Origin of the sequence: Enterobacter sp. P82 (assembly GCF_037053385.1) — a bacterium.
Classification (GTDB): domain Bacteria; phylum Pseudomonadota; class Gammaproteobacteria; order Enterobacterales; family Enterobacteriaceae; genus Enterobacter.
Map to the genome: position 1 here is coordinate 229,201 of NZ_JBALHX010000003.1, position 114,622 is coordinate 343,822.

The 114,622-nt window shown below is 52.6% G+C and carries 116 protein-coding genes, 2 tRNA genes, 1 other RNA gene and 2 pseudogenes (2 of these 121 running past the window's edge); 51 read left to right on the plus strand and 70 right to left on the minus strand.

The window, feature by feature from the left end:
- Nucleotides 1–192 carry the 3' portion of a LacI family DNA-binding transcriptional regulator gene (locus WB237_RS16560; RefSeq protein WP_336214631.1) on the plus strand. It extends 846 nt beyond the left edge of the window, so the window shows 192 of its 1,038 coding nt (coding positions 847–1,038); its start codon lies off the left edge, out of view; it ends in the stop codon at nt 190–192.
- On the opposite strand, the gene lysA is transcribed toward WB237_RS16560, so the two are convergent.
- The gene (gene lysA, locus WB237_RS16565; RefSeq protein ID WP_336214632.1) at nt 162–1,424 is read right to left on the minus strand and encodes a diaminopimelate decarboxylase; all 1,263 of its coding nucleotides are present in this window, start codon (nt 1,422–1,424) and stop codon (nt 162–164) included. The genes WB237_RS16560 and lysA overlap by 31 nt on opposite strands.
- Before the next feature lie 121 nt (nt 1,425–1,545).
- Between lysA and WB237_RS16570 the strand changes: the two genes are divergently transcribed.
- Nucleotides 1,546–2,478: a LysR family transcriptional regulator gene (locus WB237_RS16570; protein WP_336214633.1), complete on the plus strand. Its 933-nt coding sequence runs from the start codon at nt 1,546–1,548 to the stop codon at nt 2,476–2,478.
- Nucleotides 2,479–2,498: 20 nt separating this feature from the next.
- On the opposite strand, the gene WB237_RS16575 is transcribed toward WB237_RS16570, so the two are convergent.
- Nucleotides 2,499–3,047, minus strand: coding sequence for a flavodoxin family protein (locus WB237_RS16575; protein ID WP_028016925.1), 549 nt, complete (start codon nt 3,045–3,047; stop codon nt 2,499–2,501).
- Nucleotides 3,048–3,236: 189 nt separating this feature from the next.
- Between WB237_RS16575 and WB237_RS16580 the strand changes: the two genes are divergently transcribed.
- A complete protein-coding gene (locus WB237_RS16580) occupies nt 3,237–3,635 on the plus strand; it encodes a winged helix-turn-helix transcriptional regulator (RefSeq protein ID WP_336214637.1) in 399 nt (132 codons plus the stop codon).
- Nucleotides 3,636–3,662: 27 nt separating this feature from the next.
- On the opposite strand, the gene WB237_RS16585 is transcribed toward WB237_RS16580, so the two are convergent.
- From WB237_RS16585 to WB237_RS16615, 7 genes are all read right to left on the minus strand, one after another.
- Nucleotides 3,663–4,355, minus strand: a complete 693-nt coding sequence (locus WB237_RS16585; RefSeq protein WP_336214818.1) for an aspartate/glutamate racemase — start codon at nt 4,353–4,355, stop codon at nt 3,663–3,665.
- Between the two features lie 89 nt (nt 4,356–4,444).
- On the minus strand, nt 4,445–5,569 hold the full coding sequence (wzz(fepE), locus tag WB237_RS16590; RefSeq protein ID WP_336214640.1) for an LPS O-antigen length regulator Wzz(fepE): 1,125 nt from the start codon (nt 5,567–5,569) through the stop codon (nt 4,445–4,447).
- Between the two features lie 209 nt (nt 5,570–5,778).
- Nucleotides 5,779–7,194, minus strand: coding sequence for an arabinose-proton symporter AraE (gene araE / locus WB237_RS16595; protein WP_336214642.1), 1,416 nt, complete (start codon nt 7,192–7,194; stop codon nt 5,779–5,781).
- Nucleotides 7,195–7,506: 312 nt separating this feature from the next.
- A complete protein-coding gene (gene kduD / locus WB237_RS16600) occupies nt 7,507–8,268 on the minus strand; it encodes a 2-dehydro-3-deoxy-D-gluconate 5-dehydrogenase KduD (protein ID WP_336214644.1) in 762 nt (253 codons plus the stop codon).
- A 63-nt stretch (nt 8,269–8,331) separates the two neighbouring features.
- Nucleotides 8,332–9,168, minus strand: coding sequence for a 5-dehydro-4-deoxy-D-glucuronate isomerase (gene kduI / locus WB237_RS16605; RefSeq protein ID WP_336214646.1), 837 nt, complete (start codon nt 9,166–9,168; stop codon nt 8,332–8,334).
- Nucleotides 9,169–9,404: 236 nt separating this feature from the next.
- Nucleotides 9,405–10,583, minus strand: coding sequence for an acetyl-CoA C-acetyltransferase (locus tag WB237_RS16610; RefSeq protein ID WP_129995043.1), 1,179 nt, complete (start codon nt 10,581–10,583; stop codon nt 9,405–9,407).
- A gap of 93 nt (nt 10,584–10,676) precedes the next feature.
- Nucleotides 10,677–11,543 carry a LysR family transcriptional regulator gene (locus WB237_RS16615; protein ID WP_336214649.1) on the minus strand — a complete coding sequence of 289 codons (867 nt, stop codon included), beginning with the start codon at nt 11,541–11,543 and terminating at the stop codon, nt 10,677–10,679.
- A gap of 105 nt (nt 11,544–11,648) precedes the next feature.
- Between WB237_RS16615 and WB237_RS16620 the strand changes: the two genes are divergently transcribed.
- Nucleotides 11,649–12,110 (plus strand): multidrug/biocide efflux PACE transporter, encoded by a 462-nt coding sequence (locus WB237_RS16620; protein WP_336214820.1) that lies wholly within the window; start codon nt 11,649–11,651, stop codon nt 12,108–12,110.
- A gap of 119 nt (nt 12,111–12,229) precedes the next feature.
- The gene (locus tag WB237_RS16625) at nt 12,230–13,459 is read left to right on the plus strand and encodes an amino acid permease (RefSeq protein WP_336214651.1); all 1,230 of its coding nucleotides are present in this window, start codon (nt 12,230–12,232) and stop codon (nt 13,457–13,459) included.
- 36 nt (nt 13,460–13,495) lie between these two features.
- On the opposite strand, the gene WB237_RS16630 is transcribed toward WB237_RS16625, so the two are convergent.
- A complete protein-coding gene (locus WB237_RS16630; protein ID WP_028016936.1) occupies nt 13,496–13,966 on the minus strand; it encodes an Lrp/AsnC family transcriptional regulator in 471 nt (156 codons plus the stop codon).
- A 115-nt stretch (nt 13,967–14,081) separates the two neighbouring features.
- Here WB237_RS16630 and WB237_RS16635 point away from each other — a divergent pair, with 115 nt between their 5' ends.
- Nucleotides 14,082–14,693, plus strand: a complete 612-nt coding sequence (locus tag WB237_RS16635; protein WP_336214654.1) for a LysE family translocator — start codon at nt 14,082–14,084, stop codon at nt 14,691–14,693.
- Between the two features lie 27 nt (nt 14,694–14,720).
- Here WB237_RS16635 and WB237_RS16640 read toward each other — a convergent pair whose 3' ends face one another.
- Together WB237_RS16640 and yjdI are read right to left on the minus strand one after the other, a co-directional pair.
- A complete protein-coding gene (locus WB237_RS16640) occupies nt 14,721–14,993 on the minus strand; it encodes a GNAT family N-acetyltransferase (RefSeq protein WP_028016938.1) in 273 nt (90 codons plus the stop codon).
- 10 nt (nt 14,994–15,003) lie between these two features.
- A complete protein-coding gene (gene yjdI / locus WB237_RS16645; protein WP_336214656.1) occupies nt 15,004–15,234 on the minus strand; it encodes a 4Fe-4S mono-cluster protein YjdI in 231 nt (76 codons plus the stop codon).
- A 178-nt stretch (nt 15,235–15,412) separates the two neighbouring features.
- Between yjdI and WB237_RS16650 the strand changes: the two genes are divergently transcribed.
- From WB237_RS16650 to WB237_RS16675, 6 genes are all read left to right on the plus strand, one after another.
- The gene (locus tag WB237_RS16650; protein ID WP_336214658.1) at nt 15,413–17,053 is read left to right on the plus strand and encodes a sensor histidine kinase; all 1,641 of its coding nucleotides are present in this window, start codon (nt 15,413–15,415) and stop codon (nt 17,051–17,053) included.
- Nucleotides 17,037–17,732 carry a response regulator gene (locus WB237_RS16655; protein WP_336214660.1) on the plus strand — a complete coding sequence of 232 codons (696 nt, stop codon included), beginning with the start codon at nt 17,037–17,039 and terminating at the stop codon, nt 17,730–17,732. Before WB237_RS16650 ends, WB237_RS16655 begins: the two co-directional genes overlap by 17 nt.
- Nucleotides 17,733–17,900: 168 nt before the next feature.
- A complete protein-coding gene (locus WB237_RS16660) occupies nt 17,901–18,989 on the plus strand; it encodes an ABC transporter substrate-binding protein (protein ID WP_028016941.1) in 1,089 nt (362 codons plus the stop codon).
- An 80-nt stretch (nt 18,990–19,069) separates the two neighbouring features.
- Nucleotides 19,070–20,839, plus strand: a complete 1,770-nt coding sequence (locus WB237_RS16665; RefSeq protein WP_336214663.1) for an ABC transporter permease — start codon at nt 19,070–19,072, stop codon at nt 20,837–20,839.
- The gene (locus WB237_RS16670; RefSeq protein WP_336214665.1) at nt 20,832–21,902 is read left to right on the plus strand and encodes an ABC transporter ATP-binding protein; all 1,071 of its coding nucleotides are present in this window, start codon (nt 20,832–20,834) and stop codon (nt 21,900–21,902) included. Before WB237_RS16665 ends, WB237_RS16670 begins: the two co-directional genes overlap by 8 nt.
- A gap of 281 nt (nt 21,903–22,183) precedes the next feature.
- Nucleotides 22,184–22,582, plus strand: a complete 399-nt coding sequence (locus WB237_RS16675) for a hypothetical protein (RefSeq protein WP_336214667.1) — start codon at nt 22,184–22,186, stop codon at nt 22,580–22,582.
- A 58-nt stretch (nt 22,583–22,640) separates the two neighbouring features.
- On the opposite strand, the gene WB237_RS16680 is transcribed toward WB237_RS16675, so the two are convergent.
- The 3 genes from WB237_RS16680 to WB237_RS16690 form a co-directional block, all read right to left on the minus strand.
- Nucleotides 22,641–23,240, minus strand: coding sequence for an outer membrane beta-barrel protein (locus WB237_RS16680; RefSeq protein ID WP_336214669.1), 600 nt, complete (start codon nt 23,238–23,240; stop codon nt 22,641–22,643).
- A 99-nt stretch (nt 23,241–23,339) separates the two neighbouring features.
- Complete coding sequence (locus WB237_RS16685) at nt 23,340–23,969, minus strand: helix-turn-helix domain-containing protein (protein ID WP_336214671.1); 630 nt, start codon at nt 23,967–23,969, stop codon at nt 23,340–23,342.
- 53 nt (nt 23,970–24,022) lie between these two features.
- A complete protein-coding gene (locus WB237_RS16690) occupies nt 24,023–25,186 on the minus strand; it encodes an OmpP1/FadL family transporter (protein ID WP_336214673.1) in 1,164 nt (387 codons plus the stop codon).
- Between the two features lie 331 nt (nt 25,187–25,517).
- Here WB237_RS16690 and WB237_RS16695 point away from each other — a divergent pair, with 331 nt between their 5' ends.
- On the plus strand, nt 25,518–26,330 hold the full coding sequence (locus WB237_RS16695; RefSeq protein WP_114979943.1) for a LecA/PA-IL family lectin: 813 nt from the start codon (nt 25,518–25,520) through the stop codon (nt 26,328–26,330).
- Nucleotides 26,331–26,872: 542 nt separating this feature from the next.
- On the opposite strand, the gene WB237_RS16700 is transcribed toward WB237_RS16695, so the two are convergent.
- Nucleotides 26,873–26,946 (minus strand) — tRNA-Gly (locus WB237_RS16700).
- An 80-nt stretch (nt 26,947–27,026) separates the two neighbouring features.
- Nucleotides 27,027–27,770, minus strand: coding sequence for an amidase activator ActS (gene actS / locus WB237_RS16705; protein WP_336214678.1), 744 nt, complete (start codon nt 27,768–27,770; stop codon nt 27,027–27,029).
- Between the two features lie 162 nt (nt 27,771–27,932).
- On the opposite strand from actS, the gene idi reads away from it, so the two are divergent.
- A complete protein-coding gene (idi, locus tag WB237_RS16710; RefSeq protein ID WP_336214680.1) occupies nt 27,933–28,475 on the plus strand; it encodes an isopentenyl-diphosphate Delta-isomerase in 543 nt (180 codons plus the stop codon).
- Between the two features lie 38 nt (nt 28,476–28,513).
- Here the strand turns inward: idi and lysS are convergent, their stop codons facing one another.
- The 5 genes from lysS to xerD all read right to left on the minus strand — a co-directional run bounded on the left by lysS (nt 28,514) and on the right by xerD (nt 34,607).
- Nucleotides 28,514–30,031: a lysine--tRNA ligase gene (gene lysS / locus WB237_RS16715; RefSeq protein ID WP_028016946.1), complete on the minus strand. Its 1,518-nt coding sequence runs from the start codon at nt 30,029–30,031 to the stop codon at nt 28,514–28,516.
- A gap of 9 nt (nt 30,032–30,040) precedes the next feature.
- Nucleotides 30,041–31,139 (minus strand): peptide chain release factor 2 gene (gene prfB / locus WB237_RS16720; protein WP_096151315.1). Its coding sequence is split into 2 segments (ribosomal slippage): nt 30,041–31,063 and nt 31,065–31,139, totalling 1,098 coding nucleotides; the frame shifts between segments, so codons are not numbered across the junction.
- Between the two features lie 90 nt (nt 31,140–31,229).
- A complete protein-coding gene (recJ, locus tag WB237_RS16725) occupies nt 31,230–32,963 on the minus strand; it encodes a single-stranded-DNA-specific exonuclease RecJ (RefSeq protein WP_336214685.1) in 1,734 nt (577 codons plus the stop codon).
- A gap of 5 nt (nt 32,964–32,968) precedes the next feature.
- Complete coding sequence (gene dsbC, locus WB237_RS16730) at nt 32,969–33,682, minus strand: bifunctional protein-disulfide isomerase/oxidoreductase DsbC (RefSeq protein WP_114979927.1); 714 nt, start codon at nt 33,680–33,682, stop codon at nt 32,969–32,971.
- 28 nt (nt 33,683–33,710) lie between these two features.
- Complete coding sequence (gene xerD, locus WB237_RS16735; protein WP_336214689.1) at nt 33,711–34,607, minus strand: site-specific tyrosine recombinase XerD; 897 nt, start codon at nt 34,605–34,607, stop codon at nt 33,711–33,713.
- A 101-nt stretch (nt 34,608–34,708) separates the two neighbouring features.
- Between xerD and fldB the strand changes: the two genes are divergently transcribed.
- Nucleotides 34,709–35,230: a flavodoxin FldB gene (gene fldB, locus WB237_RS16740; protein ID WP_028016950.1), complete on the plus strand. Its 522-nt coding sequence runs from the start codon at nt 34,709–34,711 to the stop codon at nt 35,228–35,230.
- Nucleotides 35,231–35,236: 6 nt separating this feature from the next.
- Here fldB and WB237_RS16745 read toward each other — a convergent pair whose 3' ends face one another.
- Entirely contained in the window at nt 35,237–35,647 is a 411-nt protein-coding gene (locus WB237_RS16745; protein ID WP_336214694.1) for a protein YgfX, read from the minus strand.
- On the minus strand, nt 35,628–35,894 hold the full coding sequence (gene sdhE / locus WB237_RS16750; RefSeq protein ID WP_010435322.1) for an FAD assembly factor SdhE: 267 nt from the start codon (nt 35,892–35,894) through the stop codon (nt 35,628–35,630). The genes WB237_RS16745 and sdhE overlap by 20 nt, the downstream gene beginning before the upstream one ends.
- A gap of 294 nt (nt 35,895–36,188) precedes the next feature.
- Here sdhE and ygfZ point away from each other — a divergent pair, with 294 nt between their 5' ends.
- On the plus strand, nt 36,189–37,169 hold the full coding sequence (gene ygfZ, locus WB237_RS16755) for a tRNA-modifying protein YgfZ (protein WP_114979923.1): 981 nt from the start codon (nt 36,189–36,191) through the stop codon (nt 37,167–37,169).
- Nucleotides 37,170–37,253: 84 nt separating this feature from the next.
- Here ygfZ and trhA read toward each other — a convergent pair whose 3' ends face one another.
- The gene (trhA, locus tag WB237_RS16760) at nt 37,254–37,913 is read right to left on the minus strand and encodes a PAQR family membrane homeostasis protein TrhA (RefSeq protein WP_028016953.1); all 660 of its coding nucleotides are present in this window, start codon (nt 37,911–37,913) and stop codon (nt 37,254–37,256) included.
- A 266-nt stretch (nt 37,914–38,179) separates the two neighbouring features.
- Between trhA and WB237_RS16765 the strand changes: the two genes are divergently transcribed.
- Both WB237_RS16765 and bglA read left to right on the plus strand, forming a co-directional pair.
- Nucleotides 38,180–38,911: a MurR/RpiR family transcriptional regulator gene (locus WB237_RS16765; protein ID WP_336214823.1), complete on the plus strand. Its 732-nt coding sequence runs from the start codon at nt 38,180–38,182 to the stop codon at nt 38,909–38,911.
- A gap of 116 nt (nt 38,912–39,027) precedes the next feature.
- Nucleotides 39,028–40,461, plus strand: coding sequence for a 6-phospho-beta-glucosidase BglA (bglA, locus tag WB237_RS16770; RefSeq protein WP_336214825.1), 1,434 nt, complete (start codon nt 39,028–39,030; stop codon nt 40,459–40,461).
- 32 nt (nt 40,462–40,493) lie between these two features.
- On the opposite strand, the gene WB237_RS16775 is transcribed toward bglA, so the two are convergent.
- The 8 genes from WB237_RS16775 to WB237_RS16810 form a co-directional block, all read right to left on the minus strand.
- On the minus strand, nt 40,494–41,237 hold the full coding sequence (locus tag WB237_RS16775) for an SDR family oxidoreductase (RefSeq protein WP_336214698.1): 744 nt from the start codon (nt 41,235–41,237) through the stop codon (nt 40,494–40,496).
- Between the two features lie 69 nt (nt 41,238–41,306).
- Nucleotides 41,307–44,180 (minus strand): aminomethyl-transferring glycine dehydrogenase, encoded by a 2,874-nt coding sequence (gene gcvP, locus WB237_RS16780; protein WP_028016957.1) that lies wholly within the window; start codon nt 44,178–44,180, stop codon nt 41,307–41,309.
- A gap of 124 nt (nt 44,181–44,304) precedes the next feature.
- Nucleotides 44,305–44,694 (minus strand): glycine cleavage system protein GcvH, encoded by a 390-nt coding sequence (gene gcvH / locus WB237_RS16785; RefSeq protein WP_336214700.1) that lies wholly within the window; start codon nt 44,692–44,694, stop codon nt 44,305–44,307.
- A 23-nt stretch (nt 44,695–44,717) separates the two neighbouring features.
- Nucleotides 44,718–45,812: a glycine cleavage system aminomethyltransferase GcvT gene (gcvT, locus tag WB237_RS16790; RefSeq protein WP_336214702.1), complete on the minus strand. Its 1,095-nt coding sequence runs from the start codon at nt 45,810–45,812 to the stop codon at nt 44,718–44,720.
- Nucleotides 45,813–46,208: 396 nt separating this feature from the next.
- The gene (ubiI, locus tag WB237_RS16795) at nt 46,209–47,411 is read right to left on the minus strand and encodes an FAD-dependent 2-octaprenylphenol hydroxylase (RefSeq protein ID WP_336214704.1); all 1,203 of its coding nucleotides are present in this window, start codon (nt 47,409–47,411) and stop codon (nt 46,209–46,211) included.
- Between the two features lie 12 nt (nt 47,412–47,423).
- On the minus strand, nt 47,424–48,602 hold the full coding sequence (ubiH, locus tag WB237_RS16800; RefSeq protein WP_336214706.1) for a 2-octaprenyl-6-methoxyphenyl hydroxylase: 1,179 nt from the start codon (nt 48,600–48,602) through the stop codon (nt 47,424–47,426).
- Nucleotides 48,599–49,912 carry a Xaa-Pro aminopeptidase gene (pepP, locus tag WB237_RS16805; protein ID WP_336214827.1) on the minus strand — a complete coding sequence of 438 codons (1,314 nt, stop codon included), beginning with the start codon at nt 49,910–49,912 and terminating at the stop codon, nt 48,599–48,601. Before pepP ends, ubiH begins: the two co-directional genes overlap by 4 nt.
- Before the next feature lie 31 nt (nt 49,913–49,943).
- Entirely contained in the window at nt 49,944–50,522 is a 579-nt protein-coding gene (locus WB237_RS16810; protein ID WP_028016963.1) for a YecA/YgfB family protein, read from the minus strand.
- Between the two features lie 168 nt (nt 50,523–50,690).
- On the opposite strand from WB237_RS16810, the gene zapA reads away from it, so the two are divergent.
- The 3 genes from zapA (at nt 50,691) to WB237_RS16825 (ending at nt 51,866) form a co-directional block, all read left to right on the plus strand.
- The gene (gene zapA, locus WB237_RS16815) at nt 50,691–51,020 is read left to right on the plus strand and encodes a cell division protein ZapA (RefSeq protein WP_006811891.1); all 330 of its coding nucleotides are present in this window, start codon (nt 50,691–50,693) and stop codon (nt 51,018–51,020) included.
- A gap of 41 nt (nt 51,021–51,061) precedes the next feature.
- Nucleotides 51,062–51,245: non-coding RNA, 6S RNA (gene ssrS / locus WB237_RS16820), on the plus strand.
- A gap of 24 nt (nt 51,246–51,269) precedes the next feature.
- Nucleotides 51,270–51,866 carry a 5-formyltetrahydrofolate cyclo-ligase gene (locus WB237_RS16825; protein WP_336214710.1) on the plus strand — a complete coding sequence of 199 codons (597 nt, stop codon included), beginning with the start codon at nt 51,270–51,272 and terminating at the stop codon, nt 51,864–51,866.
- Nucleotides 51,867–51,907: 41 nt separating this feature from the next.
- Here WB237_RS16825 and serA read toward each other — a convergent pair whose 3' ends face one another.
- Together serA and rpiA are read right to left on the minus strand one after the other, a co-directional pair.
- Nucleotides 51,908–53,140: a phosphoglycerate dehydrogenase gene (gene serA / locus WB237_RS16830; RefSeq protein ID WP_028016965.1), complete on the minus strand. Its 1,233-nt coding sequence runs from the start codon at nt 53,138–53,140 to the stop codon at nt 51,908–51,910.
- 267 nt (nt 53,141–53,407) lie between these two features.
- On the minus strand, nt 53,408–54,067 hold the full coding sequence (gene rpiA / locus WB237_RS16835) for a ribose-5-phosphate isomerase RpiA (protein ID WP_003860091.1): 660 nt from the start codon (nt 54,065–54,067) through the stop codon (nt 53,408–53,410).
- A gap of 127 nt (nt 54,068–54,194) precedes the next feature.
- Between rpiA and argP the strand changes: the two genes are divergently transcribed.
- A complete protein-coding gene (gene argP, locus WB237_RS16840) occupies nt 54,195–55,088 on the plus strand; it encodes a DNA-binding transcriptional regulator ArgP (protein ID WP_008499727.1) in 894 nt (297 codons plus the stop codon).
- 42 nt (nt 55,089–55,130) lie between these two features.
- Here the strand turns inward: argP and WB237_RS16845 are convergent, their stop codons facing one another.
- The 7 genes from WB237_RS16845 to tkt form a co-directional block, all read right to left on the minus strand.
- Entirely contained in the window at nt 55,131–55,862 is a 732-nt protein-coding gene (locus WB237_RS16845; protein ID WP_028016967.1) for an oxidative stress defense protein, read from the minus strand.
- Between the two features lie 93 nt (nt 55,863–55,955).
- Entirely contained in the window at nt 55,956–56,591 is a 636-nt protein-coding gene (argO, locus tag WB237_RS16850) for an arginine exporter ArgO (protein ID WP_021242063.1), read from the minus strand.
- A 145-nt stretch (nt 56,592–56,736) separates the two neighbouring features.
- Nucleotides 56,737–57,591: a small-conductance mechanosensitive channel MscS gene (locus WB237_RS16855; RefSeq protein ID WP_028016968.1), complete on the minus strand. Its 855-nt coding sequence runs from the start codon at nt 57,589–57,591 to the stop codon at nt 56,737–56,739.
- Nucleotides 57,592–57,778: 187 nt separating this feature from the next.
- Nucleotides 57,779–58,858 carry a class II fructose-bisphosphate aldolase gene (gene fbaA / locus WB237_RS16860; protein WP_028016969.1) on the minus strand — a complete coding sequence of 360 codons (1,080 nt, stop codon included), beginning with the start codon at nt 58,856–58,858 and terminating at the stop codon, nt 57,779–57,781.
- 92 nt (nt 58,859–58,950) lie between these two features.
- A complete protein-coding gene (gene pgk / locus WB237_RS16865; protein ID WP_128347284.1) occupies nt 58,951–60,114 on the minus strand; it encodes a phosphoglycerate kinase in 1,164 nt (387 codons plus the stop codon).
- Between the two features lie 49 nt (nt 60,115–60,163).
- Nucleotides 60,164–61,183: an erythrose-4-phosphate dehydrogenase gene (gene epd, locus WB237_RS16870; RefSeq protein WP_336214717.1), complete on the minus strand. Its 1,020-nt coding sequence runs from the start codon at nt 61,181–61,183 to the stop codon at nt 60,164–60,166.
- A 341-nt stretch (nt 61,184–61,524) separates the two neighbouring features.
- Nucleotides 61,525–63,516: a transketolase gene (tkt, locus tag WB237_RS16875; protein ID WP_336214719.1), complete on the minus strand. Its 1,992-nt coding sequence runs from the start codon at nt 63,514–63,516 to the stop codon at nt 61,525–61,527.
- A 272-nt stretch (nt 63,517–63,788) separates the two neighbouring features.
- Here tkt and WB237_RS16880 point away from each other — a divergent pair, with 272 nt between their 5' ends.
- Nucleotides 63,789–64,547 carry a M48 family metallopeptidase gene (locus WB237_RS16880; RefSeq protein WP_021242066.1) on the plus strand — a complete coding sequence of 253 codons (759 nt, stop codon included), beginning with the start codon at nt 63,789–63,791 and terminating at the stop codon, nt 64,545–64,547.
- Nucleotides 64,548–64,633: 86 nt separating this feature from the next.
- Here WB237_RS16880 and speB read toward each other — a convergent pair whose 3' ends face one another.
- The 4 genes from speB to WB237_RS23060 all read right to left on the minus strand — a co-directional run bounded on the left by speB (nt 64,634) and on the right by WB237_RS23060 (nt 68,118).
- Nucleotides 64,634–65,554 carry an agmatinase gene (gene speB, locus WB237_RS16885; RefSeq protein WP_336214722.1) on the minus strand — a complete coding sequence of 307 codons (921 nt, stop codon included), beginning with the start codon at nt 65,552–65,554 and terminating at the stop codon, nt 64,634–64,636.
- A gap of 209 nt (nt 65,555–65,763) precedes the next feature.
- Nucleotides 65,764–67,740 carry a biosynthetic arginine decarboxylase gene (speA, locus tag WB237_RS16890; protein WP_114979908.1) on the minus strand — a complete coding sequence of 659 codons (1,977 nt, stop codon included), beginning with the start codon at nt 67,738–67,740 and terminating at the stop codon, nt 65,764–65,766.
- Nucleotides 67,741–67,748: 8 nt separating this feature from the next.
- Complete coding sequence (gene yqgB, locus WB237_RS16895; RefSeq protein ID WP_127312443.1) at nt 67,749–67,880, minus strand: acid stress response protein YqgB; 132 nt, start codon at nt 67,878–67,880, stop codon at nt 67,749–67,751.
- Between the two features lie 94 nt (nt 67,881–67,974).
- Entirely contained in the window at nt 67,975–68,118 is a 144-nt protein-coding gene (locus tag WB237_RS23060) for a hypothetical protein (protein WP_431603072.1), read from the minus strand.
- A 424-nt stretch (nt 68,119–68,542) separates the two neighbouring features.
- Here WB237_RS23060 and metK point away from each other — a divergent pair, with 424 nt between their 5' ends.
- The 8 genes from metK to ruvX all read left to right on the plus strand — a co-directional run bounded on the left by metK (nt 68,543) and on the right by ruvX (nt 75,627).
- Nucleotides 68,543–69,697, plus strand: coding sequence for a methionine adenosyltransferase (gene metK, locus WB237_RS16905; protein WP_114979907.1), 1,155 nt, complete (start codon nt 68,543–68,545; stop codon nt 69,695–69,697).
- A gap of 358 nt (nt 69,698–70,055) precedes the next feature.
- Nucleotides 70,056–71,453 carry a galactose/proton symporter gene (gene galP, locus WB237_RS16910; protein ID WP_336214729.1) on the plus strand — a complete coding sequence of 466 codons (1,398 nt, stop codon included), beginning with the start codon at nt 70,056–70,058 and terminating at the stop codon, nt 71,451–71,453.
- A 59-nt stretch (nt 71,454–71,512) separates the two neighbouring features.
- Nucleotides 71,513–72,010 carry a SprT family zinc-dependent metalloprotease gene (locus WB237_RS16915; protein ID WP_114979905.1) on the plus strand — a complete coding sequence of 166 codons (498 nt, stop codon included), beginning with the start codon at nt 71,513–71,515 and terminating at the stop codon, nt 72,008–72,010.
- Between the two features lie 94 nt (nt 72,011–72,104).
- A complete protein-coding gene (gene endA / locus WB237_RS16920; RefSeq protein WP_114979904.1) occupies nt 72,105–72,812 on the plus strand; it encodes a deoxyribonuclease I in 708 nt (235 codons plus the stop codon).
- A gap of 52 nt (nt 72,813–72,864) precedes the next feature.
- Entirely contained in the window at nt 72,865–73,596 is a 732-nt protein-coding gene (gene rsmE, locus WB237_RS16925; RefSeq protein ID WP_336214734.1) for a 16S rRNA (uracil(1498)-N(3))-methyltransferase, read from the plus strand.
- 19 nt (nt 73,597–73,615) lie between these two features.
- Nucleotides 73,616–74,563, plus strand: coding sequence for a glutathione synthase (gene gshB, locus WB237_RS16930; RefSeq protein ID WP_114979902.1), 948 nt, complete (start codon nt 73,616–73,618; stop codon nt 74,561–74,563).
- An 87-nt stretch (nt 74,564–74,650) separates the two neighbouring features.
- Nucleotides 74,651–75,211 carry a YqgE/AlgH family protein gene (locus WB237_RS16935; protein WP_028018381.1) on the plus strand — a complete coding sequence of 187 codons (561 nt, stop codon included), beginning with the start codon at nt 74,651–74,653 and terminating at the stop codon, nt 75,209–75,211.
- Nucleotides 75,211–75,627, plus strand: coding sequence for a Holliday junction resolvase RuvX (gene ruvX / locus WB237_RS16940; RefSeq protein ID WP_006811925.1), 417 nt, complete (start codon nt 75,211–75,213; stop codon nt 75,625–75,627). The genes WB237_RS16935 and ruvX overlap by 1 nt, the downstream gene beginning before the upstream one ends.
- Here the strand turns inward: ruvX and WB237_RS16945 are convergent.
- Nucleotides 75,621–76,619 carry a type IV pilus twitching motility protein PilT gene (locus WB237_RS16945; protein WP_336214738.1) on the minus strand — a complete coding sequence of 333 codons (999 nt, stop codon included), beginning with the start codon at nt 76,617–76,619 and terminating at the stop codon, nt 75,621–75,623. The two genes, ruvX and WB237_RS16945, sit on opposite strands and share 7 nt — an antisense overlap.
- Before the next feature lie 17 nt (nt 76,620–76,636).
- Between WB237_RS16945 and WB237_RS16950 the strand changes: the two genes are divergently transcribed.
- The 6 genes from WB237_RS16950 (at nt 76,637) to WB237_RS16975 (ending at nt 80,377) form a co-directional block, all read left to right on the plus strand.
- Nucleotides 76,637–77,338 carry a YggS family pyridoxal phosphate-dependent enzyme gene (locus tag WB237_RS16950; protein ID WP_336214740.1) on the plus strand — a complete coding sequence of 234 codons (702 nt, stop codon included), beginning with the start codon at nt 76,637–76,639 and terminating at the stop codon, nt 77,336–77,338.
- 21 nt (nt 77,339–77,359) lie between these two features.
- Entirely contained in the window at nt 77,360–77,926 is a 567-nt protein-coding gene (locus WB237_RS16955; RefSeq protein ID WP_028018384.1) for a YggT family protein, read from the plus strand.
- Nucleotides 77,923–78,219 (plus strand): DUF167 family protein YggU, encoded by a 297-nt coding sequence (yggU, locus tag WB237_RS16960; protein ID WP_014885193.1) that lies wholly within the window; start codon nt 77,923–77,925, stop codon nt 78,217–78,219. Before WB237_RS16955 ends, yggU begins: the two co-directional genes overlap by 4 nt.
- Before the next feature lie 3 nt (nt 78,220–78,222).
- Entirely contained in the window at nt 78,223–78,816 is a 594-nt protein-coding gene (locus tag WB237_RS16965; protein ID WP_028018386.1) for an XTP/dITP diphosphatase, read from the plus strand.
- A complete protein-coding gene (hemW, locus tag WB237_RS16970; RefSeq protein ID WP_336214744.1) occupies nt 78,809–79,951 on the plus strand; it encodes a radical SAM family heme chaperone HemW in 1,143 nt (380 codons plus the stop codon). Before WB237_RS16965 ends, hemW begins: the two co-directional genes overlap by 8 nt.
- Nucleotides 79,952–80,014: 63 nt before the next feature.
- A complete protein-coding gene (locus WB237_RS16975; protein ID WP_100166387.1) occupies nt 80,015–80,377 on the plus strand; it encodes a DUF559 domain-containing protein in 363 nt (120 codons plus the stop codon).
- Between the two features lie 67 nt (nt 80,378–80,444).
- Here WB237_RS16975 and WB237_RS16980 read toward each other — a convergent pair whose 3' ends face one another.
- From WB237_RS16980 to trmB, 3 genes are read right to left on the minus strand one after another with little or no spacing between them, the layout of a single operon-like run.
- Nucleotides 80,445–81,161 carry a DUF2884 domain-containing protein gene (locus WB237_RS16980; protein WP_028018389.1) on the minus strand — a complete coding sequence of 239 codons (717 nt, stop codon included), beginning with the start codon at nt 81,159–81,161 and terminating at the stop codon, nt 80,445–80,447.
- A gap of 56 nt (nt 81,162–81,217) precedes the next feature.
- The gene (locus WB237_RS16985) at nt 81,218–81,544 is read right to left on the minus strand and encodes a YggL family protein (RefSeq protein ID WP_014885198.1); all 327 of its coding nucleotides are present in this window, start codon (nt 81,542–81,544) and stop codon (nt 81,218–81,220) included.
- Nucleotides 81,544–82,263, minus strand: coding sequence for a tRNA (guanosine(46)-N7)-methyltransferase TrmB (gene trmB / locus WB237_RS16990; RefSeq protein ID WP_336214749.1), 720 nt, complete (start codon nt 82,261–82,263; stop codon nt 81,544–81,546). Before trmB ends, WB237_RS16985 begins: the two co-directional genes overlap by 1 nt.
- 144 nt (nt 82,264–82,407) lie before the next feature.
- Between trmB and mutY the strand changes: the two genes are divergently transcribed.
- The 4 genes from mutY to WB237_RS17010 all read left to right on the plus strand — a co-directional run bounded on the left by mutY (nt 82,408) and on the right by WB237_RS17010 (nt 86,365).
- A complete protein-coding gene (gene mutY / locus WB237_RS16995; RefSeq protein ID WP_336214751.1) occupies nt 82,408–83,460 on the plus strand; it encodes an A/G-specific adenine glycosylase in 1,053 nt (350 codons plus the stop codon).
- Nucleotides 83,461–83,485: 25 nt separating this feature from the next.
- The gene (locus WB237_RS17000; protein WP_023309138.1) at nt 83,486–83,758 is read left to right on the plus strand and encodes an oxidative damage protection protein; all 273 of its coding nucleotides are present in this window, start codon (nt 83,486–83,488) and stop codon (nt 83,756–83,758) included.
- A 56-nt stretch (nt 83,759–83,814) separates the two neighbouring features.
- On the plus strand, nt 83,815–84,891 hold the full coding sequence (gene mltC / locus WB237_RS17005; protein ID WP_114980009.1) for a membrane-bound lytic murein transglycosylase MltC: 1,077 nt from the start codon (nt 83,815–83,817) through the stop codon (nt 84,889–84,891).
- Between the two features lie 217 nt (nt 84,892–85,108).
- Entirely contained in the window at nt 85,109–86,365 is a 1,257-nt protein-coding gene (locus tag WB237_RS17010) for a nucleoside permease (RefSeq protein WP_336214754.1), read from the plus strand.
- Nucleotides 86,366–86,444: 79 nt separating this feature from the next.
- Here WB237_RS17010 and citG read toward each other — a convergent pair whose 3' ends face one another.
- Genes citG through WB237_RS17050 form a run of 8 tightly spaced genes read right to left on the minus strand, consistent with a single transcriptional unit; the run spans nt 86,445 to nt 93,756 of the window.
- Nucleotides 86,445–87,248 carry a triphosphoribosyl-dephospho-CoA synthase CitG gene (citG, locus tag WB237_RS17015; protein ID WP_336214756.1) on the minus strand — a complete coding sequence of 268 codons (804 nt, stop codon included), beginning with the start codon at nt 87,246–87,248 and terminating at the stop codon, nt 86,445–86,447.
- Nucleotides 87,226–87,765 carry a citrate lyase holo-[acyl-carrier protein] synthase gene (gene citX, locus WB237_RS17020; RefSeq protein ID WP_114980006.1) on the minus strand — a complete coding sequence of 180 codons (540 nt, stop codon included), beginning with the start codon at nt 87,763–87,765 and terminating at the stop codon, nt 87,226–87,228. The genes citG and citX overlap by 23 nt, the downstream gene beginning before the upstream one ends.
- Before the next feature lie 2 nt (nt 87,766–87,767).
- Entirely contained in the window at nt 87,768–89,285 is a 1,518-nt protein-coding gene (citF, locus tag WB237_RS17025; protein ID WP_336214758.1) for a citrate lyase subunit alpha, read from the minus strand.
- Nucleotides 89,286–89,295: 10 nt separating this feature from the next.
- On the minus strand, nt 89,296–90,171 hold the full coding sequence (citE, locus tag WB237_RS17030; RefSeq protein WP_023306921.1) for a citrate (pro-3S)-lyase subunit beta: 876 nt from the start codon (nt 90,169–90,171) through the stop codon (nt 89,296–89,298).
- Nucleotides 90,168–90,461, minus strand: a complete 294-nt coding sequence (citD, locus tag WB237_RS17035) for a citrate lyase acyl carrier protein (protein ID WP_336214760.1) — start codon at nt 90,459–90,461, stop codon at nt 90,168–90,170. Before citD ends, citE begins: the two co-directional genes overlap by 4 nt.
- Nucleotides 90,462–90,477: 16 nt before the next feature.
- Nucleotides 90,478–91,500, minus strand: a complete 1,023-nt coding sequence (gene citC / locus WB237_RS17040; protein ID WP_336214762.1) for a [citrate (pro-3S)-lyase] ligase — start codon at nt 91,498–91,500, stop codon at nt 90,478–90,480.
- Between the two features lie 13 nt (nt 91,501–91,513).
- On the minus strand, nt 91,514–92,377 hold the full coding sequence (locus tag WB237_RS17045; protein ID WP_336214764.1) for a fumarylacetoacetate hydrolase family protein: 864 nt from the start codon (nt 92,375–92,377) through the stop codon (nt 91,514–91,516).
- 17 nt (nt 92,378–92,394) lie between these two features.
- A complete protein-coding gene (locus WB237_RS17050; protein WP_049004963.1) occupies nt 92,395–93,756 on the minus strand; it encodes a 2-hydroxycarboxylate transporter family protein in 1,362 nt (453 codons plus the stop codon).
- Nucleotides 93,757–94,101: 345 nt separating this feature from the next.
- On the opposite strand from WB237_RS17050, the gene WB237_RS17055 reads away from it, so the two are divergent.
- Nucleotides 94,102–95,727: a sensor histidine kinase gene (locus tag WB237_RS17055; protein WP_336214767.1), complete on the plus strand. Its 1,626-nt coding sequence runs from the start codon at nt 94,102–94,104 to the stop codon at nt 95,725–95,727.
- The gene (locus tag WB237_RS17060; protein WP_028018401.1) at nt 95,717–96,409 is read left to right on the plus strand and encodes a response regulator; all 693 of its coding nucleotides are present in this window, start codon (nt 95,717–95,719) and stop codon (nt 96,407–96,409) included. Before WB237_RS17055 ends, WB237_RS17060 begins: the two co-directional genes overlap by 11 nt.
- Before the next feature lie 481 nt (nt 96,410–96,890).
- Here the strand turns inward: WB237_RS17060 and WB237_RS17065 are convergent, their stop codons facing one another.
- A complete protein-coding gene (locus WB237_RS17065) occupies nt 96,891–99,026 on the minus strand; it encodes an ornithine decarboxylase (RefSeq protein ID WP_336214769.1) in 2,136 nt (711 codons plus the stop codon).
- A 181-nt stretch (nt 99,027–99,207) separates the two neighbouring features.
- Here WB237_RS17065 and WB237_RS17070 point away from each other — a divergent pair, with 181 nt between their 5' ends.
- Nucleotides 99,208–99,924 carry a DUF554 domain-containing protein gene (locus WB237_RS17070; RefSeq protein ID WP_336214772.1) on the plus strand — a complete coding sequence of 239 codons (717 nt, stop codon included), beginning with the start codon at nt 99,208–99,210 and terminating at the stop codon, nt 99,922–99,924.
- Between the two features lie 95 nt (nt 99,925–100,019).
- Nucleotides 100,020–100,095, plus strand: a tRNA-Phe gene (locus WB237_RS17075).
- Between the two features lie 305 nt (nt 100,096–100,400).
- Here the strand turns inward: WB237_RS17075 and WB237_RS17080 are convergent.
- The gene (locus WB237_RS17080; RefSeq protein ID WP_019211382.1) at nt 100,401–100,793 is read right to left on the minus strand and encodes a hypothetical protein; all 393 of its coding nucleotides are present in this window, start codon (nt 100,791–100,793) and stop codon (nt 100,401–100,403) included.
- Between the two features lie 188 nt (nt 100,794–100,981).
- A pseudogene (locus WB237_RS23065) lies at nt 100,982–101,190 on the minus strand (type VI immunity family protein); the annotation flags it as partial.
- A 391-nt stretch (nt 101,191–101,581) separates the two neighbouring features.
- Between WB237_RS23065 and WB237_RS17090 the strand changes: the two are divergent.
- The 6 genes from WB237_RS17090 (at nt 101,582) to WB237_RS17115 (ending at nt 107,420) form a co-directional block, all read left to right on the plus strand.
- Nucleotides 101,582–102,019: a hypothetical protein gene (locus tag WB237_RS17090; protein ID WP_336214776.1), complete on the plus strand. Its 438-nt coding sequence runs from the start codon at nt 101,582–101,584 to the stop codon at nt 102,017–102,019.
- The gene (locus tag WB237_RS17095) at nt 102,016–102,618 is read left to right on the plus strand and encodes a hypothetical protein (protein WP_129995009.1); all 603 of its coding nucleotides are present in this window, start codon (nt 102,016–102,018) and stop codon (nt 102,616–102,618) included. The genes WB237_RS17090 and WB237_RS17095 overlap by 4 nt, the downstream gene beginning before the upstream one ends.
- Nucleotides 102,619–102,975: 357 nt before the next feature.
- On the plus strand, nt 102,976–104,181 hold the full coding sequence (locus WB237_RS17100) for a nucleotidyltransferase domain-containing protein (RefSeq protein WP_336214779.1): 1,206 nt from the start codon (nt 102,976–102,978) through the stop codon (nt 104,179–104,181).
- Entirely contained in the window at nt 104,178–105,896 is a 1,719-nt protein-coding gene (locus WB237_RS17105; protein ID WP_336214781.1) for a ThiF family adenylyltransferase, read from the plus strand. Before WB237_RS17100 ends, WB237_RS17105 begins: the two co-directional genes overlap by 4 nt.
- Entirely contained in the window at nt 105,883–106,350 is a 468-nt protein-coding gene (locus tag WB237_RS17110) for a Mov34/MPN/PAD-1 family protein (RefSeq protein ID WP_232103856.1), read from the plus strand. Before WB237_RS17105 ends, WB237_RS17110 begins: the two co-directional genes overlap by 14 nt.
- Nucleotides 106,347–107,420 (plus strand): SAVED domain-containing protein, encoded by a 1,074-nt coding sequence (locus WB237_RS17115; RefSeq protein WP_336214784.1) that lies wholly within the window; start codon nt 106,347–106,349, stop codon nt 107,418–107,420. Before WB237_RS17110 ends, WB237_RS17115 begins: the two co-directional genes overlap by 4 nt.
- 23 nt (nt 107,421–107,443) lie before the next feature.
- Here the strand turns inward: WB237_RS17115 and WB237_RS17120 are convergent, their stop codons facing one another.
- The 9 genes and pseudogenes from WB237_RS17120 to WB237_RS17160 form a co-directional block, all read right to left on the minus strand.
- Nucleotides 107,444–107,698: a hypothetical protein gene (locus WB237_RS17120; RefSeq protein ID WP_336214786.1), complete on the minus strand. Its 255-nt coding sequence runs from the start codon at nt 107,696–107,698 to the stop codon at nt 107,444–107,446.
- A 46-nt stretch (nt 107,699–107,744) separates the two neighbouring features.
- Complete coding sequence (locus WB237_RS17125; protein WP_336214788.1) at nt 107,745–109,100, minus strand: VasL domain-containing protein; 1,356 nt, start codon at nt 109,098–109,100, stop codon at nt 107,745–107,747.
- A gap of 37 nt (nt 109,101–109,137) precedes the next feature.
- The gene (locus WB237_RS17130; RefSeq protein ID WP_336214790.1) at nt 109,138–109,590 is read right to left on the minus strand and encodes a hypothetical protein; all 453 of its coding nucleotides are present in this window, start codon (nt 109,588–109,590) and stop codon (nt 109,138–109,140) included.
- A gap of 40 nt (nt 109,591–109,630) precedes the next feature.
- Nucleotides 109,631–110,095 (minus strand): type VI secretion system baseplate subunit TssE, encoded by a 465-nt coding sequence (gene tssE, locus WB237_RS17135; protein WP_442892515.1) that lies wholly within the window; start codon nt 110,093–110,095, stop codon nt 109,631–109,633.
- An 8-nt stretch (nt 110,096–110,103) separates the two neighbouring features.
- Nucleotides 110,104–110,505 (minus strand): hypothetical protein, encoded by a 402-nt coding sequence (locus WB237_RS17140; RefSeq protein ID WP_336214792.1) that lies wholly within the window; start codon nt 110,503–110,505, stop codon nt 110,104–110,106.
- Between the two features lie 682 nt (nt 110,506–111,187).
- On the minus strand, nt 111,188–112,093 hold the full coding sequence (locus WB237_RS17145) for a DUF6402 family protein (protein WP_336214794.1): 906 nt from the start codon (nt 112,091–112,093) through the stop codon (nt 111,188–111,190).
- 4 nt (nt 112,094–112,097) lie between these two features.
- Nucleotides 112,098–113,801, minus strand: a pseudogene (locus WB237_RS17150) (DUF2345 domain-containing protein); the annotation flags it as partial.
- A gap of 37 nt (nt 113,802–113,838) precedes the next feature.
- The gene (locus tag WB237_RS17155; RefSeq protein ID WP_336214796.1) at nt 113,839–114,528 is read right to left on the minus strand and encodes a hypothetical protein; all 690 of its coding nucleotides are present in this window, start codon (nt 114,526–114,528) and stop codon (nt 113,839–113,841) included.
- An 8-nt stretch (nt 114,529–114,536) separates the two neighbouring features.
- On the minus strand, nt 114,537–114,622 hold the end of the coding sequence (locus tag WB237_RS17160; RefSeq protein WP_336214798.1) for a restriction endonuclease fold toxin 5 domain-containing protein. It continues 589 nt past the right edge of the window; 86 of the gene's 675 nt are visible here — the last part of the coding sequence; its start codon lies beyond the right edge, outside the window; its stop codon occupies nt 114,537–114,539.

Consider the following 114,622-nt stretch of genomic DNA (forward strand, 5'->3'; position numbering starts at 1 on the left):
GAACCTGCACTTTCATCGGTTTATCTGCCCATCGACAATATGATTGTCACCGCTATCGATCAGGCCATCAGGCTGGCAAAAAACCAGCCCGTCAATGCGATCCCGCCGTTTACCGGCACGCTGGTACTTCGCGATTCGGTCACCACGGGGCCGTACTTTAATCAAATGAGTTCCAGCGCCAGCAGTTCCTGAATAGTCTGGCGACGGCGGATCAGCCGTGCCTTGCCGTTATCAAACAGCACTTCCGGCAGCAGCGGGCGACTATTGTAGTTAGATGACATAGAAGCCCCGTAGGCACCGGTATCATGCAGTACAAGATAATCGCCCGGTTTGACCTCTGGCAGCGCGCGGGTTTCCACTTTGCCACCTTCCTGCTGAGTGAACACGTCACCCGATTCACACAGCGGCCCCGCAACGACCGTCTCACGGCGCGGAGCGTGCGTTAAATCGCGACCATCGGCGGCCAGTGCCGTTATATGGTGATAGCTGCCGTACATGGACGGACGCATCAGGTCGTTAAAACCAGCATCAATCAACACGAAATGGCGTGAGCCCATCTCTTTCACACTGCGAACCTGCGCCACGAGCACGCCGGCTTCGGCAACCAGGAAACGACCCGGCTCAATTTCCAGTTTCACAGCATGGCCCAGATGCGCAGCGATCTGGTCACGCGCGGCGCTCCACAGACCGTAATAGTGATCGGTATCGATCGCCTCTTCACCTTCACGGTAAGGAATAGAAAGCCCGCCACCTGCGGAGATCGCCTCCAGATCCTGACCAAAATCGACAACCTGACGCACCATCGCCCCGCAGACCTGCTCAAGATGCGCATAATCCACGCCAGAGCCAATGTGCATATGAATGCCGACCAGCTTCAGGTTATAACGCTGCAAAACGTCAAGCGCGGCTGGCATATCGGCATACCAGATACCGTGTTTGCTGTTTTCGCCGCCGGTGTTGGTTTTTTGGCTGTGACCATGACCAAAGCCCGGGTTCACGCGTAACCAGACGCGATGACCTGGCGAAACCTGGCCTAGCTGCTCAAGCATATCCACAGACCCGGCATTCACCGGTACCTGCAATTCATGTACGCGCGCAAGCGTCGCATCATCGATCACATCAGCAGTGAAGACGATCGCATCTGGATCGGCTTTCGGATCAAACCCGGCCACCAGCGCACGCTCGATTTCGCCCAGTGAAACGGAATCCACTTTCACGCCCTGCTCACGCATCAGGCGCAGAATGTGAATATTGGAGCATGCCTTTTGAGCAAAGCGCACCACGTCAAACTGATGCAGAGCGGCGATCTTCTCGCGAACGATCTGCGCGTCGTAGACCCAAACTGGACAGCCAAACTCGGCTGGCAAGCGCAGCAGGTTTTCAGCGTTCAAATCGGTATCAGTCTGGTTGAGTGGGCGTGGCATGGTCTTCTCCGGATAAATTCATTTTTATGATTACGCCACAGCGGGAAAAGAATAAAAAATATCGTTTTATCGCGAGTCTATGCAAAAATGATATGGATACTCCTCTGCTTTCAGGTGCCCTATGCCCGCCGTCAACTTACGCCATATTGAGATTTTTCACGCTGTGATGACCACCGGCAATCTCACCGAAGCCGCGCAGATGCTGCATACCTCACAGCCGACAGTGAGCCGGGAACTGGCACGCTTCGAGCAGGTGCTTGGGTTGAAGCTGTTTGAACGCACCCGCGGCAGGTTACACCCAACGGTGCAAGGGTTGCGTCTGTTCGAGGAAGTTCAGCGCTCATGGTACGGGCTGGACCGAATTGTCAGCGCGGCGGAAAGCTTACGTGAATTTCGCCAGGGCGAGTTGTCGATTGTCTGTCTGCCCGTGTTTTCACAGTCGTTTCTGCCGATGCTGATACAGCCTTTTCTGGCCCGTTATCCCGAGGTGAACCTCACCATCGTCCCGCAGGAGTCACCGCTGCTTGAAGAGTGGCTTTCAGCGCAGCGTCATGATCTGGGATTAACCGAAACCCTCGCCACACCGGCGGGAACGCAGCGCACAGAATTACTGGCGCTAGATGAGGTCTGCGTCCTGCCTGCGGGTCATCCCCTGGCCAAAAAAAGCGTACTGACCCCTGCGGATTTCCACGGCGAGAACTACATTAGCCTGTCACAGACGGACAGCTACCGACAGCTGCTGGATACGCTCTTTACCGAGCATCAGGTGAAACGAAGAATGGTGGTCGAAACGCACAGTGCCGCGTCGATTTGCGCAATGGTTCGTGCCGGCGTGGGTGTCGCGGTGGTTAATCCGCTCACGGCGCTGGATTATGCGGAAAGTGGGATTGTGGTTCGACAGTTTAGCGTTTCAGTCCCCTTTACCGTCAGCCTGATCCGCCCGCTGCATCGTCCGGCCTCTGCGCTGGTAGACGCGTTCAGCGGACATCTGCAAAGTAGGTTAAGCACGCTAACCGCACAACTGAAGAAGGTGCTGGAAAAGACGCCCGACTAAGTCAGCGGGCGTCCTCTGACTCAGTTAAAACGCTTAGCCACAGCGGCAACACGCTCACCGAATTTTACTGCCGTTTGCAGATCGCCGCTGGCAATCGCGCCCGCATCCGCATCTGACGGAGACTGTACCAGCAGCCCGACAGAGCCACCGAGGTTGTTGATATCCTGACGCGTTGCAGCCTGCGTATTCGATGGCGGCAGACCCAGACTCACCCAAATCCCACCATGCTGCGATGCCAGCGTTTGCAGGTATTGCAGGGAAACTTGCTTGTCACCGTTCAGGCTCGCACTGTTACTGAAGCCCGCGAACACTTTGTCCTGCCAGCTGCGAACGAACCAGGCTTTAGAGGTGGCATCAGCAAATTTCTTAAACTGCCACGGCACACCGCCCATGTAAGTTGGTGCACCAAAAATAATCGCCTTTGCCTCGTTCAATTTTTGCCAGTCGCTTTCCTGAATTTCACCATTGCTGTCGATGGCGATCAGTTCAGCCTGCGCGCCCTCTGCGACTGTTTCAGCAACACGTTGGGTGTGGCCGTAGCCAGAATAATAGATAACTACAACGCTCATAATAGATCTCCTGATGCAATATTGCCTTGTGAGTCAAAAGATTAAGACGGTTTTAAAATTGCTCTGCGAGCAGTTGCCATTTTCGGTTCCCTGGTATCAAATAGAAACCTTACGTCGTTTTATACACGCAAATATTCGCGGGCGTAAGAAGGCACTTTTACCTCACCTGGTTACCTCGAGGGAACCACCATGACTGAGTCTGTCGTACTGAAAAAGGAGATGCCTCCTTATAACGTGTTCGATGAGCGCTGCCCTACCCGGGACGTGCTGGCGCGTATCGCCGACAAATGGGCGCTGCTGATCCTCGCGCGTCTTGAAAACGGGCCAATGCGCTTTAACAATCTGCAACGGGATATTCAGCGGATCACCAAAAAGGTACTGACCCAGGCATTACGCAAGCTGGAACGCGATGGGCTGGTTTCACGTGAGGTTTTCGCGACGGTACCGGTGACGGTGGAGTACAGTCTGACGCCGCTGGGACAGGCGCTAACCGAAACAGTGACCGTGCTGGCACACTGGGTGGAAAGTAATATGGATGCGATTGTGGCGGCGCAATCCGCTTATGACGCCGCCAATGCACAGACCTGAGCCGGGACGTTCCCGGCGCAAGCCCGCTCAGGAGAGCATAAACTCCACGGCATCGGCAGCATGAATCGCTGTGGTATCAAACACCGGGATTGGACTGCGCGCTACCGGAACCAGTAAGCCGATCTCAGTACAGCCAAAGATCACACCTTCTGCCCCCTGCCGTGCAAGCCTCTCGATCACGCTGACGTAATACGCGCGGGAAGGTTCACTGAAAGTCCCCAGGCAAAGCTCATCAAAGATAATCTGATTGATGCGTGCCCGGTCAGTCTCATCCGGGATCAGGCTTTCAATCCCAAACTCACTGCTCAAGCGACCGCGATAGAAATCCTGCTCCATGGTATAGCGCGTACCCAGCAGTGCCACACGTGACATTCCGGATGCAGCAATTTTACGCCCGGTCGCATCGGCGATATGCAGGAAGGGTAGCGAGCAACGCTCTTCTATCCGGGAAGCAACTTTATGCATGGTGTTCGTACAGAGCAAAATTCCCTCTGCTCCCGCACGCTCCAGCCCTTGTGCCGTCTGTGCCAGAATCTCCCCGGCTTTATCCCATTCACCGCTCGACTGGCAGGCCTCGATTTCATGGAAATCAACGCTATGCAGCAGCAGGCTCGCGGAATGCAGACCGCCCAGACGCTGCTTCACCCCTTCGTTAATCAGGCGGTAATAGGGGATTGTCGATTCCCAGCTCATCCCACCTAAAAGGCCGATCGTTTTCATCATCCCTCCTTATCTCTGTTCTCTCTTTTAACACAACCGGCGCCAATAAAAAAAGGCGCTGTATTCAGCGCCTTTTTAACCTGCAGAGTTTATTCCGTCACCGGCTCAGGCAGCGGATTACGGGTGAGCATCGCTTCGCGCAATAACACGCTCCCGCAAGCAAAAAGACCACCAAGTATAGTCGCCAGAAGAACAATTAGCGCTTTGCCTGGACCATCTTTCTTCACCGGCATGGAAGGCGAAAGCTGGTAGCGGAAGGGTTCAAGTTTGATATCTGAGAAGGACAATTTTTTCAGCTGCGCCAGGTAAAATTCCCGGTTCTGGAAGTCCGCATTCAACTCAGTCACGTCCTTCAGATTTTTTTCAATCTGCAGTTTTTGCGCAATACCGTCAGACCCAAGCGCAACGGAGTAATCCGGGTCATCTTTTACTGCCTGCCCGTTGCTATATACCGGCTTCTTAATCCCTGCCGCATTTGCCACTTTCAGCGAATAATTAAGTCGCTGCAGGTTGGTGTTGTGAGCATTGGTCAGACGGACACGATCCAGTTCCAGCTGCTGCTCAACAGCCTTTGTTTTCAGGGCTATCTGATTACGGATATTCTGCAGTGTCTCTTTTTCAACAATAGCTGCAATATAATTGATATATCCCCCCAGGACAGTTTGCGCATCACCAGCCTGAGGTGCTGTGAAGCTCAATGTCCATGAGACATAAGGCATTTTTTCCGCGTCTTTCGCCTGCGTGTCATTCACTGCTTTCATTTTGTCTGAGATATTGACGATAGCACGATGCAGTTCAAGTGGATCGACCTCGGCGTCTTTAAGCTGCGACATCACGTAAGAAGAGGATTTCAGATACTCTTCAAGCAATGACTGCGACTGAAACTTTTTAATAAATAGATCAAAGACTTCCGGACGGGAAATCTTCGCATCCACCTCAAGCACCTGCAGCGCAACCATCATCTGGCGTAACGGGTTCCACTGCGACTGTTCTGCCTGAGTGATCACCGCTTTACTGGTCCATTTCTGCGGCAGCAAAAATGAAACGGCCAGCCCCACCAGTGCAAACGCAAGAGTGACGGCGACGATGCGTTTTTTCGCCGCAAAAAGCACCTCTAATAGTCCCAAAAGATCTATTTCTTTGGTGTTTACAGCTGGGGTTGCATAGCGGGGAAAATCAAGATCGGTGCTTTTTTTGATATCCATCTCAGACATAACCATTCTTCTTTATAGGACGCAGTGCATATTGCGCAATCAATAAGAGTGGTCCGATGATACATTATCTTCAGAATTATCTTAAGTTCAAATCCCTCTATTTAGCTCCCCCTGCCAGAGTTGGTAGTGAGTTTCATCACGTCATTATTGTAACAAAACATCATTTCACCAACTCTGACATCTATTAAACGCTTAAACAGGCACTACGATCACACGCCGATATTACGCAGTTTCTCCCCCGCCATCAGCTTGCGTTCAATATGTTCCAGCGTCACCCCTTTAGTTTCTGGAATTAACCAGAATGTGACCCCAATAAATGCTACGTTCAATACGGTGTAGAGCCAGAATGTTCCCGCCGCGCCAATTGCGTCCAGCAGCGTCAGGAATGTCGCACCAATGATCATATTCGACACCCAGTTGGTGGTCGTGGAACAGGTGATGCCAAAGTCACGACATTTGAGCGGCTGAATTTCGGAGCACAGGATCCACACCACAGGCGCGGCGCTCATCGCATACCCGGCAATACACATCATGGTCATACCGACGGAGAGCCAGGAAAGGCCACTTGAGGCCGTACCGTTATCAAACTGCATCAGGCAGTATCCGAGGATCAATGTACCGAGCGCCATCACGCTGAAGCCAATTTTCAGCGCCGGTTTACGTCCGGCTTTATCCACGGTGAACACCGCAATAAAAGTGGCGAACATAAAGGTAAGCCCCACCACCAGGGTGGCCATCATCTGCTGTTCCGTGGTAGTGAATCCCGCCATTTTGAATATGCGTGGCGCGTAGTACATGATGATATTCATCCCAGTGAACTGCTGCATTGCCTGCAGTAACATGCCGAGGAACACCGCGCGGCGTACGTTGCGGTTGATCTTAAATAACGCCCAGCCTCCCTGCTTCAACTTCAGACTTTCGCGGATCTCGTTCAGCTCTTCCCGTGCTTTTTCCGAGGTATCACGCAACATGCGCAGCACCTCTTCGGCCTCCACATGACGCCCTTTTTGCGCCAGCCAGCGCGGGCTATTCGGCAGGAAAACCACCAGCACAATCAGCACCAGTGCCGGTAAAGCCAGCACACCGAGCATCGCGCGCCAGTTGCCGCTGTAGCTGAAGTAGGTATCGGACAGGAACGCCAAAACAATACCCAGCGTCACCATCAACTGGTACATACTGATCATCTTGCCACGTACGTTCTCACTCGCCATTTCGGAGAGGTAGAGCGGTGCCGTATAGGAAGCAATCCCGACCGCCACACCGAGCAGCACACGGGAAAGCAGCAACACTTCAACGTTCGTGGCAAACGCGGAACCAATGGAGCCGGCAACAAACAGAATCGCCCCGACCATCAGGCTGTACTTACGCCCCAGGCGGAACGAGAGCCAGCCATTAAACAGCGCGCCGATGGCCGCGCCGAGCATCATGCTGCTCACCACCCACTCCTGCAGACGGCTACTCAGGGTAAAGTGATCGGTTATAAACGGTAATGCACCGGCAATCACGCCGATATCCAGTCCAAATAACAAGCCCGCTACCGCGGCCGCAATGGAAACAAACTGATTCATGCGGCGGGTATCGCGTAACGCAGCGGGCATAAGGGTAGAGTCATTTATAGATGTCATATTTTTCCTGCCTCAACAGCAAAATTCGTTAACTGAAATTACGAGAAAGCGAGGAAAAGTGTCAGGCCGGAAATCGCGAAGTTATGGATTATTCCGCTACGGCATACGGTTCTGTGATGGACATTACAATTTCAACTCGTGGCGAATAATCACGTACTTTTACTAATCAATTAATATTTAAGCAATAAAAGTGTGATTGCCGTCATTTATGATTTTTCAGTATGGATTTTTCATCTTTACCGATATGGACTAAGCCAATTTTGTGTAAAAAAAACCTCCGCCCATGGGCAGAGGTGCTTAATACAGATGGAATTAACGCGCCAGCCAGCCGCCGTCTACAGCCACGGTGTAGCCGTTGATGTAATCCGAGGCCGGTGATGCCAGAAATACAACCGGCCCCATCAGATCGCCCGGCAGCCCCCAACGGCCAGCAGGAATACGTTCAAGGATTTCCGCGCTACGCTGCTCATCCGCACGCAACTGCTGCGTGTTGTTGGTCGCCATGTAGCCCGGGGCAATCGCATTGACGTTGATATTATGTTTCGCCCATTCGTTCGCCAGCAGGCGCGTTACACCCATCACGGCGCTCTTTGAAGCGGTGTAAGACGGCACGCGGATACCGCCCTGGAAAGAGAGCATCGAGGCAATATTAATGATCTTGCCGCCTTTCCCTTGCGCAATGAAGTGCTTCGCCGCAGCCTGGGACATAAAAAACACGCTCTTGATATTCAGATCCATCACGTCGTCCCAGTCTCGTTCAGTGAAATTAATCGCATCTTCACGGCGAATCAGTCCGGCATTGTTTACCAGAATGTCGATATGCCCGAATTCCGCGACAGCACGTTCCAGCAGTTCAGGAATGGCGTCGATTTTACGCAGATCGGCGGTCAGACTCAGGAAACGGCGACCCAGTGCCGTCACGCGTTCAATGGTTTCAGTCGGTTCAACAATATTAATCCCTACAATATCGCAACCCGCTTCCGCCAGGCCTAACGCCATCCCCTGACCCAGTCCGGTGTCACACCCGGAAACCACAGCCACTTTCCCCTGCAGAGAGAATGCATCCAGAATCATGTTTATTCCTTACTCTTTCAACGCCTGTCACACACAGGCAGGTTTACGCTTCACTGCCCGCGACTAGCGCAGATCGCTGACCGCAATATGGTCCATATCATCAAAGACCTGGTTTTCACCGACCATTCCCCAGATAAAGGTATAGGCCTTTGTCCCGACACCAGAATGGATAGACCAGCTCGGTGAAATCACGGCCTGCTCGTTGTGCATGACGATATGACGTGTTTCCTGTGGTTGCCCCATCATGTGGAATACGCAAGCGTCTTCGTCCATATTGAAATAGAAGTAAACTTCCATGCGGCGCTCGTGGGTGTGGCACGGCATGGTGTTCCACAGGTTGCCCGGCGCGAGTTCGGTCAGCCCCATGCTGAGCTGGCAGGTCTCCAGCACATCCGGCACGAAGTATTTATTGATGGTGCGGCGGTTGCTGGTGAGGTTATCGCCAAGCGTTACAGGGGCTACGTCTGCCGGGGTGACCTTTTTGGTTGGGTAGGTAAAGTGAGCCGGAGCGCAGTTGTAGTAAAACTTCGCGGGCTTGCTGCCGTCGATGCTGGCAAAGACCACTTCTTTCGCACCTTTGCCAACATATAATGCCTCACGATGACCAATCTCGTGGCACTGTCCGTCTACGGTGATGGTACCCGGCCCGCCGATGTTAATCACCCCCAGCTCGCGACGCTCAAGGAAATAGCTCACACCCAGCTGTTTACCGACCTCAGCGCCCACGGAGACGGTGCTCGTGACGGGCATAATCCCGCCCACAATAATGCGGTCGATGTGACTGTAGACCATGGTGTACTTATCGGCCTCGAACACCTGTTCGACTAAAAACTCATTACGCAGCCCTTGAGTATCCAGCGTTTTGGCGTGCGCACTGTGGATGCTTTGTCTGATGTCCACGATAACCTCCAGATGTGGTCATGCCCGAAGGCAAAAGATAAACGAAACAGCGTTCCGTTTTTGCAATAAACACATACTATCGGCATAAAGTGGGCTTTTCAATTATATTTAAAACAACGTTTCATTTTTATTTTTGTTTGTATCGGAAATGCCGTTCGGATCACGATAAATGGGGATTGAGAAAAACAGCACCATAAAAAAACCTCCCGCAGGAGGTTTCATGCAATGAGAAAAGGTTAGCGTTCGATGGCCAGCGCCACCCCCTGCCCGCCACCGATACAGAGTGTGGCAATGCCTTTACGGGCGTTCCGCTTTTTCATTTCGTGGACCAGCGATACCAGGATCCGGCAGCCAGACGCACCAATAGGATGTCCCAGCGCGATCGCCCCGCCGTTGACGTTTACCCGCAGTGGATCCCACTCCAGCATTTTGCCGACCGAGATCGCCTGTGCGGCAAAGGCTTCGTTTACTTCTATCAGATCCACATCTGAGAGCTGCCACCCAGCACGATCAAGACAGCGACGGGTGGCATAAACCGGCGCGATCCCCATTAACGCAGGATCAACACCCACGCTGGCAAACGCCTTAATGCGGGCTAATACGGGAAGATCCAGCTCAAGGGCTTTGCTTTCGCTCATCATCATGACGGCCGCTGCACCATCATTAATGGAGGAAGCATTTCCCGCCGTAACCGACCCTTGCATTTCAAAAGCAGGGTTAAGCCTCGCCAGGCCTTCAGCGCTGGCGTCGGTACGCGGCTGCTCATCGGTATCCACGACGATAACCTCGCCGTTTTGACGCTGCGTACTGACCGGGACAATTTCATCGCGAAAACGGCCGGAATCAATCGCCGCGCGCGCCTTTTGCTGCGAGCTTAGCGCATAAGCATCCTGCAGCTCACGGCTGATGCCGTACTCTCGCGCCAGGTTTTCCGCCGTCACACCCATATGATAATCATTGAACGCATCCCACAGCCCGTCATGCACCAGGCTATCAAGCAACTGGCTGTTGCCCAACTGTGCGCCGGTACGGCTGTCGGTCAATACGTGTGGGGCACGGCTCATGTTCTCTTGTCCGCCCGCAATGACCACATCCGCTTCACCGCACTGAATGGCTTGCGTTGCAAGATGTAGCGCTTTTAAGCCTGATCCACAGACGTCGTTAATGGTGATTGCGGAGACGGTATTGGGCAACCCGCCTTTCAGCGCCGCCTGGCGCGCAGGGTTTTGCCCGGCTCCGGCAGTCAGAACCTGTCCCAGGATCACCTCATCAATTTCATGGGCTGCGATCCCGCTACGTTCCACCAGCGCTTTTACTACCACGCTACCCAGGTCAACCGCCGAGTGACGCGCAAGCGCTCCCTGAAAACAGCCGATAGCTGTACGCAACGCACCCACTATTACGACATCTTTCATCACGACCTCTGTGTTAAATGACATGACGATAGTAGAGGATTGTTACTGGCAATTATCTTAATTGTTTAAAAATAGTGAGATTAATCACAAGGATCAGCGTGCATCCTGCAGATACTGCCGCAGCCAGCTTCCGGCAATACCTGGGGGGGATCGTTTATTCCATAGCAGATCGATCCCTGTCGCTCGCGGCCAGCCGGGGACATTTAACTGTACCAACGATTTCGCGGCGGCAAATTCTTCCACCAGTGCGCACGGCAACACGCACCAGCCAAATCCCTGTACTGCCATACTCAAGAGTAACAGGTAATTCGGCGCTGACCAGACGGGCCCGCGCGCGAGCGCCGCCTCGCGCTCAAGATAGGTGCTGAGCCGCAACTCCCGCCAGCCGTGCAGTTCGTCGGCCTGAATTTCAGGTTGGCCGGTCAGAGGATGCGTGGTCGCAACATATATTGCCATGCGGGTCTGCATCGGCAGTCGTGTGACGCCGATATCCGTAGGATAACTGTCCCGCGCTTCCGTCAGGCCAATCTGCGCTCGCTCCTTTTGCAGCAGATCGATGACGTCCTCTTCTTCGCCAATCAGGCATTCGAATTCCGTATGAGGAAAGCGCCGGTCAAACTGGTTCATGAGATCTTCCAGCACATCCGGATTGAGGGTATCGGAAAGGACAAATGTCAGACGCGCCTCCGTTTGCGCCGTTAATGATACTGCCAGCTCATCAAGCCGCGTGCTGGCGGCGAGGATAGCCTGCACATAGCCCAGCACCTGCTCCCCTTGAGCCGTCAACACCGGCTGGCGCGCCGAGCGGTCAAAAAGCTCGAAACCCAGATCGGCTTCAAGATTGGCAATGGACGTGCTGATCGTCGACTGGCTTTTACGCAACCGGCGTGCGGCAGCAGAAAAAGAACCCGCCGCGACGGTTTCAACAAACGCAGTAAGGGCTTCGGGGGAATAGCGCATGATCTATCTACTTTTACGATGGATACCATCTTTAATATATCAGCTTTAACGATAAAAATAGGCCCCATCAACGCCCATACTGGCGAATTAACGAGGTCTATGACTATGCAACATCAGGATGCACTCCAACGTAAACTGCCGGAGCGGATCTTTCATGCTATCTGTTTTGAAGGGATTGCCACGGCGATCCTCGCCCCTACGGCGGCGTGGCTCATGCAGCGTTCCGTGGTTGAGATGGGCGGGTTAACCATTATTCTGGCCACCACCGCCATGCTGTGGAACATTATTTATAACTTCGGCTTCGACCGTTTCTGGCCAGTTCAGCGTGTCAAACGTACGGCAAAAGTCCGTGCGCTGCATGCCCTGGGGTTCGAATGCGGGTTCATCGTGATCGGCCTGTCGATTGTCGCCGCCGTACTGGGCGTCACGCTGCTAGAGGCATTCACGCTGGAAATAGGTTTCTTCCTGTTCTTCCTGCCTTACACCATGTTCTACAACTGGGCATATGACACGTTACGTGAAAAATTCATTAAGCGTCGTCAGCAACGACGCGCCCTGGCAGGCTAACTCCCCCCTGGCCGGACAACTGGTCCGGCCAAACTCCGTCGAAGCAACTGCGCTCTCTACGCATAACTATGGTAAATTGCACTCCATTCCGATGGTTTGATAGTTGATACGTTGCTCTAATGTCGAAAATTTGGTCAAAAGATGAGACTCTCTGGAGTTTCGCTCTCTACGGCACGGCCGTGGGCGCAGGAACGCTGTTCTTGCCCATTCAGCTGGGCTCCGCAGGCGCTATCGTCCTGTTTATTACCGCCCTTGTGGCTTATCCGTTAACCTACTGGCCGCACCGAGCGCTGGCACAATTTATCCTGTCGTCGAAAACCAAAGGCAATGAAGGGATCACTGGCGCCGTCTCGCACTATTACGGCAGGAAGATTGGCAATCTGATCACCACGCTCTATTTCATCGCCTTCTTTGTAGTGGTGCAGATTTATGCGGTGGCCATCACCAACTCGCTCACGGAGCAACTGGCAAAACACCTGACGGTGGATACCGCCGTTCGCGTACTGGTCAGCCTGGGGGTAGTGCTGGTTCTCAATTTGATCTTCCTGATGGGACGGCATATCACGATAAAAGTGATGGGCTTCCTGGTGTTTCCCCTGATTGCCTATTTCCTGTTTGTCTCGCTCTATCTGACCGGAAGCTGGCAACCCTCGCTGCTGACCAGCCAAATGACCGTCGATCGTCATACCCTGCATCAGGTATGGATTTCGATTCCGGTGATGGTTTTTGCTTTCAGCCATACCCCGATTATCTCAACGTTTGCCGTTGACCGTCGTGAGAAGTTTGCTGACGGCGCTATGGATAAATGCAAGAAAATCATGAAGGTGGCATACCTGGTTATCTGCCTGAGCGTGCTGTTCTTTGTCTTCAGCTGTCTGCTCTCTATACCACCGTCGTATATTGTGACCGCCAAAGAGCAAGGGGTTACGATCCTGTCCGCGCTGTCGATGATGCCTTCCTCTCCGGCATGGCTGGGTATTTCCGGGATTATCGTGGCGATTATTGCGATGTCAAAATCGTTCCTCGGCACCTATTTTGGCGTGATTGAAGGGGCGACGGAGATCGTGAAGTCGTCGCTGAATCAGGTGGGCGTGAAAAAGAGCCGCGCCTTTAACCGCGCGATTTCCATTATGGGGGTGTCGTTAATCACCTTTGCGGTCTGCTGCATTAACCCGAATGCCATTTCGATGATTTATGCCATTAGCGGTCCGCTTATCGCCATAATCCTGTTTATCATGCCGACGCTGTCGACGTATCTGATCCCGTCCCTGAAACAGTACCGTTCCATTGGCAACCTGCTGACGCTGATCGTCGGCGTGCTTTGCGTGTCGGTGATGTTTGTCGGCTAATCCCTTTCGTGCCCGGCGCTCTGCCGGGCACGTCATTCAGTCTCGCCCTGTCGTATCCAGAGGAAAAGGCCTGTCCTGCACGACCGTTTTCATTACCAGCGTCGAGCGAAGATGCTGCACGCCTGGCATCGCTGAGAGTTTTTCATCATAGAGTTTTTGAAATGCCGACAGGTCACGCGTCACAACGTGCATCAAATAATCGGGATCGCCAAACAAACGCTGTGCCAGCACGATTTGCGGTATCTCTTCCACCGCATCTTCAAAGGCGCTAACCGCTTTTCTGTCACCCTCTTTAAGCGTCGCAAATACTATCGCCAGGAAATTAAATCCCATTTTGGCGGGATCGAGGCTGGCGCGGTATCCCGTTATGGCCCCGCTTTGCTCCAGCGCCCGCACGCGACGATGGCACGGCGAGAGACTCAAATTCACCCGCTCTGCCAGCTCCGTAAGTGATAAACGACCATCAGATTGCAGCTCAGCAAGAATTTTTCGATCAATGCTATCCATGTGGAAGATTTTCTCAGTTTTACCGTGTTGTAAGCATAACATTGAAAGCCTATTTCGCAGGGTTAGCGATATTCTTTTTCTCAACGTTTGACGCACTGCGGGGGTCTTCAGGACGATGGAAATGAGTATTGTGGCCGGCTTTTGGGTGGTTTCTTTTCTGCTTATCATGACGCCGGGGGCGGACTGGGCCTATGCCATTAGCGCCGGGATTAACGGTCGACGCGTGGTCCCGGCTGTGATGGGGCTGATGTCCGGCCATCTGCTGGCTACGATGATAGTGGTTGCGGGCGTGGGCGTTTTAATTGCTCAACATCCACTGGCGTTAGCCGGGCTGACCGTGGCGGGAGCCCTGTATCTCCTGTGGCTTGGCATAACGTTATTGCGTCACCCAGCCGCACCGGAAAAGGCCACCCGCCATACGGGAAACTGGACACAGTGGGCGGTGAAAGGACTTTGTATTAGCGGCCTAAACCCGAAAGTTTTTTTGCTGTTCCTGGCCCTGCTTCCGCAATTTACAGACCCAACCGGAAGTTGGTCGATAGCGATGCAGATGTCTGCGCTTGGGATGATGCATCTTATCACCTGTACGCTGGTCTACCTGCTGGTGGGGTATGGCTCGAAAGCCGTGCTGGCGACCCGACCACAGGCGGCGCGTCTGGTGAGCAGGGCATCGGGAGGATTGATGGTGCTGATAGCGATGGTATTGCTGTTTGAGCAGGTAAGATAAAAAAACACCGGCCATCGCCGGTGTTATTTACGCCCGAATATCGTCATATTCCCGCGTATTATCAAACTCATGTTTAGCAAACGGGCACAGCGGAATAATTTTACGGTTCTCACCGCGCATCTTCTCCACCACTTTCGCCACCAGCTGTTTGCCAACGCCCTGCCCTTTCAGGCTCGGATCGACGTCGGTGTGCTCAATGATGCTCAGGTGCTCGCCGGTCGGTACGAAGACAATCTCCGCGACCTGATTTCCGTGGGCATCGTTCACATAAAACTTGTTATGGCCTTCCAGAATATCCATGGTTCCTCGCTTATTTTTGGCGATACTTCAACGCACCGCTCGGGCAGGTATCAATCACACGCATCACTGTTTCAACGTCAACTTCATCCGGAATGATCCACGGTTTACGTTTCAGGTTAAACAGCTTAGCGCTGCCGCGTACGCAGTTACCTGAGTGTTTACAGATCCCGGTGTTGAAGTAAACATCAATTTTCTCGCCGGTATAGGCCCGGTAACCTGCATCCAGTAGTTCTTTATCCATGACATTGCCTCTGTAATTATTCTGGTATGAAATGAAGCATAGCCTTACGCGATCCTGATGGCTATAACGCCGAAAACGAAAATCCAGGTCACAACTCTTTTCTTGCCAGATTGCGTCCCCCTATTACGCATGTCAGGCTCCGCAAATGTCTCACTTTTAAATGGCTACCGCAGGTTGAATGAAACGCAGACTCTCTTTTCAGGTAAAGCTTTTTTTAGCGCTGGTGTGCTTCTCCTGCCTGCTGTTAGTTCTGCTGGGAACGATCCTGTTTCATTTTATTGACCGGCAACTCCATCACGATCTTGGCCAGCGCGCCAGGGTTCAGGCCAGTCAGATCGCGCTGATGCCGGGTCTGGCGACAATGGTTGCGGCCAGAGATATCCCCGGTATCGCCCGGTTAATTCAGCCGCTGCGTGCCGAAAGCGATGCCAGTTATATTGTGATTGGCGATACCCGGGAGCAGCACCTCTATCATTCAGAATCACCGGAGCGCATCAATTTACCGATGATCGGTGGGGATAATGCGGAGGTATTAAAAGGAAAAACCATTATTTCCGTGCGTCAGGGTGGAATTGGCGTGTCGCTACGCAGTAAAGCGCCCATCTTCAACGCGCAGCATCAGGTGATTGGGATTGTCTCCGTCGGCTATCTGACCTCATATATTGCCAATATTAATGCCCGCATTCTCTGGCAATCCGGGTTATACGGTATTGGCCTTCTGTTATTGCTGTTTATTTTCTCCTGGCTGTTTACCCGCAATCTTAAAAAGCAGATGTTCCGGCTTGAACCAAAGGATATTGCTCAACTGGTCTTGCAGCAAAGAGCATTGCTGGAAGCCATGTATGAAGGGATATTCGCCATTAATAATGAGAAGCAGTTGATTCTCATTAACCGCGCCGCACGAGAGATGCTGGATATTCGGCAAAGTGAGAAAGAACTTATCGGCAAACCACTGGAAGAGGTTCTGCAAACCTCTCCGGGATTCCTGTCTCAGCGCTACGCTTCGGTGAGCAGCGGCAACCACGACCAGATTGCGGTGCTTAATCAGCGGGAAGTGATCGTTAACCGCGTGGCGATCGAGGTTGAACCGGGTGTCGAGAGTGGTTGGGTATATAGCTTTCGCGACAAAAACGACATTAACACGCTTAGCAGCCAGCTCAGTCAGATCAAGCGCTATGCGGATAACCTGCGCATTATGCGCCACGAACAGCTGAACTGGACCGCCACGCTGGTGGGGTTGCTGCAGATGAAACACTATGACGAGGCGATCCGTTACATCCAGGTGCAGTCAGAAGGTGCCCAAAAAGTGCTGGACTTTGTCTCGGCCCATTTTACCTCTCCAACACTGTGTGGGCTGCTGTTAGGGAAATATGTCAGCGCACGTGAAAAAGGCATTGAACTGCTGTTTGACCCCGCCTGCCAGCTCACCCGCATGCCGGGCACCATCAACGAAACGGAGCTAATGTCCGTGATCGGTAATTTGCTGGATAACGCCGTGGATGCCACCCTGAAGGCGTCCGTTCACGACCCGGTGGAGATCTACATTTCTGACCGCAACCAGGAGCTGCTGATTGAGGTGGCCGACAGGGGCTGTGGGGTGGATGATGCACTGAAACCGCATATTTTCCGCCATGGTTTCAGCAGTAAACCAGAAAGCGAGAACGACATTGTGGGCACAGAGCACGGTATTGGCCTGTTTCTGGTGGCAGGCTATGTCGAGAAAGCGGGCGGCAGCATAGAGATCGCCGACAACACGCCACAAGGCACTATTTTTTCTGTGTTTATTCCGAATGGGCAACAGCATGACCCGACCACTTGATGTTGTGATAGTTGAAGATGAACCGCACCTGGCGGAGTTGCATCGTGAGTACATAGAGCAGAATTTTCACTTACGTGTGGTGGGCATCGCCGCGTCCATTGAGCAGGCCTGTAGCCTGATTCGTCAGCATCAGCCGCGGCTGATATTGCTGGATAACTATCTTCCGGACGGTAAAGGCGTGGAGTTAATCGACAACCCACTGCTAAAAAGCTACGAATGCTCGGTGATCTTCATCACCGCCGCCAGCGATATGCAAACCTGCAGCCATGCCATGCGCAGCGGTGCGTTCGACTATCTGATTAAGCCTGTCTTTTTCCAGCGTCTGCACGCCTCTCTTGAGCGGTTTATGCGCTTCATCCATACCGTGCAGCAGGTGAAGGTGGTCGACCAGCATGCGCTGGATCGCCTGTTTAACCTGCCTGCCGCGGAATCCTCTCTTACCCCGTCGACGAAAGGGATTGAGCCCCAAACGCTGGAACGGATGAAACAATTTTTCGCCGACAATCCCGACAGTGCAATGTCGGTGGAAGAGGTCGTGGAGAACGTCGGGATCAGCAAAACCACGGGGCGTCGCTATCTTGAATACTGTGTGGAGAGTGGCTTAATCAGCGTCGAAATGCTGTATGGCAATATTGGTCATCCACGAAGGTTATACCGCAAAGCCCCCGATAAACCGTAATCCGCAACCGTTCACAGGCTAACGTTCGCGGATTTTATGGTGTTAATTGCTGAAACGACGGCAACAATCACACTTCGGAATCATTGCCCGCTTCACCCTATTGTGGGTGGAGCCCACTGCGCTATGTTGACAATTAGTTCCTCAAATGTAACTAAAAGGTTAACTATAATGTCGAACACATTCCGAATTTCTCTGCTTACCGCTACTGTACTGTTCTCTGCTTCTGCACTGTCTGCCCTGCCGCAGGGCTATCCTGCGGAGTATCAAAAAGTTGTTGATGCCGCAACGAAAGAGGGCAAGGTTGTTATCTACTCCACCACCGACATCAAAGCTGCCGGGCCGCTGATCCAGGGCTTCGAAAAAACCTACCCGGGCATTAAAGTTGAATACAACGACATGAACAGCACCGAGCTGTACAACCGTTTCATCAGCGAACAGGCCTCCGGCGGCGTGAGCGGCGACGTAGTCTGGAGCTCATCCATGGACACCGGTCTGAAGCTCGCCACCGACTACGCCATGGAGTACAAATCTCCGGAGCAGAGCCAACTGCCGAAATGGGCCGTCTGGAAAGATAAGGCATACGGCACCACCTATGAGCCGGTGGTCTTTATCTACAACAAGCGTCTGATCCCGGCCGGCGACGTGCCGGACTCTCACACCGCGCTGGCGAAGCTGATTGCCAGCCAGACGGACAAATTCAAGGGCAAAGTCACCACCTACGACATCGAAAAATCGGGTCTGGGCTTTATGCTCTCAGTCCAGGATCACAATGCCGACCCTAATTACTTCAAAACCCTTGCAGACGTTGCCAAAGGTGGTTTATCGGTACAGTCGTCTACCGGTACCATGATGGAGCGCGTCTCCTCCGGTGAAAACCTGATCGGCTTTAATATCCTCGGATCTTATGCGGAAGCACGTGCGAAGAACGATCCGTCGCTCGGCATTTCCTATCCAAAAGATTACACCCTGGTGCTGTCGCGCGTGTCGTTCATCAGCCAGCAATCGCAAAACAGCAATGCGGCAAAACTGTGGCTGGACTATGTGCTGTCTGAACAAGGACAAAACATTCTGGCAAACCAGGCTGACATTCCGTCCATTCGTAACGATATCGAAGGGAAAAATGATATCGACGGCCTGACCAAAATCCTCGGCAACGCGCTGAAGCCGATCCCGGTTGATGAAACGCTGCTGGAATACCTGCAGCCGAAAAAACGCCTGGAGTACATCAAAGAGTGGCGTACCGCCGCCGGCAAATAAGCGTCTGAGCGCGGCGCAGGCCGCCGCGCTCCCTTATCGACTGAGTTCGTTTTTCTGGGCTGCAACACCAGGGATACCCCATGAATACATTACGCAGAAAGTGGCAAAGCCTGCCGCGAGGCATCGTCGTGCTGATAACCGCCCTGGTTATCTACACGCCGCTGTCGTTTATCGTGATACAGAGCTTCCTGTCCGCCCCGTTCTTTTCGCCGTCAAAAGAGTGGAGCTTTGAATCATTTGAGTTTATTTTCACCGACCCTGATTTTTATAAGGCCTTGAAAAGTGGTTTTATTCTTGCTTTCGGGTTGGTCTTTATCTCCATTCCGTTGGGCGGCGTGCTGGCGTTTCTGATGGTGCGTACCGACCTGCCCGGTCGCCGGTTGATTGAGCCGCTGATCCTGGTCCCGATTTTCGTTTCACCGATGGTACTGGGCTTCGGCTACGTAGTGGCCGCGGGTCCGGTGGGTTTTCTCTCCCAGTGGGCAGAGGCGCTGCTTGGCTTTGTGCCGTGGAATATCTACGACATGTCGAGCATTGTGGTCATCGCCGGCCTGACGCACGTCCCGCACGCCTATCTGTATATCTCGTCTGCGCTGCGTAGCGTGGGCTCCGATGTGGAAGAGGCCGCGCGCACCGCAGGCGCGTCGCCCTGGCAGGTGATGACCTCCGTCAGCCTGCCGATGGTGCGACCGTCCATTCTGTACGCCACTGTGCTGCTCTTCTTCCTGGGGCTGGAAGTGTTCGGCCTGATGCTGGTGCTCGGCGACCCGGAAGGCAACATGGTGCTGGCGACCTATCTCTATAAGCTGACGAACAAGATGGGTACCCCATCCTATCACCTGATGGCGGCGGTTGCCGTGGTGCTGATCTGCATCACCATCCCGCTGGTGATGCTCCAGCGACGCCTGATGCGCACCGCCAACCGCTTCGTCACCATGAAGGGAAAAGCCTCTCAGGCCCGTGCGTTACCGCTGGGTAAATGGCGCTGGGTGGCTGGTGCGGTGATTGCCTTCTGGCTCACGGTTACTATCGGTGTTCCGCTGCTCGGTGTGGTATTGCGTGCGTTTATCTCTAACTGGGGCGTCGGCGTTTCGTTGTGGGACGAGCTCTCTCTGAACACCTTCCGCACCATCTGGGCGCAGCCCAACCTGCTGCGCGCCATCATCAACTCCATGGCGATTGGCGTGATTGGCGGCGCGCTGGCGGTAGTCTGCTACCTGTTTGTCGGTATTGCCATGCACCGCAAACCGGACAACACCACGCGCTTCCTGGATTACAGCGTGCTGGTGCCACGCGCCGTGCCAGGCCTGCTGGCGGGACTGGCATTTTTGTGGGTGTTCCTGTTCCTGCCGATGTGGCTGGATAACGCACTGAAATCCGGCTGGCTTTCCGGGTTTGCCTGGACCGACTGGATGCGCGAAAACGTCATCGTCTGGTTGCGTTCGCTGCGCAGCACCATTTTCAGTGTCTGGCTGGCCTATACAGTGGTGTGGATGGCTTATGGACTCAGACTCATCTCCTCAACGCTGTTGCAAGTGGGACCGGAGCTTGAAGAAGCGGCACGCAGCACCGGGGCAACACGTGGCCAGATCACCCGTCACGTTACCATTCCGCTCTCCCGCTACGGTCTTATCGGTTCGTGGCTTCTGATGTTCCTGATCTTTGAACGCGAATACTCAACGGGTGTGTACCTGCTTTCACCCGGGACGGAAACCATCGGCTCGATGTTGGTTTCCCTCTGGGCTGCGGGTGCCATTGATATCGTGGCGGCGCTCTCTTTCATTAACATCCTGCTGGTCGTGGTAGGTCTGGGCATTGCCCTTCGTTTCGGAGTCAAAATACATGATTGAATTAGCGGTTGACGATCTGCACTTAACCTACGGCGACAATCCTGTTTTAAAAGGGGTCTCCATGAACCTGAAGCGCGGTGAGGTTGTTTCCCTGTTGGGGCCCTCCGGTAGCGGCAAGACCACCCTGCTGCGTGCGGTGGCGGGTCTGGAGAAACCCACTCAGGGTTCGATTGTCATTGGCAAAAACAAAGTTTACGACGGCACACCGCGCAGCGAGATCCCCGCGGAAGAGCGTAACCTGGGGCTGGTGTTCCAGTCCTATGCCCTGTGGCCGCACAAAACCGTATTTGAAAACGTGGCTTACCCGCTCAAACTGCGTAAAGTCCCGGCCAAAGAGATCCAGCAGCGCGTGCAGGATGTGCTGGATCAGCTTGGTCTGGGGCATCTTGGCAAACGTCACCCGCACCAGCTCTCCGGCGGACAGCAGCAGCGCGTGGCGATTGGCCGCGCGCTGGTCTATAACCCGCCGGTGATTTTGCTGGACGAGCCGCTTTCAAACCTCGACGCCAAGCTGCGCGAAGAGGCCCGCGTGTTCCTGCGTGAGCTGATCATCAAACTCGGTTTATCCGCGCTCATGGTAACGCACGACCAGAACGAAGCGATGTCCATTTCTGACCGCATCCTGCTGCTCAACAACGGTAAAATTGAGCAACAGGGCACACCGCAGGAGATGTACGGCTCGCCGAAAACGCTGTTTACCGCCGAGTTTATGGGCAGCAACAACCGCCTGCACGGCAAGGTCACCGAAGTGCGCGACGGCAGAGCGCGTATCGAAGGAAAAGGCTGGGTGCTGTGGGGCCAGGCGGGCGAAGGGGTGCAAAGCGGTGATGAAGCCACGGCGGTGATCCGCGTCGAGCGCGTGGCGGTGGTCGAGGGGCCAGGGGAAAATCAGCTTGAACTGCCGCTGCTCACCAGCATGTATCTCGGCGACCGCTGGGAGTACCTGTTCCGCACGGCGGGGGATGATTTTGTAATCCGCGCGTATGGGCATGAGGTTCGCGACCCACAGCACTGCCATCTTTCGCTGCCTGAGAAGCATGTTTGGGTGTTCCCGAAAGGGTGATAAAAAAGGCTGCGCAATGCAGCCTTTTTTGCAACTCCAGTTTGTATTTTCCTGGGCCATAACGGGGAACGCGGCTATTGATGTGAGGAGCAGAGCAGCGACAGTCATTGCACTACGTTTCATTCCCCCAACGAGGAATAATCAGTTTTGGTTAAATAAGGCTACCAGCGGTAGCGTTTCATTATCCAACGCTATTACATTTAAAAATAAACAACTTTAATCTGAAGCTGCCATCGTTGTTTTAGATAATACCTGTCTCATTTATCCATTCAGAGTTCCCCATGAATAAACTCTCGCTATTAGTGGTTCTGTTCAGCCTCGGCTCATTAACCGCATGCAGTCATTCCCAGCCAGATAAAGTTGAACAAATACACCATCTAAATATCCCGTTAGTCCTCCCCGGTGAAAAACCACCGGTGGTGCAGACCTCACACATTGCAGCGCTTTATCAGAGAAACAAAGAGCAGATTGATAAACTAACGAATAACATTAAAGTGAAGTATTTACAGGATGCAACAGCGAGAGATATTTTTACTGAAGACAGTCCCATCCAGCCAGTTTATGCCTCTCTGACAAAGCTGGAACAGTTAGAGATGGTCAACGAGCAATATCTGAAAGATAAAAATGAGGCTGGTCTGAGTACTATTAACGTCCTGCTTCAACCTTTAATGGAAGGATAAACGTCAAAAGCCCGACTACGCCATAGCCGGGCTTGTATTAGTGAAATGCGGGTAAATATTAGTCGTGCTGTCCAAAGCGATAAGTTACTCCTGCCGTAACGGAGCTCACGTCACTGCTCACCCCGATCTGATTCGCGTTACCCACGTTACTGACCCACTGATATTCCAGACGCCCCGCCCAGTCTTTGTTGAAAGCATACTCCGTCCCCACAGCCACAAGCGGGCGTACACCGGTTTCAAAGCGATTGTGACCACTTACATCAGACTCTGCACGATACCCCATCGCACCGGCTCGGCCATAAAGATCCCAGTTGTCCGTCACGGCGTAGCTGGCTTTTAAGGACATTTGCAAGCCCTGAGCTTTCATTTGCGCACCTGCGCCATGCTGCCCTTTGATCTGCATATTACCTAAGTAATCGTAGCCCCCCTCAACAGCAAGCCAGGGTGTAATTTGGTAACCCGTATAAACACCACCACCGACATTATCCTGGTCAAAGCTGTTATTGACGTCGTGTGCTTTAGCACCGGTATTAGTGTCAAAATAATGTGACCAGCCGAATTTAGCACCGCCATACCAGGTACCTACATCAGCTGCGGCAAATGCGGTGGTTGCGGTAAATGCGTTAGCAAGAATTAAAGCGACAAGTGTCTTTTTCATAGAAAATCCCGTTTACACTGTTGAATGTTTTTCAGTAAACAAACAATAGCGGTAAACGAGATGGTGGTTAATTGATTTTATGTTTAATTTTAAACTTCACTAAAATGACTCTGGTAAATTACCAAGAGTTAATAAATATCCGCCGCGTTTAAAAGAGATGTATTCTCCTTGTTTGAGGGCTGATAAGACATTGAGAATACTACTACGGGATAATAGTGTACGGTCCTGAATATAGTCAAGAATTGTCGTGCGCATACGCGCCTCTTCAGGCAGTAATATCATCTCCTGCAGATGGTTACGAATAACAGAATAGGTTCGCTGCTGAACAACCTGTGCATCGCGATAAATTAAATAGGCCGTGTGATATGAAAGCAATGCCGACACATCTTCCCATGCCCCCTCCTTACGAAAAAGATCGGCAGCCTGTTCTGCGTCGACACGTAAGATGGTTGATTCTGTTTCAGCCCGAAGAATATGCCCCTGAGTAGGCTGTATCATCTCTGCAATACCAAACAAATGAGGCTCGTAAACCGTGACCAACAACAAACCATCCTGGGCACGAAGTATGGACAGTTCGCCCTCCAGAAACAGGTACATTTGCTGGCGACCTTTATATGCCCAGGTGATCCGTTTACGTGGGACGACTTTTACTTGTTCAGCAATCGGTTCGAGGATCGCGGTCAGTCGTTCAATGGATTTTTCCGGTCGAACAGGCGGTAAAATATGCATAGTACAACCTTCTAACATGGGATAATTTCCAGTATAGACCAACGATAAACCGCTCAAAATTGATAGCTATAGTTGACGCTGGCAAACCAGAGATAGGGGTGATCGTAACTTCCCGCGAAGGCAGACGGCGAGCTCACCTTCGATGACTGCATATGAAGGTACTCTACTGCGATACCGATATTGCTGGCCGCGGTGATCTGATACTGTGCCCCCGTCCCGAAGCGCCACTCATCGCCAGTGGGAAGTGTCATTGCCACATCATCCTGGCGACGATAGGGTGAGCTGTCAAATGCCACACCAGCATTCAGACGCCATTGTGCCGTTGGGCGGTACTGCACGCCCAGCGCACTATGCCAGGTATCTTTCATGCGGTTAGCCTGGTTTGCTTTCCGTCCGTTCACCGTCACTTGCGGTGCGCCAAACTGGCTCCAGTCCTGCCAGCCGAGATCGGCCATCAACGACCACTGCTGATTCACATCATGCACGACGCTGAGCATAAGTTGCTGCGGTGCGCGGACCTGGGCTGAGAGCGGCAGAGTGTCTCCACGTACTTTACCGTTAATATTGAAACCGTAGTCGGTTTGGCTATTCCAGGTGATCCCGGCACGCGTCTGCCCGGACAACTCCATGAGTAGCCCCAGACGATAGCTCATGGCCCAGTCATGATCATGCTGCTGACGATCATCATCGTTAACGTTACGGGTCAGCGACAAAAAACCGTAGTTCACATTGGCAGATGCACCGATTGAAAGCCTGTCGTTCAGTTTGTACGCCAACGAAGGACTGAGGGTCATCGCTGCCATTGTGCTCTTTTTGATCAGCCTGTCGCCCGCCCAGTTACCATAATCGATCCCCAGACCATAGTTGCCATAAAGCCCGATCCCGGCATAGAGATTGTCGGTCACTTTTTGGCTGTAAAAGGCGCTGGTATTCGGGAAGGTTTTCATCACATCACCGGGACTGCGCTGCGCGGTGTTATTTAGTTGGTAGTCGATAGAACCATCCATCACCTGTAACCCACCAGTGAACATGTGGTCCGGTAACTGTGTCATACCCGCTGGGTTGGTCATTATCGTTGAGGCATCCTGGGCGCGAGCAGCCTGCCCTGCCCCGGCCAGAGCGGTATCCTCGGTACCTGTTTCATAAAAATAGAGGCCGCTGGCATGGGTGCAGGAACTCACCAGCAGGCCCACACTCAGTAATATTCGTATTTTCATATCTGACTCGTTAAAGATAAACAACCCGGAAGGTATATCAGCGAATAAAGAGCGAGTAAAAAGAAAGCATGTTTATTTTTGAATTTTTGTCCGAATCATTACATATAGCGCATCTTATTAAGATTATTCTTAATATCGTAAAAAATAGTTGTTAGTTTTTAATGAATTAAAAAATAACAATCAAAATTATCATTTTTATAATTTTGAATTCTATATATACCCTGACTATTCTCATTCGAGCCGTTAACTGACGGAGAATCACAAATAAACACATTCCGTATGGATAATTTTCAATGGCGAATTTATCCGCCAAATGTCACAGGAGTCAGACGTGAGCACTAATTTAATCTGGTCAGGAAAAGTGGAAGCAAAAAATGCCGAAGCGATAAATACCGGCATTACTCTTAAACCAGGAGAGATCATTACCATTCTGGCCAGTGGTTGGGCCAAAAATGGGAGTGAAACTTTTGCTCTGACCGCACCACAAGGTCGTATTCCCCGGGAAGGTGAAACGCTGGCAGTTCGCAACCCTTCGCTGCTTGCGCGGATTGGTAAAGAAGAATATCCAGTTGGCAATCATAAATATCGCTGGTCAGTTCCTGCGGAAGGTGCACTGTCACTGATTTTTGCAGACGGTAAAGACCAGTATAAAGACAACTCCGGTGAATTCAGTGTTGAAGTATATCGTGAGGCGGATATTACAGCAGCGCCGTCAGAACCATATGAAGATTTAACCAATTTTGAACGTGATAACTGGAATAACTGGCAGGCGGGACCGGCTGGGCACGATCTCTACCTGGTCGATACCAGCACGAGAGCGGTAGAATTCATTACTAAACCTGGCAAAAACCATGCCGGAGAGATCCTCAAAAAGACACTCTCAGGTCTTACCGCCGGGCATGAATATACCTGGACGGTGAAAGTTGCGCGCATTATTGGAAAATACGAAGCGCCAAAAATATCGCTTCGGGCGGATGGCAAAGATATTTCCGCACCGCTGGAACTGAAGCAGGCGAATGAATGGGTAACCCTGAGTGGAAAATTCAAAGCCACGGGCAGTAATGCACAACTCGTTATTGTCAGCCATGTTGCGGCAAGTATGGGCAACGACTTCCGAATTAAAGAGCTTAAAATTAAGGGTTAATTGCTAATTTAGCGGACTACTATTCAATCGAAATACAGAATAGTAAATCTTTCTTGGCAAGGCGATTGATGATTTGAAAAATTGTGTAGCACATATGATGAACATATGTGCTACACCAACAGGCAATAAACACACACGGCATTATTCTTAGTTATGTTGTATATAATCCCAGTTCCAATAGCTAATTAAAATAAGACACGTCTCGATTACTTCCCCCCCTAAAGCAATACTCTTACCGCTTTCAAAACACTGATGGTTAAGGGAGTCCTTGTTCCGAATCTACATTCGAAATAGCATATTTAATTAATAAAAAAGATCATGGTGCCTGAACAAGCACACCATGGTAGAACCACTACCTGCAATTAAGCAAAGCACATCCCTGTTTAATTAAAAGGCAACGTGATTGTACTGCTGCTATATCATTAAACGAAACAAGACCGGTCTGGTTAATTGATTTTGACAGCGAGGGTGGTGATATGGCTGGCGATAACAGGCGGAGAGACTGTGCCCATTTAAGATGGAAGATACTAAGAAGAAAGTAATGGAGCGGGCGAAGGGAATCGAACCCTCGTATAGAGCTTGGGAAGCTCTCGTTCTACCATTGAACTACGCCCGCTTTGAGGTGCGTAAGGCATTATAGACCTTACGCCTCTTCATACAAGCCTCTTCACAACTAAATGGCGATAAAATAATCACTTAGCACTTCGGTTTGCTGCCAGGGGCCGGAAGATAACGCTGCGGATCGATGGCCGTCGCCTTATAGCGGATCTGGAAGTGCAACTTCACCGAATCCGTACCCGTGCTGCCCATGGTGGCAATCTTTTGCCCTGCTTTGACGTTCTGCCCGTTGTTAACCAGCATCGTGTCGTTGTGAGCATAAGCCGTGATGTAATCTTCCCCATGCTTAATCATGATCAGATTACCGTAACCGCGCAGCTGGTTACCGACGTAAACCACCTTCCCCGCCCCGGATGCATAAACCGGCGTACCGCGTGCAGCAGCAATATCAATGCCTTTGTTACCGCCCTCTGACAAGGAATATGGCAGCACCACTTTCCCACTGGCAGGCCAGATCCAGCAGCGTTGACCAACCGGCGGCCAGGACGACTGCGGTACCGCGTAAGACGGCGTCACTTTGGCAGTTTTGCCCTTCGACGAGGATTTTTTACCAGAAGACGATCCACCGCTAACCTTCAGTTGCTGACCCACCTCGATGGTGTATGGCGGAGAGAGATTATTTAACCGCGCCAGATCCTTCACGCTGGTCCCCGTTGCGCGCGAAATCCGATACAGCGTATCCCCGCGCTTAACGGTATAGACCGAACCGGAATAGCTACCCATATCCGAAGATTTGCTCCCTGAACAACCTGCCAGCAATAGCGTTAGCATCAGGTAAATAATGGCGGTGATGGGGTTTCTCGTCAGGCTTCCTGCAAACAAAACAGATCCTCGGTCAGCGTGAATGGCACTCTATGATAACAGTCCGGAGAGATATGGGTCAGCCCTTTTCCGCTCTGTGGGATAAACCGTTCGTATAAGAATGCCGTATAATGCCCCGGCTGATGGTGCTAAACCACTCGGCATTTTGGCACTGGAGCATGAATGAGTATTCAAGAACACGTTATTTTGGTAAATGACCAGGGAATGGTGATTGGCACTCAGGAAAAGTACGCCGCTCACACCTCGCATACCCCGCTGCATCTGGCTTTCTCCTCCTGGCTGTTTAACGCCAAAGGTGAATGTCTGGTGACCCGACGCGCGTTAAGCAAAAAAGCCTGGCCGGGTGTCTGGACTAACTCCGTGTGCGGACATCCGCAATCGGGTGAAGAGACAGAGCAGGCTATTATCCGACGCTGCCGCTATGAGGTCGGTGCCGAAATCACCGATATCACCCCTGTCGCATCAGAGTTTCGCTACCGTGAAACTGATCCTTCCGGGATCGTGGAAAACGAAATTTGCCCGGTATTTGCTGCCCGCATCACCAATAAAGTGACGATAAACGAAGATGAAGTGATGGAGTATCAGTGGGTTGAACTGGACACGTTATTCAGCGCGCTTGACGCGGCGCCCTGGGCCTTTAGCCCCTGGATGGTCATGGAAGGGACGACCGCCCGCGAAAAACTCAAAGCCTTCGCAGCGCAATAAAAAAGCCCCTTGCGGGGCTTTTTTAACATCTTAACGACTTATTTCACCGGGCGCATCGCCGGGAACAGGATCACGTCACGGATGGTGTGGCTGTTAGTGAACAGCATCACCATACGGTCGATACCAATACCCAGACCTGCAGTTGGTGGCAGGCCGTGTTCCAGCGCAGTTACGTAGTCTTCGTCGTAGAACATCGCTTCGTCATCGCCTGCCGCTTTCGCGTCAACCTGATCCTGGAAGCGCTGAGCCTGGTCTTCCGCATCGTTCAGCTCGCTAAAGCCGTTGCCGATTTCACGGCCACCGATGAAGAATTCGAAACGGTCAGTGATTTCCGGGTTCACGTCATTACGACGCGCCAGCGGAGAAACTTCTGCCGGGTATTCGGTGATGAAGGTCGGCTGAATCAGGTGCGCTTCGGCCACTTCTTCGAAGATCTCGGTCACGATACGGCCCAGACCCCAGCTCTTCTCAACCTTGATACCGATGCTTTCCGCGATTGCTTTCGCAGAGTCGAAGTTATCCAGATCAGCCATGTTGGTTTCCGGACGGTATTTCTTGATCGCTTCGCGCATGGTCAGTTTTTCGAACGGCTTGCCGAAGTCGAACACTTCTTCACCGTAAGGTACCTGCGTGGTGCCCAGAATATCCTGCGCCAGGGTACGGAACAGAGATTCGGTCAGCTCGATCAGATCTTTGTAATCCGCATACGCCATATAGAGTTCCATCATGGTGAACTCTGGGTTATGACGAACGGAGATACCTTCGTTACGGAAGTTACGGTTGATTTCAAACACGCGGTCGAAACCACCGACCACCAGACGCTTCAGGTACAGTTCCGGCGCGATACGCAGGTACATGTCCAGGTCCAGGGCGTTGTGATGGGTGATGAACGGACGTGCAGAAGCACCGCCTGGGATCACCTGCATCATTGGGGTTTCCACTTCCATAAAGTCGCGGTTAACCATGAACTGGCGGATACCGGCCATGATCCGGGAGCGAATTTTGAAGGTATTGCGGGATTCATCGTTAGAGATGAGATCCAGGTAACGCTGACGATAACGCGCTTCCTGATCCTGCAGGCCGTGGAATTTGTCCGGCAGCGGGCGCAGCGCTTTGGTCAGCAGACGCAGTTCGGTGCAGTGGATCGACAGTTCACCGGTCTTAGTTTTGAACAGTTTACCTTTCGCGCCCAGGATATCGCCAAGGTCCCACTTCTTGAACTGCTCGTTGTAGATGCCTTCTGGCAGATCGTCACGGGAAACGTACAACTGAATACGGCCGCCAACGTCCTGCAAAGTCACGAAAGAGGCTTTACCCATGATACGACGGGTCATCATACGGCCTGCCACTGACACTTCTACGTTCAGAGCTTCCAGCTCTTCATTCTCTTTACCGTCGAAATCAGCGTGCAGTTGGTCTGAGGTATGGTCACGACGAAAATCGTTCGGGAACGGTACGCCCTGCTCACGCAGTGCTGCCAGCTTCTCGCGGCGGGTTTTCAGTTCGTTGTTAAGATCGACTACCGCGTCAGCGCCCTGTGCTTGTTGTTCAGACATGTTGGTTCCTCATAACCCTGCTTTCAAACTTGCTTCGATAAATTGGTCCAGGCTGCCATCCAGCACCGCCTGCGTGTTGCGGGTTTCAACCCCGGTACGCAAGTCTTTGATGCGGGAGTCATCGAGGACATAAGAACGGATCTGGCTGCCCCAACCGATGTCAGACTTGTTATCTTCCATCGCCTGTTTCTCAGCATTTTTCTTCTGCATCTCCAGTTCATAAAGCTTCGCTTTCATCTGCTTCATGGCCTGGTCTTTGTTTTTATGCTGGGAACGGTCATTCTGGCATTGCGTTACCAGCCCGGTTGGAATGTGGGTGATACGCACCGCAGATTCTGTACGGTTAACGTGCTGACCACCCGCGCCAGATGCGCGGTAAACGTCAATACGCAGGTCTGCCGGGTTAATTTCGATATCAATATCTTCGTCAACTTCCGGGTAAACAAATGCAGAACTAAAGGAGGTATGACGACGGCCACCGGAGTCGAATGGGCTCTTACGTACCAGGCGGTGAACGCCGGTTTCAGTACGCAACCAGCCGTAGGCGTAATCGCCAATGATTTTGATGGTCACGGATTTCAGACCCGCAACTTCACCTTCAGATTCTTCGATAATTTCGGTTTTGAAGCCGCGCGCTTCTGCCCAACGCAGATACATACGCGTCAGCATACTGGCCCAGTCCTGCGCTTCAGTACCGCCAGAACCGGCCTGAATATCGAGATAACAGTCAGCGCTGTCATATTCACCGGAGAACATACGACGGAACTCAAGCTGCGCCAGCTTCTCTTCCAGAACGTCGAGTTCTGCCACGGCTTCGTTAAAGGTTTCTTCGTCGTCGGCTTCTACAGCCAGCTCCAGTAAACCGGAAACATCTTCCAGCCCCTGAGCCATTTGATCCAGCGTATCTACGATAGCTTCGAGAGAGGAACGCTCTTTACCCAGCGCCTGTGCGCGCTCAGGTTCGTTCCAGACATCAGGCTGTTCCAGCTCGGCGTTTACTTCTTCAAGACGCTCTTTCTTGGCATCGTAGTCAAAGATACCCCCTAAGAACGTCAGAGCGCTCCGTGAGGTCCTGAATACGGTTTTTTACCGGATTAATTTCAAACATGGTCTGTTTTCTTTTATGGACTTGTCAAAATGCGGTGATAAGAGCGGGATTGTACCGAATCCACGCCCTTTTTTATAGAGATTACTGCCGCTAAATTGGCCAGATATTGTCGATGATGATCTGGAGGCTGCGGTTACCGCGAAACTCATTGATGTCCAGTTTGTACGCCAGCTCAACCTCGCGCACGCCGTTGTCCGGCCATATCGCCGTGTCAACATTGAAGGCAATACCATCCAGCAACGGACCACCGCCCACGGGTTCAACCATCACTTTCAGATGGCGTTCGCCGACAATACGCTGTTGCAACAGACGGAAACGGCCGTCAAATAACGGTTCCGGGAACATCTGCCCCCATGGACCGGCATCGCGGAGCATTTGTGCCACATCCATCGTCATCTCAGTGGGGGCAAGCTCGCCATCAGATACTACTTCCCCTTGCAACAGGGCCGGGTCGATCCAGTCGGTCACCAGCTCGCCAAACAGACGCTGGAACTCATCGAATTTCGCCTCTTCCAGCGACAAGCCTGCCGCCATCGCGTGGCCACCAAACTTGATCATGAGATTAGGGTAAAGCGTATCAAGACGCTCCAGCGCATCGCGCATGTGCAGGCCCTGAATCGATCGACCAGAGCCTTTCAGCGTGCCGTCACCTGCCGGGGCAAACGCGATCACCGGACGGTGGAAACGCTCTTTAATGCGCGACGCCAGAATCCCGACCACCCCCTGATGCCACTCAGGGTGATACATCGCCAGACCGCCAGGCAGCGTATCGCCACTCCGTTCAAGTTTTTCACACAAGGTCAGCGCTTCTGCCTGCATCCCCTGCTCAATCTCTTTACGGGTCTGGTTCAGAGCGTCCAGTTCATTGGCAAGAACGCGCGCTTCACCAATATTGTCGCAAAGCAGCAGAGCGACGCCAACGGACATATCGTCCAGCCTTCCGGCTGCGTTCAGACGCGGTCCGATGGCAAAGCCCAAATCACTGGCCGCCAGTTTGAGCGGGTCACGGTTGGCAATCTCCAGCAAGGCCTTAATTCCCGGACGGCATTTGCCCGCCCGAATGCGGCTTAAACCCTGCCAGGTCAAAATACGATTATTGGCATCAAGCGGCACCACGTCCGCAACTGTTCCCAGCGCCACCAGGTCGAGATACTCGGCCAGATTCGGTACGGCAATCCCGCGGGAGTCGAACCAGCCTTTATCGCGCAACAGCGTACGCAGCGCCAGCATCAGGTAAAACGCCACCCCTACACCCGCCAGTGATTTCGACGGGAAATCACAGTCGCGCAGGTTTGGGTTGATGATCGCTTCCGCCGCAGGGAGTGTGTCACCCGGCAGGTGGTGATCGGTGACCAGCACCGGGATCCCAAGCTTATGGGCATGATCGACACCCGCATGGGAAGAGATCCCATTGTCCACGGTCATGATCATCTGTGCACCGCGGGTATGAGCCTGCTCGACCACTTCCGGGCTGAGACCGTAGCCGTCTTCAAAACGATTCGGCACCAGATAGGTCACGTTATCGCAGCCCAGCGCCCGCATACTGAGTACACTCAGCGCAGTGCTGGTTGCACCGTCTGCATCGAAATCCCCCACCACCACGATTCGCGTTCCTTCCAGAAACGCGTTGTAGAGCATTTCCGCGGCTTTTTCGATGCCATTCAGCTGTTGCCAGGGCAGCATCCCTTTCACGCTCCGCTCAAGATCTTCAGCGGTACGCACGCCACGGCTGGCGTAGAGCCGTTTCAGCAGTGGTGGAAGATCGTCTGGCAAATCAATCTGCTCGGCCGCCTCACGACGGCGCAATTTTATTGGGGCTTTCACGCGGTTTATTTACCACCAAACTGTTTCTGGTGCGCGTCGAGGAACTCTTTCATCTCTTTTGGTCCCTGGTAGCCTGGAACAACATAACCGTTGCTCAGGACAATCGCTGGCGTACCGCTCACGCCAAATTGCACGCCCAGTGCATAGTGGTTAGCAATGTCGATGTCACAAGATGCAGGCGCAACAGCTTTACCGTTCATCGCATCATCAAATGCTTTGTTGCGGTCTTTTGCACACCAGATAGCTTTCATATCCTGCTCTGGCTGGCTCTGCACGCCTGCACGTGGGAAAGCCAGGTAACGCACGGTAATGCCCAGCGCGTTGTAGTCTTTCATCTCTTCATGCAGTTTGTGGCAGTAGCCGCAGGTGATGTCAGTGAAGACGGTAATAACATGTTTTTCCTGCGCCGCTTTGTAGACAATCATCTCTTTTTCGAGCGCGTTCAGGTTTTTCATCAGCAGCTGGTTGGTGACGTTTACCGGCTGCGCGCCACTCACATCGTACATTGGCCCCTGAATAATGTGTTTACCGTCTTCGGTGACATACAGTACGCCGCTGCTCGTCAGCACCGTTTTCATGCCGGCAACCGGTGCAGGCTGAATATCGCTACCCGTGACGCCAAGCTTAGCCAGCGACTGTTTGATTGCGGCGTCATCCGCATGGGCGAAACCGGTAAATGAGGCTGCCAGCAGGGTGAACAGCGCAAAAGACTTTTTCATATTTGATCCTGTTACAATTCGTCGGCACTCACGCACGAGGGTGGTGCTGTTGGTGTAGCTGCCGCAGGCGTTCCGTCGCGACATGGGTATAAATTTGCGTCGTGGAAAGGTCGCTATGCCCCAGCAACATCTGCACCACGCGTAAATCAGCGCCGTGGTTTAACAGATGCGTCGCGAAAGCATGACGCAATACGTGCGGCGAAAGCTTTTCACTGTCGATACCCGCCAGTGTGGCGTAATGTTTGATGCGATGCCAGAACGTTTGCCGTGTCATCTGCTGCGCGCGCTGGCTCGGGAACAGAACATCGATAGAAGCACCATTGAGCAACCACGGACGGCCATGCTCAAGATACGTTTCCAGCCAGTAAACCGCCTCTTCTCCCAGCGGTACCAGCCTTTCCTTGTTTCCTTTACCGATTACACGAACCACACCCTGACGCAGGCTGATGTCGCTCATCGTCAGACCAACCAGTTCAGAAACGCGCAAGCCGGTAGCATACAATAGCTCAAGCATGGCTTTATCGCGTAACTCCAGCGGCAGGTCAACTGCGGGCGACTGTAATAATCTCTCAACTTGTGCTTCGCTAAGATCTTTCGGTAGCCGCTGCGGAAGTTTCGGGGATGCCAGCAGCGCGCTGGGATCGTCTTCGCGAATTTTCTCACGATAGAGGTGCTGGAACAGACGACGCATAGCGCTGAGCAAGCGCGCAGAACTGGTCGCTTTATAGCCCCCTGCGATACGTTCCCCGAGCAGTGCCTGGAGGTCGTCACTTTGTGTGCTCGCAAGAGACAGCCCACGGTGTGTCAGCCACTCCACCAGCATGGTGAGATCGCGCCGGTACGCACTGAGCGTATTCTCAGCCAGGTTTTTCTCCAGCCACAGCGCGTCGAGAAACTGTTCGATCAGTGCGAGATCCTTTTCCACATCAGCCCCTTTGATTCTGCAGTCAGGCCATTATGCCTGATTGCTACAGGTTTCTGGTACACTACGCGCAAAGTCAAAGCAAGAATTGAGATAGTTACGCGATGAATATTGGTCTGTTCTATGGTTCCAGCACCTGCTACACCGAAATGGCGGCAGAGAAAATTCGCGACATCATTGGCCCGGAACTGGTGACGTTGCATAACCTGAAAGATGACGCACTCACACTGATGGAGCAGTACGACGTGTTGATCCTCGGTATCCCAACCTGGGATTTCGGCGAGATACAGGAAGACTGGGAAGCTATCTGGGACCAGCTTGATACGCTCAACCTCAGCGGCAAAATTATCGCCATGTACGGCATGGGTGATCAATTAGGTTACGGAGAATGGTTCCTGGACGCACTCGGCATGCTGCACGATAAACTGGTACCGAAAGGCGTTACGTTTATCGGCTACTGGCCAACCGAAGGGTATGAGTTCACCAGTAAAAAGCCGATTATTGCCGATGGCGAGCTGTTTGTTGGACTCGCGCTGGATGAAACCAACCAGTACGATCTCAGCGATGATCGCCTGCAAACCTGGTGCGAGCAGATTCTGGGCGAAATGGCAGAACAGTTTAGCTAACGCACTTTACTCCTGCGTCGACTGTTGCAATAACATCCGGCGCAGGTCTCGCCACTCTGAAGCATCCATACTGTCAGCCGCCAGCCACAGATGCTGACAACGCCCACCGTCCACACTCCGTAACCGTAACATCATGCCGGAGTTGAGCATCCAGGGCATCCCGAGAATATCCCACTCTTTACCCTGCCAGCGCAGGCGGGAATCCATCAGGAGTTTAATTTCTCCCTGACGGGCATTAATGCGACGCTGGCTGCGTACGCTGTCAAAAACGACAAATGACAGTAACAGCAGCCACAGAGGCGTATAGCTCAACGGCCATGGCATCAGTAATACAATGGCCGCAACCAGGCCGTGGAGCAATAAAGACATCCACTGAGAACGCCATGAGACGCGAAGATCAGATTGCCACAGGACCACGTTCCCGATTCCGTGTTTGAATTAATTGCACCATCCGTTGCAACTCGGTGTCGGCGGGTTTGCCGTGGTTCATCAGCCAGTTGAATAAATCTGGATCGTCAGACTCAAGCAGGCGAACAAACAGACGCTTATCATCATCGCTTAAGCTGTCATACTCATATTCGAAGAAAGGCATGATGGAAATATCAAGTTCACGCATGCCGCGACGGCATGCCCAGTGAATACGGGCCTTGTTGTTAATATCCATGTTCTGTTTCCTGCATTACGTTTGGCACAGTCGGTACCCCGTTCAGTGTTCTTGATTTCGCTACGGGGACACCAGCTAGTGTAACGTGTTTTTGACCGTTTCTTTACTGGAATCTTGCGATCTACAAGCAGGCTTCCAGAATAAACCCCACGAAGACAGCGGATTACACTATTTTGCGTGGCGTTACGCAGAACCGGTTGATGGCACAAATGGCCTGCTGAAAGCGCTTGCATTGCCAGCAGGCTCTTTTACCATTAGGCATTATCAAAGCGTTAAGCAATTCAGGATATCGTTATGGCATTTACACCATTTTCTCCTCGCCAGCCCGCCGCCTCTGCGCGTCTGCCGCTGACGCTTATTTCTCTTGATGACTGGGCGCTGGCAACACTCACCGGTGCCGATGCCGAAAAGTACTTGCAGGGTCAGGTGACCGCCGATGTCAGCCAGATGACTGAACATCAGCACCTGCTGGCCGCACATTGCGACCCTAAAGGCAAAATGTGGAGCAACCTGCGTCTCTTCCGCCGTCAGGACGGCTTTGCCTTTATTGAGCGCCGCAGCCTGCAAGACGCCCAACTCAAGGAACTGAAAAAGTACGCTGTCTTTTCCAAAGTCACTATTACCCCGGACGACGAACATATCCTGCTGGGTGTGGCGGGTTTTCAGGCGCGCGCCGCGCTGAAAAATCTTTTCAGCGAATTGCCCGATGCAGAAAAACAGGTGGTCAGCGAAGGTGCTACCTCTATCCTGTGGTTCGAACACCCGGAGGAGCGTTTCCTGTTAGTGACGGATGCCGCCACAGCAGAGCGCGTGACCGAGGCGCTACGCGGTGAGGCTCAGTTCAACAACAGTCAGCAGTGGTTGGCACTGAACATTGAAGCAGGTCTGCCAGTGATTGACGCAGCAAACAGCGCGCAATTTATTCCTCAGGCAACCAACCTCCAGGCTCTGGGTGGTATCAGCTTTAAGAAAGGCTGTTACACCGGCCAGGAGATGGTGGCTCGTGCAAAATTCCGCGGGGCAAACAAACGTGCGCTGTGGACACTGGCGGGTCATGCCAGCCGTGTACCTGAAGCGGGTGAAGATTTAGAGCTGAAGATGGGTGATAACTGGCGCCGCACTGGTACCGTGTTAGCAGCCGTACAGCTGGAAGATGGTCGTCTTCTGGTTCAGGCTGTTATGAATAATGACATGGAAGCCGATAGCGTTTTCCGCGTGCGTGACGATGCCAATACATTAAGTATTGAGCCACTACCGTATTCGCTGGAAGAGTAATTCTGTATCGCCCGGTGGCGCTGCGCTTACCGGGCCTACAGATCCTGTGGGTCGGGTAAGGCGCAGCCGCCACCCGACTAAAAACTACACCTGCCCGACGTACAAATAAATCGCCAGGAAGTGACACACGCTGCCGCCCAGCACAAAACCATGCCAGATGGCGTGGTTGTAAGGGATACGCTTGCAAACGTAGAAAATCACACCCAGCGAATACACCACCCCGCCAACAGCCAGCAATGTTACCCCACCCGCAGCCAGTTTGATTGCCAATTGATAAACCACAATCAGCGACAGCCAGCCCATCGTCAGATAGGTCACCAGTGACAATATCTTAAACCTGTGGGCAATCGTCAGCTTAAACAGGATCCCCAGCAGTGCCAGGCTCCAGATAACAATCATCAGGCCACGGGCGAGCGGTGAATCGAGCCCCACCAGCAGAAAAGGCGTATAGGTACCGGCAATAAGAAGATAGATGGCACAGTGGTCAAATTTCTTAAGCCACATCTTGGCCCGTTGATGCGGAATTGCGTGATACAGCGTAGAGGCCAGAAACAGCAGGATCATACTCCCGCCATACAGGCTATAGCTGGTAATGGCCATCGCGCTGGCATTGGTGTCTACCGCCTGCACCAGCAATAATACTAAACCGACAATCCCAAACACCAGGCCAATGCCGTGGCTGATGCTGTTGGCTATTTCCTCAGCCAGCGAATATCCCTGTGCGATTAATGGTCTGCTCGCCATACAAAACTCCAGGAAAACAAAAGATGATTATTCATCGCAAGACTATGCTAACTGAGAATGATTCCAGTGAACACCTGTTAGCTAAAATATTTTCATCATGATTTTTTGTATATAAAAATCATATACATAAATAATTTATTCACCTAACATTTGTTCACATAAAAATTTAATCATTATGAATCAATAGCATAAAATTGGATCCTGCAATCTGGCTGCATGTTATGATGGACGGATGAGGTCTGAATGAGAGTTTTGCCATTGTGACTATGTTCACCCACACCGCCATTGCCAGTCTCAATAATCTGGAGATGATGGTCTACAACTATGTCATTAAAAATCGTGACAAAGTCATGTACATGACCATCCGCGAGCTGGCGGACGCGGCTGGTGTCTCAACCACTACGATCCTGCGCTTTTGCCGCAAGCTCAGCTGCGAAGGTTATTCTGAATTTCGCGTACGCTTCAAACTCTATCTGGAGCAAAACGAGCCCCAGCAGGCAAACTTCGGTACCAGCGAAATTATCAGCTTCTTTAAAAGCGTGAATAATGAAGAGTTCGATGGGCTATTAGATAATGCGGTAGATATTATTTTGTCTTCTGAGCGAATTATATTTGTCGGCGCGGGTACGTCAGGCTCTCTGGCAAAATATGGTGCACGTTTCTTTTCAAATATTGGTAAATTCAGCAACCATATCGACGATCCTTATTTCCCGGTCACCAATGATATGGCGAAAAATGCGCTGGCCATTGTGCTTTCTGTCTCCGGTGAGACTGAGGAGATCCTGCGTTTCGCCAGCCAGTTCAGCCTGCATCACTGTAAGGTGCTCTCCATTACCAGCCACGAACACTCGCGTCTGGCAAAACTGGCAGACTTTAATCTCTCATGGCATGTCCCCCAGATGCGTATTGGGGGCGTTTATGATATCACCACGCAAATCCCCGTTATTTATATTCTGGAATCTCTCGGCCGGAAACTGGCGAAGAAATTGACAGAATAAAACACCCTGTTTTTTTGATGTGACAAATCACATTTCACACAAATTGTTATATCGTGACATTTAATTTCACTTTGCTAGACTCGAAATCAATAAGCCATATATTGAGAATAGTAATGATGAAAAAATTGACCTTACCAAAAGATTTTTTATGGGGTGGCGCAGTTGCCGCTCACCAGGTTGAAGGCGGCTGGAACAAAGACGGTAAAGGGCCAAGCATCTGCGACGTATTGACCGGCGGCGCACACGGCGTTCCGCGCGAAATCACCCGGGAAGTAGTGCCGGGTAAATACTACCCAAACCATGAAGCGATTGATTTCCACGGCCACTACAAAGAAGACATCAAGCTGTTTGCTGAAATGGGCTTCAAGTGCTTCCGTACCTCTATCGCCTGGACGCGCATCTTCCCGAAAGGGGATGAGACGCAGCCAAACGAAGAAGGACTGAAGTTCTACGACGACATGTTCGACGAGCTGCTCAAATACAACATCGAGCCGGTCATCACCCTCTCCCACTTCGAAATGCCGCTGCATCTGGTTCAGGAGTATGGTAGCTGGACTAACCGTAAAGTGGTCGATTTCTTTGTGCGCTTCGCGGAAGTGGTATTTGAGCGCTACAAAAACAAGGTCAAATACTGGATGACCTTTAACGAAATCAACAACCAGCGCAACTGGCGTGCGCCCCTGTTCGGCTACTGCTGCTCTGGGGTGGTCTATACCGAGCACGACAACCCGGAAGAAACCATGTATCAGGTGCTACACCACCAGTTCGTGGCCAGCGCTCTGGCGGTGAAAGCCGCCCGTCGTATCAATCCAGAGATGAAAGTCGGCTGCATGCTGGCGATGGTTGCACTTTATCCATTCTCCTGCAAACCAGAAGATGTGATGTTTGCTCAGGAGTCCATGCGCGAGCGCTATGTCTTTACCGACGTCCAGCTGCGTGGTTACTACCCGTCTTATGTGCTGAACGAATGGGAACGCCGTGGTTTCTCCATCAAAATGGAAGCGGGTGACGAACAGATCCTGCGTGAAGGAACCTGTGATTATTTAGGTTTCAGCTATTACATGACCAACGCCGTGAAAGCGGAAGGCGGCACCGGTGATGCCATTTCCGGCTTTGAAGGCAGCGTACCGAACCCACATGTGAAAGCATCTGACTGGGGCTGGCAGATTGATCCGGTTGGCCTGCGTTATTCCCTGTGCGAGCTGTACGAGCGTTATCAGAAACCGCTGTTTATCGTCGAAAACGGTTTTGGGGCGTACGACAAAGTAGAAGAAGACGGCAGCATCAACGACGACTATCGCATCGACTATTTGCGTGCTCACGTGGAAGAAATGATGAAGGCAGTCACGCACGATGGCGTGGATCTGATGGGGTATACCCCGTGGGGCTGCATCGACTGCGTGTCGTTCACCACCGGCCAGTACAGCAAGCGCTACGGCTTTATCTATGTGAACAAACACGACGACGGTACTGGCGACATGTCGCGTTCCCGTAAGAAAAGCTTCGAGTGGTATAAAGGTGTGATTGCCAGTAACGGCGAGGCGCTGTAATTTTTTCCGGGTAGCACAACGCTACCCGGCATTTATTTCCCGCCAGCCAGCTCTATAAAACTGCCCGTGACGTATGACGCCTTCTCGCTCAGCAGCCAGACAATCGCCTGCGCCACCTCTTCCGGCTGGCCGCCGCGCTGCATCGGTAGCATCGACTTAACCCGGTCTACGCGCCCCGGTTCACCGCCCGATGCATGAATATCGGTATAGATCAGACCCGGACGCACGCAGTTGACGCGGAGCCCCTGTCCGGCGACTTCCAGCGACAGCCCCGTTGTCAGTGAATCCACTGCCCCTTTGGACGCGGCGTAGTCAACATATTCTCCCGGTGCGCCCAGGCGCGACGCCGCGGAAGAGACATTCACTATCGCCCCACCCTTGCCGCCATGCTTGAAAGACATGCGTTTTACCGCTTCCCGGCAGCAGAGAAAGTAACCCGTGACGTTGGTCGCCAGTACGCGATTAATACGTTCTGCGGAGAGATTTTCGATAGTAGATTGCTCAAACAGAATCCCTGCATTATTGACCAGCGCGGTAAGTGGCTCGCCTTCACGATCGAGGCTGTCGAACATCGCCATCACCTGCGCTTCATCGCTGATATCTGCGCGTACGGCAAAGGCTTTACCCCCCGCATCCACAATCTGCCTGATGACGTCCGTCGCGGCTTTAATGTTGTGATGATAATTCACCGCCACAGTGTAGCCTTCGCGTGCCAGTTGCAGCGCGGTGGCTTTCCCGATACCGCGGCTGGCACCTGTTACAAGTGCAATGCCCATTCTCTTCTCCCAATAAAAAAGCCGGGTAGCGCTAACGCTGACCCGGCCTACGTTACTACACCAACGCGATTACTGGTATTCGCTCATCGGCACGCAGGAGCAGAACAGGTTACGGTCACCGTAGACGTCATCAAGACGCTTCACGGTCGGCCAGTATTTGTTTGCCACACCTGCCGGGAAGACCGCCAGTTCGCGGGAATAACCGTGGTTCCACTCTGCCACCATCTCATGCTGGGTGTGCGGTGCGTTAACCAGCGGGTTATCTTCCAGCGTCCACTCGCCGTCCAGCACGCGATCGATCTCCATGCGGATCGCCAGCATCGCATCAATAAAGCGGTCCAGCTCGGCTTTGCTTTCGGACTCCGTTGGCTCCACCATCAGCGTACCCGCTACCGGGAACGACATGGTCGGGGCGTGGAATCCGTAGTCGATCAGACGCTTGGCGATATCCAGTTCGCTGATTCCGCTCTGCTCTTTCAGTGGACGAATATCCAGAATGCACTCGTGCGCCACGCGACCATCACGGCCGGTATAGAGCACCGGGAAGGCAGACTTCAGGCGAGTCGCAATATAGTTGGCGTTCAGGATCGCCACCTGGCTTGCCTGCTTCAGCCCTTCTGCACCCATCATGCGGATGTACATCCAGCTGATCGGCAGAATAGAGGCGCTACCAAACGGTGCCGCAGAGACCGCGCCCTGACGGGTCAGCATCCCCTCGATTTGCACTACGCTGTGACCCGGAACAAACGGTGCCAGGTGCGCTTTTACGCCGATTGGACCCATACCCGGGCCGCCACCGCCGTGCGGAATGCAGAAAGTTTTATGCAGGTTCAGGTGCGACACATCCGCGCCGATAAAACCCGGAGAGGTAATGCCGACCTGGGCGTTCATGTTCGCGCCGTCGAGGTAAACCTGGCCGCCAAACTGATGCACCACTTCGCACACTTCACGGATTGTCTCTTCATACACACCGTGAGTAGACGGGTAGGTCACCATGATGCAGGAGAGCTTGTCGCCAGCCTGTTCGGCTTTTGCACGCAGGTCCGCGAGGTCAATGTTACCGTTCTTATCGCAAGCAACCACCACCACTTCCATGCCCGCCATCTGGGCAGAGGCCGGGTTGGTACCGTGTGCAGAGCTTGGGATCAGGCAGATATCACGATGCCCTTCGTTACGGCTTTCGTGATAATGACGAATCGCCAGCAGACCAGCATATTCACCCTGCGCACCGGAGTTTGGCTGCATACAGAGCGCGTCATACCCCGTCAGTTTCACCAGCCAGTCGGAAAGCTGATTGATCATCAGGTGATAACCTTCCGCCTGCTCAGGTGGGCAGAACGGGTGCAGTTCAGAGAACTCAGGCCAGGTGATAGGGATCATCTCAGCTGCGGCGTTCAACTTCATGGTGCAAGAGCCCAGTGGGATCATCGCCTGATTCAGCGCCAGATCTTTGCGCTCCAGAGAGTGCATATAGCGCATCATCTCGGTTTCGCTGTGATAGCGATTGAAGACCGGATGCGTCAGGATCGCATCATCGCGCAGCATGCTTTGCTGGATAGAACGGCTGTCGAGGGCAACCTCTTTGTCGAGCGTATCAATGTCCAGGCCGTGTGCATCACCCAGCAACACGTTAAACAGGTTCAGGATATCGTCGCGGGTGGTGCTTTCATCCAGCGTAATGCCGACCGCATTGTGAATGTCGCTGCGCAGGTTGATCTCCGCGGCATCCGCACGAGCCAGCACTGCCGCTTTGTCTGCCACTTCAACACACAGGGTGTCAAAGTAATGGGCATGACGCAGTTTGAGGCCTTTCTGTTGCAGGCCGCAGGCCAGAATATCCGCCAGGCGGTGAATGCGGCTGGCAATACGTTTCAGGCCAACCGGACCGTGGAACACCGCGTACAGGCTGGCGATGTTGGCCAGCAGAACCTGCGAGGTACAAATGTTGGAGTTCGCTTTCTCGCGGCGGATATGCTGCTCACGAGTCTGCATCGCCATGCGCAGCGCAGTGTTACCGGCAGCGTCTTTCGAGACCCCGATAATACGACCCGGCATGGAGCGTTTGAATTCATCTTTTGCAGCGAAGAACGCCGCATGTGGACCACCGTAGCCCATCGGCACGCCGAAGCGCTGTGCAGAGCCGAAGACAATATCCGCGCCCTGTTTGCCCGGCGCAGTCAGCAATACCAGCGCCATAAAATCAGCGGCGACGCTGACAACGACTTTGCGGGATTTCAGCTCGGCAATCAGTGCGCTGTAGTCGTGAACTTCACCGGTGGTGCCTACCTGCTGCAGCAGCACGCCGAAGACGTCCTGATGATCCAGCACTTTGTCTGCATCGTCGACAATCACGTCAAAACCGAAGGTTTCCGCACGGGTGCGAACAACGTCCAGGGTTTGCGGATGAACATCGGCGGCCACAAAGAAGCGGTTCGCATTTTTCAGCTTGCTTACGCGTTTGGCCATTGCCATGGCTTCTGCCGCGGCAGTCGCTTCATCCAGCAGAGACGCGGAAGCGATATCCAGGCCAGTCAGATCCAGCGTTACCTGCTGGAAATTCAGCAGCGCTTCAAGACGACCTTGAGACACTTCTGGCTGATAAGGGGTATAAGCGGTGTACCAGCCTGGATTTTCCAGCATATTGCGCAGGATAACCGGCGGTAACTGCACGTTGGTGTAGCCCATGCCAATGTAAGACTTGTAGCGCTTGTTCAGGCCGGCAATGGCCTTCAGCTCCGCCAGTGCGGCGAATTCCGTTGTGGCTTCCCCTACCTGAGGCGGCGTGGCAAGCTGGATGTCTTTTGGCACAATCTGGCCGATCAGTGCGTTTAATGAATCCGCGCCAACTGTCTTCAGCATCTCCTGCTGTTGCTGAGCATCCGGCCCAATGTGACGTTCAATGAAGGCGCCACGGTTTTCAAGCTGGCTTAAAGTCTGTGTCATGAGCGATGGTTCCTGAAACGTGCAGTGAATTTAAGTTCCCTCTCCCGGTGGGAGAGGGTTAGGGTGAGGGGAAGATGAGCACCCTCACCCCTGCCCTCTCCCACAGGGAGAGGGGGATTAACAATTACTCGTCTTCTAGCAGTGCTTCGTACGCGGTCGCATCCAGCAGTGCGGCAACTTCCGCTTCGTTGCTGGCTTTGATCTTAAAGATCCAGCCTTCGCCGTAAGGCTCGCTGTTGACCAGCTCCGGGGAGTCGCTCAGCGCGTCGTTAACCGCAACAATCTCACCGCTTACCGGTGCATAGATATCAGATGCCGCTTTTACGGACTCCGCCACAGCACAGTCATCGCCTGCGCCTACGGTCGAGCCCACTTCTGGCAGATCAACAAACACCATATCGCCCAGCAGCTCTTGTGCGTGCTCGGTGATCCCTACGGTGTAAGTGCCGTCCGCCTCTTTGCGCAGCCATTCGTGTTCTTTGCTGTATTTCAGTTCTGCTGGCACATTGCTCATTGAATTTCTCCTGATAAAAATGATTAGGCGACCGGCTTACCGGCGCGAACAAAAATCGGTTTAGTCACGTTGACCGGCATTTCACGGTTGCGGATTTGCACCACTGCCGTTTCGCCAATGCCTGCCGGCACGCGTGCCAGTGCAATACTGTAGCCCAGCGTTGGGGAGAAGGTACCGCTGGTGATCACGCCTTCACGCGGATTGCCATCAGCATCAGTAAAACGCACCGGCAGTTCACCGCGCAGTACGCCTTTCTCGGTCATCACCAGACCCACCAGTTGTTCAGTGCCCTTCTCACGCTGAATTTCCAGCGCTTCACGGCCAATAAATTCACGGTCAGCAGGTTCCCATGCGATGGTCCAGCCCATATTGGCCGCCAGCGGAGAGACACCTTCATCCATCTCCTGACCGTAGAGGTTCATACCCGCTTCCAGACGCAACGTATCACGTGCACCCAGACCCGCTGGCTTCACACCGGCTTCCACCAGCGCACGCCAGAAATCTGCGGCTTTCTCATTTGGCATCGCAATTTCGTAACCCGCTTCACCGGTATAGCCAGTGGTAGCGATAAACAGATCGCCTGCCTGCACGCCGAAGAACGGCTTCATGCCTTCAGTCGCTTTACGCTGCTCGTCGCTGAACAGAGAAGCGGCTTTCGCCTGCGCGTTCGGTCCCTGTACGGCAATCAGCGACAGATCATCACGAACGGTGATGTCGATGGCATAAGGTTCAGCGTGTTGGGTAATCCAGGTGAGGTCTTTTTCGCGGGTAGCGGAGTTAACAACGAGGCGGAAGAAATCTTCTGTGAAGTAATAGACGATGAGGTCGTCAATCACACCGCCGGAGGCATTTAGCATGCCGGTATAGAGCGCTTTACCCGGTGTCTTGAGTTTGGCGACGTCGTTTGCCAGCAGATAACGCAAAAACTCCCGGGTGCGGCTACCGCGCAGATCGACAATCGTCATGTGGGACACGTCGAACATACCGGCATCGGTGCGCACCGCGTGGTGCTCATCAATCTGCGAGCCGTAGTGCAGCGGCATCATCCAGCCATGGAAGTCCACCATGCGGGCGCCGCATAACACGTGTTGTTCGTACAAAGGAGTCTGTTGAGCCATCTTGTCCTCGTTGAAAAATTCACCGTGAAACCCGGTATCGACCTCATTTTCAGGGGCCGACGCAAACGTTCTCTTTTACCTGAACTTACCACCGAAACCGGCGATTAACCATAAGGTAAAATGGGTCATCACATTAGCTTATGACCAAAAAACGCTGAAAAGCCTACAGAGTTATTCACTGGAAAAATGCGATTAACCCCGCACAAAATTAACAATGATCTAACAGGATTTAGCACATGGTGATATTTCCTGCGGAAAAATGGGCCAAATTTCCGCAACATAAAATTAGCCAGATTAGATTATCTAATGCGAAAAATGAGGTGAAATTAGAATATTTCAAACGAGGAAATTTCCCCGGCACAGAGGCCGGGAAATAAAGTGTGACGGGGGTCTAAATTAGCGCAGCCAGTCCGGTAGGTCGTTAAGACCCATCGCCTGACGAAGAAGTTGAGGTTTAACGCCGGGAAGCGTATCAGCGAGCTTAAGGCCGATGTCACGTAGCAATTTTTTCGCCGGATTGGCACCGGCAAACAACTCACGGAAACCCTGCATGCCCGCCAGCATCATTGCCGCGCTATGCTTGCGGCTGCGCTCATAGCGACGCAGATACAGATGCTGACCAATGTCTTTCCCTTCGCGATGCAGACGACGCAGTTCTTCAACCAGTTCAGCCGCATCCATAAAGCCAAGGTTAACGCCCTGCCCGGCCAGCGGATGAATCGTGTGTGCCGCATCCCCCACCAGCGCCAGACGGTGCGCCGCAAACTGACGCGCGTAGCGTCCGGTTAACGGGAACACCAGACGCTCGCTCTCAAGCGTGCATAACCCAAGACGGTTATCAAACGCCATGCACAGTGCCTGGTTGAACGCTTCTGGCGTGGCCTCCTGCATCAGCTGCGCTTTTTCTGGCACCAGGGACCAGACAATCGAGCAGAGATGCGGATCGCTTAACGGCAGGAAGGCCAGAATGCCGTCATTATGGAAGATCTGACGCGCGACACCGCCGTGCGGCTCATCAGTGCGGATCGTCGCTACCAGAGCATGATGACGATAATCCCAGAACGTTAGCGGAATATCGGCTTTATTACGCAGCCAGGAGTTCGCACCATCAGCGCCAACAACCAGACGTGCAGTCAACATGTCACCGCTTTGCAGGGTAATAAACGCCTCATTTTCACCCCACGCGACCTGCTGGATTTGTGCGGGTGCCATCAGGGTGACATCGTTGCATGACTGCGCTTTTTGCCACAGCGCATGATGGATAACGGCATTCTCGATGATATGACCGAGATGGCTATAGCCCATACTTTCGTCATCAAAAGCGATATGACCAAAGCTGTCTCTATCCCATACTTCCATGCCGTGATAGCAACTGGCGCGCTGCGCCACGATATCTGACCAGACACCAAGGCGCGTCAGCAGCTTTTCGCTGGCCGCATTAATTGCCGAGACGCGGAGTTCCGGCGGCGCATCCTGTGCGACACGCTGGGGCTGCTTTTGCTCCAGCACGGCCACGCGCAGGCCGCTGCCCTGTAAGCCACAGGCCAATGCCAGTCCTACCATTCCGCCGCCAACGATGGCGACATCAACATTTTGCACGGTGATAACTCCTTAACGCGCGACCCAACCAAGGGTCCGCTGCGCCAGCACGTCACGTGCCGGAATGAATAATTCCATCGCCATCAGCCCGAGGTTACGGCCTGCAACCAGCGGCGCCCAGTGATTGGCAAAAAGATGAACCAGGCCATCAGTGACACCAATCGTCGCCTCTTTATCCGCCTGACGTCGCTTCTGGTAATGGCTTAGCACTGAGTATGCACCGCAATCTTTTTGCTCACCCCACGCTTGCGAAAGGGTTTCTGCAAGGCTCATGACATCTCGTAACCCGAGGTTAAAGCCCTGACCCGCAATCGGATGCAGCGTCTGCGCGGCATTACCCACTAGCACGACACGATGGGAGATGGATTGAGATGCTGTCGTCAGCGACAACGGATATACCGTCCTCTTGCCTGCATGGGTGATCCGCCCCAGCCGCCAGCCAAAGGCTTTTTGCAACTCAGTGCAAAAACGTTCGTCGGACCAGGACTGAATCTCTTCAGACTTACTCTGGGGATGGCACCACACCAGCGAGCAGCGTCCGTTCGACATCGGCAGCATCGCCAGCGGGCCATACTGTGTAAAACGTTCAAAAGCCCTGCCGCTGTGCGCTCCGGCAGTGGAGACATTCGCAATGACCGCCACCTGCCCATACGCCAGCTGACGCCACTCGATACCACACTGGGTGCCGAGCGCAGATCGAGAACCATCTGCGGCAACCAGAAGCTGGCCTTCAAGAACAGTACCATTTTCCAGCGTCACACTGACCGCCCCTTCACTGCGACTAAAACTGGCCACACGCGCCGGACAATGCAGCGTGACGCCAGGTGCATCCTGAAGCTGACGGAACAGACGTAATCCGACGTCGTGCAGCTCAACGACCTGCCCCAGGGCATCAATACGATAATCCTGCGCATCCAGCGTGACAAAACCCGCATGCCCGCGATCGCTAACGTGAACGGTGTTGATCGCCGTCGCACAGTCGGCAATCGACTGCCAGATACCGATGCGCGACAGTTGCTGACATGTCCCCTGCGCCAGCGCAATTGCGCGGGCATCAAAACCGGGGTGGTCTGAAGCCTCTGGAGCAACGGCTTCCACCAGATGCACCGGGAGTTTCCCCTGTGTCATGTGCGAAATAGCGAGTGCCAGCGTGGCCCCCGTCATTCCGCCGCCAACAATAATCACGCTCATTTGTGTGCCGCTGCCATCAGCGCCTCGATATCGTCAGCATTTTTGACCACGCTGGCCGTCAGGTTCTCGTTGCCGCTTTCGGTAATGACGATATCGTCTTCAATGCGGATGCCAATCCCGCGATACTCTTCAGGCACATCGGCATCAGGCGCGATATACAGCCCAGGTTCTACGGTTAATACCATGCCCGGCTCCAGCACGCGCGAACGTTCTGCACCATACGCCCCCACATCATGCACATCCAGCCCCAACCAGTGGCTCAGGCCATGCATAAAGTACGGTCGATGCGCATTTTCAGCAATCAGAGTGCCTACGTCACCTTTCAGAATACCGAGCTTAACCAGGCCGGTAATCATGATGCGCACAACTTCGCCGGTCACTTCCTGAATGGAGGTGCCAGGACGATACAATGTGAGTGCCGTCTCAAGGGATTCCAGAACGATGTCGTAAATCGCGCGTTGTGCCGGCGAGAATTTACCGTTCACCGGGAAGGTACGAGTGATGTCCCCCGCGTAGCCCTGATATTCGCAACCGGCGTCAATCAGCACTAGATCGCCGTCACGCAGCGCGCTTTCGTTTTCGGTATAGTGCAGAATGCAGCCGTTCTCCCCGCCACCGACAATGGTGTTGTAAGAGGGATAACGTGCGCCGTGACGGTTAAATTCATGGTGAATTTCGCCTTCCAGCTGGTATTCAAACATACCCGGGCGGCATTTCTCCATGGCACGGGTATGCGCCAGAGCACTGATTTCACCTGCCCGACGCATCAAATTCAGCTCTTCTTCGGACTTGAACAGGCGCATCTCATGCACGACCGGACGCCAGTCTATGAGCGTGGCGGGGGCGGACAGGTTCTGCCGCGAGCCTTTGCGCAGCTTATCCAGGGCAGTAAAGACTATTTCATCGGCATACGCGTATTCGCCCTGAGCGTGGTAAAGCACATCCAGACCATTCAACAACTGATAGAGCTGCTGATTGATTTCGCTAAACGCCAGCGCACGGTCAACGCCCAGCTTCGCCGGCGCGGCCTCCTGGCCTAAGCGGCGGCCAAACCAGATTTCGGCCGTCAGATCGCGTACGCGGTTGAAAATCACGCTGTGGTTGTGGGTGTCATTGCTTTTAATCAGCACCAGTACCGCTTCCGGCTCGTTAAAGCCGGTGAAGTACCAGAAATCGCTGCTCTGGCGATAGGGATATTCGCTGTCGGCGCTACGCGTTACTTCGGGCGCGGCAAAAATCAGTGCAGCGCTTCCCGGCTGCATTTTGGCGAGCAGCGCCTGGCGGCGGCGCGAATACTCTTGATTCGAGATAACCATGACACCCTCCTGTGCGTTATTTTTCTTAATGTAAGGTTGGCTTGCGGACTTCCGGCGCGGTCGGCTGTGAGCGCGTAAAGTTGTCGTGGCACAGCAACGCCGCCACGCGCACATACTCGATGATCTCTTCGAGAGACATTTCCAGCTCTTCCTGGTCTTCGTCTTCATCGTAACCAAGCTGGGCAATGTTACGCAGATCGTCGATCGCCTCACCGGCTTCGCCGGTCACTTTATCGAGTTTAGGCTGTGTCACACCCAGCCCCAGCAGATAGTGGTTTACCCAACCTGCCAGCGCATCAGCGCGATCAAACACGCTTACGTCATCGCCCTCAGGCAGATAAAGCTGAAAAAGGAAGCCATCGTCTTCCAGTGAATCACTGATGGCGGCATGCATTTTACGCAGTGCCTCCGCCAGTTCGTGACCAAACGCCAGCCCTTCGTTCGTGAGGTCGTGGATCAGCGGCTGCCATGAGCTGTCGCTGTTTCCGCCGCACAGCATGCCACTGATCAAACCGTGCATTTCGGCAGGGGTTAAACCCACTCCCTGCTGGTTCAGTAACTGGTTTAAATCGTTGTAACCAGGCATTTCGTTCTGTATAGACATGAGCATTCGTCATCAAAGGGGGGAAGTTTCATGATATGCTACCACTTTGGACCCTGGTGATACCAGAAAAGGGCTTGTATCTTCACATCAGGGTAGCTATAGTGTCGCCCCTTCGCGGCCCCCGGGGCAGTAAGCGAAGGCAGCGCAGTCAATCAGCAGGAAGGTGGCATGTCTGCACAACCCGTCGATCTCCAGATTTTTGGCCGTTCACTGCGAGTGAATTGTCCACCTGAACAAAGGGATGCCCTGAATCAGGCTGCGGACGATTTGAATCAGCGGTTGCAAGATCTAAAAGAACGCACTAGAGTCACAAATACTGAGCAGCTGGTTTTCATCGCCGCGTTGAACATCAGCTATGAACTGACTCAGGAAAAAGCGAAGACCCGCGACTACGCGGCAAGTATGGAGCAGCGCATTAAAATGCTCCAGCAGACCATAGAACAAGCATTGCTTGATCAAGGTCGCAATCCCGAAAGACCGGGACCAAAGTTTGAATAACACTTCTCAGTTGACTATGGTAGAGTAACTGTGAAGACAAAATTTCTCTGAGATGTTCGCAAGCGGGCCAGTCCCCTGAGCCGATATTTCATACCACAAGAATGTGGCGCTCCATGGTTGGTGAGCATGCTCGGTCCGTCCGAGAAGCCTTAAAACTATGACGACACATTCACCTTGAACCAAGGGTTCAAGGGTTACAGCCTGCGGCGGCATCTCGGAGATTCCCTCTCTTTTCTTCTACCGACTACCATGACTCAATTCCCTGAAGTTTCTGCTTCACGCCAGGACATTCGTCAGTTAATTCGTCAACGCCGTCGTGCGTTAACCTCCGATCAGCAAGCGCATTTTGCCCAGCAGGCTGCCGCGCGCATGATGGCGTATCCGCCTGTTGTGATGGCGCATACCGTAGCCTTGTTTCTCTCATTTGATGGCGAGCTGGATACCCAACCTCTCATCGAGCAACTCTGGCGAGCCGGGAAGAAGGTTTACCTGCCAGTGCTGCATCCGTTTAGCGAAGGTAATCTACTTTTTCTGCACTACCACCCGCACAGCGAGCTGGTCGTAAATCGTCTGAAAATCACTGAGCCAAAACTGGATGTGCGTGACGTGCTGCCGCTGTCACAGCTGGATGTGCTGATTACGCCTCTGGTGGCGTTTGATGAACAGGGCCAGCGTTTAGGGATGGGCGGCGGCTTTTACGACCGGACGCTGCAAAACTGGCAACAGTATGAGCTACAGCCGGTGGGTTACGCGCATGATTGTCAGGGCGTGGAGGCATTGCCGGTGGAAAAATGGGATGTGCCGCTACCGGCGGTGGTGACGCCCAGTAAAACCTGGACCTGGTAGAATAAAGCCGGGTGGCGCAGCCGCCACCCGACACAACACAATCAGTACAGCAGACGCGCGCGAATCGTCCCTGGAAGCGCCTTCATGCTCTGCAGTGCTTTCTCGGCAACATCGTCATCCGCTTCAATATCAATCACCACATAACCCATCTGAGAATTCGTCTGCAGATACTGCGCGGCGATGTTGACGCTCTGCTCGGCAAAGATCTGGTTAATGGCGGTCAGCACACCCGGACGGTTTTCGTGAATGTGCAGCAAGCGACGACCACCGTGCAGCGGCAGAGACACTTCCGGGAAGTTCACCGCAGAGAGCGTAGAACCGTTGTCAGAATATTTGCTCAGTTTACCCGCCACTTCCAGACCGATGTTCTCCTGCGCTTCCTGGGTTGAGCCGCCAATGTGTGGCGTCAGGATTACGTTGTCGAATTCGCACAGCGGAGAATTAAACGGATCGCTGTTGGTCGCAGGCTCCGTTGGGAAGACGTCGATGGCCGCACCCGCCAGATGCTTACGCTTCAGCGCATCCGCCAGTGCCGGGATATCGACAACCGTGCCGCGCGCGGCGTTGATCAGCAGTGAGCCCGGCTTCATCAGCGCCAGCTCTTCCGCGCCCATCATGTTTTTGGTGGAGGCATTTTCCGGCACGTGGAGGCTGACCACATCGCTCATATTCAGCAGATCAGAGAGATGCTGAACCTGCGTCGCGTTACCCAAAGGCAGCTTGCTTTCAATATCGTAAAAATAGACATGCATCCCGAGAGATTCAGCCAGAATCCCCAGTTGAGTACCAATGTGACCATAACCAATGATACCCAGTTTTTTACCACGGGCTTCATATGACCCCGCTGCCAGTTTATTCCAGACACCGCGGTGTGCTTTGGCGTTAGCTTCAGGGATACCGCGTAGCAGCAGCAGCAACTCGCCAATCACTAACTCCGCCACGGAACGGGTGTTGGAGAACGGGGCGTTGAACACTGGAATACCGCGTTTGGCGGCTGCATTCAGATCGACCTGATTGGTACCGATACAGAAACAGCCAATGGCAACCAGTTTTTCCGCCGCAGCAATTACATCTTCAGTCAGGTGGGTACGGGATCGCAGACCAATGAAGTGGGCATCACGGATGGCCGCTTTCAGCTCTTCGGTGTCCAGCGCGCCTTTGTGAAATTCGATGTTGGTGTAACCCGCTGCACGAAGGCTATCAAGCGCTTTCTGATGCACGCCTTCAACCAGCAGGAATTTAATCTTGTCTTTCTCCAGTGATACCTTTGCCATTTACCCGACCCTGTATTTTATCTGAACTGATGTTGTGCTGGATTTAAATCCGCTATAGCCAACATATCAAAAAAAACTATTGCAGCAATATGAACGTTTGCGTCGGCACTCTGAAGAAAAGTCATACAGGGTAAAATGACAGAGGAAAATGCTACAGAAATTTGTGAATGCGGCAGGATCGGCAAAATAGGCGTAAAAACGTGACACAAGTCACCGAATTTAGCTTTTCAAAAATTTTTTAGCGGGGGGAGGACTCCCCCCGTCAGATCATTTTACGATGGTTTTCACGCCGTCAGCGGTACCGATCAGCGCCACATCCGCGCCACGGTTGGCGAATAGCCCTACGGTTACTACGCCTGGAATGCCGTTGATGGCATTTTCCAGCGCGATAGCATCTAGGATTTCCAGACCGTGAACGTCGAGGATCACGTTACCGTTATCGGTGACTACGCCCTGACGATATTCCGGACGACCGCCCAGCTTCACCAGTTGACGGGCAACCGCGCTACGGGCCATCGGGATCACTTCCACCGGCAGCGGGAAATTACCCAGAATATCGACCTGCTTGGAGGCATCCGCGATGCAGATGAACTTGTCCGCAACGGAGGCAATGATTTTTTCACGCGTCAGCGCTGCACCACCGCCTTTGATCATCTGCATATGGCCGTTAATCTCATCCGCGCCATCAACGTAAATCCCCAGACGGTCAACTTCGTTGAGATCGAAAACGGTAATGCCGAGGCTTTTCAGCTTTTCCGTGGAAGCATCGGAGCTGGAAACCGCGCCCTCAATTTGCCCCTTCATCGTGCCCAGCGCATCGATAAAGTGTGCCGCGGTTGATCCCGTACCGACACCGACAATGGTACCCGGCTGTACATACTGGAGAGCGGCCCATCCTACTGCTTTTTTCAGTTCATCCTGCGTCATGATCGTTTTGCCTGTGGTGTGAAAACTTAGGCCGCATTATAGAACACGTGAGGTGGAATTCGTCTGTCACAAAGGGAAAATTGTGTCATAGTGCAGAATAAGCCAAATTAAGGAGTCAGCCAGAGCGATGAAACGTCCGGACTACAGAACACTACAGGCACTTGATGCAGTTATTCGTGAACGAGGTTTTGAGCGCGCGGCGCAAAAGCTTTGCATCACGCAGTCCGCCGTATCACAGCGTATCAAACAGCTTGAAAATATGTTCGGCCAGCCGTTGCTGGTACGCACCGTGCCGCCACGTCCAACCGAGCAAGGGCAAAAGCTCCTCGCCCTGCTGCGCCAGGTTGAACTGCTGGAAGATGAGTGGTTGGGTGATGAACAAACGGGCTCTACGCCACTGCTGCTCTCTCTGGCGGTCAACGCCGACAGTCTGGCAACCTGGCTGCTGCCTGCCCTGGCCCCGGTATTAGCAGATTCCCCTATCCGCCTGAATTTGCAGGTTGAAGATGAAACCCGTACCCAGGAGCGCCTGCGTCGTGGTGAAGTGGTTGGTGCGGTCAGTATTCAGCCTCAGGCGCTGCCGAGCTGTCTTGTCGATCAGCTAGGCGCTCTGGATTACCTGTTTGTGGGTTCAAAAGCCTTTGCCGAGCGCTACTTCCCTAATGGTGTAACCCGCGCCGCACTGCTCAAAGCGCCAGCAGTCGCGTTCGACCATCTGGACGATATGCATCAGGCGTTCCTGCAGCAAAACTTTGACCTGCCGCCGGGCAGCGTACCGTGTCATATCGTCAACTCGTCTGAAGCCTTCGTGCAGCTTGCGCGTCAGGGCACCACCTGCTGCATGATCCCGCATCTGCAGATTGAGAAAGAGTTGAAAAGCGGAGAGCTGATTGACCTAACGCCGGGGCTGTATCAGCGCCGGATGCTCTACTGGCACCGTTTTGCGCCGGAAAGCCGTATGATGCGCAACGTCACCGATGCGCTACTGGCTTACGGGCACAAGGTGTTGAGACAGGATTAAAAAATAAGCCGGGTGGCGGCTTCGCCTTACCCGGCCTGCAGACTACTGAGCTGTTTTCTGCTGTGCTGCAACAGGCTCCAGCTGGAACACCACATCGACCTGATCGTCGAACTGGATCGTCGGCTGCTCGTAAGTTTCCTGAGCAGATACTGGCGCCGCATCGGCTTTCATCATCCGTACCATCGGGCTTGGCTGATAGTTTGAGACGTGGTAACGCACGCTGTAAACCGGGCCGAGCTTGCTGTTAAAGCCTGCAGCCAGTTGCTGCGCCTGATGCATCGCATCATCAATCGCCGCTTTACGCGCTTCGTCTTTGTATTTCTCCGGTTGCGCAACGCCCAGCGACACAGAGCGAATTTCGTTCAGCCCCGCCTTCAGCGCGCCATCCAGTAATGCATTCAGCTTGTCCAGTTGACGCACCGTCACTTCGACAGTACGCACAGCACGGTAGCCTTTCAGAATGCTTTTGCCATTCTGGTAGTCGTAATCGGGTTGAGTACGCAGGTTAGCGGAGTTGATATCTTTTTTACCTACACCGTTCTGCTCAAGAAATGAGAGATATTGCGCAACACGATCGTCAGCCTGCTTCTTGGCAGATGCCGCATCTTTCGCAGCCACATTGACTTCAATCGCCAGGGTTGCAACATCCGGTACCGCATCCACACTTGCGGTGCCTGAAGTGACGATGTGCGGACCATCTGGCAGTTCACTTGCCTGCACCGACACCGCACCTAAACTCACTAATGCCGCCAGGGCCATCACTTTAAACTTCACTGTCATTCCTCCATGTTGCGAAGAGTGCCCCAACAACAGGGCGCATGCCAGCAAGCTTAGCGGGTCTTGTTCAGTTGTCCATAAGACAATGGCTTAGTTGAACAATTCCTGGACATGATGAATGCCCTCTTTTGCCAACTGGAAGGCAATAAACCACATCACGAGACCCACCAGTGTGTTGATGATCCGCTGCGCTTTAGCAGTGCGAAGACGAGGGGCCAGCCACGCCGCCAGGATCGCAAGACCGAAAAACCAGAGGAAAGAGGCGCTGACCGTTCCAAGCGCAAACCAGCGCTTCGGCTCAACATCCAGCTGTCCGCCCAGGCTCCCCAGCACCACAAAAGTATCGAGATAAACGTGCGGGTTAAGCCAGGTAACCGCCAGCATGGTGACGATGATCTTCCAGCGCCCCTGCTTCATGACTTCAGCGCTTGCCAGCTCAAGATTGCTGCTCATGGCCGTTTTCAGTGCACCAAAACCGTACCACAGCAGAAACGCCACGCCACCCCAGGTAACCAACGCAAGAAGCCAGGGCGACTGCATCAGCAATGCACTACCACCAAAAATCCCGGCGCAAATCAGCAGCAGATCGCTTACCGCGCACAGCAGGGCAATCATCAGATGATACTGACGGCGGATGCCCTGATTCATCACGAACGCATTTTGTGGGCCAAGCGGAAGGATCATGGCCGCCCCTAAGGCAAGCCCTTGAAAGTAATAGGATAACATGACGAAACTCTCACAGTGTTGTTCTGGAAGCAGACTATACTGCGCGAATCACATTAGAGGAAATTGATAATATTAATTGGGGATTAGTCATGCTTATAAAAATAAAGCCCGGTGGCGCTAGCGCTTACCGGGCCTGGTGGTGAAGTTATTCTGCTTCTTTGACTTTTTTGACGTTTACGTCCATCTGCGGGTAAGGGAAGCTGATGCCATTAGCATCGAACTCACGTTTGATACGCTCCAGAACATCCCAGTAAACGTTTTGCAGATCGCTGCTTTTGCTCCAGATACGTACCACGAAGTTAATCGAAGAAGCACCCAGTTCGTTCAGGCGTACGGTCTGCTCTTTGTCTTTCAGAATGCGATCGTCTGAAGCAATGATATTGCTAATCAGCGACTTCACCTGATCGATATCGGAATCATATGCCACGCTGATGATCAGCTCATTTCGGCGCACAGGTTCGCGGGAAAAATTGATGATGTTGCCTGCAATGATTTTCCCGTTTGGCACAACAACGATACGACCATCAACGGTACGCAGGGTGGTAGAGAAAATCTGTACCTGAAGTACCGTTCCGGCAATCCCACCAAGGTCAACGTACTCACCAGAACGGAATGGGCGGAAGGTGACCAGCAGTACGCCGGCGGCCAGGTTCGAGAGCGAGCCCTGCAATGCAAGGCCAATAGCCAGACCTGCTGCACCAAGCACGGCGATTACCGATGCGGTCTGTACGCCCACGCGTCCCAGTGCTGCAATTAGCGTAAAAGCGATAATACCGTAACGCACCAGTGCAGAGAGGAAATCTGCAACCGTGGCATCAATATTTCGGGCGCGCATCACACGGTTGACGGTGTTTGATACGATACGTGCCACGATCATCCCGACGATGAGGATGGCAATAGCCGCTACGATGTTTACGGCGTAGCTCAACAGCAACTCCTGGTTACGCACCAGCCAGGTACCGGCGTTATTGATGCTGTCTACGACATCGAGTTGTTCCATTTATTCTTCCTTTTGTTAAACCAAAACACAAAAATCCATCCCCCATGGAGACAGGCAGGTCAGTAAAGGGTAAACAAAAAGCACCGGTTTTGCCAAACAGATCACAAAAACCGGTATGGCAGGCTCTTGAAAAGGCATAAAAAAAGGCCCGCATTTGCGGGCCTTCTGATGCTGTTAGCAGCTCAAATTACAGAACGTCAACCGCGTTCAGTTCTTTGAAAGCCTGCTCCAGACGAGTCACCATGGAAGTCTGCGCTGCGCGCAGCCATACGCGTGGATCGTAGTATTTCTTGTTCGGCTGGTCTTCGCCTTTCGGGTTGCCCAGCTGGCCCTGCAGGTAAGCTTCGTTAGTTTTGTAGTACTGCAGAATACCGTCCCAGGTTGCCCATTGGGTATCGGTATCAATGTTCATTTTCACTACACCGTAGCTTACGGAATCTTTGATTTCCTGAGCAGAAGAACCGGAACCGCCGTGGAAGACGAAGTTCAGGCTGTTGTGCGGCAGGTTGTGTTTCTTAGACACATATTCCTGAGAATCACGCAGGATAGTTGGGGTCAGAACCACGTTACCTGGTTTGTAAACGCCGTGTACGTTACCGAAGGACGCTGCGATGGTGAAGCGTGGGCTGATTTTGCTCAGCTCGGTGTAAGCGTAATCAACATCTTCTGGCTGGGTGTACAGTGCAGAAGCGTCCATGTGGCTGTTGTCCACGCCATCTTCTTCACCACCGGTGCAACCCAGTTCGATTTCCAGGGTCATGTCCATTTTGGCCATGCGCGCCAGGTATTTGGAGCAGATTTCGATGTTTTCGTGCAGTGACTCTTCAGACAGGTCGATCATGTGAGAAGAGAACAGTGGCTTACCGGTAGCAGCAAAGTGTTTTTCACCCGCGTCCAGCAGACCGTCGATCCACGGCAGCAGTTTCTTCGCGCAGTGGTCAGTGTGCAGGATAACTGGAACACCGTAGTGTTCAGCCATCTGGTGTACGTGGTGCGCACCAGAGATAGCACCCAGGATTGCAGCACCCTGAGGAACGTCAGTTTTCACGCCTTTACCAGCGATGAACGCAGCACCGCCGTTAGAGAACTGAACGATAACCGGTGCTTTAACTTTTGCAGCGGCTTCCAGTACGGCGTTGATGGAGTCGGTACCTACGCAGTTAACTGCTGGCAGAGCGAAGTTGTTTTCTTTAGCTACCTGGAACACTTTCTGTACGTCATCACCAGTGATAACGCCAGGTTTTACGAAATCAAAAATTTTAGACATGTTGCTTAGTCCTGTATCTTCGGCCGTTAGAAAAGGTGCGAGCTCTTAAAAGCGCGCTGAAAATTGGGCAGGTTTCCCTGCCCTTGAATGGCTTACTTCTTAGCGCGCTCTTCGAGCATTGCTACTGCTGGCAGTACTTTGCCTTCCACGAATTCGAGGAATGCACCGCCACCAGTGGAGATGTAGGAGATCTTGTCAGCGATACCGAACAGGTCGATTGCCGCCAGGGTGTCACCACCACCTGCGATAGAGAACGCTTCGCTGTCTGCAATAGCGTTAGCAACGATTTCAGTCCCTTTGCGGAAGTTCGGGAATTCGAACACGCCAACAGGACCATTCCACAGGATAGTTTTTGCGTTTTTCAGGATTTCAGCCAGTTTCTGTGCAGAAACGTCGCCCAGGTCCAGAATTTGCTCTTCGTCTTTGATGTCGTTTACAGACTTCAGGGTCGCCGTTGCAGTTTCAGAGAATTCAGTGGCAACACGAACATCTGTTGGAACTGGAATATCACAGGTGCTCAGCAGACGTTTAGCTTCGTCAACCAGGTCTGCTTCGTACAGGGATTTACCCACGTTGTGACCTTGAGCGGCAACGAAGGTGTTCGCGATACCACCGCCAACGATCAGCTGGTCAGCAATTTTAGACAGGGAGTCCAGAACGGTCAGTTTGGTAGAAACTTTAGAACCACCAACGATAGCAACCATTGGACGGGCAGGTTCTTTCAGTGCTTTACCCAGCGCTTCCAGTTCGTCAGCCAGCAGAGGACCTGCACAGGCTACGTCTGCGAATTTACCGATACCGTGGGTAGAAGCCTGCGCACGGTGAGCCGTACCGAAAGCATCCATTACGAATACGTCGCACAGTGCAGCGTATTTTTTGGACAGTGCTTCGTCGTCTTTCTTCTCGCCTTTGTTGAAGCGAACGTTTTCCAGAACAACCAGTTCACCGGCAGCAACTTCAACGCCGTCCAGGTAATCTTTCACCAGGCGAACCGGGTTGGACAGTTTGTCTTTCAGGTAATTAACAACTGGCAGCAGAGAGAACTCTTCGTTGTACTCGCCTTCGGTTGGACGACCCAGGTGGGAGGTTACCATCACTTTAGCGCCCTGCTTCAGAGCCAGTTCGATGGTTGGCAGAGATGCACGGATACGCGCGTCGCTGGTCACTTTACCCTCTTTAACCGGTACGTTCAGATCAGCACGGATGAAAACGCGTTTACCAGCCAGATCCAGATCGGTCATCTTAATTACAGACATGGTGAATCCTCTCGTTGATTCTTAAAGTTTTGCAGACGCACAATGCGTCTTACCTGAAACCTTGAGCGGCCATTGCTAACGTAGTGTCGAGCATTCGGTTAGCAAAGCCCCATTCGTTATCACACCAGACCAGCGTCTTGATAAGGTGTGCGCCACTGACGCGTGTTTGAGTGCCATCAACGATGGCGCTGTGCGGGTCGTGGTTAAAATCTACTGAGACCAACGGCAATTCCGTATAGTCAACTATACCATGAAATGCACCCAGTGCCGCTTTTTGCAGCAACATGTTGACTTCACTGGCTTTTACCGGTTTTTTCACCGTCACACTAAGGTCGATTGCGGTGACGTTAATCGTCGGAACGCGCACGGCAATCGCTTCAAAACGGTCATTAAACTGCGGGAAAATACGTGTGATCCCTGCTGCCAGTTTTGTGTCCACCGGAATGATTGACTGGCTCGCCGCGCGAGTGCGTCGTAAATCCGGATGGTAGGCGTCGATCACCTGCTGATCGTGCATGGCGGAGTGAATCGTGGTCACAGTACCGGATTCAATGCCATATGCATCGTCTAACAGTTTAATGACCGGAATAATGCAGTTAGTGGTACAGGAGGCGTTGGAGACAATGCGATGTTCAGCTTGCAGCTCATGCTGATTGACGCCAAACACGACGGTCGCGTCGAGATCGTTGCTGCCGGGATGAGAAAAAAGGACTTTTTTCGCACCTGCTGCCAGATGGGCTTCGCCATGTTCGCGGTTGCCATACACGCCGGTACAGTCAAGCACCACATCCACACCCAATTCACGCCAGGGTAGCCCGGTAATGCTGTTCTCATGCAGCACACGGATAGCGTCATCACCCACAAAAAGCTGATCTCTTTCCTGGCGTACATCCCAGGCAAAGCGTCCGTGGCTGGTGTCATATTTCAACAAATGCGCCATGCCCGTAGCATCCGCCAGTTCATTGATTGCCACCACGGTCATTTCCGCCCGACGTCCGGATTCATACAAAGCACGAACCACATTACGTCCGATGCGACCGAAGCCATTAATCGCTACGCGTACGGTCATAGATCTCCTGCAAAGCTATCCCTGGGTTTGAGGTGGCTGAAAGAGTAATCCAGCTACGCCCGAAGGGGAATCCTTGCTGTCACAAACTGCGATTGATTGGTCAATTGTCGAACATTTAATCGACTGAAACGCTTCAGCAAGAATAAGCGAATCGAGGAATAAAAGGAATGTCTGTCCAGATGAATAAGCGAGCTATATGACTTGCGTCACATTTTAGGTGGAATAATTTACGACGAGGTAAAAGCAAAACGGTAACCGAGAGGTTACCGTTTTTAGTGTTTGCACCCTCTCCCTGTGGGAGAGGGCCGGGGTGAGGGCATCAGCCCGCACCGCACAAACGATTACAGCAGTTCTTTCGCTTTCGCTACAACGTTCTCAACGGTGAAGCCGAACTCTTCGAACAGCAGCTCTGCCGGTGCAGACTCACCGAAGGTGGTCATACCGACGATTGCGCCATTCAGGCCCACATATTTGAACCAGTAGTCAGCAATACCCGCTTCCACTGCCACACGAGCGGTAACCGCTTTAGGCAGTACGGACTCGCGGTATGCAGCATCCTGCTTGTCGAACGCATCGGTAGACGGCATGGAGACCACACGCGCTTTAACGCCTTCGGCAGACAGTTTGTCCCATGCCGCAACAGCCAGCTCAACTTCAGAACCGGTGGCGATGAAGATCAGCTCTGGCTGACCTGCACAATCTTTCAGAACATAACCACCGCGAGCGATGTTCGCCAGCTGCTCTGGAGTACGGTCCTGCTGTGCCAGGTTCTGGCGGGAGAGGATCAGTGCGGTTGGGCCATCCTGACGCTCAACACCGTATTTCCACGCCACTGCGGATTCAACCTGGTCACATGGACGCCATGTGCTCATGTTCGGAGTCACACGCAGAGAAGCCACCTGCTCTACCGGCTGGTGAGTTGGACCATCTTCGCCCAGACCGATGGAGTCGTGGGTATAGACCATCACCTGACGCTGTTTCATCAGCGCAGCCATACGTACGGCGTTACGTGCGTACTCTACGAACATCAGGAAGGTAGAGGTATACGGCAGGAAACCACCGTGCAGGGAGATACCGTTAGCAATTGCCGTCATACCGAATTCACGTACACCATAATGGATGTAGTTACCGGCAGTATCTTCGTTGATCGCTTTAGAACCGGACCACAGGGTCAGGTTAGAAGGCGCCAGGTCAGCAGAGCCGCCCAGGAATTCAGGCAACAGTGGACCAAATGCTTCAATCGCATTCTGAGACGCTTTACGGCTGGCGATTTTAGATGGGTTCGCCTGCAGCTTAGCAATAAACTCATTCGCTTTTGCATCGAAGTCAGAAGGCATATCACCTTTCATGCGACGGGTGAATTCAGCGGCTTCCTGTGGGAAGGCTTTAGCATACGCAGCGAACTTCTCGTTCCATGCGGCTTCTTTCGCCTGACCTGCTTCTTTTGCATCCCACTGAGCATAAATGTCAGATGGGATTTCGAATGCCGGGTGTTTCCAGCCCAGCGCTTCGCGCGTCAGTGCAATTTCCGCGTCGCCCAGTGGCGCACCGTGGGAATCGTGGGTACCGGCTTTGTTCGGTGAACCGAAGCCGATAATGGTTTTGCACATCAGCAGGGATGGTTTGTCAGTGACAGCGCGCGCTTCTTCTATTGCACGTTTAATCGAGTCAGCATCGTGGCCATCAACACCACGCACAACGTGCCAGCCATAGGCTTCAAAACGTTTAGCGGTGTCATCGGTGAACCAGCCCTCAACGTGACCGTCAATGGAGATACCATTGTCGTCGTAGAACGCAACCAGTTTGCCCAGTTTCAGGGTCCCCGCCAGGGAGCACACTTCGTGAGAAATGCCTTCCATCATGCAGCCATCACCCATGAACGCGTAGGTGAAGTGGTCTACGATGTCGTGGCCAGGACGGTTGAACTGCGCCGCCAGGGTCTTCTCAGCAATCGCCATACCCACAGCGTTCGCAATACCCTGGCCCAGTGGACCGGTCGTGGTTTCAACACCAGCGGTGTAACCCACTTCCGGGTGACCTGGAGTTTTGGAGTGCAGCTGACGGAAGTTTTTCAGCTCTTCAATCGGCAGATCGTAGCCAGTGAGGTGCAGCAGGCTATAGATCAACATAGAGCCGTGGCCGTTGGACAGCACGAAACGGTCGCGGTCAGCCCATGCCGGGTTCTGCGGGTTGTGGTTCAGGAAATCACGCCACAGGACTTCGGCGATATCAGCCATACCCATAGGGGCCCCTGGGTGGCCGGATTTGGCTTTCTGTACTGCGTCCATGCTCAGCGCACGAATAGCATTAGCAAGCTCTTTACGTGAGGACATTTTAACTCCAGATCGGACTGTTAAAGGCCATGCCCTTGACGACAGCGCGTTTTGGGCTACGCCGGAAAAAAGTGCCAACAATGTAACCCAAGCAGCATGCCATGTACATGGAGCATTCTTTTGCAGCTTAAGAAATCTCTGGATCATGCTCGCATGTTGCGCAATCTGCTCGCCCGACCCCGTAGATATTCCTTATACTTAGCCCGACCCCGGCTTCGTTGCCGGTGTACTTTTCGGATTTTATTCAGATTAACGAGTACGGAAGCAACCTCATGAAAATGCGTGCAATAGTGCTGGCCCTGGGAACAACGCTCCTGCTGAGTGGCTGTCAGAATATGGATTCTAACGGCCTGATGACCTCAGGCGCAGAAGCTTTTCAGGCTTATTCCCTGAGCGACGCGCAGGTAAAAGCGCTGAGCGACCAGGCCTGTAAAGATATGGACGGAAAAGCCACACTTGCCCCTGCTAACAGTACCTACACGCAGCGTCTGAATAAGATTGCTTCCGCGCTGGGCGATAACATCAACGGCCAGCCGGTAAACTACAAGGTTTACATGGCCAAAGACGTGAACGCTTTCGCAATGGCGAACGGTTGTATCCGCGTCTATAGCGGGCTGATGGATATGATGACCGACAACGAAGTTGAAGCGGTGATCGGCCATGAAATGGGCCACGTTGCGCTCGGTCACGTGAAGAAAGGGATGCAGGTTGCCTTAGGCACCAACGCCATTCGCGCAGCAGCGGCTTCAGCGGGCGGTATTGTTGGTAGCTTGTCGCAGTCGCAGCTTGGCGATGTCGGAGAGAAGCTGGTTAACTCTCAGTTCTCCCAGCGTCAGGAGTCCGAAGCAGATGACTACTCCTACGATCTGTTGCGCAAACGCGGCATTAATCCATCAGGTTTAGCCACCAGCTTCGAAAAACTGGCCAAACTGGAAGCAGGACGTCAAAGCTCAATGTTTGATGATCACCCAGCCTCAGAAGAACGCGCGCAGCATATTCGCGACCGTATGGCCGCAGACGGAATTAAATAATTTCAGAGGGAGGCAGTCTTGCCTCCTTTTCAAAAGCACAAAAAAGCCCTCACCAGCTGGTGAGGGCTTTTATTTAACCGCTAAACTTACTCGCCTTTTTTCGCCGCCTGGATGTAGAGCATTTCCAGTGCCAGCGTCGCCGCAGCCAGAGCGGTAATTTCGGACTGATCGTAAGCTGGAGCCACTTCCACCACGTCCATCCCGACGATGTTCAGATCTTTCAGACCACGAACCAGTTTGATGGCACGGTCAGAAGTCAGGCCGCCGATCACCGGTGTACCGGTACCCGGAGCAAACGCCGGATCCAGACAATCGATATCGAAGGTCAGGTAGACCGGCATGTCACCCACGATCTGCTTCACATGTGCAATGATGTCGTCAACACCGCGATCGTTTACCTGGCAGGCATCCAGCACGGTAAAGCCGTTATCTTTATCGAACTCAGTACGGATACCGATCTGCACAGAGTGGTTGGGATCGATAAGGCCTTCGTTTGGCGCGGTGAAGAACATGGTGCCGTGGTCGAATTCACAGCCGTTCGCATAAGTGTCGGTATGTGCATCAAAGTGCACCAGCGCCATTTTACCGAAGTGTTTTGCGTGCGCACGCAGCAGTGGCAGAGTCACAAAATGGTCACCACCGAAGGAGAGCATACGCTTACCTGCTGCCAGCAGCTTCTCGGCGTGCGCCTGGAGTTTTTCGCTCATCTCACGCGCGTCACCAAAAGCGTAAACCAGGTCACCACAGTCAACTACGTTCAGGCGCTCACGCATGTCGAAGTTCCACGGGAAGCGATTGTGTTCCCAGGCCAGGTTAGTCGATACCTGACGGATGGCTGCCGGGCCATGACGCCCACCAGCACGGCCAGAGGTAGCCATATCAAATGGCACGCCAGTGATAACCCAGTCGGCATCGCTGTCGTACGGCTGGAAGTTCATCGGAAGGCGTAAAAAACCAAACGCGTTAGATACCAGAGAGTTATCGTACTGATGACCTAAAGTGCTCATGTCCTGACCTCTTTTAAAGTCGATACATTAAAAACAGATGAAAAAAAATCCCCTCCGCGTCGTTAAACCCGACGAGGAAGGGATTGATTCGTAAATAGCATATTGGGCGAATTATCACCCTTAATTCATACGGGTTCAAGAGAGTATAGGGCATTGTGCGGTCTGATGCCCTTACCCCGCCCTCTCCCACAGGGAAAGGGAGATTTACCTTACTCGTCTTCCAGGTAGGTGTACCCGTACAGACCCGCTTCAAACTCTTCCAGGAACTGCTGCTGTAGTGCATCGTCCAGACCGGTGTTTTTCACCTGATCGCGGAACTGGGTTAGCAACGTTTTTGGATCCAGCTGAACGTATTCCAGCATGTCCGCCACGGTATCGCCTTCGTCAGACAACTCAACTTCCACACTTCCGTCAGGGAAGACAAACACGTCAACCGCTTCGGTATCACCGAACAGGTTGTGCATGTTACCGAGGATCTCCTGGTATGCCCCGACCATGAAGAAGCCCAGCATTGGCGGGTTCTCCGGGTCGTATTCTGGCATTGGCATGGTAGTCGCAATACCATCACCATCCACGTAGTGGTCGATAGCACCGTCAGAATCACAGGTGATGTCCAGCAGCACCGCACGACGTTCCGGAGCATGGTTCAACCCTTCCAGCGGCAGAACCGGGAACAGTTGATCGATACCCCAGGCATCCGGCATCGACTGGAACAGGGAGAAGTTGACGTAAATCTTGTCCGCCATACGTTCCTGCAGCTCGTCGATAATCGGACGGTGTGCGCGGTTGCTCGGGTCGAGCTGTTTCTGCACTTCATGGCACATGTTCAGATAGAGCTGTTCGGCCCACGCGCGCTCCTGTAGGCTAAAGTTACCTGAAGAGTAGCCAACGTGAATATCGTGCAGATCCATCTGGCTGTCATGCAGCCACTCACGCAGGGAACGGCGTGTACCCGGTTCGTGCATCTCCTGCCAGGTTTCCCACATATTTTGCAGGGAACGAGGTGCATCAGCCTGCGGCGGCGTGGCTTCGGAAATTTCGCTACGCTCTACGCCGATAATGTTGGACACCAGCACCGTATGGTGCGCGGTTACTGCGCGGCCAGATTCAGTGATCACCGTCGGATGCGGCAAACCGTGTTCTTCACACGCATCGCCAATCGCCCAGATGATGTTGTTAGCATATTCGTTCAGGCCGTAGTTCACAGAGCAGTCAGACTGAGAACGCGTGCCTTCATAGTCCACACCCAGGCCGCCACCCACGTCAAAGCACTGAATATTGACGCCGAGCTTGTGGAGCTCAACGTAGAAACGCGCGGACTCACGCACGCCGGTGGCGATGTCGCGAATGTTAGCCATCTGCGAACCGAGGTGGAAGTGCAGCAGCTGAATGCTGTCCAGACGACCGCGCTCACGCAGAATTTCTACCAGCTGCAGAACCTGGTTTGCCGCAAGACCGAATTTGGATTTTTCGCCGCCGGAAGACTGCCATTTACCGGAACCCTGCGAGGCCAGACGCGCACGCACACCCAGGCGAGGTACTACATTCAGACGCTCGGCTTCTTCCAGCACAATAGCGATTTCGGTCATCTTCTCGATAACCAGATAGACCTTATGGCCCATCTTCTCGCCAATCAGCGCCAGACGAATGTATTCACGGTCTTTATAGCCGTTACAGACGATTACAGAACGGGTCATGCCCGCATGCGCCAGCACGGCCATCAGCTCTGCTTTTGAGCCCGCTTCCAGGCCCAGCGGTTCGCCGGAGTGGATTAGCGACTCAATCACGCGGCGGTGCTGGTTCACCTTGATCGGGTAAACCAGGAAGTAGTCGCCTTTATAACCGTAGGATTCACGCGCACGTTTGAACGCGGCGTTAATCGAACGCAGGCGGTGTTGCAGGATCTGCGGGAAGCAGAACAGTGCAGGCAAACGCTGGCCCTGTGCTTCGCGGGCTTTCACCAGTTTGGCGAGATCCACGCGCGCTTCAGGGACGTCGGGATCCGGGCAGACACTGATGTGGCCCAGTTCGTTGACGTCGTAGTAGTTATTGCCCCACCAGGCAATATTGTAAGTGCGCAGCATCTTGCTGGCTTCCTGGGAGCTCATCGCAACCTCCTGCATAGAACGTAGTACACCCTGTTCGCCCGCTGACGAAGGCGAAAAAGAAGACATGTCGTCAGACATAGCGAACCTCAACTCTTTGTATTAAGTGTAAAACAGTTGACTACTATCGCAGCGTTATACGGCGATAACAACCCATAAACGGCTCCGTTTCCCAGCAGAGTATGCTGAAATCCAGACCGTGCGACCGGTTTCTTATTCATATCATTGTAAAACACGTATCCGAACTCTGTATGACAAGGTTCGGCGAAACCACGAGAAAACTCTTGTATTAACAAGAGCGCCCTTGTTCAGTTTTCACAAAGCGTTACCGGCCCTGGAATCCTGAGAAGCGCCGAGATGGGTATAACATCGGCAGGTTTGCAGACTAGAAATGCGGGTTGCGGGAATCAAATGCGCGCCAGAACGGCTGCGCTGAATTAGCGGAAAACGATGGTTCATTATCTCGTATCACCTCCACGGCCGCTCCTGCTGAAACGGACCACAAGCCAAAGCTAAAAGTTCACTGCTTAACCCGGCTGGAAGTGGCGACACGATGAGTTCATCGAGCGCTTTTTTGTATGAGCCGCGCGCCGCGTTTTATACCGAGAAGGGGGCTAAAAAGCAAAACAAAAATGCGCGTGTTGCCAGTACCGTCAGGAAAAATTTCCAGTAGCCTTTTCAACTCAGCGAGAGGTTAGTCAAAAAAAACTGGAAATCGGGTGAAGAAGTGACCTAAAATAGACGTCCAGATGTTAATCCATCTATACTGATTAACACTCATACTGCCAGTGTCAAAAACCTGCAGGCCTTGGTAGAATTATCTCCTTTGGCTATTCTACACAGCAGCTTGAGCTAACCAAATTCCTCTTAGGTGAAATAAAACATGGCAAAACACCTGTTTACGTCCGAGTCCGTATCAGAAGGACATCCTGATAAAATTGCTGACCAAATCTCCGATGCGGTGCTGGATGCGATCCTGACCCAGGATCCAAAAGCGCGCGTAGCGTGTGAAACCTATGTCAAAACCGGCATGGTTCTGGTTGGCGGTGAGATCACCACCAGCGCATGGGTTGATATCGAAGAGATCACCCGTAACACGGTGCGTGAGATCGGCTATGTGCATTCTGATATGGGCTTTGATGCCAACTCCTGCGCGGTACTGAGCGCAATTGGCAAACAGTCTCCAGACATCAACCAGGGCGTGGACCGTGCCGATCCGCTGGAACAGGGCGCGGGCGACCAGGGTCTGATGTTTGGTTATGCAACCAACGAAACTGACGTGCTGATGCCAGCACCTGTGACCTACGCACACCGTCTGGTGCAGCGTCAGGCTGAAGTGCGTAAAAACGGCACCCTGCCGTGGCTGCGCCCGGATGCGAAAAGCCAGGTCACCTTCCAGTACGACGATGGCAAAATCGTCGGTATCGACGCGGTAGTTCTGTCTACCCAGCATTCCGAAGAGATTGACCAGAAATCCCTGCAAGAAGCGGTGATGGAAGAGATCATCAAGCCAGTTCTGCCTGGTGAATGGCTGAGCTCAGCAACCAAATTCTTCATCAACCCAACCGGACGCTTTGTTATCGGCGGCCCAATGGGTGACTGCGGCCTGACCGGTCGTAAAATCATCGTTGATACTTACGGTGGCATGGCACGTCACGGTGGTGGTGCGTTCTCTGGTAAAGATCCATCAAAAGTTGACCGCTCTGCTGCGTATGCCGCGCGTTATGTTGCGAAAAACATCGTTGCTGCAGGTCTGGCTGACCGTTGTGAGATTCAGGTGTCCTACGCTATCGGCGTAGCTGAACCAACCTCCATCATGGTTGAAACCTTCGGTACTGAGAAAGTACCTTCAGAACAGCTGACACTGCTGGTGCGTGAGTTCTTCGACCTGCGTCCATACGGTCTGATTCAGATGCTGGATCTGCTGCACCCTATCTACAAAGAAACCGCTGCATACGGTCACTTTGGTCGTGAACATTTCCCATGGGAAAAAACCGACAAAGCCGCTCTGTTGCGTGAAGCTGCCGGTCTGAAATAATCGACTGACGGTGTTAAACAGGCCAGCCTTTGTGCTGGCTTTTTTTTTGTCGGCTGGTAGCTCAAAGCCGCACCCTGTGTAATCGATTCCACCTCTCTTTTCATGCTTTTCTTTCAGAACAATCTCTTTGCATGAGCAGCTTTCTTCTGCTGTTACATTCCATTTAAGTTAAGTCTGAAATCTCGTCTTTCGCGATGCATATCACTCCGTTTACCTCTATATTTTCAAAGCGTTAATTTTATTGACGGTTACAAGTTAGTGTAACCGATTACACCATTGTGATTTGCCTCACATATTTTTGCGGGTCGCTCACCTACCCTTAATATCAATAAAACTGATAACCCAACTGGAGGGCATAATGCCTGACAATAAAAAACAGGGGCGTACGTCCAACAAGGCGATGACTTTCTTCGTCTGCTTCCTCGCAGCCCTGGCAGGATTACTCTTTGGCCTGGATATCGGCGTGATAGCCGGTGCGCTCCCCTTCATCACCGATGAGTTTCAAATAAGTGCCCACACTCAGGAATGGGTGGTGAGCTCCATGATGTTCGGCGCAGCGGTTGGTGCAGTCGGCAGCGGTTGGCTCTCCTTCAAACTGGGCCGTAAAAAAAGCCTGATGATCGGTGCTATTCTGTTCGTGGCCGGTTCACTGTTCTCGGCGGCGGCGCCAAACGTAGAAGTGCTGCTGGTTTCCCGCGTGCTGCTCGGCCTGGCCGTAGGGGTGGCGTCATATACCGCCCCACTCTACCTGTCTGAAATTGCACCGGAGAAAATCCGTGGCAGTATGATTTCCATGTACCAGCTGATGATCACCATCGGTATTTTGGGGGCCTACCTTTCCGATACCGCGTTCAGCTACAGCGGCGCATGGCGCTGGATGCTCGGCGTGATCATCATCCCGGCCATTCTGTTGCTGATTGGTGTTTTCTTCCTGCCGGACAGCCCGCGCTGGTTTGCCGCCAAACGCCGCTTCGTTGATGCAGAACGCGTGCTACTGCGCCTGCGTGATACCAGTGCAGAAGCGAAAAACGAGCTGGAAGAGATCCGCGAAAGCCTTAAAGTGAAACAGTCCGGCTGGGCGCTGTTTAAAGGGAACAGTAACTTCCGCCGCGCCGTATTCCTGGGCGTGCTATTGCAAGTGATGCAGCAGTTCACCGGGATGAACGTCATCATGTACTACGCGCCAAAAATCTTTGAACTGGCAGGTTATACCAACACCACCGAGCAGATGTGGGGTACCGTCATCGTGGGTCTGACCAACGTGCTGGCAACCTTTATCGCCATCGGCCTGGTTGACCGCTGGGGACGCAAACCAACGCTAACACTGGGCTTCCTGGTGATGGCTGTTGGGATGGGTGTGCTCGGCACCATGATGCACGTGGGCATTCACTCATCGTCAGCACAATACTTTGCCGTGGCCATGCTACTGATGTTCATCGTTGGTTTCGCGATGAGTGCAGGTCCACTGATCTGGGTGCTGTGCTCCGAAATTCAGCCGCTGAAAGGGCGTGATTTTGGTATCACTTGCTCAACCGCGACCAACTGGGTGGCAAACATGATTGTCGGCGCAACCTTCCTGACCATGCTCAACAATCTGGGGAATGCCAATACATTCTGGGTCTACTCTGGTCTGAACCTGTTCTTTATTGTTCTGACTATCTGGCTGGTTCCTGAAACCAAACACGTTTCGCTGGAACATATAGAACGTAACCTGATGAAAGGTCGTCCGCTGCGCGAAATAGGCGCCCACGACTAATCCCCTCACGGGGAGGTGCCCCTTGCACCTCCCCGCTTCGCGTTTTATGCTCTGCCCCTATGAAAGCACCCCGTCTCCCCATTGCCATCCAGCAAGCCGTTATGCGCAGCCTGCGGGAAAAACTCGCCCAGGCGAACCTGAAGCTCGGCCGCAATTATCCTGAACCCAAACTCGTCTACCAGCAGCGTGGAACCGCAGCAGGTACCGCGTGGCTGGAGTCTTACGAGATCCGCCTTAACCCGGTATTGATGATGGAAAACCAGCAGGCGTTCATCGAGGAAGTGGTTCCGCACGAGCTGGCACACCTTCTGGTATGGAAACACTTTGGCCGCGTCGCACCTCACGGAAAAGAGTGGAAATGGATGATGGAAGCCGTGCTCGGTGTTCCGGCTCGCAGAACCCATCAGTTCGAGCTGGAATCAGTACGCCGCAATACCTTCTCTTACCGATGCCAGTGTCAGCAGCATCAGCTCACCGTTCGCCGTCACAATCGCGTGGTGCGAGGCGAAGCAACCTACCGCTGTGTCAAATGCGGCGAACCGCTGATCGCGGAATAATCAGCTGAACTTTCAGGAACTTTTCTGATCTGACTGATTGCATACAGGAACAACATTCGTTACGTTGCGGGCTCGTTTTGACACGGAGTGTAAGATGTCCCGTAATTTCTCTCTCGCGGTCGCTTTTCTGACGACGGCGCTCTCTGGCCATGCTCTGGCCGACGGTATCAATAGTTTCTCTCAGGCTAAAGCCGCAGGTGTAAAAGTTAACGCGGACGTTCCCGGTGATTTTTATTGTGGCTGTAAGATTAACTGGCAGGGTAAAAAAGGGATCGTTGACCTGGAGTCCTGCGGCTATAAAGTGCGTAAAAACGAGAATCGAGCCAGCCGCATCGAATGGGAACATGTGGTGCCGGCATGGCAGTTTGGTCATCAGCGTCAGTGCTGGCAGGACGGTGGACGTAAAAACTGCGCCAGCGACCCGGTTTATCGCCAGATGGAAAGCGATATGCATAACCTGCAACCCGCCGTGGGTGAAGTGAACGGCGACCGCGGTAACTTTATGTACAGCCAGTGGAACGGTGGCGAAGGCCAGTACGGACAGTGCGGTATGAAGGTTGATTTTAAAGAGAAAGTCGCCGAGCCACCTGCCCGGGCGCGCGGCAGTATCGCCCGCACCTACTTCTATATGCGTGACCGTTACGACCTCAACCTTTCGCGTCAGCAAACCCAACTGTTCAATGCATGGGATAAGCAATACCCGGTGACGGAGTGGGAATGCCAGCGTGACGAACGTATCGCCAGAGTCCAGGGGAATCACAACCCTTATGTCCAGCGGGCTTGCCAGGCGCAAAAGAGCTAACCTACACTAGCGGCAATTCGCTTACATCGCATGACTAATGGAATTTCTGACTATGCGCATTCCTCGCATCTACCACCCTGAACTGATTACCGCAGGCAGCGAAATCGCCCTGTCTGATGAAGCCGCCAACCACGTTGGCCGTGTGCTGCGCATGGGTGCAGGCCAGGCCATACAACTATTTGACGGCTCTAATCAGGTTTTCGACGCCGAAATCACACGCGCGGATAAGAAAAGTGTCCACGTAAATGTGCTGCGTGGCGAAGTGGATGACCGTGAATCGCCGCTGCATATTCATTTAGGCCAGGTAATGTCGCGCGGTGAAAAGATGGAATTTACCATCCAGAAATCGATTGAACTGGGTGTAAGCCTCATTACGCCACTTTTTTCTGAGCGCTGTGGCGTTAAACTGGACGCGGAACGTCTGAACAAAAAGATCCAGCAGTGGCAGAAAATCGCTATTGCGGCCTGTGAACAGAGTGGCCGCAACCGTATTCCGGAGATCCGCCCGGCGATGGATCTGGAGGACTGGTGTGCAGAAGAGGACAGTGGGCTGAAGCTCAATCTTCATCCGCGCGCCAGCGCCAGCATCAATACGCTGCCGCTGCCCGTTGAGCGCGTACGCCTGTTGATTGGCCCGGAAGGCGGCCTGTCGGCCGACGAAATAGCGATGACTGCACGTTACCAGTTTACTGATATTCTGTTGGGACCTCGCGTTCTGCGCACTGAGACAACGGCACTCACGGCCATTACCGCGCTACAGGTACGGTTTGGCGATCTGGGTTGAAGCATTAACGGAGAAGCACATGATAAAGCTCGGCATCGTGATGGACCCCATCGCAAACATCAATATCAAGAAAGATTCCAGCTTCGCAATGCTGCTGGAAGCGCAGCGTCGTGGCTATGAACTCCACTACATGGAGATGAACGATCTTTACCTGATCAACGGTGAAGCTCGCGCGCGCACCCGCATCGTTAACGTCGAGCAGAACTACGACAAATGGTATGAATTCGGCACCGAGCAGGATATCCAGCTTGCCGATCTTAATGTCATCCTGATGCGTAAAGATCCGCCGTTCGACACCGAATACATCTACTGCACCTACATTCTTGAGCGTGCCGAAGAGAAAGGTACCCTGATCGTTAACAAACCGCAGAGCCTGCGCGACTGTAACGAGAAGCTCTACACCGCCTGGTTCTCTGACCTGACGCCGGAAACCCTGGTAACCCGCAGCAAAGCGCAGTTGAAAGAATTCTGGCAAAAGCACGGCGATATCATCATGAAACCGCTGGATGGGATGGGTGGTGCGTCAATCTTCCGCGTGAAAGAAAGCGACCCGAATATTGGTGTAATTGCTGAAACGCTGACTGAACTCGGCACCCGTTACTGCATGGCACAGAATTACCTTCCGGCCATTAAAGATGGGGATAAACGTGTTCTGGTCGTGGATGGCGAACCGGTTCCTTACTGCCTTGCACGTATTCCGCAGGGCGGCGAAACCCGTGGCAACCTGGCGGCTGGTGGCCGTGGTGAGCCGCGTCCATTGACCGAAAGCGACTGGGAGATTGCCCGCCGCGTCGGCCCAACGCTTAAAGCCAAAGGTCTGATTTTTGTTGGCCTGGATATCATCGGCGACCGCCTGACTGAAGTGAACGTTACCAGCCCGACCTGCATTCGTGAAATCGAAGCGGAATTCCCGATTTCGATTACCGGAATGCTGATGGACGCGATCGAGAAACGTATCCAGAAATAACTTACTAATACTATTAGTGACAGCCCCACAGTTTGTCCGCATACTGGGTGCTGTCGCTTTTTAAACCAGGAAACAGTACCTCTGACAATGAATTTACAGCATCACTTTCTTATTGCCATGCCTGCTCTCCAGGATCCGATTTTTCGCCGCGCCGTGGTTTATATTTGCGAATACAACGAAGACGGTGCGATGGGTATCATCATCAACAAACCGCTGGAAAACCTCCAGGTTGAGGGGATTCTGGAAAAGCTGAAAATTTCGGCTGAAGCGCGCCTGCCGGAAATCCGGCTTGATAAACCGGTGATGCTGGGCGGACCGCTTGCAGAAGATCGTGGTTTTATCCTGCACACGCCGCCTGAGTTCTCTTCCAGTATTCGAATCTCTGATAATACCGTCATCACAACCTCACGCGACGTGCTCGAAACGCTGGGGACTGCAGAGCAGCCTTCTGAAGTACTGGTGGCGCTGGGCTACTCGTCATGGGAAAAAGGCCAGCTTGAGCAAGAGCTACTCGATAACGCCTGGCTTACGGCACCTGCGGATATGAATATCCTGTTTAAAACCCCTATCGCCGATCGCTGGCGTGAGGCGGCGAAACTGATTGGCATTGATATTCTGACCATGCCTGGCGTAGCGGGGCATGCCTGATGAGTGGAACACTTCTGGCCTTCGATTTTGGTACGAAAAGCATCGGTGTCGCCGTGGGTCAGCGCATCACGGGTACTGCCCGTCCGCTAACGGCTCTGAAGGCCAACGACGGCACGCCTGACTGGAATCTGATTGAGCGTCTGCTCAAAGAGTGGCAGCCGGATGATGTTATCGTTGGACTGCCGCTGAATATGGATGGTACAGAGCAGCCACTGACCGCCCGGGCGCGGAAGTTTGCCAATAAAATCCATGGCCGCTTCGGTGTTTCTGTAAAGCTTCACGACGAGCGTCTTAGCACTGTCGAAGCGCGTGCAGGCCTGTTTGAGCATGGGGGCTTCCGGGCGCTCAACAAAGGCAGCGTAGATTCTGCTTCTGCCGTCATCATTCTCGAAAGCTATTTCGAACAGGGCTACTGAGCACAGGGAGCCTGAAGTCGCCCCTGTGCCCGCCTTTCTGCCAGGCTCTGGTCAAAGTTCTGCATCCCCACCTGTTGACCGGTTTGAATGATGCCGGGCAGTTGCCACGTTTTTCCTTCACGAATGAGATTCGCTGCGGCCGCTGTGTTCACCAGCAGTTCATACAGCGCCACGCGACCGCCCTGTAGATCGGGGAGTAGCTTTTGCGCCAGTACCGCCCGCAGGCTGCCGGCCAGTTGATTACGCACCGGATCTTTCTCCTGAGCCGGGAACGTATCGACCAGCCGTTCAATCGCCTGGGATGCACCGCGCGTATGCAACGTTGCCAGCACTAAATGCCCGGTTTCCGCCGCCGTCAGCGCCAGACGGATCGTTTCGCTGTCGCGCAGTTCCCCCAGCAGAATAATGTCAGGATCCTCGCGTAACGCGCTGCGTAGCGCCTCGGCGAATGACGGACTGTGCTGGCCAATTTCTCGCTGCTGTATCAGGCAGCGTTCACTCTGGTACATAAACTCCACCGGATCTTCGAGCGTCAGGATATGGCCGTCAGTATTACGGTTGAGAAAATCGACCATCGCCGCCAGCGTGGTGGATTTGCCGCTGCCGGTCGCCCCCGTGACCAGAATCAATCCGTTGTCGTTCGTTAGCAGTTCCGGCACAGCCCGTGGTACCCCCAGCGAAGAGAGTTGCGGACAGCTTCGCGGCAACAGCCGTAGCGTCACAGAGACCCCTTTCATCTGTTTAAAGGCACTACCGCGCAAACGCTGGCCTCCTGCAATGGTTACGGCAAAATCCACCTGCCCGTTTGCCCACCATGCTCCCTGCTGCTCATCATTCAGCCACCCTTTTAATAATGCCTTGACATCAGGAGGCGGAAACGGTGCCGGTTCAAGATGGCCTAATCTACGCCAGCGAGGTGGCGAATCACTGCACAGGTGTAGATCGGAGACGTTATGCTTTACACTAAGGGCCACAATTTCTTCCACATCCATAGACTACTCCTCGGAAAATGAACGACATTGCGCATAACCTGGCACAGGTCCGGGACAAAATCTCAGCTGCAGCAACACGTTGCGGCCGTGCTTCAGAAGAAATTACGTTACTTGCAGTCAGCAAAACTAAGCCTGCGAGCGCCATCGCAGAAGCAATTGATGCTGGCCAGCGGGCGTTTGGCGAAAACTATGTGCAGGAAGGCGTGGATAAAATTCGCTACTTCCAGGAACAGGGGGTTACGGATCTGCAATGGCACTTTATTGGGCCACTGCAGTCGAACAAAAGCCGACTGGTCGCGGAACACTTCGACTGGTGTCATACCATTGACCGTCTGCGCATCGCTACCCGTCTGAACGAGCAGCGTCCGGCTGAAATGCCCGCTCTTAATGTGCTGATTCAGGTCAACATCAGTGACGAAAACAGCAAGTCCGGCATTACTCTGGACGAACTGGATGCGCTGGCGGCTGAAGTCGCCGCATTGCCGCGTTTAACCCTGCGTGGGCTGATGGCAATACCGGCGCCTGAGTCAAGTTATGAAAGGCAGTTTGCCGTGGCACAGCAAATGGCTGTAGCATTTGAGGCGCTTAAATCGCGCTATCAAACGGTAGACACGCTTTCTCTGGGCATGTCGGATGATATGGAAGCCGCCATCGCGGCAGGCAGCACTATGGTGCGCATCGGTACGGCAATTTTCGGTGCGCGCGACTACTCAAAATAATAAGGAAACCTGAGGAACGCCATGAAGACGTTGACTTTCCTGCTCTCAACGGTCATTGAGCTGTATACGATGGCGCTTTTGCTGCGCGTCTGGATGCAGTGGGCCCGTGTTGATTTTTACAACCCATTCTCGCAGTTTGTCGTGAAAATCACGCAGCCTGTTGTCGGACCGCTGCGTCGTATTATCCCGGCAATGGGTCCCATCGACAGCGCTTCTGTGCTGGTGGCGTTTATTCTGAGCATTATCAAAGCGATTGTGCTGTTTATGGTCATCACCTTCCAGCCGATTATCTGGATTGCGGCGGTATTGATTCTGATTAAAACCGTCGGTCTGCTGATCTTCTGGGTGCTGCTGGTCATGGCAATCATGAGCTGGGTGAGCCAGGGTCGTAGCCCGGTGGAGTACGCGCTGATGCAACTGGCCGAACCTTTGCTGCGCCCGATCCGTAACCTGCTTCCGTCTATGGGCGGCATCGATTTTTCCCCAATGATCCTGGTTCTGCTGCTCTACGTGATCAACATGGGCATCGCAGAGCTGTTACAGTCCACGGGCGATATGCTGCTGCCGGGGCTGTGGATGGCGCTATGAGCGCAGTAAGCACCTGCGCTGACGGGCTGGTTTTGCGGTTGTATATTCAGCCGAAAGCCAGCCGCGACAGTATTGTTGGACTGCATGGCGACGAGTTAAAAGTCGCCATCACTGCCCCACCCGTTGACGGCCAGGCGAACGCGCATTTGACCAAATATCTGGCAAAACAGTTTCGCGTGGCTAAAAGCCAGGTCATCATCGAAAAAGGCGAACTTGGGCGGCATAAACAGGTAAAAATCCTCAACCCGCAATCTATCCCGACGGAAGTCGCGGCTCTGACAGAACAGGACTAAACCATGCAGAAAGTTGTTCTCGCGACCGGTAATGCCGGTAAAGTACGCGAGCTGGCCTCGCTATTAAATGATTTTGGGCTGGATGTGGTTGCCCAGACCGAACTCGGTGTCGATTCCGCCGAAGAGACAGGCCTGACGTTTATCGAAAACGCGATCCTGAAAGCGCGCCATGCCTCGCAGATAACGGGCCTGCCCGCAATTGCCGATGATTCCGGTCTTGCCGTGGATTTTCTCGGTGGCGCACCGGGGATCTACTCCGCGCGCTATTCTGGCGTAGATGCAACCGACCAGCAGAATCTGGAAAAGCTGCTTGTTGCACTGAAAGATGTGCCGGCCGAACAGCGTACCGCGCAGTTCCACTGTGTGCTGGTGTATATGCGTCATGCGGAAGACCCAACCCCCATCGTCTGCCACGGCAGCTGGCCGGGTGTGATTACCCGTGAAGCAGCAGGCAACGGCGGCTTTGGTTATGACCCGATTTTCTTTGTTCCGTCTGAGGGTAAAACCGCGGCGGAACTGACCCGTGAAGAGAAAAGCGCGATATCCCACCGTGGACGCGCACTGAAATTGTTACTGGAAGCGTTACGTAATGGCTAATTTGCCACCTCTGAGTCTTTATATTCACATCCCGTGGTGCGTGCAGAAATGCCCATACTGCGATTTCAATTCGCACGCGCTGAAAGGTGAAGTGCCACACGATGACTACGTTGCACACCTGCTGGCCGACCTGGATATCGATGTACCTTACGCACAGGGACGTGAAGTTAAGACCATTTTTATTGGTGGCGGTACACCGAGCCTGCTGTCAGGTCCGGCGATGCAAACGCTGCTGGACGGCGTGCGTGCTCGCCTGAACCTGGCAGCTGATGCTGAAATCACGATGGAAGCCAACCCCGGCACTGTTGAGGCTGACCGTTTTGTCGATTATCAACGTGCGGGCGTTAACCGTATCTCCATCGGCGTGCAGAGCTTTAGCGAACCGAAGTTAAAACGCCTGGGGCGTATTCACGGCCCGGAAGAGGCGAAGCGTGCGGCAAAGCTGGCGACAGGGCTGGGCCTGCGCAGCTTTAACCTCGATCTGATGCACGGCCTGCCGGACCAGTCGCTGGACGAGGCACTGGACGATTTGCGCCAGGCGATTGAGCTGAACCCACCGCATCTTTCGTGGTACCAGCTCACCATTGAGCCGAACACTCTGTTTGGTTCCCGCCCTCCGGTACTGCCGGATGACGACGCGCTGTGGGATATCTTCGAGCAGGGCCATCAGCTTCTGACCGCTGCGGGTTACCAGCAGTATGAAACGTCCGCGTACGCGAAGCCGGGCTACCAGTGTCAGCACAATCTGAACTACTGGCGCTTTGGCGACTATCTGGGGATTGGCTGCGGCGCGCACGGCAAGGTGACTTTCCCGGACGGACGCATTCTGCGCACCGCCAAAACCCGCCACCCGCGCGGGTATATGGAAGGCCGCTACCTGGAGCGTCAGCACGACGTCGAGGCGGCGGATAAGCCGTTTGAGTTCTTTATGAACCGCTTCCGTCTGCTGGAAGCCGCGCCGCGTAAAGAGTTCGAACTCTACACCGGCCTGCCGGAAGCGGTGATTCGTCCGCAGATTGACGAAGCGCTGGCGCAGGGGTATCTGACCGAGTGTGATGAATACTGGCAAATCACCGAGCACGGCAAACTGTTCTTAAACTCTCTTCTTGAGCTGTTCCTCGCTGAAGATCCCTGAAGGCTGATTCAGGATTTTGCATCCCGTTCTGCCAGCGGAGGGAAAGGCTGGCAGAGTGTGGGGATGGAAAAAATTCGTTCTTATGCAAAACAGCTCAGACGCGAGCTGACAAAAGAAGAAAGACGGCTTTGGTATTTACTGCGCAGTCGCCGTTTCGGAAATTATAAATTTCGTCGACAGCATCCTGTAGGTCACTACATTCTGGATTTCGCCTGCTGCGCGGCTCGTCTGGCCGTTGAGCTGGATGGCGGGCAACATGATGAAAAGCAGGAATACGATCGTCAAAGAACGTGCTGGCTTAATGAGAAAGATTGGCATGTCATTCGTTTCTGGAACAACGAACTCTGGGATAACGAAGAGGCGGTATTAGAAAAGATCCTTGAGACACTGCAAATGCTACAACCCTCACCCCGGCCCTCTCCCTGAAAGGGAGAGGGAGCAAACCATCCCCTCGCCCCTTTGGGGAGAGGGTTAGGGTGAGGGGTGAAATTAATTACTTCAGCGTCCCCACCAGCGCCTTTCGACTATCTTCCAGCGACACCACGCGCTTACACACGTCTTTGCCGAACTGCTGGAAATCATCTTCCTGGTTCTTCCACTCGTTCTGAATTGAGGTCTGCAGGCCACCCAGACTACCCAGCACACCCTGAAGCGGGTTACCGCCGCCCTTCAGCACCGCTTTAGCACCCATCTCGTTGATACTGTCCTGCAGAATGCCGCCCATCGCCTGGTTCACCAGTTGCTGCCCGTCAGCACGGACCTGATCAATCGCTTTGTAGTGGAACGTCAGGCCATCGGTGCGATGCTCAATAATACGGTTCATCTGCTCTTTCAGCTGTTTATCGAGCTTTGTCAGGCGGGAGCGCATATTACTGCTCTCACCCACTTCTTTGGTAATGATCTTGTCCAGCGCAACGCGGCTTTTCTCAACACGCGTCAGAGCGCCCTGGTCAATCCACGGTAGCGCGGTACGCAAATCGGACTGGTAGTCTTTCGCCTGCTCACGCTGCGCGGCAGTCAGGTTGTACACCTTGCCATTAAACGTCACGTTACCATCCGGCGTAATCACCAGATCGCCATTTTCGCCTTTGACCTGCACGGTTTGCGGGCTTAACACCACGTCATCACGTGGGGTGACGCTACATTTGTAATCCGCATGGGCGGTGAATCCGGTTGCCATCAAAGCCACAGCCAGCAACGTTTTGCGCATCTTAAACACTCCCTCAGACAAAATGGGCCAGCTAATGCTGGCCCTTGACTTCTTTATTAGTCCCACCAAACGTCGAAAAGTTCGCTGACGCGGACATCTTCCAGTTTGTGGTCTTCAAGCCATTTACGTACCAGAGCCTGATGTTCTTCGGTGCATTTACCCACTTCCTGGGTGCAGATCAGACCTTCCCATGCCAGATAGCCGCTACCGTCGAAGGCCAGCTTGTTAGGTTCGATCACGTCATTGATGAACGCATCTACGTCCTGATCAATCTGTTCTACACTGGTGCCTTCCGGGAAACGCCACGCAACGGAGAAACCCACTTCCTGGAATTCTTCGATGTGCATTTTTTTACGCAGACGACGGCTACGATTCTTTGCCATTATTTCACCCTCTCGAACATTAAGTCCCATACACCGTGGCCAAGACGATGGCCACGCTGTTCAAATTTCGTTACCGGACGCGAATCCGGACGCGGTACATAGTCATTGCTTTCAGACTGGTTTTTATACCCGTCCAGCGACGACATCACTTCCAGCATATGTTCCGCATAAGGTTCCCAGTCGGTCGCCATGTGGAAGACACCGCCCAGTTTTAACTTACTTTTCAGCAGCTCCGCAAACGGAGCCTGAACGATACGGCGTTTATTATGACGTGCTTTGTGCCATGGGTCAGGGAAAAAGAGCTGAACCATGGTTAAAGAATTGTCAGGAATCATTTTATGCAGCACTTCCACCGCGTCGTGACACATCACGCGCAGGTTCTCTACGCCCTCTTCGTGGGCCGTTGCCAGACAAGCACCGACGCCCGGGGAGTGGACTTCGATACCGAGGAAGTTCTGCTCCGGGCGTGCTTTCGCCATGGTCACCAGCGAGGCGCCCATACCGAAGCCAATTTCCAGCGTGATCGGCGCATCGCGGCCAAACAGCTCGGCAAAATCCAGAGGCTGCTCGCTGAACTCAACGCCCATCACCGGCCAGTAGTTGTCCAGCGCGTGTTGCTGCCCTTTTGTCAGGCGGCCCTGACGGCGGACAAAGCTGCGAATACGGCGCAGCGGGCGACCGTTTTCATCAAATTCCGGTGAAATGACGTCGTTTTTCATAAAAGAGTTGTCTGCTTGTGAGAATGTTCGGGAAACGGGCATTATCCAAAGTTAAGGCGTCTATGCAAGCATGGGAAAGATCCGGTTTACAGCAGATTGACGCTGTGCTGCAATCTGCGTCCCTGATTATGCGAATCGATGACCATGCAAGCCTCTCAATTTTCAGCCCAGGTGCTGGACTGGTACGACAAATACGGGCGTAAAACCCTGCCCTGGCAAATTGAAAAAACGCCTTACAAAGTATGGCTCTCCGAGGTGATGTTGCAACAAACGCAGGTCGCCACGGTAATTCCTTATTTTGAGCGTTTTATGGCGCGCTTCCCGACAGTGACCGATCTGGCCAATGCGCCGCTGGACGAAGTGCTACACCTGTGGACGGGGCTTGGCTATTACGCCCGCGCACGTAACCTTCACAAGGCCGCACAGCAGGTCGCGACGCGCCACAACGGACAATTTCCGGAAACTTTCGACGAGGTGGCGGACTTGCCTGGCGTCGGGCGTTCAACCGCGGGCGCCATTCTCTCGTTGTCACTCGGCAAACATTTCCCGATCCTCGACGGCAACGTAAAACGCGTACTGGCACGCTGCTATGCCGTCGATGGCTGGCCAGGGAAGAAGGACGTTGAAAAACGTCTCTGGGAGATCAGTGAAGACGTGACCCCAGCCAAAGGTGTAGAGCGTTTTAACCAGGCGATGATGGATCTGGGCGCAATGGTCTGCACGCGCTCAAAACCGAAATGCGAACTCTGCCCGGTCAATAATCTCTGTGTGGCATATGCAAACCATTCATGGGCACAGTATCCGGGCAAGAAACCTAAACAGACTCTACCGGAGCGCACAGGCTATATGTTGTTGATGCAACACGGGGACGACGTTTTCCTCGCCCAGCGTCCACCGAGCGGTCTGTGGGGCGGTCTGTACTGCTTCCCACAGTTTGAAGATGAAGGTTTGCTTCGGGAATGGCTTAAAAAGCGCGGGATTGCGGCCGATAAAATGATGCAACTGACCGCGTTTCGTCACACCTTTAGCCATTTCCATCTGGATATTGTTCCGATGTGGCTTCCCGTGTCCTCATTCACCTCATGCATGGATGAAGGCACTGCTCTCTGGTATAACTTAGCGCAACCGCCATCAGTCGGGCTGGCGGCTCCCGTGGAGCGCCTGTTACAGCAATTACGTGCCGGTGCAATGGTTTAGCATCGGCTAAAAAAGAGGAATGAGTATGGCCAGAACGATTTTTTGTACTTTCCTGCAGCGTGACGCTGAAGGCCAGGACTTCCAGCTTTATCCGGGCGATCTGGGTAAGCGCATTTATAACGAAATCTCCAAAGAAGCCTGGGGACAGTGGCAGAAAAAACAGACCATGCTGATCAACGAGAAAAAGCTCAGCATGATGAACCCGGAACACCGCAAGCTGCTGGAACAGGAGATGGTGAGCTTCCTGTTTGAAGGCAAAGACGTACACATCGAAGGCTATACGCCGCCGGAAAAATAACAGCGCGCGGGGATACCCCCGCCGTTAAAGCAAACACAACACGCACTCCCGGAATGATGAAAAAACTTTTAGCGCTAGCACTTGTTGCGCCGTTGCTTGTCTCGTGTTCGTCAAAAAAAGGCGATGATTACAACGAAGCCTGGATCAAGGACACCAACGGTTTTGACATTTTGATGGGGCAGTTTGCCCACAACATCGAGAACATATGGGGATTTAACGAAGTTCTTATTGCCGGACCTAAGGACTACGTTAAGTACACCGACGCTTATCTGACCCGTAGCCACATCAACTTCGATGACGGTACGATCACGATAGAGACCATCGCAGGCACGGATCCGGCGGCACGGTTACGGCAGGCAATAATCAAAACTCTGCTGATGGGTGACGATCCAGGCTCTATCGATCTCTACTCCGATGCCGACGATATTACTATCTCGAAGGAACCGTTCCTGTACGGACAGGTCGTCGATCAGACCGGACAACCTATCCGCTGGGAAGGTCGCGCCACAAAATTTGCTGACTATCTGCTGCAGACCCGTCTGAAAAGCCGCTCAAACGGCCTGAAGATTATCTACAGCGTCACCATCAACCTCGTCCCAAACCACCTCGACAAGCGTGCGCATAAGTACCTGGGAATGGTGCGTCAGGCCTCACGTAAATATGGTGTGGATGAGTCGCTGATCCTGGCGATCATGCAAACGGAATCTTCGTTTAACCCATACGCGGTAAGTCGTTCCGATGCTCTGGGGCTGATGCAGGTTGTGCAACACAGCGCCGGTAAAGATGTCTTCCGTGCTCAGGGGAAATCCGGCACACCAAGCCGCGGCTATCTGTTCGACCCACAGAGCAATATTGATACCGGCACAGCTTACCTGGCCATGCTCAACAATGTGTACCTGGGCGGAATTGATAACCCGACGTCACGTCGTTATGCGGTAATTACTGCGTATAACGGCGGTGCGGGCAGCGTGTTGCGCGTGTTCTCGAATGACAAAGTGCAGGCCGCGAACATCATCAACAGCATGGCGCCAGGAGATGTTTATTCAACCCTGACCACCCGCCACCCGTCCGCGGAATCCCGCCGTTATCTGTATAAGGTGAATACGGCGCAGAAAAACTACCGCCGCCGTTGATCTACACACCTTCTCCTAAACGGAGAAGGTGTTCTGTTTCCCCCATCCATACGAAAATGTTATTTGCATCACAATCCAAACTGCAAATTAATGTGGATTGCATTTTTTTGCGGGAGGTAACAAAACATATCGTTGCCAACTGATAGAATTGCATCAAATAACAACCCTGAATGTTCCCAAAACAACATATCTCCCGCTCACTTGTGAGGAAAGTAACATGAACCTTAAGCTGCAGCTTAAAATATTGTCGTTTCTGCAGTTCTGCCTGTGGGGTAGCTGGCTGACTACGCTCGGCTCCTATATGTTTGTGACGCTCAAGTTCGATGGTGCGTCAATCGGTGCCGTATACAGCTCGCTCGGTATTGCGGCTGTTTTCATGCCAACGCTGCTGGGTATCGTGGCGGATAAGTGGTTAAGTGCGAAATGGCTGTACATGCTTTGCCATCTGGTAGGCGCGGGAACGCTGTTTATGGCAGCCCAGGTAACCACGCCGGGGGCGATGTTCATGGTGATCCTGCTTAACTCGCTGGCCTACATGCCAACACTTGGGCTGATCAACACCATCTCCTACTACCGCCTGAAATCCAATGATATGGATATCGTGACCGATTTCCCGCCAATCCGTATCTGGGGCACCATCGGCTTTATCATGGCGATGTGGGGCGTGAGCTTTGCAGGTTTCGAACTGAGCCATATGCAGCTCTATATCGGTGCTGCGCTCTCCGTGCTGCTGGCGATCTTCACCCTGACGCTGCCGCATATTCCAGTCTCAAACCAGCAGAAAAACCAGAGCTGGAGCACCATGCTCGGCCTGGACGCCTTCGCGCTGTTCAAAAACAAACGCATGGCGATCTTCTTTATCTTCTCCATGCTGCTGGGCGCTGAGCTGCAGATCACCAACATGTTTGGCAACACCTTCCTGCACAGCTTCGATAACAACCCGCTGTTCTCTGGCAGCTTTATCGTTGAACATGCGTCAGTGATGATGTCCATCTCTCAGATCTCTGAGACGCTGTTCATCCTGACCATCCCGTTCTTCCTGAGCCGCTACGGCATCAAGAACGTGATGCTTATCAGTATCGCCGCGTGGATGTTGCGTTTCGGTCTGTTCGCCTACGGCGACCCAAGCCCGTTCGGCACCGTGCTGCTGGTTCTGTCGATGATTGTTTACGGCTGTGCCTTCGACTTCTTCAACATCTCCGGTTCGGTGTTTGTGGAAAAAGAAGTGAAGCCTGAAATCCGCGCCAGTGCGCAGGGTATGTTCCTGATGATGACCAACGGCTTCGGCTGTATTCTGGGTGGTGTGGTGAGCGGTAAAGTGGTTGAGATGTATACCACTAACGGCATCACCAACTGGCAGCCAGTGTGGCTCATCTTCGCAGCATATTCGCTGGTGCTGTTCTTTGCGTTCATCGCGCTGTTCAAGTACAAGCACGTCCGCGAAGCACACGGCGCGCAGCCTATCGCGCATTGATTGTTGTGCCCGGTGGCGCTGCGCTTACCGGGCCTACAAAACCAGACCGTAGGCCGGGTAAGGCGAAGCCGCCACCCGGCTATTTTATTGCAGAGAGCACCCACCCCACCGACAGCAAATCCGCGCTACCACCCGGACTCAGATTGCGTTCAATCAATGCCTTATCCATTCTAAGCAACGCCTCGCGATCCCAGCCGTTAGCCAGTAATTCGCGCGCATATCCCTGTACATAGCGCAGCCCCTCAATGCCGCCGCGTGACACCAGATTGCTGTCCTGATTGACTGCCATCAGGCGTAACAGCAGGCCGTGAAGTGAATGTCCGTTCCATTGCGCCAGCGCTTTACGCGCCGTAGCAAAGCCGCTTTCTGCCTCACCGCGCGCGCCGGTTAAACCGTACTGCTGATACTGTCGCTCTCCCGCCGTCGCCTGTCCGCTGCGGGCGACCAGCTCCCGCGACACCATCCCACTACAGATGTTACTTACCTCACAGCAGAGGCTTTCTGGGGAGACATTTTTCACACGTCCGGCGGCATAGCACAGTAAACCCAGGGCAAAAATTCCGCCTTTGTGCGTGTTCACCCCGTTCGTCGCGGCGTACATCGCCTGCTCGCAGGCCATTCCCATCGGGCGAATAATCCGTAACTGTTCATCTGCGGGCCTGTCTGCATGCGCGTTACCGAGTTCAGCAAAGCGCGAAAACCACGGCGTAATCGCCGCAATACTGCGGACAAACAGCGCGTGGTCCATATCGCGATGAGAACCGTTATTGAGTTTGTCCACCAGCCCCGGTTTGGGTGTCAGTTCCAGTTCCTGCCACAACGCCGCTTCGGCAAGCGCAGGTACGTCAGCCTGGCGCGGTTTAGTCGCGAGCAAACCAGTCATCGATCATCTTCTCCACGCGGGAAACCACCTGTTCAACGGGATGGTTACGCGAACGGGAACAGGCGTGGGCCGGTTCATCGCAAATCAGACAGCGTCTGAGATTGGTCCCCAGCGACTGGCGCCCGACATGGCCGTGCTGAGGGCAGATCACGTCCAGATCCCACAGCCTGCCGAGCGGATGTGTCTGCTCCAGATCCGCACAGTGCGCTTTGATTTCAGCCGCCGGATGCGACACACACCAAAGCGCTTCGGGCCCGGTTGGCAACCACAGCACCTGGCGGTCGAGCACCTGCCAGCGGTTTTCCCACAGCAGTTGATCGCACATCTGTAATGCCACGCCCATGGTGTTGCGATAGCGCAGGCTGTCTTTGATTTCTCCTGGCGTAACCAGCGTGAGGGAAATCACCGGTTGTTGATAGTGCGTAAGCCAGTCAGCCTGACGTGCTGCGCGGCACTCTTTCGCCGCCAGCAGTTCATCCAGGCTGACACCCGCCCGCACGGGTGTCGCTAAAGTCATATTTACTCCTTCACCTGTCGAACGGTGTCGATCACGCTGCCATCACGGTAGCGGATCACCCCGACGATCTTGTCGGTAAATTCAATCGGTTTGGGCACGCCCGTCAGGGAAATCGCCCGTTCGTATAGCGCGTTGATATCCACAACCTTCAGCCCGGCTTCCAGCAGCCGCTCGCGGATTTCCGGGCGCGCCGGGTTGACCGCAATGCCGTGATCGGTGACCAGCACGTCGATGCTTTCGCCCGGCGTGAGGCGCGTGGTAACCCGCTTCACCACCGTCGGAATGCGGCTGCGCAGTAATGGCGCAACCACAATGGTCAGGTTCGCTGCGGCGGCCACGTCGCAGTGACCGCCGGACGCGCCACGCATCACGCCGTCGGAACCGGTGATGACGTTGACGTTGAAATCAACGTCGATCTCCAGCGCACTGAGGATCACCACATCGAGCTGGTCGCAGCTTGCCGCTTTACTGCCCGGGTTGGCGTAAACGTTGGTGGAGATCTCCACGTGGTTCGGGTTGCGCGCCAGCGATGCTGCTGCCTGGCCGTCAAAGCACTGGGTATCCAGCAGCTTTTCAATCAGCCCTTTTTCGTGCAGATCCACCAGGCTGCCGGTGATGCCGCCGAGCGCAAAACGTGCCTTCACGCCGCTGCGCTCCATCTTCTCTTCCATAAAGCGCGTACAGGCGGTGGCCGCCGCGCCGGAGCCGGTCTGCATCGAGAAGCCTGGTTTGAAGTAGCCGGAGTGCTCAATCACATCTGCCGCATAACGGGCAATCATCAGCTCACGCGGATTGCTGGTGACGCGCGCCGCGCCGACGCTAATTTTCGCCGGATCGCCCACGCTCTCGACCTGCACAATGTAGTCCACCTGGTCCTGCACCAGACTGGCGGGCATATTGGGGAACGGTACCAGCTCTTCGGTCAGCAGTACTACCTTGCTGGCAAAGTGCGCGTCCACCATGGCGTAGCCCAGCGAGCCGCAGCTCGATTTGCCGTGCGTGCCGTTGGCATTGCCGAACTCATCGCTGCATGGCACGCCAAGAAACGCCACGTCGATGTTCAGTTCGCCGTCCTGCAACAGCTTCACGCGCCCACCGTGGGAGTGAATTTGCACCGGCTCGTCCATCAGACCGTGAGAGATGGCATCTGCCAGCCTGCCGCGCATCCCGGAGGTGTAAATCCGGGTAATCACGCCGCGTTCAATATGTTCAATCAACGCATCGTTGCAGGTCATCAGTGAGCTGGAGGCCAGGGTCAGGTTTTTGAAACCCATCTTCGCCAACAGTGCCACGACGGTGTTAATCACCCGGTCGCCTTCGCGAAACGCATGGTGGAAGGAGATGGTCATCCCGTCCTGCAAGCCACTACGTAACACGGCCTCTTCAACGGAAGCACACAGTTTACGGGTATGTTTTTCTTCTGGATTGTTCAGCCACGGCGTCGCACTGTGGGCGGTATCAAAGGGCTTTAAGTCCCGCAGATGGGGAAAATTCACGTGAAGAAGTTCAGTCTGATTCATTATCTCATCCTTACCGACGCACGCCGGAGGCCGCCGCGCGCTCCAGCACCACCTGCGCGTGGTTAATAATCGGTGCATCTACCATTTTGCCGTTGAGCGATACCACGCCCAGGCCGTTACGCTCACCCTCTTCTGCCGCTTCAATCACCCTTTTGGCGTGATCCACCTCTTCCTGCGTCGGGGCATAGGCGTTATGCAGGAGATCGATCTGGCGCGGGTTGATCAGCGATTTGCCGTTAAAGCCCATCTTGCGGATCAGATCGACCTCGCGCAGGAACCCGGCCTCGTCGTTAACGTCTGACCACACCACGTCGAAGGCGTCGATGCCTGCCGCACGAGCGGCGTGCAGCACGGCGCAGCGGGCGTAGAACAGCTCGGTGCCGTCGCCGCGCTCGGTCTGCATATCCATCACGTAGTCAAAGGCGGCCAGCGCGATACCGATCAAGCGCGGAGAGCTGCGGGCAATTGCCACGGCGTTAATCACACCAATGGCTGACTCTATGGCCGCCATCACACGGGTAGAACCGACCTCGCGCCCGCATTCTTGCTCAATGCGTTCCAGGTGGCCTTCCAGTTCGTAGATGTCATCCGGGGTATCGGTTTTCGGCAGGCGGATCACATCCACGCCAGCCCGCACGGCGGCTTCCAGATCCAGCAAGCCAAACGGCGTGCTCAGCGGGTTAATGCGCACCACGGTTTCGATATCCTGGTACATCGGGTGCTGCAGCGCGTGGAACACCAGCATGCGGGCGGTGTCTTTCTCGCGCAGAGCGACGGCGTCTTCAAGGTCAAACATGATGGAGTCAGGACGGTAGATAAACGCGGTTGAGAGCATGGCGGCGTTAGCACCAGGCAGGAACAGCATGCTGCGACGGAGTTTGCTCATTTCAGCGCCCCCCAGTTGATAGCCTGTTCATCCGCAGCACGCAGGAGTGCGCTCTGCAGGCGGGCACGGATCACACAGTCCAGCGCCCCTTTATCTTCAATAATGATTAATCCCTGGTGCACGTTCATAGCGCGCAATGTGTCGTTGACCACCTGGCGGATCTGCTCGCCAAACTGCTTAATCACTTCACTGTGGATGACAACCTCCAGCTCGCCGTGAGCGGGGACGATTTTCACCATCAGGTCGCTGGACTCCTGTGTTCCGGCCAGCGCCTCCCTAACAATTTTCATGATAAATTCCTGGTAATTAAGCGACTTCCGCACTCGCACGGTAATGCGTTTCGAGATGCGCGAAGGTGGAGTCCGGGACAATGTCCCGGATCCGGGAAAACTGCTGTGTCTTGAGTAAGCGGCGTACTTCTGACGCCGAAATAGCGTTACCGGTGGCCTTGATGCGCGGCATCTCCACCACCTCGATATGCGTGGCCAGCAGGTCGTGCAGCGTCTGGTTGTACTGGCGGGTGATATCGCAAAACGGCTCCGAGCCGATAAAGCGATGGGTGATGCCCAGTGCCGGAGCGATGAAGTCGCGGAAGATCAGCACGTCGATTTCACTCCACGCCTGCTGCACTTTGCCGGTTTCTTTCAGGAAATAGGCCGGAAATGTGGCGCGGGAGATGATGTACTGCGAGCCTTCATGCACTAACACATTCGTCAGATGCGCGACACCCGCCCGCACCATCTCGATGCGTGCGCTGAAGGGGAAGAACGAGGCGTCTTCGCGTACCACGAACAAATGCAGGGCGTCACACTGCGCTGCAGCCTGCTCCACCAGATGGCGGTGCCCGAGAGTGAACGGATTGGCGTTCATTACGATCGCGCCAATCTTCTCCCCGTTCTGACGTTGACGCCTCAGCGAACGACAGTAGCGCTCAATCCCCTGCGGGGTGTTCTCCATCAGTACGGCGTTGTTGCCGCTCTGCGCAATCGGCCAGAAGCCGCTGCGGGCAAAGCGCTCCCGGTTACACGGACGGGTGCAGAGGAAGAGGTGAAAATGGCCGCGCTCCAGCGCCACATTCTGCACCTCAGCCAGTAAACGCGCGCTGAGGTTCTCGCCACGAAGCTGCTCGTTTACGGCCACACACTTGATGACGTTGGCAGCGAGCCCGGCGCAACCCACCAACTGCGTGCCGGACCAGGCTTCGACAAACAGCTCAATGTCGTTGTCCAGGCCAAGGCCGCTGTCTGCCAGCAGGTAACGGATCTGGCTTAAGCGTTCCGGGTGCTTCGCCACGAGGGTGTGGCGAAAATCAATGGGTTGCGATTGCATACTGCCGCCTTACTTAGTGTGCTACCGCAAGCCCGGTGGCTGGCGCTTCCATGATCACATTGCTCAGATGACCGATATGCTCGATCTCCACCTCAATGCGATCGCCCTCTTTCATAAACAGCGGCGGGTTACGCTTTTTACCCACCCCGCCAGGAGAACCGGTGATGATCACGTCGCCTGGGCTGAGGCGGGTAAAGGTGCTGATGTACTCGATCAGCTCCGCCACCTTGTGGATCATGCTGCTGGTATTGTCCTCCTGCACCATACGGCCATTCAGCCAGGTGCGGATCGACAACTGATGCGGGTCAGGAATTTCATCGGCAGTTGCCATCCACGGACCAAACGCGCCGGTCTGACGCCAGTTTTTCCCGGCGGTGAACCAGGTGTGCTGCCAGTCGCGGGCGGAACCGTCCATGTAGCAGCTGTAACCTGCAACGTGGCGCAGCGCGTCGTCACGGCTGATGTTCTCCCCGCCTTTACCGATGATCACCGCCAGCTCGCCTTCATAGTCAAATTCGCTGGAATGGCGCGGTTTCAGTACCGGCTCGTTGTGGCCGGTCTGGGAATCCGGGAAGCGTACAAACAGCGTCGGGGCCGGGTTATGCTGGTCAAACTCCTTGCGCTTATCGGCGTAGTTCATGCCCACGCAGAGGATTTTTTCTGGCTGCTCAATCACCGGTAAGAAGGTTATTGCATTCAGAGGTACATCCACGGCATCGTTCAGATAACGGGTGGCCTGCGCCAGCCCGTTGCCCTGCAGCAGCGCCTTAAGGTCGCTGTAGCGGTCGCCGAGACGGCGGCCTAAATCAATCACGCCGTCGGCCTGGACGATGCCGTAGCTGCGTTTTCCCTGGTATAAAAAGCTTGCGAGTTTCATTGTTCTTTCCTGAAAACTTAAACGAGGAAGTTGCCCAGAATCAGCAGTGAGATAGAGACGTTAATCGCGCCGCCGATACGGGTTGCAATCTGGGCGAATGGCATCAGGCTCATACGGTTGCCTGCGGTCAGGATCGCCACATCGCCGGTACCGCCCTGGCCACTCTGGCAGCAGGAGACGATGGCGACATCAATCGGGTGCATACCAATCTTTTTGCCGACGAAGAAACCGGTCGCCACCAGTGCAGAAACCGTGCTGACGATGACTAACAGGTTGCTCACTGTGAACGCGGCCACCAGCTCATGCCACGGGGTGATCGCCACGCCAACGGCGAAGAGAATCGGGTAAGTTACTGAGGTCTGGAAGAATTTGTAGACCACCTGAGAACCTTCCAGCAGACGCGGAGAAGCACCGTTGCACAGCTTCACCAGTACCGCCATAAACAGCATGCCAACCGGTGCAGGCAGACCAATCAGTTTGTGACCGAGCATCCCCAGCATGTAGAGCAGTACCGCCAGCAGCGCGCCAGAAGCAATCGTGGTGACATCCGCTTTACCGGAGAAGGCAGGTTGAGAGACGGAGGTATCCGCATTGGCGCGGTTTGGCATCAGTTGTCCTTCACCGGTCAGGTGTGGGTAGCGTTTACCCAGTTGGTTAAGGCAGCCGGAGATAATGATCGCCGTCAGACCACCGAGCATCACCATCGGCAACACTCGACCGAGCGCCACACCCTGGTCCATATGCAACAGGGTGGCATAACCGATAGAGAGCGGGATCGCCCCTTCCCCAACGCCGCCCGCCATAATCGGCAGAATGATAAAGAAGAAGATCTGGAATGGCTCAAGACCCAGCGCCAGACCGACGCCCATCCCCACCAGCATGCCGACGATTTCGCCGCACAGCATCGGGAAGAAGATGCGCAGGAAGCCCTGAATCAGTACCGTGCGATTCATACTCATGATGCTGCCGACAATGATGCAGCAGATGTAGAGATAGAGAATGTTGGTAGATTTGTAGAACTTGGTCGTGGACTCGACCACCACATCCGGCAGCAGGCCGTAATAGACCAGCGCGGAAGGGATAAAGGTGGCGCAAATCGCCGCCGCGCCCAGTTTGCCGACAATCGGCAGGCGTTTGCCAAACTCACCGCAGGCAAAGCCAAAGAAAGCCAGCGTCGCCACCATCACCACGATATCACTCGGCAGTTTCCCGCCCAGACAATCAATCGCAATCAGTGCGCCCGCCAGAACGAACAGTGGCAGAGGAATAATCCCGATTTTCCAGGTATCCATAATATGCCACCAGCGCTCTTTGAGCGAAGGTCGCTGAATTTCAATCGGGTCGTGGGTAACAGAGAAAGAATCGTCAGTTGTGCTCATAATAAGCCCCTTGGTTATTTTGTGCGTTCAGCTTAGAGTCACAAAGGCTTACTTTATGTGAGGAATGGCATATTAAAAGCGAAGTTTTAATGGCAGCTATGGTTTTAATGGTTTCTTTTATTTAATGTGATTAACACCTTATTTATTGTCGTGGTTTTTATGGTTTCTTTTCCTAACTGAACAAACAAATAACATTTAATTGTTCGGTCTGAAGCACATAAGCCTTCAGGATAAATCTTTTACAGCCCCCGCTGTGCAAGGGATCACAAGTTTTCGGCAAAGCAGTCATCCACTCGAAAAAAGATGATATATTGGCTTTCTTTGTTGCTACCTCGCGTGATAGTTATGAAAGTATCTTTCCAGATCAAGCTGTTTATTTCGCTGGTTGCTTTTTTCTCAGTACTTTTTGCGTTACTGGGTGGATATTATTATGTCGACGTCGGCAAACAGCTTTATCAGGAAATGAGTGCGCGTGCCAAAATACAGGCAGAAGAAATTGCGATTATTCCTACATTACGTGATAAAGTTGAACAAAAAGATATCAAAAGCATTCACGACTTTATGCAGAAAATAGCTTCACACAGTGACGCCAGCTTTATTGTGATTGGAGATAATAAGGGACAACACCTTTTTCATTCCGTTTTTGCTGACAGAGTTGGCACAACGCTGGTTGGCGGAGACAACGAAGCCGTTTTGCAGGGAAAAAGTACCACCACCATCCGTAAAGGAGGGTTGGGCATTTCGTTACGCAGTAAAGCCCCCATTTTCAACGATGCCGGGCAGGTGGTTGGCATTGTTTCGGTAGGCTATCTCACCAGCTACCTTGAGACCGTTACCGTCAGTAAAGTCGTCAATATCCTGATTGCCGCCGTGCTGTTGCTGATAGCCCTCTTCATCTTCTCCTGGTTCTTTACCCGCAGCATTAAGAAGCAGATTTTCTCCCTCGAACCGCGAGAGATCGGCCTGCTGGTGCGCCAGCAAAAGGCGATGATGGAGTCTATTTATGAAGGGGTGATTGCCATTGACGATCATCGGCGCATTGAAGTGATTAACCAGGCAGCGCGCAAACTACTGGGTCTGAGCCAGCCAGCACGCGAACTGCGCGGGCAGTTGATTAGCCAGGTGATCGATCCGGTCCCGTTCTTCGACACGCAGACGATGCTGGCGAAAGATACTCACGATGAGATTTGCCGTTTTAACGATCTCACGGTGATTGCCAGCCGGGTACACATCATGCTGGAGAGCGAGTTGCAGGGTTGGGTGATCACCTTCCGCGATCGCAATGAAATAGACTCGCTTAGCGCTCAACTCAGCCAGGTTAAGCGTTATGTCGATAACCTGCGTATCATGCGCCATGAGCAGTTAAACCGGATGACGACCTTGTCCGGCCTGCTGCATATGGGGCGCTATGAAGAGGCGATTGGCTACATTCAGGCGCAGTCTGAACACGCCCAGGAGTTGCTGGACTTTATCTCCTCTCGCTTCAGCTCTCCTACTCTGTGCGGTCTGCTGCTGGGGAAAGCCGCCCGCGCGCGGGAGAAAGGGGTCGAACTGAGTTTCGACCCGGCCTGTCGACTGGACAGACCGTTCCTGCCCCTTGGGGAGCAAGAGCTGATTTCAATTATTGGGAACCTGCTGGATAACGCCATTGAAGCGACACAACGTTCACCGCAGCCCCATGCACCGGTGGAAGTGCTGATAAAACTCAGCGAACAGGAACTGATTATAGAAGTGGCCGACCAGGGCGTTGGCATTAAACCGGAGATCCGTGACAGGATATTTGAACGCGGTATCACCACCAAAACACGCGGCGATCATGGGATTGGCCTGTATCTGATCGAAAGCTATGTCGCTCAGGCTGGGGGCGCAATAGAAGTTGCCGATAATACTCCTAGCGGCGCCATTTTCTCCTTGTTTATCCCGGCCACGGGAACCGCCCGGCAACAGGAAGACACCGACTATGCAACATGAACTTATCGACGTACTGATTGTTGAAGACGAGAACGAACTGGCGCAACTGCACGCGGAGCTGATAGGCAAACACCCGCGTCTGAGGCTGGTGGGCATTGCCTCGTCGCTGGCTGCGGCCCAGGCAGAGCTTGAAAGCAAACAGCCGCAGCTGATGCTGCTGGATAACTATCTGCCGGACGGCAAAGGTATCTCGCTTATCAATAACCCCATGCTGGCCCGCGCCAACTGCTCGGTGATTTTTATTACTGCCGCCAGCGATATGGACACCTGCAGCCAGGCGATTCGCAACGGCGCGTTCGACTACATCCTCAAACCCGTCTCCTGGAAGCGGCTCAGCCAGTCGCTGGAGCGGTTCGTGCAGTTTGCCGAACAGCAGCGCGTCTGGAAGATTGTCGACCAGCAAAACGTGGATTCGCTGTATCAGTTACAGGCGAAAAACTACCGCCAGGACAACGGCAGCAAAGGCATTGAGGAAAATACGCTGGCGCGGGTGCAGGCGCTGTTTAACGAGCAGGCCACACACTGTTTTTCAGTCGATGAGGTGGTACAGGAAACCGGGTTAAGTAAAACTACTACCCGGCGCTATCTGGAGCACTGTGTGGAAGCGGGGTTTCTGACGGTGGAGATGCTGTACGGCAAGATTGGGCATCCGAGGAGGATGTACAGGCGTAGTGCGGTTTGATTAAATGTTCCCTCTCCCGGTGGGCTGAGGGATCCCCAGTAATTTTTTAACCAAAAGCGAAGAATATTGCTTCAGGAAAATTAATGGCTTACAGCGATGTCCTGGTCCGGCTGTAAATCGCTGAGGCGTTTCCGTAAGGCCGGGGCGAGGCGCAGGGATGCGCCGAGAGGGCGTGGCCTGCAGGGATGCAGGCTCATGCCCGACCCGATAGCCTGAAGGAATAAGCCGAAGGTACCGCGAAGCGGCGATTTACCGCCGGGAGCCCGGGTCGCCAGGGCGGCGGCGATTGAGCCGCCATGGCACGTTCACAGGTGATGTCCTTACAGAGTAGCAAAGTACATAAAGTGAACGGAATAACCTCCGCTGCCGTATGTTCCCCCTCACCCCGCCCTCTCCCAACGGGAGAGGGGGTCGTCCGTGCAGGCATTATTTTGTGGGGATCCCTCTGCCCGGTGGGAGAGGGTTAGGGCAACAGCCCGCACTATCTCAACACATACCCATACAACCGCTTGATCCCGTCGGCATCCTTCTCGCTGTACACACCCTGAAGTTCCGGCGAGAAGCCCGGTAGCAGGTTAATGCCCTCCTCCAGCGCCAGGAAGTAACGCTGTACCGCCCCGCCCCAGATTTCACCCGGCACCACGCACAGTACGCCTGGCGGGTATGGCAGCGCCCCCTCGGCAGCAATGCGTCCTTCCGCATCTCGTATGCGCACCAGCTCTACGTTACCGCGAATATACGCCTGGTTGGCATCCTGCGGATTCATTACCACCTCCGGCAGGCTCTCCTTGCGGAACATCGCCTTCTGCAAATCCTTCACGTCGAAGCTGACGTAGAGATCGTGCATCTCCTGACACAGCTGTCGGAGCGTATAATCTCGATAGCGCACCGGGTATTTCTGATAGATAGTCGGCAGTACGTCCGCCAGCGGCGTATCGTCCTCAATATGCTGTTCAAACTGCCCCAGCATCGCGACCAGCTGCGCCAGCTTCTCGCTGCTTTCTGCAGGCGTCAGCAGGAACAGGATCGAGTTGAGATCGCATTTCTCCGGCACGATGCCGTTTTCCCGCAAGTAATGCGCCAGAATGGTCGCCGGAATACCAAACCCGGTGTACTCCCCCGTTTCTGCATCAATTCCCGGCGTGGTCAGCAGCAACTTGCAAGGGTCGACAAAATACTGCTCGCTGGCATACCCCTCAAACCCGTGCCATTTGGCGCCCGGCTCAAAGCTGAAGAAGCGGCGTTCGCTGGCAATGGCGTGTGTGGGATGATCCTGCCACGGCCGACCCGCCACCACCGGCGGTATAAACGGTTTGATCATATGGCAGTTGGCAATGATTGCCTTGCGCGCTTCAATACCCAGTTCAACACACTCGGCCCACAGCCTGCGTCCGCTTTCCCCTTCGTGGATCTTGGCATTCACATCCAGCGCTGCGAACAGCGGATAAAATGGACTGGTGGAGGCATGCAGCATAAACGCATTGTTCAGCCGCTTGTGCGGACAGAAACGTGCCTGACCGCGAATATGGTTATCCTTTTTATGGATCTGAGAGGTTTGCGAGAACCCGGCTTGCTGTTTATGCACCGACTGGGTCACGAAAATACCCGGATCGTTCTCGTTCAGCTCCAGTAACAGCGGGGATGTTTCCGCCATCATCGGAATAAATTGCTCGTAGCCCACCCAGGCTGAGTCAAAAAGGATGTAGTCACACAGATGACCGATCTTGTCGATCACCTGGCGGGCGTTGTAGATCGTCCCATCGTAGGTGCCAAGCTGAATGATCGCCAGGCGGAACGGACGCGCCTCGTCGGCTTTCTCCGGAGCCGCCTCGCGGATCAAGTCCCGCAAATAAGCGTCATTAAAGCAGTGGTCGTCAATCCCGCCAATAAAACCAAACGGGTTACGTGCAGCCTCCAGATAAACCGGCGTGGCCCCCGCCTGGATCAGCGCCCCGTGGTGGTTAGATTTATGGTTGTTGCGATCAAAAAGCACCAGGTCGCCGCGGGTCAACAGCGCGTTGGTCACGACCTTGTTGGCCGCCGACGTACCGTTTAGCACAAAGTAGGTTTTATCCGCGTTGAACACTTTTGCCGCGAACTTTTGCGCGTGCTTAGCGGACCCTTCGTGGATCAAAAGATCGCCCAGTTTCACATCAGCATTGCACATATCGGCACGGAACACGTTCTCACCAAAAAAATCATAGAACTGTCGTCCTGCGGGGTGTTTTTTGAAAAATGCACCGTGCTGGTGTCCCGGGCAGGCAAAGGTGCTGTTGCCCATCTCCACATACTGGCTCAGGGTGTCGAAAAAGGGTGGCAGCAGGTTCTCTTCGTAACGGCTGGCAGCGGTCTCCAGTTCCAGAAACTCCTGAGCTTTTCCCGAGATTACCGCGGCAGCACCATCCAGCACTTCCATTGGCTCTTGCGAGAAAATGAACACCGGTAACTGAAAGCCCGTACGTTTCAACAACGCAAGAATACCGCTGCGACTGTCAGCCGTCGAAACAACGACTGCCGCCACATCGGTGAAATCAGTATTGTCCAGCGTCACCTTTTCACGGTGCGTAGACACAGAAGAGAGCAGCTCGCGGCTGACGGCGATTTTCATGGTTTTCATAAGCGCAGTTACCCTCACCGAGTGGTGAGACAGGGAGGAGAAAATTCGCGCAATAATGTCACCTTTTATTTTCAGGTGCAAGAAGGAATCATTATGCATTAAACCACCCAAAGCCAAGCGTAATGCAGCACTAACATGTCATAATCATGCAATACCAATGATTAAGTAACAGGAGTTAAGCGTGGTTATCGGGCCATTTATCAATGCGGGAGCCGTATTGCTGGGCGGTGTTATCGGCGCAGTGTTGAGTCAGCGGTTGCCAGAGCGTATTCGCTCATTTATGCCCTCAATATTCGGACTGGCATCGTTAGGGATTGGCATTTTGCTGGTGATCAAGTGCGCCAACCTGCCAGTGATGGTGCTGGCGACCCTGCTCAGCGCGCTAATTGGCGAATTCTGCTATCTGGAAAAAGGCATTAACAGTGCGGTGAGTAGAGCCAAAAGCCTGATTTCCCGACCAGGCAGCAAGGCGAAACACGGTTCGCATGAGTCGTTTATTCAGAACTATGTAGCAATTATTATTCTGTTTTGCGCCAGCGGTACGGGGATTTTTGGTTCGATGCAGGAAGGGATGACCGGCGACCCGAGCATATTGATTGCAAAAGCGTTTCTCGATTTCTTCACAGCCACCATTTTCGCCACTACCCTTGGCGTCGCCGTTGCGGTGATTTGCGTCCCGATGCTGATAATCCAGCTGGCGCTCGCCACCTGCGCCACATTGATTCTCCCGCTGACAACGCCGGCAATGATGGCCGATTTCACTGCCGTTGGCGGACTGCTCCTGCTGGCAACCGGGTTGCGCATCTGCGGAATTAAGATGTTTGCCGTGGTGAATATGCTGCCCGCGCTATTGATCGCCATGCCGCTCTCTGCGCTCTGGACACACCTTTTCGCTTAAGTTTACGGCGAAATGGTGAGAGATTGCGCAGTCTGTAACGAAAACAACAAATTTCGTTGACGACCGGGGGCAGATCGGGTTTAATGCGCCCCGTTGCCCGGATAGCTCAGTCGGTAGAGCAGGGGATTGAAAATCCCCGTGTCCTTGGTTCGATTCCGAGTCCGGGCACCACTATTTAAAGAACCCAGCCTATGGCTGGGTTTTTGCTTTCTGGGGTTCCGGTAGATTTCTGGTCGCACTGGCCGCAGATGTTACCCCCCTGCTTCTGCGATCCAGCATGAACTTTTCTCTTAAGTAGCTACCAACCCCTCTGGTCGCTGTAGCCCTATCTGTCAGAATTCAAATTCCCAATAGACACCATTTCCACACAGTACCTGGCTAACGGGTTCATTACTGCAAGGCTACATCCGGTCTTTGTCCGGTCCAGAGAAGGATCATTTTCTCTTCTAATATGCAAACAGCCTCATCTGGAATCATTACCGTACCCCTCTCTCCCGGAGCAACGTATTTATTTCCTTCAGTGTATTCAACTGCCTCACTTCAAATTCAGTAGGTTTATCAGCATTTGCTAGATTCATCAGCCCAACTACAACACCTGCTCCACCAATCAGTGAGTTTATTAACTCCATTTTGCCCGTGATGAAATACCAACCAGCAGCAATGAGTAACAGCACAGCGCAAAAAGCAAAAACCCACAAAACCCCAGTAAATCGTTGATTTCTTTCTTTTTTAACCAGATTCCATCGATGTACTTCCTCTTGGAGCAATTCTTCATTATCACAGTGAATCAATAGTTTGAACTGATTATTATTTGAGTTATCAATGATGTTCACATCACCAACTATGTCGCCAGAATTAAAATCTCTCATTATCTACCCTTTAAATTTTCAAGAAAATTGCACCATGGCCCAGACAAGCAATGTGCAGCTGTCCTCATCGAATTAATCGGGAATAAAGAACACACTACCCTTATCGTCACTCTCTAGTAGTGATCAACAGGTGCGGAATTTCTTGCCGTGTCTGTCTTCGATTTCCAGTAGCACCTGCCCTTGTTTAGTCTGAAGATAAGACCGCTGCTATGAGGCAATAGCTCGATTTCCGGTGTCGTCTTCAGGCCATGAGCCTTTTTCTCAACACCGCCCAGTTTTCCAGCCACGGATTGCCCAGAATAGTATACCAACAAGCTCCTTTTACACCTTCAGTTGAGTTAGTTCCATCAAGGAATCCCAACGAATCCACCATCACGCCCGGAGAACGTCGGGCTAGAGTGAGACTAGTTCCATCAGCTCAATCTTGAGTATAATTAGTAACCTGAAATGTTCTTTCTGTCAGCCACTAAATGCAAAGACACTGGTGGCATTTTGCACAAAATCGGAAATTTCTCGCAAACATTAGCGATAGCTATTCCGTTATTTGACGGACGGCTTCTTCCTTAAATTCAGGTGTAAATCGTGGTGTGCCATACGCTCCTCCTATGCTCAAACTATAGGGCAGGATCGTCTACCGGGGCGGGGTCAGTCCATAATGCATATCAATAGATACTCATACTTCTACTACTGAAAACTCATGCAATTGAAAATCACCCCTTCCCTTATAAAAGAAGGTATCGGATAATGTGCATTAATCACTCACCCTAACCATAAGCATACAACAAATAATGACAAAAGAATTACTGTATGAATTACTCCATGATATTTGGAAAATATCTAGCCATAGTAATTTCACTGGGATCGGATTAATTATCTGCAATGATACCAAAAATCTTTCTATAACAAATCTGAGGGATACAAACCCTATACAAAATGGTTCTACAATAGATTTGCTTTCTGATATATCAAGTAAAGACAATAAATATCATGACGGTTTTCACATTTTAGATGAATCAGGAAATATTACACATATAGCACAATATTTCTCCCCTCAAATAATACCTAGCATTTGGTTTGACAGATCAAGGTTTGTCGGTGGACGTTTCGTTGCAGCACTCTATGGTTCTTTTATCGAAGAAATAAAATTTACAGGTATTGTAAGCGAAGGCGGGCGTCTTTCTATATTTGAGAATGGAAAGGAAACTCACTATGAGGAGTTACAATGATAAACTTAATTCCAATAGGGAAAGTTATATCCTTGATTGCTGTGGTCTATGCAGTTATATGCTGCCTGATTTTATGGATTTTATGGGTTGTATTCGATAAAAATATAACTTTCTCCTCTGCTATATCAATTGCAACAGGGGGCTCACTACTTCTCAATGCCCTTTTATTATCACTGTTTTACTTTGGTTGGCGCCGGCTATGGAAAGCTTTACCTATATTAAACGATCTGCTCTTCCCTGATTTAAATGGAACCTGGGATATGGTTATCCATTGGGAATGGGGAGATAAAAAAGGTACATCACGAGCTAATGCAACGATTAAGCAATCCTTTCTTAAAATTGGAATGGATGTTGAAGCTGAAGGCTCAGACTCACAGACGTTAGTGGCTAAACCTAAGAAGGATGAAGAAACTGGGCGAGCAGTACTCTATTATGTCTTTTTAACAACTCCTAAACATAAAGCAAATTTTGACGAGGAAGCTCCGTATAGAGGAACGGCAATTCTTAAACTAAGCCTAAAAGGTAAACGCATACTTAATGGGAACTACTTCACAAGCCGTAAAACTGTTGGTCATTACGAGTTGACACGTATTGAGTAATCAGCAGTTGACGGTTCCTTGATTGTGACCACAAATCGATATGTTAGGAATAACTAAGGCATCGGTGCTGTTTTTACCAAACTGATGCTTTAATCATCAAATTTTTTGGCTTCCATCATTGAATAGAACTCCGATAACCCCATATCCTACGTACGATTACGATGGCAATTTTGTAGACGATCACTTAAGCGGCTTATGCCATGGAAATGTGTTCACTGTTTGTGAGCACTTATTCTCAGAAAGAATGATCAGTGGATAAAGATAGTGAGCCAGAGCTAAGTTGGAGTTTGAGCGTAAAGATATAAAAAGCTTCATATTTTATGATAGAACAATGACATAATCAGGGAGGGTAGGGGCATGCCAACAAAAAACGCCGAAGATTTTCTCACAGCACTAGCCGAAGAACTTGCAATCAGTGACTCACGATACGAGCAGGCATGTCGGAGCTATACATCACTTGGAGAATGGCTTCACCGTCCGGAGTCCGCCGTTGCCAAATACGATCCACAAGTTTACGTACAGGGTTCATTCCGACTGGGTACAGCGATTCGTCCTTTGAATGATGCAGAGGAGTACGATGTAGATTCTGTTTGCTTACTCCAAAGCCTCGGTACCAAGGATCTTACTCAGCGTAATTTAAAGACTCTGGTCGGCGATGAGATCAAAGCTTATCGTAAAGCTCAAAATATGGTTAAGCCCGTTCGTGAAGGCCGGCGATGCTGGGTTCTGGACTATGCAGACGGCGCCCAATTTCACATGGATGTCGTCCCCTCTCTCCCTAACGCTACCCAGCAACGTATATTACTTGAGACTTATGGCTACGATCTCAAATGGTCCGAGACAGCAATGGTCATTACTGATATCGAATCTCCTGTTTACCAGGTGCTTTCTGATAATTGGCAGCGATCAAATCCCAAGGGATATGCTGAGTGGTTCAAAATGCGGATGAGAGATGTTTTTGAACAGCGGAGAAAAATGCTTGCGGAATCAATCAAAGCTAGTGTCGAGGAGATCCCTGACTACAAAGTTCGGACCCCGCTCCAGTCAGCGATAATGATCTTGAAACGCCACCGTGACGGTATGTTTGAAAAGCGTTACGACGAGCGCCCTATATCGATCATTATAACTACCCTTGCCGCGCATGCTTATAATGGTGAAGTAAAGATAGCCGATGCTCTCTATTCAATCCTTTCTCGAATGGACTCGTTTATCGAACGTGATGGGGATCGTTATATCATTCGTAACCCTTCCGACCCCCTCGAAAATTTCGCGGATAAATGGCCGAATCATCCTGAGAGAAAAGATGCGTTCTACGAGTGGCTCGACCAGGCTCGGCAAGATTTTGGAAATTTAGCACATCAGATTGAAAAACGCCGCTTAGTTGAAAGCGTCCGACCTCATATGGGAGCGGTAGCAGACAGAGCTGTAACACGCCTTAGCCCTACGCCAGGATCAATGTTGCAACCAGCAACAGGAGTTGCAGCTCTGGGGGTTGCTGCAGCGAGCACACCGGCATTTCCAAATACTCGTCGGGAGCCAACTTCACCAAAGGGGTTTGCATGATTTGGTGGGTTGATCAGTCTATCCGTGTACAGTCCGAACGTACCGCCATTTCGGATCTAGAAGAGCGGAATACATGGCTCACTAATATAAAGTGGCATGTAGTCAGTAACTTGCGACTTGCTGCTGACTTTGATTTGCAAGTGGCAGAACGTCTAATTCCGTTAACAATTACATACCCCGAATATTTCCCTGATGTTCCTCCTTCAGTCGTTCCACGGGATGGGAAACGTTTGTCTGATCATCAATATGGAGAGGCTGGAGAACTTTGTTTACAGTTTCGCTCAGATAATTGGACTCCCGAAATCACCGGCGCAATGATGATTGAAAGTGCCTATCGTTTACTTTTATCCGAACAGGAGACTGGGGAAACCGCTCCATCAGAACATCGAGTCCTTCCCTCTCAGTGGGCAAGAAATGCCGTATTTCGTTTCCTTTACTCTCCAAGAGTCTTTGAAGGTTTGTTAATGGTAGAAGAGGGTCAGGTGGTCGATGCGGAAATTCAAGAGCACCTTTATGCTGGTGCTTTTGCAGCTCAGCTTACACGAATTGGACCTGTAGATGATTCTATGTGGATCGCACCGAACAGGCGTGGTTACGGGGCGAGTACTGTAGCGACTAAGATTATCCGTGTGCCCGAAGGCGCATCAGTCGCGTACGACAATCTTGATGAACTGGTTTCATTGCTTGAAAGCCACAACTTCGAATCTGTGCTCCCCGAATTATTACAGGTATCAGGTCCTTTAGGGCTTATTCTTTTCAATGGCACTAATCATCAGGTCTCAATGGCTTACGGTGCTTCAGACAATCGCAAGCTGGTCAACTACGATAAAATTATTGTTGATATTGACCGTGTGCGTCTTGCTCCCGAGTTTGCTCGTCTTAAAACTGCGAAAGTTGCAATAGTCGGTTGCGGATCCGTTGGGTCAAAAGTAGCCGTACATCTCGCTCGATCTGGTGTTGGGCAATTTGTACTCGTTGATGGAGATTTACTTGCTTCAGGGAATCTGGTTCGCAACGAGTTAGATTGGCGGGCCGTTGGTATGCATAAATCACAAGCACTGGCAGCCAGGCTTAAGGAAGTCAATGCCGAATGCGAAGTTATTAGCCGCACTACAGTTTTAGGTGGGCAAGAGAGTGGAGGAGCAACTTCTGCAACGATGAGATATATCGCAGAGAGCGATTTAATCATAGACGCAACCGCTGACCCAGTGGTTTTCAATCTTTGCGCATCAATTTCACGAAGGGCAAAGAAACCGATTTGCTGGGCACAAGTGTTCGGCGGTGGGGCGGGGGGTATAGTCGTTCGACTACGCCCGGATATAGATCCCACGCCACTTACCGCCAGACAGCGGATAGAAAACTGGTATTCCGAGCAGGGCATAGCCTGGCCTGAAAGTGAGATTTCGCAGCCATACTCACAACTTGATGCCTCTGGGGAACCGCTAATTGCAGATGACGCCGATGTTTCCGTTATTGCAGCGCACTTATCTCGTTATGCAACTGATCTTCTCGTCCGCCCCAATTCGACAATTTTCCCTTATTCCGTCTACCTTATCGGAATGACTGACAGCTGGATATTCACCGCCCCATTTGACGTTAGACCAATTGATCTTGGAGAAAGTGATGGATGGGATATAGAAGTACAACTAGGAGATCCCGAGGCTTACCAGCAATTGCTAGCCGACTTGTTCCCCGGAGAAAATGATGCAGGTTGAGATCGCTGAAAATGTCAAAGGCAAGCTGCGTAAAGCCCTTAAAGCCGCTGGCAGCAGAGAAATTGGTGGTGTGATGATGGGAGAACAAATTGCTCCGGGCCATTTTCGCGTTGTTGACCTGTCGATTGATAGTCAGACTGGCGGGAAAGCTCATTTTGTTCGCGATTCAGAGACACATAACGAAGCCCTAAATGCTTTTTTTCACAGTACAGGGCATCAATATGATCGATTCAACTACCTTGGAGAATGGCACTCTCACCCCCGTTTTTCAGTCACACCGAGCTCTCAGGACGTTTACTCAATGACCGATTTGGTTGAAGGGGAAAGAGGAATCGAGTTTGCTGTATTGCTAATCGTCCGGTTGCGATGGTGGCGAAGACTTACTCTATCTTGTACTTTATTCTGTCGAAACACTAACCCTTCAGTTGTTGAAGTTTTGGAGTCATCATCTTGATAAGCTATTTTCTGCGCTCACTAATTGACTGGGTCTTCAGGAAACGGTCTGTAGGCCTAGCTCTAGTGAGAATTGGAGTACCGCTCTTTGCAGTGGTTCTTACAGGATTGACTCTTGGTGTGACAATACCCTCATCCCAAGGCAACTATATTTTCAGCTGGGACTCTTCCGGTAGTGCTGGCGCTCTAAGTTGGGGCGTGTTTATCATCGCTATCATAATCGTCTTCTTAGGAATTTCACTGATTGTCCGAGATATCCGTAGTGAAAGCAGAAAGAAAGTGATCGTTATTGAAGCAAGAGGGCTGAGAGATTACCAGGGACAATCTTTAGCTTCCGCAGTTCCTTTGTCAATACAGGGACGCCGTGAACAGGTGACAATTGACCTTAGAAAGGGGGGAGTGGCCGATGGTGCGATCCTCAGTCCCGATGCAGCAATACGTCGGCTGACGAACCTCCCAGACGACTTAGCTCGAAGGTGTGATGGGCTCGACAGGTCAGATATATCATTCGTACTCGGTGGACTTGCACCAGTTCCATTTCTCTTTTTGCTCGGTGTCATTGTCGATGATGAGTCTCGAACATTAATCATGGACTGGGATCGGAGACAGCATACCTGGCGAGCGCTTACTGATGAAGATGATGGTAACCGTTTCGTTGTAACAGGGCTTGATGCCATAAACACTACTGTAAAACGTGTAGCTCTCTGCGTGTCTGCATCTTACGATGTTCTTGAAGCTGATGTGCAAATGGTTGAAAGTGATGTTCCAATCATCAAAGCAGATTTAGTAGGACGTAATACTCATTCTCACTGGTCGGAATCTAAGCAGCAGCATCTCGCGCAGCAGTTTCTGGATATTGTCATGACTTTAGCACAGCAAGGTATTGTTGAAATATCGCTATTTCTGGCGGCCCCCGCGAGTCTCACGCTGCGATTGGGTACTATCTACGACAAACGTAATCTCCCTCGTGTCGAAGTTAACCAATATGAAGCAAGTGACCCTAAGCGATTTCCCTGGGCGATTCGAATGCCCGTAGCCGGTTTGCCCCATGCAGAGTTGATGCAACGATAAGTTCCATGGATCTGCGAAGGATGTTATGAGTTATATGTATTATTAGTGCCCCAACAGGCACGAGTTTTGAAAATCCCCGTGTCCTTGGTTCGATTCCGAGTCCGGGCACCAAATTCAGTATTAACGGACGTCGAAAGACGTCCGTTTTTCGTTTTAAGCCCCATCATCGCTTTCATTATCGTCGCAACCACCAGAATCATTTCATCCCGAGTTACCCGATCTTTTTCAGCAGTGCTTTCCACTTTGCTAATCATGTCTTCGACAATTCTACTTCTCATGCAGTGCCTCCTTTCTCTTTGCCAAAACGAAGCTGTCATCGCCTTTTTAAGGCGTTACAGGGGGAGATTTTTGCTCTGCAAATAACTGAGTCACCCCGTTCAAATGACGCTGAATTTGCTGTTGCGTAACCAGTGCGGCATCGCCCTGCTGGCCCTGCATCACACGAAGTTGTTCTTCCAGTGGGATCGTCTGGTTAAAGCTGTTCATCATCTGGTAGACGCTGGATTTCAGTTCGCTGACGGTGATGTATTTGCCTTTCTGTCCGTCCAGCGTATTGAGCCTGTCGGCCAACACCTGAAGTTGCTGCATGCCTTCATGCCAGCCAGTTAATGCGCTTGCAGAGAGTTTGTTTTCGGCCTGTCGTTGTTGCCACTTCTGCTGTAGTTCAGCGACTTCGGGTTTCTGGGGCCACAGCACCTTTGCCTGTGCCAGCAACCCATTGCCATACTGATATATCCAGTCAGGAGGAAGTGCGGCCAGACTATCCAGCTGCAATGATGCATTTTTCAGCCAGCCTGTAGGGTCAAGTTTGTCTTTATCAGATTGCTGAAGTGTCTGCACTTGAGCACTGCTCAGCGCCTGAGGAAGAGGAGCCACCGAAGCTGCAAGCGCATCCGTAGCCTCATCTACCCTGGATATATAGTGCCAGCCAGTGAGTGCAATAGAACTCAACACCAATGCGGAACAGACTCCCGCCAGAAACACCGGCCAGCGCTTCGGCTGCGGTGTTGCCGCATGCACGACCTGCACATTCAACTCTGGCTCAGGACGAATAACGTACACCAGGCGGCTGGCAGAAGATGGTTTTTCCAGGGCCGATTCCGCGACCAGCGCCTGTGGTGGCAGCGTCACCGCCTGCAGTCCACTGTCTTGTGCCGAGCTGTTTTCAAGACGTGTCAACGCACCTTGTATCTGCTGCATCAGCGGCGCAGTCAGGCAGACATGTTTCAGCTCCTGACGCACCAAAATATCATTGATGGATCGTAGCAGCCCTTCTGTCTGCACTAGCGCAGACAAATCACCATGATCGAGTGAAAATGTGCGAAAAAGCTTCTGCAAGCGCTGCAAAAGCCCGTTGAGGATTTCTGCGCGAGCATGAATCGGTTGCGGCCAGAACTGCGCCCATTGATGGCTCAGCAGGGCATTCAGGATAGCCAGCCCTTCATTCAGGCCATTGATACGGGCCAGGTGGCTACGTGCAAGCGTATACCACGCACCGGTTTGTAACTCGACGCCATTTAGCTCAAATAATGAGAGCGATAGCGCCTCCACCTGCGACCAGTTCACGTCGGGACGTGCCGGATGTGTGAGTTTGGCCATCTCATCGCGCAGCGCAATGAAATCAGGTAGCTGACGTGGGTCACTGCCGGTTCTCACCGGGCGAGGTTGAACATCGTGCATAGTGGTTCCATCCCTGAGGATAAGCAGAAAGCGAGGTTTACTCTGGTAGCAGTACGCTAATCATGTCGAAAAATGCATTTTCACTGAACACCGTTCGGGGAGCCGCCGGGCAGCCAAATGTACTGAATGACCAGTTCGCATCCTCTCCCGAACGCATAAAAAGGCGGTATAACGGCGTAATGCGACCTTCACTGCAAAATGTCACTTCGATGCCCCCCGTCACACCCTGCCCGTACAAAAACACAGGGGTAAATTTCACCAGTCGGTTTTTATAACGCAGAGCAATAGCGGGGACGGTGAAGGAATGGTTGCCCGCAAAGGCGTCGAGAACCGACACCGGCATCGCTTCAATGCTGATGCCCGTCCCGGTGAGCCAGCTTTCCATTGTTTCCTGAAGCTGGTTCATTCGCTCACAAAACTCGGCAATATCGGCCTGACTTTTGCTGTCAAAAACGCGGCTGCGGGGCTGCTGCTCCTGCAGTTTTTTCATAAATCGTGCTTTGGCTGACATACTTTCCCTGTGGTTTTCGTCAGATAAATGAGCCCTGTATATGGGATTTGGTATCGAGATAATTCTGCTGTTTGAGGTGACGAATCAGCACTCGCCCTTCCGGCATAAACTCCGTGCCGTAGCGGACAAGGCCGATGCCTTTTAGCTCGGCATCAATGGCGTAACGCAATTCGCCGGGGATTTCCTGGTCAAGCAGGATAACGTTGATACTTTTCAGGCGAGGCTCGTACTTGAGCAGCACATCGGAAAAGGTTTTGAGTAACTGATGTGCAGTGCCCGGCATACCTTGCAGGATTTTGGTCATATCCGGCAGACCGTAGTCTGGCAAATGCGCCAGCGTCCCGGCACGGCAGTTGAGGATCCGCTGCATATTGTCGAGCACGGACAGAATCACCTGGTTTTGTTCATTGACCTGATGGAGATCGAGGCCTCCGGTGAAATTGCCGAATAGAGTTTCACAGAGCGAGGGGAGATTATTTTGCATATTTATTACTATCTCTGATGATGAACTAAAAATGAAACAGCCCCAGGCGACAGGTTATTTTTTTCAATATACTCTTTACGTTCATCTTCTGCCAAACTGTTCCAGAAAGGTCCCCAATACACATCCCACCAGAATGCCAACTCTCCTTGCAAACTCCCGTAGGAATCAAGATCCAGATGAGGAAACACCTCATCTGGGGATGGTGGCTCTATTTTTAAATCAACCATTTCAGAAATAAACCCATTATCATTGGTTATGATATCAACAGCACAAAAATTTAAATCATCAAACTTGTAATAGCAAAGTGTTTTCCCATGATCATAAAGACGATCTTTTTCTTGCATATTACCTTTATGAAAACATCGCTCAACTAACCATTCAACTTTTGACAAGTTTTCTGACTTAGCCATAAAGCGGGTTGAATCGGCAAAAAAACCTTTATTTTCAAGTGATATGAAAAATGGATAAATTAGCCCTTTAACGTCAAAAGACTAAAATCCTGACCTAGAAAAATCATTTTGAATCGACTCCTTTCTGTTAAATAACTTAAAAACATTAATTCCCATCGTTATTCTATATGTCACCACTCAAAAACAAGCACTTATCCCATTAATTAATTCCGTTATATTTTACTAAACCACATTCATGTAATGTCCAACCAGACCATCCTTGATCAGATGGGTATAATACATCCATACCTGACCACTCCGGAGCCACCAAATCAGAAAATTGATATTACCAAAAATACCAGGCAGAACTTTTCAATTCCTCGTCATTTATATTATAGACAGCAAAAAAAGATTGGTTTGAGAATAAGTTTAAAACCCGACCAATGCCTCCATAAGGCTTGTAGTTTGGCCTATACGCTATTAAATAGCATGTTTTTCTCTCATTCCAATATTTCGCGCCAGAGATAGCATTTCTGTAAGCTAATATTTTAACTGTGAGTAAGGCAACGCATGTGAGTAAAATAATTGCAAACATAGGCACCTCTATTAACTTGAACATTCTAAACATCCCGTGGACTCCTTGCCGCATATTCTTCGAGATCTATGCTACTTAGATGTATTACAATATCCACTGATATTTCCTTCACCGTAGAGAATACAAAAAATCTCCTGTTGTATCCGACTTTTCTTCTTGGCACTTATTTCTATATTGAACAAATGAACTATTTGTCACTCTGTAGTAATCATTACCATCTTTATTTATCACACTCTTCTTCATGAGTTCACTTATTATACCGGGCTTTATCACATTATCCCACCCCCAATAACCTAATGGTTGATCGTCACCATCATTCATGAACTCATAAGTATCTCTAACATACAAACCAATTTTATTAATTTCAATCCTAAAAAGACCATTTTTATCCTTTGCTACTATCATATTTAGAAATGCGATCTTTACAATAAAAGAACCTAAAGCTCCGTAAACATCATCTAACTCATCAGTTGCTTTTTCCCAGAGCGTGCTACCTATTGGAAAGTAGTTAAACTGGCTAGTTTTATCTAAATCAATTGCAGATAGCGAGCTAAAATCCAATATTTTATTATGGATGACCTTAGATTTCACATCTACCACACCTAAACGCTCAAGTCGCTTAATAATGGCAATCAGGCCATTAGACAACTGGTTTGTAATCCCTTCAATACGCCCCAGATAACCATTGTACTCACGAACATATGCCAAATTACTGACATAATTATCAATAACAGGACCTACCCTCTTAGATGAGGTATACAGCCATTCAAAATCGAGATCATCAACAATATGTATTCCGTCGATCTTTTTCATGTCAATTTTGTTTAACTTTTCATTTAAAGACATTTCATAATATGGGTCATAAAACCACTTTCGCATGAAGCGAGCTGACATAACCCAGCCTTGCTTATCCATCACGTCAGGGATATCCGTAATTTTAAATAATTTTACAGGAATGGTTTTCTGATTGCCTTTGTCATTAGTTAGCTTGGCTTTTATTTTTGTTTCAGACATAGTTTCACCCGATAATTAATGAATCTTGTTTCAAGATAGTCAACTCAACCTCGGATTCTTCTGAATCACTTATAAAACTTGTCAGTCCATTTTCGCAGCTATTTCCTTTCGACACAGTTCCAGATGCAGAAACTAATATATAACCAAGCCCCGATATAGGTTGAAGTGTTCTGTCATCAACCAGAACAAAGCTTCTCCTGTAGGTATCTGACGTTCCTGGCATAAATGGGTATTCAGCATCCTTCGAAGCACTCCCCGTTGTCACCGATCGTTTAATCTTCCGCGTATACGTCGTACTGGTCCCGTACTCTATCTTCCCGCCTTCGATTTTCAGGTAGCTGCCGCCACCAATCAGCTTCACCTTCTTCTTACCTGCAAACAGCATGTCGCTCGCCGATAACAGGCTCAGCTTCTGCTCTGCGGAGATGTGCATCTCGCCGTTCTGTGCCTGGATTTGTACCGGGCCTTCGCTGGCGTTCAGGGTCAGCGAGCCACTTCGGGCAAACAGGCCAATCTGTTCCCCGGCAAGGATGGCCGTATTGCCCATTGAGCCACTGCTGATATCGCCCCCGGCGTTGATGGCTACGTTCTGACTGGCAGTCATCTGCGTATGTTCGCCGCTGGTGAAGGCCACACCCTGCGGGCCGTGGAAGTGGATCATTTCATTCAGCGGTTTCAGGCGCTGGTCGAACATCGCTTTCTGGCTCGCGATATCCGCCTCCAGTGCCTGTGCCTGTTCTGCGGCGGCGGCCAGGGCTTTCAGCGCCGCGTCCATGTCCAGCACTTCACCAGCAGCTTTCTGCTGTCCGTCGGCGGTGATAAACAGGCCTTTTGCCACGCGAATAACACCATATTCATCGGTGCGCAGCTCAAAGCCTGAGCCCCGCTGTTTGTTCTGCTCATCAACGATATGGCCCTGATTAAGCTGCGTGGCACCGTAAGGTGTGGTGAGCGCGATGTGCTCCTGTCCGCGTTGGTCTTCCATTCGTAGTTCGTTCTGTGCCGCCGTGCGCAGGATGTTCTGGCTGCGGTTGTCGCGGGTGACGAGCGTGGCACCGTAAGGTGTGGTGAGCGCGATGTGTTCCTGTCCGCGCTGGTCCTCCATCCGCAGCTCGTTCTGTGCCGCCGTGCGCAGAATGTTCTGGCTGCGGTTGTCGCGGGTGACGATGTCCTGGTGTTCTGAGTCGTGGAACGCATGCGCGATATACGGGCGGTCGATATCACCGTCGTCGTAGGCAATACCCACTTCCGTGCCGTCAGTCAGCGGCGTGTGCCAGCCGTAAGTGTCGCCGGAGTACGGCTTCGCCTGGCGTATCCACAGATAGTGATAACCCGGCTCTGCGTCTTCGCGGCTGAAATCCAGCTTCACCCGGTAGCGCCCCTGATTATCAAGATGGGCGTAGGTGTCATTCTTCTCGCGGCTCTCAACACGTGCCGTGAGCGTGCCGTTCATCTTCGGACGCGGTTTTTCCTCCGGACGGAAGCAGAACTGTTCGCTGTACGGCATGCCCCATACCGACACATGCAGGCGGCTGTCGCGGGCAGCGCTGTATGTGGTGAGGGTTATCAGCACGCCTTCTTTCAGGTCACTGAGATTGCTGCCGTCGGCTTCCAGCACCATGCCCGGCATCAGCCCGTCGGCGTTGCTGAACAGGTGCAGAGTGGCAGATTTATTCAGCTCGCGCTCATGGTGGATACGTTTAAAGAAGAACTAAGATCCAGCTTTCAATTATAGACAGTCAAAATTAAACGTCATAAATTAAAGGAAGCTCACCATTTTCCGATAGCTCAATTTCGACATTATTAGCTACAATAATGTCTTGTATATCATTGCCATCGAAGGTATCACTGGAAATAATTAAAGTCCCGAAACCATCGAAAACCCTGACCTCAGATGCTGACGGAACTTGGGTTTTATCTATAAGCTTCGGGAGGTACAACATCCATCCAACAGATAACCTGTCATGAAAAACACACTTCCTGTTTTGCTTATATTGTTCTGTATCCAGCAGGATAAATTTAAAATTCCAATCAGAAATAGTTAACATACTACGTATAAATTCAGAAAAAACATTCTTCCCATTATCACTATGAAGATTGGAAATGGTAAAGGTTAAATAATATCTATTATCAGAAATCACAGGAGTATTCATTAGCCACACAGTTAATATACTATCATCTTTACTTTCGTCTGCCAGCACTAAATTGAACTTTTTTTTCAATGACATCATGGATTCGACATATGTTATTGCCTCCTCATCTATAGCTTGATTAGAGATTGCAACCATTGTTTTTGACGGATGAGCGATAAGCCATTTTTCTGGTTTTACACTCCACGCAGGAATTAAACTTATAAACTTATTCAACTCGGACAATATTTCTTGTGCTGTTGCTTTACGTTCTCTATAGAAAACACATTGGATTTTAAAAAACATGTATGTTCTCACTTAGCTTGAGGGAAAATATCTTTAGTAAAATTGGCTGGCATTGGTTTATAGAATGTTGGAATCTTTAACCCATTCATAGCGA

Bases quoted from the DNA above. Each gene is read 5' to 3' on its own strand.
- trhA (WP_028016953.1), bottom strand. From the start codon at position 37,913: ATGGCGAGCAGACCATTAATCGCACAGGGATATTCGCTGGCTGAGGAA.
- lysA (WP_336214632.1), bottom strand. From the start codon at position 1,424: ATGCCACGCCCACTCAACCAGACTGATACCGATTTGAACGCTGAAAAC.
- yggU (WP_014885193.1), top strand. From the start codon at position 77,923: ATGAGCGCAGTAAGCACCTGCGCTGACGGGCTGGTTTTGCGGTTGTAT.
- WB237_RS16585 (WP_336214818.1), bottom strand. From the start codon at position 4,355: ATGAAAACGATCGGCCTTTTAGGTGGGATGAGCTGGGAATCGACAATC.
- WB237_RS16660 (WP_028016941.1), top strand. From the start codon at position 17,901: ATGTCGAACACATTCCGAATTTCTCTGCTTACCGCTACTGTACTGTTC.
- serA (WP_028016965.1), bottom strand. From the start codon at position 53,140: ATGGCAAAGGTATCACTGGAGAAAGACAAGATTAAATTCCTGCTGGTT.
- WB237_RS17000 (WP_023309138.1), top strand. From the start codon at position 83,486: ATGGCCAGAACGATTTTTTGTACTTTCCTGCAGCGTGACGCTGAAGGC.
- mltC (WP_114980009.1), top strand. From the start codon at position 83,815: ATGAAAAAACTTTTAGCGCTAGCACTTGTTGCGCCGTTGCTTGTCTCG.
- gcvP (WP_028016957.1), bottom strand. From the start codon at position 44,180: ATGACACAGACTTTAAGCCAGCTTGAAAACCGTGGCGCCTTCATTGAA.
- WB237_RS16690 (WP_336214673.1), bottom strand. From the start codon at position 25,186: ATGAAAATACGAATATTACTGAGTGTGGGCCTGCTGGTGAGTTCCTGC.
- WB237_RS16975 (WP_100166387.1), top strand. From the start codon at position 80,015: ATGGAAAAAATTCGTTCTTATGCAAAACAGCTCAGACGCGAGCTGACA.
- ubiH (WP_336214706.1), bottom strand. From the start codon at position 48,602: ATGAGCGTGATTATTGTTGGCGGCGGAATGACGGGGGCCACGCTGGCA.
- WB237_RS16650 (WP_336214658.1), top strand. From the start codon at position 15,413: ATGAAACGCAGACTCTCTTTTCAGGTAAAGCTTTTTTTAGCGCTGGTG.
- rpiA (WP_003860091.1), bottom strand. From the start codon at position 54,067: ATGACGCAGGATGAACTGAAAAAAGCAGTAGGATGGGCCGCTCTCCAG.
- WB237_RS16675 (WP_336214667.1), top strand. From the start codon at position 22,184: ATGAATAAACTCTCGCTATTAGTGGTTCTGTTCAGCCTCGGCTCATTA.
- WB237_RS16685 (WP_336214671.1), bottom strand. From the start codon at position 23,969: ATGCATATTTTACCGCCTGTTCGACCGGAAAAATCCATTGAACGACTG.
- citC (WP_336214762.1), bottom strand. From the start codon at position 91,500: ATGCAATCGCAACCCATTGATTTTCGCCACACCCTCGTGGCGAAGCAC.
- bglA (WP_336214825.1), top strand. From the start codon at position 39,028: ATGAAAAAATTGACCTTACCAAAAGATTTTTTATGGGGTGGCGCAGTT.
- speB (WP_336214722.1), bottom strand. From the start codon at position 65,554: ATGAGCACTTTAGGTCATCAGTACGATAACTCTCTGGTATCTAACGCG.
- WB237_RS16935 (WP_028018381.1), top strand. From the start codon at position 74,651: ATGAATTTACAGCATCACTTTCTTATTGCCATGCCTGCTCTCCAGGAT.
- WB237_RS17125 (WP_336214788.1), bottom strand. From the start codon at position 109,100: ATGCACGATGTTCAACCTCGCCCGGTGAGAACCGGCAGTGACCCACGT.
- WB237_RS16625 (WP_336214651.1), top strand. From the start codon at position 12,230: ATGTCGAAAATTTGGTCAAAAGATGAGACTCTCTGGAGTTTCGCTCTC.
- gcvT (WP_336214702.1), bottom strand. From the start codon at position 45,812: ATGGCTCAACAGACTCCTTTGTACGAACAACACGTGTTATGCGGCGCC.
- WB237_RS17105 (WP_336214781.1), top strand. From the start codon at position 104,178: ATGATTTGGTGGGTTGATCAGTCTATCCGTGTACAGTCCGAACGTACC.
- tkt (WP_336214719.1), bottom strand. From the start codon at position 63,516: ATGTCCTCACGTAAAGAGCTTGCTAATGCTATTCGTGCGCTGAGCATG.
- WB237_RS16855 (WP_028016968.1), bottom strand. From the start codon at position 57,591: ATGGAACAACTCGATGTCGTAGACAGCATCAATAACGCCGGTACCTGG.
- WB237_RS17080 (WP_019211382.1), bottom strand. From the start codon at position 100,793: ATGAGAGATTTTAATTCTGGCGACATAGTTGGTGATGTGAACATCATT.
- WB237_RS17100 (WP_336214779.1), top strand. From the start codon at position 102,976: ATGCCAACAAAAAACGCCGAAGATTTTCTCACAGCACTAGCCGAAGAA.
- citE (WP_023306921.1), bottom strand. From the start codon at position 90,171: ATGAGCAAACTCCGTCGCAGCATGCTGTTCCTGCCTGGTGCTAACGCC.
- WB237_RS16955 (WP_028018384.1), top strand. From the start codon at position 77,360: ATGAAGACGTTGACTTTCCTGCTCTCAACGGTCATTGAGCTGTATACG.
- tssE (WP_442892515.1), bottom strand. From the start codon at position 110,095: ATGCAAAATAATCTCCCCTCGCTCTGTGAAACTCTATTCGGCAATTTC.
- WB237_RS17155 (WP_336214796.1), bottom strand. From the start codon at position 114,528: ATGTTTTTTAAAATCCAATGTGTTTTCTATAGAGAACGTAAAGCAACA.
- WB237_RS17065 (WP_336214769.1), bottom strand. From the start codon at position 99,026: ATGAAAACCATGAAAATCGCCGTCAGCCGCGAGCTGCTCTCTTCTGTG.
- galP (WP_336214729.1), top strand. From the start codon at position 70,056: ATGCCTGACAATAAAAAACAGGGGCGTACGTCCAACAAGGCGATGACT.
- WB237_RS16985 (WP_014885198.1), bottom strand. From the start codon at position 81,544: ATGGCAAAGAATCGTAGCCGTCGTCTGCGTAAAAAAATGCACATCGAA.
- epd (WP_336214717.1), bottom strand. From the start codon at position 61,183: ATGACCGTACGCGTAGCGATTAATGGCTTCGGTCGCATCGGACGTAAT.
- fbaA (WP_028016969.1), bottom strand. From the start codon at position 58,858: ATGTCTAAAATTTTTGATTTCGTAAAACCTGGCGTTATCACTGGTGAT.
- WB237_RS16825 (WP_336214710.1), top strand. From the start codon at position 51,270: ATGACTCAATTCCCTGAAGTTTCTGCTTCACGCCAGGACATTCGTCAG.
- trmB (WP_336214749.1), bottom strand. From the start codon at position 82,263: ATGAAAAACGACGTCATTTCACCGGAATTTGATGAAAACGGTCGCCCG.
- WB237_RS16945 (WP_336214738.1), bottom strand. From the start codon at position 76,619: ATGGATGTGGAAGAAATTGTGGCCCTTAGTGTAAAGCATAACGTCTCC.
- hemW (WP_336214744.1), top strand. From the start codon at position 78,809: ATGGCTAATTTGCCACCTCTGAGTCTTTATATTCACATCCCGTGGTGC.
- sdhE (WP_010435322.1), bottom strand. From the start codon at position 35,894: ATGGATATTAACAACAAGGCCCGTATTCACTGGGCATGCCGTCGCGGC.
- WB237_RS16880 (WP_021242066.1), top strand. From the start codon at position 63,789: ATGAAAATGCGTGCAATAGTGCTGGCCCTGGGAACAACGCTCCTGCTG.
- WB237_RS16615 (WP_336214649.1), bottom strand. From the start codon at position 11,543: ATGCGCTATTCCCCCGAAGCCCTTACTGCGTTTGTTGAAACCGTCGCG.
- WB237_RS16765 (WP_336214823.1), top strand. From the start codon at position 38,180: ATGTTCACCCACACCGCCATTGCCAGTCTCAATAATCTGGAGATGATG.
- WB237_RS17120 (WP_336214786.1), bottom strand. From the start codon at position 107,698: ATGAGAAGTAGAATTGTCGAAGACATGATTAGCAAAGTGGAAAGCACT.
- WB237_RS16950 (WP_336214740.1), top strand. From the start codon at position 76,637: ATGAACGACATTGCGCATAACCTGGCACAGGTCCGGGACAAAATCTCA.
- WB237_RS16635 (WP_336214654.1), top strand. From the start codon at position 14,082: ATGGAAATGAGTATTGTGGCCGGCTTTTGGGTGGTTTCTTTTCTGCTT.
- pgk (WP_128347284.1), bottom strand. From the start codon at position 60,114: ATGTCTGTAATTAAGATGACCGATCTGGATCTGGCTGGTAAACGCGTT.
- ruvX (WP_006811925.1), top strand. From the start codon at position 75,211: ATGAGTGGAACACTTCTGGCCTTCGATTTTGGTACGAAAAGCATCGGT.
- WB237_RS17010 (WP_336214754.1), top strand. From the start codon at position 85,109: ATGAACCTTAAGCTGCAGCTTAAAATATTGTCGTTTCTGCAGTTCTGC.
- kduD (WP_336214644.1), bottom strand. From the start codon at position 8,268: ATGATTCTGGATGCATTCTCTCTGCAGGGGAAAGTGGCTGTGGTTTCC.
- WB237_RS16915 (WP_114979905.1), top strand. From the start codon at position 71,513: ATGAAAGCACCCCGTCTCCCCATTGCCATCCAGCAAGCCGTTATGCGC.
- WB237_RS17140 (WP_336214792.1), bottom strand. From the start codon at position 110,505: ATGGCTAAGTCAGAAAACTTGTCAAAAGTTGAATGGTTAGTTGAGCGA.
- WB237_RS16620 (WP_336214820.1), top strand. From the start codon at position 11,649: ATGCAACATCAGGATGCACTCCAACGTAAACTGCCGGAGCGGATCTTT.
- zapA (WP_006811891.1), top strand. From the start codon at position 50,691: ATGTCTGCACAACCCGTCGATCTCCAGATTTTTGGCCGTTCACTGCGA.
- citG (WP_336214756.1), bottom strand. From the start codon at position 87,248: ATGACTGGTTTGCTCGCGACTAAACCGCGCCAGGCTGACGTACCTGCG.
- WB237_RS17060 (WP_028018401.1), top strand. From the start codon at position 95,717: ATGCAACATGAACTTATCGACGTACTGATTGTTGAAGACGAGAACGAA.
- WB237_RS17095 (WP_129995009.1), top strand. From the start codon at position 102,016: ATGATAAACTTAATTCCAATAGGGAAAGTTATATCCTTGATTGCTGTG.
- yqgB (WP_127312443.1), bottom strand. From the start codon at position 67,880: ATGAATAAGAAACCGGTCGCACGGTCTGGATTTCAGCATACTCTGCTG.
- gshB (WP_114979902.1), top strand. From the start codon at position 73,616: ATGATAAAGCTCGGCATCGTGATGGACCCCATCGCAAACATCAATATC.
- WB237_RS16610 (WP_129995043.1), bottom strand. From the start codon at position 10,583: ATGAAAGATGTCGTAATAGTGGGTGCGTTGCGTACAGCTATCGGCTGT.
- WB237_RS23060 (WP_431603072.1), bottom strand. From the start codon at position 68,118: ATGAACCATCGTTTTCCGCTAATTCAGCGCAGCCGTTCTGGCGCGCAT.
- WB237_RS17090 (WP_336214776.1), top strand. From the start codon at position 101,582: ATGACAAAAGAATTACTGTATGAATTACTCCATGATATTTGGAAAATA.
- WB237_RS16640 (WP_028016938.1), bottom strand. From the start codon at position 14,993: ATGGATATTCTGGAAGGCCATAACAAGTTTTATGTGAACGATGCCCAC.
- yjdI (WP_336214656.1), bottom strand. From the start codon at position 15,234: ATGGATAAAGAACTACTGGATGCAGGTTACCGGGCCTATACCGGCGAG.
- WB237_RS17145 (WP_336214794.1), bottom strand. From the start codon at position 112,093: ATGTCTGAAACAAAAATAAAAGCCAAGCTAACTAATGACAAAGGCAAT.
- WB237_RS16655 (WP_336214660.1), top strand. From the start codon at position 17,037: ATGACCCGACCACTTGATGTTGTGATAGTTGAAGATGAACCGCACCTG.
- WB237_RS16965 (WP_028018386.1), top strand. From the start codon at position 78,223: ATGCAGAAAGTTGTTCTCGCGACCGGTAATGCCGGTAAAGTACGCGAG.
- WB237_RS17045 (WP_336214764.1), bottom strand. From the start codon at position 92,377: ATGAAACTCGCAAGCTTTTTATACCAGGGAAAACGCAGCTACGGCATC.
- rsmE (WP_336214734.1), top strand. From the start codon at position 72,865: ATGCGCATTCCTCGCATCTACCACCCTGAACTGATTACCGCAGGCAGC.
- citD (WP_336214760.1), bottom strand. From the start codon at position 90,461: ATGAAAATTGTTAGGGAGGCGCTGGCCGGAACACAGGAGTCCAGCGAC.
- speA (WP_114979908.1), bottom strand. From the start codon at position 67,740: ATGTCTGACGACATGTCTTCTTTTTCGCCTTCGTCAGCGGGCGAACAG.
- WB237_RS16810 (WP_028016963.1), bottom strand. From the start codon at position 50,522: ATGTCTATACAGAACGAAATGCCTGGTTACAACGATTTAAACCAGTTA.
- argO (WP_021242063.1), bottom strand. From the start codon at position 56,591: ATGTTATCCTATTACTTTCAAGGGCTTGCCTTAGGGGCGGCCATGATC.
- araE (WP_336214642.1), bottom strand. From the start codon at position 7,194: ATGACATCTATAAATGACTCTACCCTTATGCCCGCTGCGTTACGCGAT.
- WB237_RS16630 (WP_028016936.1), bottom strand. From the start codon at position 13,966: ATGGATAGCATTGATCGAAAAATTCTTGCTGAGCTGCAATCTGATGGT.
- WB237_RS17110 (WP_232103856.1), top strand. From the start codon at position 105,883: ATGATGCAGGTTGAGATCGCTGAAAATGTCAAAGGCAAGCTGCGTAAA.
- WB237_RS16580 (WP_336214637.1), top strand. From the start codon at position 3,237: ATGACTGAGTCTGTCGTACTGAAAAAGGAGATGCCTCCTTATAACGTG.
- fldB (WP_028016950.1), top strand. From the start codon at position 34,709: ATGAATATTGGTCTGTTCTATGGTTCCAGCACCTGCTACACCGAAATG.
- argP (WP_008499727.1), top strand. From the start codon at position 54,195: ATGAAACGTCCGGACTACAGAACACTACAGGCACTTGATGCAGTTATT.
- ygfZ (WP_114979923.1), top strand. From the start codon at position 36,189: ATGGCATTTACACCATTTTCTCCTCGCCAGCCCGCCGCCTCTGCGCGT.
- WB237_RS17055 (WP_336214767.1), top strand. From the start codon at position 94,102: ATGAAAGTATCTTTCCAGATCAAGCTGTTTATTTCGCTGGTTGCTTTT.
- WB237_RS16670 (WP_336214665.1), top strand. From the start codon at position 20,832: ATGATTGAATTAGCGGTTGACGATCTGCACTTAACCTACGGCGACAAT.
- WB237_RS16980 (WP_028018389.1), bottom strand. From the start codon at position 81,161: ATGCGCAAAACGTTGCTGGCTGTGGCTTTGATGGCAACCGGATTCACC.
- lysS (WP_028016946.1), bottom strand. From the start codon at position 30,031: ATGTCTGAACAACAAGCACAGGGCGCTGACGCGGTAGTCGATCTTAAC.
- endA (WP_114979904.1), top strand. From the start codon at position 72,105: ATGTCCCGTAATTTCTCTCTCGCGGTCGCTTTTCTGACGACGGCGCTC.
- WB237_RS16665 (WP_336214663.1), top strand. From the start codon at position 19,070: ATGAATACATTACGCAGAAAGTGGCAAAGCCTGCCGCGAGGCATCGTC.
- WB237_RS16575 (WP_028016925.1), bottom strand. From the start codon at position 3,047: ATGAGCGTTGTAGTTATCTATTATTCTGGCTACGGCCACACCCAACGT.
- citX (WP_114980006.1), bottom strand. From the start codon at position 87,765: ATGACTTTAGCGACACCCGTGCGGGCGGGTGTCAGCCTGGATGAACTG.
- WB237_RS17050 (WP_049004963.1), bottom strand. From the start codon at position 93,756: ATGAGCACAACTGACGATTCTTTCTCTGTTACCCACGACCCGATTGAA.
- WB237_RS16570 (WP_336214633.1), top strand. From the start codon at position 1,546: ATGCCCGCCGTCAACTTACGCCATATTGAGATTTTTCACGCTGTGATG.
- dsbC (WP_114979927.1), bottom strand. From the start codon at position 33,682: ATGAAAAAGTCTTTTGCGCTGTTCACCCTGCTGGCAGCCTCATTTACC.
- WB237_RS16680 (WP_336214669.1), bottom strand. From the start codon at position 23,240: ATGAAAAAGACACTTGTCGCTTTAATTCTTGCTAACGCATTTACCGCA.
- WB237_RS16775 (WP_336214698.1), bottom strand. From the start codon at position 41,237: ATGGGCATTGCACTTGTAACAGGTGCCAGCCGCGGTATCGGGAAAGCC.
- idi (WP_336214680.1), top strand. From the start codon at position 27,933: ATGAGTATTCAAGAACACGTTATTTTGGTAAATGACCAGGGAATGGTG.
- citF (WP_336214758.1), bottom strand. From the start codon at position 89,285: ATGAATCAGACTGAACTTCTTCACGTGAATTTTCCCCATCTGCGGGAC.
- mutY (WP_336214751.1), top strand. From the start codon at position 82,408: ATGCAAGCCTCTCAATTTTCAGCCCAGGTGCTGGACTGGTACGACAAA.
- metK (WP_114979907.1), top strand. From the start codon at position 68,543: ATGGCAAAACACCTGTTTACGTCCGAGTCCGTATCAGAAGGACATCCT.
- WB237_RS17130 (WP_336214790.1), bottom strand. From the start codon at position 109,590: ATGAAAAAACTGCAGGAGCAGCAGCCCCGCAGCCGCGTTTTTGACAGC.
- gcvH (WP_336214700.1), bottom strand. From the start codon at position 44,694: ATGAGCAATGTGCCAGCAGAACTGAAATACAGCAAAGAACACGAATGG.